The organism is Frankia torreyi (assembly GCF_000948395.1).
Taxonomy (GTDB): Bacteria; Actinomycetota; Actinomycetes; order Frankiales; family Frankiaceae; genus Frankia; species Frankia torreyi.
In genome coordinates, this window is record NZ_JYFN01000006.1 from 1 (window position 1) to 115,343 (window position 115,343).

95 protein-coding genes, 2 tRNA genes, 5 pseudogenes and 1 riboswitch are annotated in these 115,343 nt (G+C 73.3%); of the genes and pseudogenes, 62 read left to right on the forward strand and 40 right to left on the reverse strand.

What is annotated here, in order from left to right; genetic code table 11:
• Positions 1 to 898, forward strand: an 898-nt coding sequence (locus FF36_RS05355) for an IS5 family transposase (RefSeq protein ID WP_206778443.1), incomplete at its 5' end; no start/stop codon positions are given.
• A 23-nt stretch (positions 899 to 921) separates the two neighbouring features.
• Here the strand turns inward: FF36_RS05355 and FF36_RS05360 are convergent.
• A complete protein-coding gene (locus FF36_RS05360; protein WP_044883998.1) occupies positions 922 to 1,650 on the reverse strand; it encodes a hypothetical protein in 729 nt (242 codons plus the stop codon).
• Positions 1,651 to 2,307: 657 nt separating this feature from the next.
• Here FF36_RS05360 and FF36_RS05365 point away from each other — a divergent pair.
• Complete coding sequence (locus tag FF36_RS05365) at positions 2,308 to 3,957, forward strand: peptide deformylase (protein ID WP_044883874.1); 1,650 nt, start codon at positions 2,308 to 2,310, stop codon at positions 3,955 to 3,957.
• Between the two features lie 526 nt (positions 3,958 to 4,483).
• Positions 4,484 to 4,659, forward strand: a riboswitch (cyclic di-AMP (ydaO/yuaA leader).
• A gap of 2 nt (positions 4,660 to 4,661) precedes the next feature.
• The gene (locus FF36_RS05370) at positions 4,662 to 5,042 is read left to right on the forward strand and encodes a transglycosylase family protein (protein ID WP_044883875.1); all 381 of its coding nucleotides are present in this window, start codon (positions 4,662 to 4,664) and stop codon (positions 5,040 to 5,042) included.
• Between the two features lie 121 nt (positions 5,043 to 5,163).
• Here the strand turns inward: FF36_RS05370 and FF36_RS05375 are convergent, their stop codons facing one another.
• Complete coding sequence (locus FF36_RS05375; protein ID WP_044883876.1) at positions 5,164 to 7,392, reverse strand: hypothetical protein; 2,229 nt, start codon at positions 7,390 to 7,392, stop codon at positions 5,164 to 5,166.
• A 141-nt stretch (positions 7,393 to 7,533) separates the two neighbouring features.
• Positions 7,534 to 8,592 carry a 23S rRNA (guanosine(2251)-2'-O)-methyltransferase RlmB gene (rlmB, locus tag FF36_RS05380; RefSeq protein WP_044883877.1) on the reverse strand — a complete coding sequence of 353 codons (1,059 nt, stop codon included), beginning with the start codon at positions 8,590 to 8,592 and terminating at the stop codon, positions 7,534 to 7,536.
• Between the two features lie 734 nt (positions 8,593 to 9,326).
• Between rlmB and FF36_RS05385 the strand changes: the two genes are divergently transcribed.
• The 3 genes from FF36_RS05385 to FF36_RS05395 all read left to right on the forward strand — a co-directional run bounded on the left by FF36_RS05385 (position 9,327) and on the right by FF36_RS05395 (position 13,216).
• Entirely contained in the window at positions 9,327 to 10,442 is a 1,116-nt protein-coding gene (locus tag FF36_RS05385; RefSeq protein WP_044883878.1) for a PP2C family protein-serine/threonine phosphatase, read from the forward strand.
• Positions 10,442 to 11,848 (forward strand): VWA domain-containing protein, encoded by a 1,407-nt coding sequence (locus FF36_RS05390; RefSeq protein ID WP_044883879.1) that lies wholly within the window; start codon positions 10,442 to 10,444, stop codon positions 11,846 to 11,848. Before FF36_RS05385 ends, FF36_RS05390 begins: the two co-directional genes overlap by 1 nt.
• Positions 11,849 to 11,923: 75 nt before the next feature.
• Entirely contained in the window at positions 11,924 to 13,216 is a 1,293-nt protein-coding gene (locus FF36_RS05395) for an FHA domain-containing protein (protein ID WP_242422312.1), read from the forward strand.
• Positions 13,217 to 13,373: 157 nt separating this feature from the next.
• Here the strand turns inward: FF36_RS05395 and cysS are convergent, their stop codons facing one another.
• The 5 genes from cysS to FF36_RS05420 form a co-directional block, all read right to left on the reverse strand.
• The gene (gene cysS / locus FF36_RS05400; protein ID WP_044883881.1) at positions 13,374 to 14,903 is read right to left on the reverse strand and encodes a cysteine--tRNA ligase; all 1,530 of its coding nucleotides are present in this window, start codon (positions 14,901 to 14,903) and stop codon (positions 13,374 to 13,376) included.
• Between the two features lie 47 nt (positions 14,904 to 14,950).
• On the reverse strand, positions 14,951 to 15,343 hold the full coding sequence (locus FF36_RS05405; RefSeq protein ID WP_041939911.1) for a PPOX class F420-dependent oxidoreductase: 393 nt from the start codon (positions 15,341 to 15,343) through the stop codon (positions 14,951 to 14,953).
• Positions 15,344 to 15,456: 113 nt separating this feature from the next.
• A complete protein-coding gene (gene ispF / locus FF36_RS05410) occupies positions 15,457 to 15,939 on the reverse strand; it encodes a 2-C-methyl-D-erythritol 2,4-cyclodiphosphate synthase (protein WP_011607564.1) in 483 nt (160 codons plus the stop codon).
• A 71-nt stretch (positions 15,940 to 16,010) separates the two neighbouring features.
• Entirely contained in the window at positions 16,011 to 16,823 is an 813-nt protein-coding gene (gene ispD / locus FF36_RS05415; RefSeq protein ID WP_044883882.1) for a 2-C-methyl-D-erythritol 4-phosphate cytidylyltransferase, read from the reverse strand.
• A 274-nt stretch (positions 16,824 to 17,097) separates the two neighbouring features.
• A complete protein-coding gene (locus FF36_RS05420; protein WP_009741775.1) occupies positions 17,098 to 17,580 on the reverse strand; it encodes a CarD family transcriptional regulator in 483 nt (160 codons plus the stop codon).
• A gap of 760 nt (positions 17,581 to 18,340) precedes the next feature.
• Between FF36_RS05420 and FF36_RS05425 the strand changes: the two genes are divergently transcribed.
• From FF36_RS05425 to FF36_RS05440, 4 genes are all read left to right on the forward strand, one after another.
• Positions 18,341 to 19,090, forward strand: a complete 750-nt coding sequence (locus tag FF36_RS05425) for a copper chaperone PCu(A)C domain-containing protein (protein WP_044883883.1) — start codon at positions 18,341 to 18,343, stop codon at positions 19,088 to 19,090.
• 524 nt (positions 19,091 to 19,614) lie between these two features.
• Positions 19,615 to 21,072 carry a DNA repair protein RadA gene (radA, locus tag FF36_RS05430; protein ID WP_044883884.1) on the forward strand — a complete coding sequence of 486 codons (1,458 nt, stop codon included), beginning with the start codon at positions 19,615 to 19,617 and terminating at the stop codon, positions 21,070 to 21,072.
• Positions 21,073 to 21,210: 138 nt separating this feature from the next.
• On the forward strand, positions 21,211 to 22,290 hold the full coding sequence (gene disA, locus FF36_RS05435; protein WP_011607569.1) for a DNA integrity scanning diadenylate cyclase DisA: 1,080 nt from the start codon (positions 21,211 to 21,213) through the stop codon (positions 22,288 to 22,290).
• A 38-nt stretch (positions 22,291 to 22,328) separates the two neighbouring features.
• Positions 22,329 to 23,309: an HhH-GPD family protein gene (locus FF36_RS05440; protein ID WP_044883885.1), complete on the forward strand. Its 981-nt coding sequence runs from the start codon at positions 22,329 to 22,331 to the stop codon at positions 23,307 to 23,309.
• 98 nt (positions 23,310 to 23,407) lie between these two features.
• Here FF36_RS05440 and FF36_RS05445 read toward each other — a convergent pair whose 3' ends face one another.
• The 5 genes from FF36_RS05445 to pstS form a co-directional block, all read right to left on the reverse strand.
• On the reverse strand, positions 23,408 to 24,214 hold the full coding sequence (locus tag FF36_RS05445) for a response regulator transcription factor (RefSeq protein ID WP_052680969.1): 807 nt from the start codon (positions 24,212 to 24,214) through the stop codon (positions 23,408 to 23,410).
• A gap of 32 nt (positions 24,215 to 24,246) precedes the next feature.
• Entirely contained in the window at positions 24,247 to 25,023 is a 777-nt protein-coding gene (gene pstB / locus FF36_RS05450) for a phosphate ABC transporter ATP-binding protein PstB (RefSeq protein WP_011607572.1), read from the reverse strand.
• 185 nt (positions 25,024 to 25,208) lie between these two features.
• Positions 25,209 to 26,276, reverse strand: a complete 1,068-nt coding sequence (gene pstA / locus FF36_RS05455) for a phosphate ABC transporter permease PstA (protein WP_044883887.1) — start codon at positions 26,274 to 26,276, stop codon at positions 25,209 to 25,211.
• Positions 26,273 to 27,316 (reverse strand): phosphate ABC transporter permease subunit PstC, encoded by a 1,044-nt coding sequence (pstC, locus tag FF36_RS05460; protein WP_044883888.1) that lies wholly within the window; start codon positions 27,314 to 27,316, stop codon positions 26,273 to 26,275. The genes pstA and pstC overlap by 4 nt, the downstream gene beginning before the upstream one ends.
• Positions 27,317 to 27,560: 244 nt before the next feature.
• The gene (gene pstS / locus FF36_RS05465; RefSeq protein ID WP_044883999.1) at positions 27,561 to 28,631 is read right to left on the reverse strand and encodes a phosphate ABC transporter substrate-binding protein PstS; all 1,071 of its coding nucleotides are present in this window, start codon (positions 28,629 to 28,631) and stop codon (positions 27,561 to 27,563) included.
• A gap of 935 nt (positions 28,632 to 29,566) precedes the next feature.
• Here pstS and FF36_RS05470 point away from each other — a divergent pair.
• From FF36_RS05470 to FF36_RS05495, 6 genes are all read left to right on the forward strand, one after another.
• On the forward strand, positions 29,567 to 29,875 hold the full coding sequence (locus tag FF36_RS05470) for a hypothetical protein (RefSeq protein WP_044883889.1): 309 nt from the start codon (positions 29,567 to 29,569) through the stop codon (positions 29,873 to 29,875).
• A gap of 131 nt (positions 29,876 to 30,006) precedes the next feature.
• Complete coding sequence (gene proS, locus FF36_RS05475) at positions 30,007 to 31,413, forward strand: proline--tRNA ligase (RefSeq protein WP_044883890.1); 1,407 nt, start codon at positions 30,007 to 30,009, stop codon at positions 31,411 to 31,413.
• Positions 31,414 to 31,556: 143 nt separating this feature from the next.
• Positions 31,557 to 32,510, forward strand: a complete 954-nt coding sequence (locus FF36_RS05480) for an acetyltransferase (protein ID WP_044883891.1) — start codon at positions 31,557 to 31,559, stop codon at positions 32,508 to 32,510.
• 51 nt (positions 32,511 to 32,561) lie between these two features.
• Entirely contained in the window at positions 32,562 to 34,262 is a 1,701-nt protein-coding gene (locus FF36_RS05485) for a long-chain-fatty-acid--CoA ligase (RefSeq protein ID WP_339325594.1), read from the forward strand.
• Complete coding sequence (locus FF36_RS05490) at positions 34,259 to 34,717, forward strand: hypothetical protein (RefSeq protein WP_044883893.1); 459 nt, start codon at positions 34,259 to 34,261, stop codon at positions 34,715 to 34,717. Before FF36_RS05485 ends, FF36_RS05490 begins: the two co-directional genes overlap by 4 nt.
• Positions 34,718 to 34,771: 54 nt before the next feature.
• On the forward strand, positions 34,772 to 35,197 hold the full coding sequence (locus FF36_RS05495; RefSeq protein ID WP_044883894.1) for a hypothetical protein: 426 nt from the start codon (positions 34,772 to 34,774) through the stop codon (positions 35,195 to 35,197).
• Between the two features lie 247 nt (positions 35,198 to 35,444).
• Here FF36_RS05495 and pyrH read toward each other — a convergent pair whose 3' ends face one another.
• From pyrH to FF36_RS05515, 4 genes are all read right to left on the reverse strand, one after another.
• Complete coding sequence (gene pyrH / locus FF36_RS05500; protein WP_044883895.1) at positions 35,445 to 36,239, reverse strand: UMP kinase; 795 nt, start codon at positions 36,237 to 36,239, stop codon at positions 35,445 to 35,447.
• A 311-nt stretch (positions 36,240 to 36,550) separates the two neighbouring features.
• A complete protein-coding gene (locus tag FF36_RS05505; protein ID WP_044883896.1) occupies positions 36,551 to 36,904 on the reverse strand; it encodes a VOC family protein in 354 nt (117 codons plus the stop codon).
• 134 nt (positions 36,905 to 37,038) lie between these two features.
• Positions 37,039 to 37,115, reverse strand: a tRNA-Pro gene (locus FF36_RS05510).
• Positions 37,116 to 37,205: 90 nt separating this feature from the next.
• Entirely contained in the window at positions 37,206 to 38,078 is an 873-nt protein-coding gene (locus FF36_RS05515; protein WP_052680975.1) for a metallophosphoesterase, read from the reverse strand.
• A 341-nt stretch (positions 38,079 to 38,419) separates the two neighbouring features.
• On the opposite strand from FF36_RS05515, the gene FF36_RS05525 reads away from it, so the two are divergent.
• A complete protein-coding gene (locus FF36_RS05525; protein ID WP_044883899.1) occupies positions 38,420 to 38,896 on the forward strand; it encodes a GatB/YqeY domain-containing protein in 477 nt (158 codons plus the stop codon).
• A 9-nt stretch (positions 38,897 to 38,905) separates the two neighbouring features.
• On the opposite strand, the gene FF36_RS05530 is transcribed toward FF36_RS05525, so the two are convergent.
• The gene (locus FF36_RS05530; RefSeq protein WP_044883900.1) at positions 38,906 to 41,599 is read right to left on the reverse strand and encodes a penicillin-binding protein; all 2,694 of its coding nucleotides are present in this window, start codon (positions 41,597 to 41,599) and stop codon (positions 38,906 to 38,908) included.
• Between the two features lie 552 nt (positions 41,600 to 42,151).
• Here FF36_RS05530 and FF36_RS05535 point away from each other — a divergent pair.
• On the forward strand, positions 42,152 to 42,508 hold the full coding sequence (locus tag FF36_RS05535) for a WhiB family transcriptional regulator (protein ID WP_011607588.1): 357 nt from the start codon (positions 42,152 to 42,154) through the stop codon (positions 42,506 to 42,508).
• 216 nt (positions 42,509 to 42,724) lie between these two features.
• On the opposite strand, the gene bagB is transcribed toward FF36_RS05535, so the two are convergent.
• Both bagB and bagA read right to left on the reverse strand, forming a co-directional pair.
• Positions 42,725 to 44,125, reverse strand: a complete 1,401-nt coding sequence (gene bagB, locus FF36_RS05540; RefSeq protein ID WP_242422313.1) for an ArsA family ATPase — start codon at positions 44,123 to 44,125, stop codon at positions 42,725 to 42,727.
• A gap of 5 nt (positions 44,126 to 44,130) precedes the next feature.
• Positions 44,131 to 45,174: ATPase BagA (bagA, locus tag FF36_RS05545; RefSeq protein ID WP_242422314.1), on the reverse strand; the 1,044-nt coding region annotated here is incomplete at its 5' end.
• A gap of 131 nt (positions 45,175 to 45,305) precedes the next feature.
• Here bagA and FF36_RS33985 point away from each other — a divergent pair.
• The 5 genes from FF36_RS33985 to FF36_RS05565 all read left to right on the forward strand — a co-directional run bounded on the left by FF36_RS33985 (position 45,306) and on the right by FF36_RS05565 (position 52,133).
• Positions 45,306 to 45,473 (forward strand): Sp36 family protein, encoded by a 168-nt coding sequence (locus tag FF36_RS33985; RefSeq protein WP_095212072.1) that lies wholly within the window; start codon positions 45,306 to 45,308, stop codon positions 45,471 to 45,473.
• Position 45,474: 1 nt separating this feature from the next.
• Entirely contained in the window at positions 45,475 to 45,951 is a 477-nt protein-coding gene (locus FF36_RS05550; protein ID WP_044883902.1) for a RidA family protein, read from the forward strand.
• Between the two features lie 79 nt (positions 45,952 to 46,030).
• The gene (locus FF36_RS05555) at positions 46,031 to 46,996 is read left to right on the forward strand and encodes an NUDIX hydrolase (RefSeq protein ID WP_044884001.1); all 966 of its coding nucleotides are present in this window, start codon (positions 46,031 to 46,033) and stop codon (positions 46,994 to 46,996) included.
• Positions 46,997 to 47,006: 10 nt separating this feature from the next.
• The gene (locus FF36_RS05560) at positions 47,007 to 47,849 is read left to right on the forward strand and encodes an MBL fold metallo-hydrolase (RefSeq protein WP_044883903.1); all 843 of its coding nucleotides are present in this window, start codon (positions 47,007 to 47,009) and stop codon (positions 47,847 to 47,849) included.
• Between the two features lie 495 nt (positions 47,850 to 48,344).
• Positions 48,345 to 52,133, forward strand: coding sequence for an AAA family ATPase (locus FF36_RS05565; RefSeq protein WP_044883904.1), 3,789 nt, complete (start codon positions 48,345 to 48,347; stop codon positions 52,131 to 52,133).
• 250 nt (positions 52,134 to 52,383) lie between these two features.
• On the opposite strand, the gene FF36_RS05570 is transcribed toward FF36_RS05565, so the two are convergent.
• Positions 52,384 to 53,085 carry a Crp/Fnr family transcriptional regulator gene (locus tag FF36_RS05570; protein ID WP_264761768.1) on the reverse strand — a complete coding sequence of 234 codons (702 nt, stop codon included), beginning with the start codon at positions 53,083 to 53,085 and terminating at the stop codon, positions 52,384 to 52,386.
• Positions 53,086 to 53,618: 533 nt separating this feature from the next.
• On the reverse strand, positions 53,619 to 53,855 hold the full coding sequence (locus FF36_RS05575; RefSeq protein ID WP_009741745.1) for a hypothetical protein: 237 nt from the start codon (positions 53,853 to 53,855) through the stop codon (positions 53,619 to 53,621).
• A 146-nt stretch (positions 53,856 to 54,001) separates the two neighbouring features.
• Between FF36_RS05575 and nth the strand changes: the two genes are divergently transcribed.
• The 4 genes from nth to FF36_RS05595 all read left to right on the forward strand — a co-directional run bounded on the left by nth (position 54,002) and on the right by FF36_RS05595 (position 57,442).
• Positions 54,002 to 54,736 carry an endonuclease III gene (nth, locus tag FF36_RS05580; RefSeq protein WP_044883905.1) on the forward strand — a complete coding sequence of 245 codons (735 nt, stop codon included), beginning with the start codon at positions 54,002 to 54,004 and terminating at the stop codon, positions 54,734 to 54,736.
• 5 nt (positions 54,737 to 54,741) lie between these two features.
• Positions 54,742 to 55,737, forward strand: coding sequence for an NUDIX hydrolase (locus tag FF36_RS05585; protein WP_313954310.1), 996 nt, complete (start codon positions 54,742 to 54,744; stop codon positions 55,735 to 55,737).
• A 37-nt stretch (positions 55,738 to 55,774) separates the two neighbouring features.
• Entirely contained in the window at positions 55,775 to 56,239 is a 465-nt protein-coding gene (locus FF36_RS05590; protein ID WP_082121697.1) for a plastocyanin/azurin family copper-binding protein, read from the forward strand.
• A gap of 18 nt (positions 56,240 to 56,257) precedes the next feature.
• The gene (locus FF36_RS05595; protein ID WP_044883906.1) at positions 56,258 to 57,442 is read left to right on the forward strand and encodes a MarP family serine protease; all 1,185 of its coding nucleotides are present in this window, start codon (positions 56,258 to 56,260) and stop codon (positions 57,440 to 57,442) included.
• Positions 57,443 to 57,448: 6 nt separating this feature from the next.
• Here the strand turns inward: FF36_RS05595 and FF36_RS05600 are convergent, their stop codons facing one another.
• Complete coding sequence (locus FF36_RS05600; RefSeq protein ID WP_044883907.1) at positions 57,449 to 58,363, reverse strand: alpha/beta fold hydrolase; 915 nt, start codon at positions 58,361 to 58,363, stop codon at positions 57,449 to 57,451.
• Positions 58,364 to 58,559: 196 nt separating this feature from the next.
• Positions 58,560 to 59,111, reverse strand: a complete 552-nt coding sequence (locus FF36_RS05605; protein ID WP_236705743.1) for a phage holin family protein — start codon at positions 59,109 to 59,111, stop codon at positions 58,560 to 58,562.
• Between the two features lie 288 nt (positions 59,112 to 59,399).
• Between FF36_RS05605 and FF36_RS05610 the strand changes: the two genes are divergently transcribed.
• The 9 genes and pseudogenes from FF36_RS05610 to FF36_RS41410 form a co-directional block, all read left to right on the forward strand.
• Entirely contained in the window at positions 59,400 to 60,470 is a 1,071-nt protein-coding gene (locus FF36_RS05610) for a hypothetical protein (RefSeq protein ID WP_044883909.1), read from the forward strand.
• 441 nt (positions 60,471 to 60,911) lie between these two features.
• Positions 60,912 to 62,111, forward strand: coding sequence for a septum site-determining protein Ssd (gene ssd, locus FF36_RS05615; protein ID WP_157871702.1), 1,200 nt, complete (start codon positions 60,912 to 60,914; stop codon positions 62,109 to 62,111).
• Positions 62,102 to 63,364 (forward strand): TadA family conjugal transfer-associated ATPase, encoded by a 1,263-nt coding sequence (locus FF36_RS05620; protein ID WP_242422315.1) that lies wholly within the window; start codon positions 62,102 to 62,104, stop codon positions 63,362 to 63,364. Before ssd ends, FF36_RS05620 begins: the two co-directional genes overlap by 10 nt.
• Positions 63,361 to 64,080 (forward strand): annotated as a pseudogene (locus FF36_RS37170) (type II secretion system F family protein); the annotation flags it as partial. The gene FF36_RS05620 and the pseudogene FF36_RS37170, both read left to right, overlap by 4 nt.
• Positions 64,081 to 64,191: 111 nt before the next feature.
• On the forward strand, positions 64,192 to 64,776 hold the full coding sequence (locus FF36_RS37175; RefSeq protein WP_277912824.1) for a type II secretion system F family protein: 585 nt from the start codon (positions 64,192 to 64,194) through the stop codon (positions 64,774 to 64,776).
• A gap of 54 nt (positions 64,777 to 64,830) precedes the next feature.
• The gene (locus FF36_RS05630; RefSeq protein WP_236705745.1) at positions 64,831 to 65,097 is read left to right on the forward strand and encodes a DUF4244 domain-containing protein; all 267 of its coding nucleotides are present in this window, start codon (positions 64,831 to 64,833) and stop codon (positions 65,095 to 65,097) included.
• Between the two features lie 27 nt (positions 65,098 to 65,124).
• Complete coding sequence (locus FF36_RS05635; protein ID WP_236705746.1) at positions 65,125 to 65,583, forward strand: TadE family type IV pilus minor pilin; 459 nt, start codon at positions 65,125 to 65,127, stop codon at positions 65,581 to 65,583.
• A complete protein-coding gene (locus FF36_RS05640) occupies positions 65,580 to 66,053 on the forward strand; it encodes an Rv3654c family TadE-like protein (RefSeq protein WP_044883913.1) in 474 nt (157 codons plus the stop codon). The genes FF36_RS05635 and FF36_RS05640 overlap by 4 nt, the downstream gene beginning before the upstream one ends.
• Before the next feature lie 166 nt (positions 66,054 to 66,219).
• Positions 66,220 to 67,155 (forward strand): annotated as a pseudogene (locus FF36_RS41410) (serine/threonine-protein kinase); the annotation flags it as partial.
• Positions 67,156 to 67,290: 135 nt separating this feature from the next.
• Here FF36_RS41410 and FF36_RS41415 read toward each other — a convergent pair.
• Positions 67,291 to 67,638: pseudogene (locus FF36_RS41415) on the reverse strand (hypothetical protein); the annotation flags it as partial.
• Between FF36_RS41415 and FF36_RS41420 the strand changes: the two are divergent.
• Positions 67,576 to 68,577, forward strand: a complete 1,002-nt coding sequence (locus FF36_RS41420) for a PASTA domain-containing protein (protein WP_479686777.1) — start codon at positions 67,576 to 67,578, stop codon at positions 68,575 to 68,577. The pseudogene FF36_RS41415 and the gene FF36_RS41420 sit on opposite strands and share 63 nt — an antisense overlap.
• A gap of 96 nt (positions 68,578 to 68,673) precedes the next feature.
• On the opposite strand, the gene FF36_RS05650 is transcribed toward FF36_RS41420, so the two are convergent.
• Entirely contained in the window at positions 68,674 to 69,498 is an 825-nt protein-coding gene (locus tag FF36_RS05650) for a hypothetical protein (RefSeq protein WP_128423262.1), read from the reverse strand.
• 112 nt (positions 69,499 to 69,610) lie between these two features.
• Positions 69,611 to 71,962, reverse strand: coding sequence for a DEAD/DEAH box helicase (locus FF36_RS05655; protein WP_044884007.1), 2,352 nt, complete (start codon positions 71,960 to 71,962; stop codon positions 69,611 to 69,613).
• Between the two features lie 294 nt (positions 71,963 to 72,256).
• Here FF36_RS05655 and FF36_RS05660 point away from each other — a divergent pair, with 294 nt between their 5' ends.
• From FF36_RS05660 to FF36_RS05690, 7 genes are all read left to right on the forward strand, one after another.
• A complete protein-coding gene (locus tag FF36_RS05660; RefSeq protein WP_009741728.1) occupies positions 72,257 to 72,598 on the forward strand; it encodes an STAS domain-containing protein in 342 nt (113 codons plus the stop codon).
• 42 nt (positions 72,599 to 72,640) lie between these two features.
• The gene (locus FF36_RS05665) at positions 72,641 to 73,177 is read left to right on the forward strand and encodes an ATP-binding protein (RefSeq protein WP_044883915.1); all 537 of its coding nucleotides are present in this window, start codon (positions 72,641 to 72,643) and stop codon (positions 73,175 to 73,177) included.
• Between the two features lie 561 nt (positions 73,178 to 73,738).
• Complete coding sequence (locus FF36_RS05670; protein ID WP_044883916.1) at positions 73,739 to 76,078, forward strand: sodium-translocating pyrophosphatase; 2,340 nt, start codon at positions 73,739 to 73,741, stop codon at positions 76,076 to 76,078.
• A 515-nt stretch (positions 76,079 to 76,593) separates the two neighbouring features.
• On the forward strand, positions 76,594 to 79,863 hold the full coding sequence (gene topA, locus FF36_RS05675) for a type I DNA topoisomerase (RefSeq protein WP_044883917.1): 3,270 nt from the start codon (positions 76,594 to 76,596) through the stop codon (positions 79,861 to 79,863).
• 536 nt (positions 79,864 to 80,399) lie between these two features.
• The gene (gene tmk / locus FF36_RS05680; protein WP_242422319.1) at positions 80,400 to 82,466 is read left to right on the forward strand and encodes a dTMP kinase; all 2,067 of its coding nucleotides are present in this window, start codon (positions 80,400 to 80,402) and stop codon (positions 82,464 to 82,466) included.
• 31 nt (positions 82,467 to 82,497) lie between these two features.
• Positions 82,498 to 83,751: a DNA polymerase III subunit delta' gene (locus FF36_RS05685; protein WP_044883918.1), complete on the forward strand. Its 1,254-nt coding sequence runs from the start codon at positions 82,498 to 82,500 to the stop codon at positions 83,749 to 83,751.
• Between the two features lie 263 nt (positions 83,752 to 84,014).
• Positions 84,015 to 85,043, forward strand: a complete 1,029-nt coding sequence (locus FF36_RS05690; protein WP_044883919.1) for a PSP1 domain-containing protein — start codon at positions 84,015 to 84,017, stop codon at positions 85,041 to 85,043.
• Positions 85,044 to 85,114: 71 nt separating this feature from the next.
• Here FF36_RS05690 and FF36_RS05695 read toward each other — a convergent pair whose 3' ends face one another.
• Complete coding sequence (locus FF36_RS05695) at positions 85,115 to 85,849, reverse strand: response regulator transcription factor (protein ID WP_044883920.1); 735 nt, start codon at positions 85,847 to 85,849, stop codon at positions 85,115 to 85,117.
• A 372-nt stretch (positions 85,850 to 86,221) separates the two neighbouring features.
• On the opposite strand from FF36_RS05695, the gene FF36_RS05700 reads away from it, so the two are divergent.
• From FF36_RS05700 to FF36_RS05710, 3 genes are all read left to right on the forward strand, one after another.
• Positions 86,222 to 86,293 (forward strand) — tRNA-Thr (locus FF36_RS05700).
• 110 nt (positions 86,294 to 86,403) lie between these two features.
• On the forward strand, positions 86,404 to 86,733 hold the full coding sequence (locus FF36_RS05705; protein WP_044883921.1) for a DUF6247 family protein: 330 nt from the start codon (positions 86,404 to 86,406) through the stop codon (positions 86,731 to 86,733).
• Positions 86,733 to 86,984: a hypothetical protein gene (locus FF36_RS05710; RefSeq protein ID WP_044883922.1), complete on the forward strand. Its 252-nt coding sequence runs from the start codon at positions 86,733 to 86,735 to the stop codon at positions 86,982 to 86,984. The genes FF36_RS05705 and FF36_RS05710 overlap by 1 nt, the downstream gene beginning before the upstream one ends.
• A 111-nt stretch (positions 86,985 to 87,095) precedes the next feature.
• Here the strand turns inward: FF36_RS05710 and FF36_RS05715 are convergent, their stop codons facing one another.
• Entirely contained in the window at positions 87,096 to 87,635 is a 540-nt protein-coding gene (locus FF36_RS05715) for an inorganic diphosphatase (RefSeq protein ID WP_044883923.1), read from the reverse strand.
• Between the two features lie 691 nt (positions 87,636 to 88,326).
• Here FF36_RS05715 and dacB point away from each other — a divergent pair.
• The 7 genes and pseudogenes from dacB (at position 88,327) to folE (ending at position 96,102) form a co-directional block, all read left to right on the forward strand.
• Positions 88,327 to 89,760, forward strand: a complete 1,434-nt coding sequence (gene dacB / locus FF36_RS05720; protein WP_044883924.1) for a D-alanyl-D-alanine carboxypeptidase/D-alanyl-D-alanine endopeptidase — start codon at positions 88,327 to 88,329, stop codon at positions 89,758 to 89,760.
• 146 nt (positions 89,761 to 89,906) lie between these two features.
• Positions 89,907 to 91,019, forward strand: coding sequence for a zinc-dependent metalloprotease (locus tag FF36_RS05725; RefSeq protein ID WP_044884009.1), 1,113 nt, complete (start codon positions 89,907 to 89,909; stop codon positions 91,017 to 91,019).
• Positions 91,020 to 91,071: 52 nt separating this feature from the next.
• Positions 91,072 to 92,114 (forward strand): tRNA lysidine(34) synthetase TilS (gene tilS / locus FF36_RS37185; RefSeq protein WP_242422320.1); only part of this gene is annotated, 1,043 nt, incomplete at its 3' end.
• Position 92,115: 1 nt separating this feature from the next.
• Positions 92,116 to 92,195, forward strand: a pseudogene (locus tag FF36_RS37190) (hypothetical protein); the annotation flags it as partial.
• A 1-nt stretch (position 92,196) separates the two neighbouring features.
• Positions 92,197 to 92,910, forward strand: a pseudogene (gene hpt / locus FF36_RS37195) (hypoxanthine phosphoribosyltransferase); the annotation flags it as partial.
• Positions 92,911 to 93,127: 217 nt separating this feature from the next.
• Positions 93,128 to 95,344 carry an ATP-dependent zinc metalloprotease FtsH gene (gene ftsH / locus FF36_RS05735; protein ID WP_044883926.1) on the forward strand — a complete coding sequence of 739 codons (2,217 nt, stop codon included), beginning with the start codon at positions 93,128 to 93,130 and terminating at the stop codon, positions 95,342 to 95,344.
• Positions 95,341 to 96,102, forward strand: coding sequence for a GTP cyclohydrolase I FolE (folE, locus tag FF36_RS05740; RefSeq protein WP_052680977.1), 762 nt, complete (start codon positions 95,341 to 95,343; stop codon positions 96,100 to 96,102). The genes ftsH and folE overlap by 4 nt, the downstream gene beginning before the upstream one ends.
• A 61-nt stretch (positions 96,103 to 96,163) precedes the next feature.
• Here folE and hisG read toward each other — a convergent pair whose 3' ends face one another.
• Complete coding sequence (gene hisG / locus FF36_RS05745) at positions 96,164 to 97,012, reverse strand: ATP phosphoribosyltransferase (RefSeq protein WP_044884011.1); 849 nt, start codon at positions 97,010 to 97,012, stop codon at positions 96,164 to 96,166.
• 40 nt (positions 97,013 to 97,052) lie between these two features.
• The gene (locus tag FF36_RS05750) at positions 97,053 to 97,469 is read right to left on the reverse strand and encodes a phosphoribosyl-ATP diphosphatase (protein WP_242418394.1); all 417 of its coding nucleotides are present in this window, start codon (positions 97,467 to 97,469) and stop codon (positions 97,053 to 97,055) included.
• Between the two features lie 160 nt (positions 97,470 to 97,629).
• Between FF36_RS05750 and FF36_RS05755 the strand changes: the two genes are divergently transcribed.
• Positions 97,630 to 98,445: an HAD family hydrolase gene (locus FF36_RS05755; protein ID WP_044884013.1), complete on the forward strand. Its 816-nt coding sequence runs from the start codon at positions 97,630 to 97,632 to the stop codon at positions 98,443 to 98,445.
• Here the strand turns inward: FF36_RS05755 and FF36_RS05760 are convergent.
• Positions 98,411 to 99,460: a helix-turn-helix domain-containing protein gene (locus FF36_RS05760; RefSeq protein WP_044884014.1), complete on the reverse strand. Its 1,050-nt coding sequence runs from the start codon at positions 99,458 to 99,460 to the stop codon at positions 98,411 to 98,413. The genes FF36_RS05755 and FF36_RS05760 overlap by 35 nt on opposite strands.
• Positions 99,461 to 99,513: 53 nt before the next feature.
• Positions 99,514 to 99,672 (reverse strand): hypothetical protein, encoded by a 159-nt coding sequence (locus FF36_RS05765; RefSeq protein WP_242418396.1) that lies wholly within the window; start codon positions 99,670 to 99,672, stop codon positions 99,514 to 99,516.
• Between the two features lie 945 nt (positions 99,673 to 100,617).
• Between FF36_RS05765 and FF36_RS05770 the strand changes: the two genes are divergently transcribed.
• The 3 genes from FF36_RS05770 (at position 100,618) to FF36_RS05780 (ending at position 104,417) form a co-directional block, all read left to right on the forward strand.
• The gene (locus tag FF36_RS05770) at positions 100,618 to 101,199 is read left to right on the forward strand and encodes a hypothetical protein (RefSeq protein WP_236705752.1); all 582 of its coding nucleotides are present in this window, start codon (positions 100,618 to 100,620) and stop codon (positions 101,197 to 101,199) included.
• 117 nt (positions 101,200 to 101,316) lie between these two features.
• A complete protein-coding gene (locus FF36_RS05775) occupies positions 101,317 to 102,888 on the forward strand; it encodes a TldD/PmbA family protein (protein ID WP_044883928.1) in 1,572 nt (523 codons plus the stop codon).
• Entirely contained in the window at positions 102,885 to 104,417 is a 1,533-nt protein-coding gene (locus FF36_RS05780) for a metallopeptidase TldD-related protein (protein WP_082121700.1), read from the forward strand. The genes FF36_RS05775 and FF36_RS05780 overlap by 4 nt, the downstream gene beginning before the upstream one ends.
• Before the next feature lie 30 nt (positions 104,418 to 104,447).
• On the opposite strand, the gene FF36_RS05785 is transcribed toward FF36_RS05780, so the two are convergent.
• From FF36_RS05785 to FF36_RS37200, 4 genes are all read right to left on the reverse strand, one after another.
• Positions 104,448 to 105,014 carry a bacterial proteasome activator family protein gene (locus FF36_RS05785; RefSeq protein WP_044883929.1) on the reverse strand — a complete coding sequence of 189 codons (567 nt, stop codon included), beginning with the start codon at positions 105,012 to 105,014 and terminating at the stop codon, positions 104,448 to 104,450.
• 119 nt (positions 105,015 to 105,133) lie between these two features.
• Complete coding sequence (locus FF36_RS05790; protein WP_199865331.1) at positions 105,134 to 106,117, reverse strand: NAD(P)H-quinone oxidoreductase; 984 nt, start codon at positions 106,115 to 106,117, stop codon at positions 105,134 to 105,136.
• A gap of 100 nt (positions 106,118 to 106,217) precedes the next feature.
• A complete protein-coding gene (locus FF36_RS05795) occupies positions 106,218 to 106,865 on the reverse strand; it encodes a nitroreductase family protein (RefSeq protein WP_044883931.1) in 648 nt (215 codons plus the stop codon).
• Positions 106,866 to 106,905: 40 nt separating this feature from the next.
• Positions 106,906 to 107,238 carry a hypothetical protein gene (locus FF36_RS37200; protein ID WP_242418397.1) on the reverse strand — a complete coding sequence of 111 codons (333 nt, stop codon included), beginning with the start codon at positions 107,236 to 107,238 and terminating at the stop codon, positions 106,906 to 106,908.
• Between the two features lie 519 nt (positions 107,239 to 107,757).
• On the opposite strand from FF36_RS37200, the gene FF36_RS05805 reads away from it, so the two are divergent.
• The 3 genes from FF36_RS05805 (at position 107,758) to FF36_RS05820 (ending at position 112,112) form a co-directional block, all read left to right on the forward strand.
• Positions 107,758 to 109,002 (forward strand): SigE family RNA polymerase sigma factor, encoded by a 1,245-nt coding sequence (locus FF36_RS05805; RefSeq protein WP_242422322.1) that lies wholly within the window; start codon positions 107,758 to 107,760, stop codon positions 109,000 to 109,002.
• Positions 109,003 to 110,652 (forward strand): hypothetical protein, encoded by a 1,650-nt coding sequence (locus FF36_RS05810; RefSeq protein ID WP_044883933.1) that lies wholly within the window; start codon positions 109,003 to 109,005, stop codon positions 110,650 to 110,652. It abuts the gene before it with no gap.
• A 1,040-nt stretch (positions 110,653 to 111,692) separates the two neighbouring features.
• Positions 111,693 to 112,112, forward strand: a complete 420-nt coding sequence (locus FF36_RS05820; protein WP_044883934.1) for a DUF3817 domain-containing protein — start codon at positions 111,693 to 111,695, stop codon at positions 112,110 to 112,112.
• A 63-nt stretch (positions 112,113 to 112,175) separates the two neighbouring features.
• Here FF36_RS05820 and FF36_RS05825 read toward each other — a convergent pair whose 3' ends face one another.
• Together FF36_RS05825 and FF36_RS40665 are read right to left on the reverse strand one after the other, a co-directional pair.
• Positions 112,176 to 112,781 carry a hypothetical protein gene (locus FF36_RS05825; RefSeq protein WP_044883935.1) on the reverse strand — a complete coding sequence of 202 codons (606 nt, stop codon included), beginning with the start codon at positions 112,779 to 112,781 and terminating at the stop codon, positions 112,176 to 112,178.
• A 328-nt stretch (positions 112,782 to 113,109) separates the two neighbouring features.
• Positions 113,110 to 113,478, reverse strand: a complete 369-nt coding sequence (locus tag FF36_RS40665; RefSeq protein ID WP_422615072.1) for an FDXHR family putative zinc-binding protein — start codon at positions 113,476 to 113,478, stop codon at positions 113,110 to 113,112.
• 267 nt (positions 113,479 to 113,745) lie between these two features.
• Here FF36_RS40665 and FF36_RS05835 point away from each other — a divergent pair, with 267 nt between their 5' ends.
• Positions 113,746 to 114,630 (forward strand): helix-turn-helix domain-containing protein, encoded by an 885-nt coding sequence (locus tag FF36_RS05835; protein ID WP_082121703.1) that lies wholly within the window; start codon positions 113,746 to 113,748, stop codon positions 114,628 to 114,630.
• 111 nt (positions 114,631 to 114,741) lie between these two features.
• Here the strand turns inward: FF36_RS05835 and FF36_RS05840 are convergent, their stop codons facing one another.
• A complete protein-coding gene (locus tag FF36_RS05840; RefSeq protein WP_199865333.1) occupies positions 114,742 to 115,116 on the reverse strand; it encodes a nuclear transport factor 2 family protein in 375 nt (124 codons plus the stop codon).
• Positions 115,117 to 115,343: the final 227 nt, after the last annotated feature.

The following is a 115,343-nucleotide window of genomic DNA, read 5'->3' on the forward strand; positions in this document are numbered from 1 at the left end:
CACGATCGGACCGGTGTGTGTCTGTTCGTGTAAGGCCGCCTACGACACGTCGTTGACGGACGGGCAGTGGGCGGTGATCGGACCGCTGTTGCCCGTGCGGGACCCGTGCCGCGGTGGTGCCCCGTTGAAGTACGACCGACGCCTGGTGATCGACTCGATTCTGTACGTGCTGGGAGCGGGGTGTTCGTGGCGGCGGATGCCGCATGACCTGGCGCCGTGGGACGTGGCCTACCGGTGGTTTCGGGACTGGACCGCGGACGGGACGTGGGCGCGGGTCCACGACACCCTGCGCGACCGGGTCCGCCAGGCCGACGGGCGGGATCCGCAGCCGTCGGCCGCGGTGCTGGACTCGCAGTCGGTGAAGTCCGCCGAGGGCGGTGAGGCGATCGGCTACGACGCGGGCAAGCGGGTACGCGGCCGTAAACGGCACCTGCTGGTCGACACCTGCGGGCTGCTGCTGACGGTGGTCGTGCACTCCGCGTCGGTGCAGGACCGGGCCGGTGCCCGCCGGGTACTGACCGGTCTGCACCGGCTGTTCCCGCAGGTCGGGCTGGTGTGGGTGGACGGCGGCTATGTGAACGTCGTCGATGCCTCCCTGGTGGCCTGGGCCGCCGAGCAGGAGAACATCGAGATCGTCGCTGTTCCGCGTAACGCCGACGTGCGAGGGTTTCAGGTGCTGCCCCGCCGCTGGGTGGTGGAACGCACGTTCGGCTGGTTAGGCAGGTGCAGACGCTTGGCACGCGACTACGAACGCAAGACCGCGCACGCCGAAGCCATGATCCAGGTTGCGATGATCCGGCTCATGGCGGCCCGGCTCGCCGGTGAGGACGTCGAGCCCCACGGTCCCATCGAGACCGAAGCCGCTCGACGCCTCACCGAAGACCTCACCAACGAGTAGCCACTCGGATACCCAACACTCTCTTACGCCAGGGCGCGCCGAATGCCGTCCACGGCGGCCGCGTACCCCGCCCGAAACGCCTCCCGCTCGCCCGCCGTCATCCAACGCGCCGCCACCAGTCCCGCCGGCTCGGCGCCGAGCGCGGTCTCCAGAACCGTAGGCGCCCGGGCCGGCGGCGCATCGCCGCCGGCCCCCGGGCCGTACACCAGCACCACGTCGACGTCGCCGTAGGCAGCGGTGAAGACCAGACCGGCCGGCAGCCGGCCGACGGCACGGAACGCCTCCACCGGATCGGAACCCACGCGCAGCGCGACCGCCCAACGGTCCAGCCCCCAGGACGTGACGGAGACCCGGCGGGCCTCCTGTCGGTCCGCGGCCGGCTGGGCAGCGCTCGACTCCTGGGCTCCGGCCACCGCCGTCTCCGCCTGGCCGGCGGGGGATGGCGCCGCCGATCCGGGGGGTCCGGCCGGATCGGCGGCGGATCGGTGACCCTGCTTGGGCAGGGCAGAGTCACCTGTCCACCGGGTCGGCGGGGGCACCTCGGCGACGGCGGACTGCCGCTCGTGAACGAAGAAGCGCACCGGCGCCACCTCGTACTCCGGCCAGCCCTGCTCAGCCGCGAAGTCGTCCGCCGCCGACGCGGAGACGAAGGTGATCACCACATCGGTGACCTGCCGGTTGCCGCCGGGCGCGAACCGGACGACGCCGTAGACGACCGCAGGTCGATCATGATCTCTCCTCGGCTCCGTCACGATCGGCACCGCCCTTCCGGACCCGCACCCCCTGCGCCCACACTCCCTGCGCCGACACTCCCTGCGCCGACGCCCGATCGGCCGGGCCGGTGGCCGCCACCGACGCTGGTGGCGGCCACCAGGGTCGGTGGCCGTCGGTCCGCCCCTCCCATCCGGGCCGGCGGTGACCAACCGGCCCGCCGGGTGCGCCGGCCCCGCCCGGCGGAGGTCGCGGCTCGACGCGGGGCGGGGCCGGCCTGCGTCCAGGGTGGCCCGAGCCGGCGTGGCCGGGAAACGTCAGTCAGGCATGCTCTTCTCGTATGGGCCCGGCTGGACCGGACCACAGCCGGATCCGCGCCGCTGCGCGCCCCCGCACCGGCGGTGCGGAGACAACCTCGCCTCCAGCTCCAGCCGGGGCGGGAGCGGATGATCCGGCCGGGCGGGAGCGGGAGCTGCCGGCCGGTCGATTACCAGATCTGCCTCGGTGCCGCCTGCCCATCCGACCCGGCCGGATGTCGGATCCGCGACAACCTCGCGGTCGCGACAAGCGCCGGCAAACTATGCCGGTTTGGCATAGCGTCGTCATCCTGACGTCTTAGCCGCAGCCTGACGCAGCGGACTTTCCGCCGTCCCGGCAGGGCGATCGACGCAGGTCGGAGCCCGACGGAAGGCCGGTCGATGTCCTACGAATCCGGTCCCTACCGGGTCTCCCGCATCCTGCTCGCCCGGTCCGACTTCCGGACCGCGTGCGAGACCCGGGACTTCCGGACGGCCTTCCGGCTGATGAAGAAGTATGACGGCGCGAGCCAGAACCGCATCGCGTCCCCGGTCGAGGGCCTCAGCCAGAGCCGAGTCAGCCGGATCATGCAGGGTGAGGATCATATCGCCCGGCTCTCCCTGATCGAGCGCATCGCCGACGCGCTGCGCATCCCGGGCGCCTATTTCCAGCTCGCCGCGCGCCCATGGGAAGCGACGGACGAGGCGGGTGACGCGCCCCGTTCGCCGGGCGCCCGGGCGACGGAGCCCGGTGGTCGCATGGCCCCGCCGCCACCGGGCTCGTCGGCGGCGATCACGGCGGCCGAGCCGGTCGGGGCCGCCCGGGCCACCCGGGCCGGCCCCGACCCGGGTGGGCTTGTCGTCGAGGAGGATCGCGCCGAGCTGCGCTACGAGGACGGCATGTACGTCGCCCATCAGCGCCGGCTCGTGCTCAACACCGGCGTCGAACCGGTGACCCGCTACCTGATGCGGATCTCCGTCGACCGATTTCCCGGGGACCAGGAACGCGCCGCCCGGCTCTACCGCAGCAATCCGCTGCGCTGGGAGGAACTGCAGCTCAGCGCGCACTGCGGCGACGAGCAGATGTCCTGGCAGGTCAAGACCGACTGGGATGCGCTGAAGGAGGTCTGGCTGCTGTTCGAGAACAATCGCGGCCGATTCCCCCTCTACCCGGGCGAATCAGCATGGATCGAGTACAGCTACCGGGTCGGCGAGGAGAAGTGGGGCCCGTGGTTCCAGCGGGCCGTCCGGGTACCGACCAGCTTCCTGTCGGTCGTGCTGGACTTCCCCGCCGAGGTCGATCCCGTGGTCTGGGGCATGGAGACGTCGATGACCGCGGACGCCTTCCCGTTCCGCACGGCGATTGCCCGCTCGGATGATGCCAAAAGGCGTGTTTTCACCTGGTCCACCAATAATCCCCCACTGCACGCCCGATATCGTCTGGAATGGAACTTTCGGGCGGGGGCGCCGAACCGGGATCCCGCCGACCGAGCCGTTGCCCGGCCCAGCGCGCAGATGGCCGCGGCGGGCATCGTCCAGGTAGGCGATCCCGCACTCCACCAGCCAGCCCGGTCGTTCGAGCTGCCCGTCGAGGCCGAGGACGCCCGCCGCGTCGTCGCCGAGCTGTCCTCGGCCATGGAGCGAGTGTCCGCGCTGCACACGTTCGGGAAGGGGATGGGCATCGCCGCGCCCCAGATCGGGATCAACCGGGCGGCGGCCATCGTGCGGTCCGCGGACGGCGACATCCTCACCCTGCTCAACCCACGCGTCATCGAGTCCGTCCCCGAGAGCGACGAGCAGTACGAGGGGTGCCTGAGCTTCTTCGACATCCGCGGGATCGTCCCGCGGTCCCTGGAGCTGCACGTGGAGCACACCGACATCTCGGGCCGCCGGCACATCACGGTGTACCGGCAGGGCCTGGCCCGCCTGGTCGCCCACGAGATCGACCACCTGCACGGGCACCTCTACACCGACCGGATGCGCCCCGGGGTCACGCCCATCCCCGTCGAGCAGTACCGCGGCACCGGTTCGGCCTGGACCTACACCCCCTGAGCCCCACAGCAACCCCCGGAGCCCCGCAGCAACCCCCGGAGCCCCGCAGCAACCCCCGGAGCCCCGCAGCAACCCCGGAGCCCCGCAGCAACCCTCCGAGAGCCGGTCACCGACACCGCCCGGTCGCCCTGCCGGACACATCCCCTTTATGTGGGACGACTCGTGGAGTGCCGTATAGTTCGGAAAAGCGCGGAAGAGCCGTTGTTCGCGGCGCAGCGGCGAAATTTTTTCTCGACTCCGTTAGCGGCACCGTCGACGCGGGTAGAAAGCGCCCCCCGCCACGCCCGGGAGAGAACCGGCCACGGACCGCGAAGGGCTTATGGTCAGCGTGGCCGACCAACCGCAAAACAGGCGTTCCCTGGAGCTCCGAAGGCCGTTAGAATCGGGCGCGCACGCGGGCGCGAAACCGCAAAAAAAAGATCAATTAAAGACGTTAGAACGTACTGTGCCCATCCTCACGTACCCTTGATTTCCCGGGGTCACGCTCAGCTATGTTCGTCGCCATGCCGTCAACTGATGGCAGACGTCGGGTGGCACGCCGAACCCTGCCCCCACCCGATGAGAATCAAACCTGCGGCAGGGACGGGGGAACCAATTCCGGGCGCCGAGGTCAGGCGTCCTAGGGGTGAAGCCGCGAACCACGGCCGGGCATTCCCAGCCCGAACCCGACAGCTCACCTCGCAGGCGTGGGGAAGGGCAACTTAATGTCCAACGCTCGTTCGCTCGGTCGGGGCCTCAACCGGATCAAGCTCGGCACCCGGGCCGCAGTCATCGCCACCACTCTCGCCGCCTCCGTCGGCGGCGGTCTCGCGCTGTCCCAGCCGGCCAGCGCGGGGACCAACGCCGACCACTTCCTGAGCGCCGTGATTCCCTGCGAATCCGGCGGGAACCCGCACGCGGTCAACTCCATCGGAGCCGGCGGCCTGTTCCAGTTCCTGCCCAGCACCTGGCATGGTCTGGGCGGCAGGGGTCTGCCGCAGCACGCCAGCGTCGCGGAGCAGTGGCAGCGCGCGCGGCAGCTCTACGCGCAGGCCGGCACCAGCCCCTGGTACGCGTCGAAGCCCTGCTGGGGTCACCGGATCTGAGGCCCCGATACACCGCGCCGACATCCGCACTCGGCCGACTCTGATCCGCACATGATCGATCGGATCGTGCTCGACAGATCGTGAGCCGTAGCCGGCGCGAGGCGACGCGACCCAGCGCGGGTCAGGAGCCCCGTCCCCCGTGCGGGGGGCGGGGCTCCGTCACGTCCCCGGACCGGCCGCCGGTCAGCATCCCCGCCTGCGGTCGCGGCCCGGGCCGCACCCCCGCGGGTGGCCAGCGCAGCTCCACGCAGAGCTGCCCGTCGTCGACGTCGACGATCATGTCGATGGCCCGACCCGACGGTGCCGGCGGCAACTGGCCCGCCGGCCAGGAACACGACAGGAACAGGCTGGCCGTACGCGCCTGCGCGGTGACGGTGAGCAGGACCCGGCGGCTCGGCATCACCCGCAGCGCGTGGTGCAACTGCTCGACGAACTCGCCGCGCACCGAGGCGGGCAACTGGTCGAGGCCACCGGAGATCTGGCTGGACACGACCGTGCCATGCCGTTCGGCGGCGTCGATGGCCTCCCCGATCGCGCTGTGCACGGCGTCGTCGTCGAACAGCAGCCGCCGCACGGCGACCGCGCGCCGGGCACATTCCGAGCGCACGACGTCGGCCTGCGGGTCGAGCCGGCCCGCGGCGACGCCGGCCAGCAGCGGCGCCACGTCCCGTTCGACGGCCCGCAGCAGCACTCTGCGACGCTCGCGCGCCCGGTCCCGCTTCTCGGCTCGCCGACCCAGCTCCCGCTCGCAGTGACTGGCCCAGGCCCGGACATCTGCCGTGCTCCACAGCAACGGACCGATCATGACCAGGCAGATCTGCATGATCCACAAGTAGTAGAGCAACAGGAGAAGGTGGGACAGCGCGAACGGGTCCCGCGGGTTGGTCAGTAGGCTCACCGCGATCACGGCGGCGCCGACGGTGACCGACGCGAGCACCCATCGCCACACCGGGCGGGACACCGTCACCAGCATCAACAACGGCGGCAGGCTGACCATCGGCCACGCCATCATCCGCACCTCGCCGACGTCGCCGGCGTTCCACCCGCCCCCCACCGCGATCCCCAGGCAGAGCAGCACCACGGCGGCCGCCTCCACCTGCGTCAACGGCCCGGACCGGAAGCGTCGCCGGGCCACGGCGAGCGCGGCGAGTGGGGCGAACAGCAACGCGAGCGCCAGCGGGACCGAACGGACATGGGGCAGGGCGCGGCCGGCGGGCAGAACCAGCAGGATCAGCCAGACTGCGGCGAATCGACTGGTCAGGTGGCGTAGCTGCGCGGTGTAGAGGGCGCGCAGCGAGCCGGCCGCGGGCGCCACCGTCACCCAGGGGTCCGGACGGCCGGCCGCGCCGGGCGCCGCGCCGGCCGGCCCGGACCCGATCAGCACGTTGCCAGGCGGCTCGGATCCGACCAGCAGGTCGCCGGCCGGCCCGGATCCGACCAACAGGTCGCCGGCCGCGCCCTCGTCGAGCGTCGGTCCGCGCTCCACCGCCGGGATCTCGCTGGCCGCCGGCCACCGCCCCGGGCCGGCCCGGGGCGGTGGCTCGCGCCCACCGATCAGCTCGTCCAGGGCCGTCGCGCCGTCGGCGCAGCGGCGGCGGGTGAGCTGTCCGTCGCCGCCGCCGCCCCAGGCGATGCCGGTGAGGGTGTTGAGCACCGCGTTGTGGATCGTCAGCTCATGTTCCCGCTGCTCGCGCAGCAGGGTGAGCACGTCGTCCTCGCCTGCGCGCCGCTCGGCCACCTCGGCCAGCCGCGCCTGCGCCCCGCCCGCGAGCGCGTGTACCTGCGGCCGGACGTACCGGACGAGCAGGGCCGTGCAGATGATCGCGGCCAGCGGCATCGGAGCCGGCGGCCCGGCGCCGGACGCCCCGGCCACGAAGGCGCCGACCGTCAGCGCCGTCACGGCCAGGAAGGGGCCGGCGGGGAAGGCCCAGGCGGCCACCGCCGTCGCGTGCGTCGCCGCGAGCAGCACGAACGAGGCAGAGTCTCCGACCGATTCCGGCGGCAGCCACAGGCGCGCCCCCGAGGCCAGGACGAGCGCGACGACCACATTGCCGGCCGCCAGCACCCACCCGATGCCGCGATGCAGCGCGATCAGGGCGAACGTCAGCGACCAGGCGGCGGCCAGCGCCGCGACCACCAGGCCGAGCGGATGGCTCACGTACCAGTCGTGCCACAGCAGCACGAACCCCACGCCGAAGAGCGCCGCGTACAGCCGCAACGCCGCGAAGACCGCCGCCAGCACCAGCCGCAGCGCGACGGTGGGCAGCAGGGTCAGCCGCGGCTGCGGTTCGGGCAGGAGGAAACGCGGCAGCGCGAACAGCCGCGCCGACGATTCCCGCCTGCCCCGCACCGTCGTCCGTTCCCCCGAGATGGCCCGACGCCCAAGTAGGGCATGAGGCTACAAGGGCGCCGCGACGGGCTCAGCGTTCCGCCGCGCAGGACTCGGTTGCGTCACCTTTCGGCCGCCACCGGCCGGGGAGCACCCGAGTACTCAGGCGCCGCGGCGGCGGCGGGCGATCTCGGCCAGCGCGATGCCGGCGGCGACCCCGGCGTTGAGGGACTCGACCGCCCCGGCCATCGGGATGCGGATCGTCACGTCGCAGCGCTGCTCGACCAGCCGGGACAGCCCGCGCCCCTCGGACCCGATGACCAGGACGATCGGATCGGTGGCCATCTCGAGCTCGTCGATCGTCGTGTCGGCGTCCGCGGCGAGCCCGACGACGAACAGGCCGGCCTCGGCGTAGGACACGAGGGTCCTGGCGAGGTTGGTGGCCCGGGCGACCGGCAGCCGGGCGGCGGCACCCGCCGACGTCTTCCAGGCGGCGGCGGTCATCCCGGCGGCGCGGCGCTCGGGTACCAGGACGCCGTGGGCGCCGAAGGCCGCCGCGGAGCGCACCACGGCACCGAGATTGCGGGGATCGGTGACGCCGTCGAGCGCGACCACCAGACCGGGAGCCGCGGCGCGCGCCCGGGCCAGCAGGTCGTCGGGATGGGTGTAGCGGAACGGCGGGACCGCCAGGGCGAGCCCCTGATGCGGCGCCGTGCCGCACATGCGGTCGAGGTCCGGGCGGGCGACGTCGACCACCGCGATCCCCGCCCGAGCGGCAAGGCGGCGGGCGTCGGCGAGCCGCTCGTCGAAGTCGAGCCCGCCGGCGACGTAGAGGCTCGACGCCGGCACCCCGGCCCGCAGCGCCTCGACCACCGCGTTGCGGCCGACGACCAGCTCGTCGGCTTCGGCACGCCGCGCGCGCGGACCCCCCTGCCCGGCCTGACCCGTCTGGGCGGCGTCGGCGGCGCCGGGGCGGCCAGCGGTGGCCCGCCCCCGCTCCCCGCCCTGCGCGGCCCTGGTCGCGGCGGCCGCGCGGCGCTGAGCGGGATGGCCGGGACGCAGATGGGCGGGCGGGGTCGCGCCCCGGCCCTCCAGGGCCTTGCGGCCCTGGCCGCCGCTGCCGGCACCGGCTCCCTTGCGATGCGAACCCGCCTTGCCGGCCCGGCCGCCCTGCCCGCCCCGGGCGATCCCGCCGCCGCCCCGGCGCGCGGCGCCGGCCATCAGTGCCACCGACCGGCGTGCGCCGCGGAAATGACCATGTGACCACGGTATACGGCCGGCGCCGGGGACGCGGCCGGCCTCGACCCCGGCCGGGACCGGCCGGTTTCGGCCCGCCCGCCGACCAGGCAGGGGCCCCCGGTCGGGGGTCCGGCGGGCCCGAACCCGGCCACCTGCCGCGACATGGTCGTTCGGGACTGTCCGGCGCCCTATCCTGAGGCGGCAGTCCCACGCCGGTGACCTGGGTGGTCCCGGCCGCCCTCGGCCAGGTCAGGAGGGTTCGGTGTGCGTCGCTCGCCACGCGTCATCACGCGGTCGCGGACCGCGGCTCGGGCGCGTGCCGTGCTGAGCTCCGGCGAGGTGCGGGCCGAGGACGGGCCGGGACCGGCCGGCCATGCCGATGCCCCGGCACCGGCATGGCCGCCACCATCGTCGGCCCTCGCCCCTTACGCTCTCTTAAGGTTGCGCGCCGACGGAGGGGGATGCACCGGGACCTGGCCCGCCCACGGCGATCTACGTCATCGACGGGCCCCGGGGGAACCTGGGAGAATACGTCCCCATGGCTCCACAATGACCAGCTCGACGCGTGTGACCAGTTCGTCCTGTCGCCGGCCGTGCGCCTCCGGCGTCGCGGAGCGACGGCGACGAGCTCCGATGACCGGACCAGCAGGGGCAGGAGGCACCCAGCACATGGCTCTGCGCACACCGCCCGCACGCGAACGTTCCCTTCCGGTGGCATGACGGTGGACCTCAACCCGCACGACGACGCCCCCACGGTGGCTTACCAGCTCACCGGCAGCGGGGCCTTCGACCCCGACGACGACCTGGGCCGCTGCCCCGTGTGCGCGGCGCCGGTGTACTCGGACGACCACTACTGCGAGGTCTGCGGGCATCCGCTGGAAGGCCCGGACCCGGCGCACGGTGACGCCGACCACAGCGAGGTCGACCTCGGCGAGCTGGCCGGGGTGTGCGACCGGGGCGTGCGCCACACGACCAACGAGGACGCGATGGGGCTCGCCGTCGTCTACGGCACGCTCATCGCGGTGGTGTGCGACGGGGTCTCGACCACGCCCGGTTCCGGTCAGGCCTCGGCCGCCGCCGCGGCCACCGCGATGGCGGTGCTCGCGGACGCGGTGCGGGCCCACGGGCCCGGTCATCCGGTCCACCACGACACCCGCCCGCCCCGCGGCGGCAGCGCGGCCGACGCCATGCTGGACATCCTGGAGCCGGCGTACCCGGAGTACGACGAGCCGCGCACCGCGCCGCGGGCGATCGTCGGGGGCTTCTCCCCGGAGGACGCCGAGGCCGCGCTGCACGCCGCCGTCGACGCCGCACAGGCCACGATCGCCCAGCTCAGCGCGGCCGAGGGGCGGATGGCCCCGTCGTGCACCTTCGCCGCCGCCATCGTCACCCCGCCGACCCCCGACGGTCCCGGCATGGTCACCGTCGGCTGGGTCGGCGACAGCCGCGTCTACCTGCTCGGACCGCGCTGGTGCGAGCGGCTGACCTCGGACGACACCTGGGCCGCCGAGGCCGCCCGGGCGGGTCTCATCCCCGCCAACGAGGCCGAGACGCATCGGCGCGCGCACACGCTGACCCGCTGGCTCGGTGGCGACGTCGAGGACGTGGCCCCGCACACGGAGATCTTCCCGATCGAGGCGCCGGCCACGGTGCTCGTGTGCTCCGACGGGCTGTGGAACTACGCCTCCCGGCCGGATGTCATGGCCTCGCTGGTCAACCAGCTCCCGCCGCGCTGCACGGCGATCGACGTCGCCCGCCACCTCGTCGACTTCGCCATCGACGCCGGTGGCCACGACAACATCACCGTGGTCGCCGCCCGGGTGGATCACTGATGGGCGCGTTCACCGCGGAGGTCTACCAGAACGAGTACCTTCCGGCCGGCGGGACGGACGTGCACGCCGTCGTCACCGTGACGTCGACCGGCCGGCCCGACGGCCCGGACGGCCTCGCCGGCGAGGTCTCCCCGCACGGCTCCCGCCCGCCCGACTCCCCGCCGACCCACGACTCCCCGCCGACCCACGACTCCCCGCCGGCCCCTGGGTCCCCGTCAGCCCACGGGTCCCCGCCGCCGGCCGGATCGCGGCGCCCGGAACTCGCCGAGGTCCTCCTGCTCGACTGCTCGGGCTCGATGGCGAACCCGCCGGAGAAGATCGCCCAGGCGCGCCACGCGGCGTGCGCTGCCGTCGACTGTCTGCCCGACGGCGTGTGGTTCGCGATCGTCCGCGGCACCGGCGCCGCCGGCATGATCTACCCGGACAGCCCGCACCTGGTGGCCGCCTCGGCCGTCACCCGCGAGCAGGCCCGCCTCGCGGTGAGCCGGATGGAGCCGCACGGCGGCACCGCCATCGGCCGCTGGCTGGACCTGGCGCGGGCGCTGACGGGAACCCGGCCGCAGGCCATCGCGCACGCGCTGCTGCTCACCGACGGCCAGAACGGCGAGCTGGCGACGGACCTGGCAGCGGCCGTCGCCGCGGCCCGTGGGCGGTTCCAGTGCGACTGCCGGGGCATCGGCACCGACTGGCGCGTCGCCGAGCTGCGACTGATCGCGACGAACCTGCTGGGCACCGTCGACGCGATCGGCAGCCCGAACGAGCTCGTCGCGGACTTCACCAGCGTGGTCGCGACCGCCACCAGCCGAGCCACCGACCGGGTGGCGCTGCGGGTGTGGACCCCGCGCGGCGCCGAGGTGGGGTTTCTGCGGGAGGTCTCCCCCATGCTGCGCGATCTGCGGGCCGAGGCGACCACATCCGACGATCACAGCGTCGACTACCCTACCGGCGCGTGGGGAACGGAGTCGCGCGACTACCACCTGAACATCCGGGTGCCGGCCCGGCCGGTCGGAACCGAGGCGCTGGCCGCGCGGGTCAGCCTCGTCATCGACGGCCGGGAGACGTCGCAGGCGCTGGTGAGAGCGATATGGACGGACGACGAGACGCGCTCCACCCGGGTCAGCGCGGCCGTCGCCCACTACACCGGGCAGGCCGAGCTGACGGCCTCGGTGGTGCGTGGCCTGGAGGCGCGTCAGTCCGGCGACGAGGCCACTGCAACACTGTTGCTCGGACGCGGGGCCCAGTTGGCGCTCGCCTCCGGCAACGAAGACACCTACCGCCTCCTACAGAAGGTGGTTCACATCGACAATGCCACAACAGGTACGGTTCGGTTGAAGAAGAACGTCAAGAAGATCGATGAGATGGTCCTTGACACACGGTCGACGAGGACCCTCCGGGTGAACCGGTGATCAGGTGAGGGCACGTTGCCCTGCGGGGCACCTGTCTCACGACCCGACTACTGCGATCGGTGCGGAATTGGGATCATGAGTGGTCAGGAGAGGTACGAATACCGTCCGGACGACGGCGGTCGGTCTCCCTATGGGACGGACGAGCCCGGCGGCCAGCGTCGGCGTGGCCCGTCACAGGCGGACGGCCCGGACGCGGCGGGGGGTTACGACCCGCTGGGCATCCGGCGCTCGCCGGCCGACCAGTCCAGCGTGGCGGATCCGCCGCGCGGCGGCGACCCGTACGGCGGGTACGGCCGCGACGGCTACGCCGACCAGCCACGCGGCGGTCGCGGCTACCAGGCGGACCCGTACGACGAGCCGGGCGGGTACGACCGTGATCCCTACGCCCGACGGCGCGACGACCGGCCGGGTGCCGACGACCGGGCCGACCGCGGACGCGACCCCTACGGACGCGACGACCGCGCCCCCGCCGGCTACCCCGACGCCGACCGCGACCCCTACGGCCGCGCCCCCGACGACCGGGCCGACCGGGCCGACCGCGGACGCGACCCCTACGGACGCGACGACCGCGCCCCCGCCGGCTACCCCGACGCCGACCGCGGCGGGTACCCGCCGGCCCGGGAGGGCCGCGGGGCGGGTGGCTACGGCGAGGACCTGGACCGCGAGTCCGACACCCACCGCCGCAGCCGGCGTGACGACGGGTACGGCTATGAGGCCGATCCGCTGGGCCTCGACCCGGGCGCGGCGCCCGCGGGGGCGCCCGAGCGGAGCCTGCCTGGCCGCAGCGGGGATCCGCGGCACACCACCGATCCCCGCTACGCCCGACCCGGAGGCGATCCGCGGCTCGACGACCCGCGGCTGAGCGACCCCGACCTCGGCGACCCGCGCCACGACGCCGGACGGGGCGGCCGGCGCGATCCGATCGCCGACGACCCGCGCGGCGCCGGCGGGTGGGACCGCGACCGTCCCCCGACGGGGGCCACCGTCTGGGAGGCCATCGTCGAGGCGGAGCGCGAGTACTACGACAGCGGCGACGACCACCGGGTGCCGTTCCCGACCTTCTACCCGCGCCGCGTCTTCGCGCTCGCCGGCGCGCAGATGCTCGTCGGCCGGCGCAGCGAGTCGCGTGGCATCCACCCGGACATCGACCTGTCCGGCGCGCCGGAGGATCCGGGCATCTCGCGCAGCCACGCGTTGTTCGAGCAGCTCCCCGACGGCGGCTACGCCGTGCGCGACCCCGGCTCGACCAACGGCACCCGACTCAACGACGAGCCGGACCCGATCGAACCCGGGCAGCCCGTCCCGCTCCGGGACGGCGACCGCGTCTACCTGGGTGCCTGGACACGCATCACGCTGCGCGCCCGCTGATCGACCGGCGCCGGCCCGGAAGTCGGGCCGGCGCCGAGCGTCGCGCGGAGTCGTCGTCTGCCCGGGTGGTGCGACCGGCCGACAACCAGCGCGCCGTCGTGGCCGGGGGCCTGGCCGGGCGGCAGCCCCACGACTGCGGGGCCGCCGCCGGGCGGACTCAGGCCAGGTACCAGCGCTGCCCTTCGGGGGTGTCCTCGACGATGAGACCGGCGGCCGCGAGCCGCGAGCGGATCGAGTCGGCCTCCGCGTAGTCCTTCCGTGCCCGCGCCGCCGAGCGCAGATCCAGCGCGATCTGCATGACCCCGTCGAGCGCGGGCCGCAGCTCGGCGCCGGCGGAGGGCCACTGCTCGTGCGGGTCGAGCCCGAGAACGCCGAGCATCCGGCGGGTGACGTCGACCCAGCCCGCCAGCTTGCGGCTGTGCGCCTTCGACAGCACCTGGTTGCCCTGGCCGACCGCGCCGAAGACGGCCGCGAGCGCGCGGCCGACCGCGAGATCGTCGTCCATGGCCGCCGCGAAGTCCGCCCACACCCGCTGCGGGGTCAGCCCCGCCTCGGCGTCCCCCGCCGTGCCGCCCACGGCCTCGCTACCGGGCCCGCCCCGGGCGGTCCGTCCCCTTCGCCCAGCCCCCGCCGCAGCCGGGCCGTCGTCGGCCGCCAGGGCCGCCGCCTCACCCGGGCCGCCGAGGATGTCCAGCGCGTTGCGGACGAAGGTCTCCACCCGGTCGTGCGCGGCGGCCGACTCGCCCAGCGCCTCCGGGGTGTACTCAAGCGTCGAGCGGTAGTGCGCCGACAACAGGTGATAGCGCAGTACCTGGGGGCGGACGACATCGAGGGCGTCGGCGACGAGCACCGAGTTCCCGAGCGACTTCGACATCTTCGTGCCGCCGGTGGTCAGCAGCCCGACGTGCATCCAGTACCGGGCCATCTCGCCGGCCGCGCCACCGCCGGCGCCGCCCGCCGCGCAGACCGTCTGCGCCCGCTCGTTCTCGTGGTGCGGGAAGACCAGGTCGAGCCCGCCGCCATGGATGTCGAAGGCCGGGCCGAGGTACTTGCCGGCCATCGCCGAGCACTCCAGGTGCCAGCCGGGACGACCGTCGCCCCAGGGCGAGGACCAGAACGGCTCGCCGGGCCGGGCGGCCTTCCACAGCGCGAAGTCCCGCGGATCGGCCTTGCCGGGCTCCGACTCCGCCGAGGGCAGCATGGCGTCCGGCCGCTGGTGGGACAGGACCCCGTACTCGGCGAAGGAACCGACCCGAAACCAGACCGAGCCCGCGCCGGCGTAGGCGTGGCCGCCGGCGATCAGCGCGGAGATCAGCGCGATCATCTCCGGGATGTGTCCCGTCGCGCGCGGCTGGATCGTCGGCGGCAGGATGCCGATCGTGCGATAGGCGTCGTCGAAGGCACGGGTCTGACGGGTGGCGAGCTCCCAGACCGAGGTGCCGTCCCGGTCCGCATTGATGATGATCTTGTCGTCGATGTCGGTCACGTTCTGGACGAGCGTCACCTCGTGCCCGGACTGCACCAGCCACCGGCGCAGAAGGTCGAACGGCAGGGCCGTGCGGACGTGGCCCACGTGCGGCGGCGACTGCACGGTGGGTCCACACACGTAGACGCCCACGTGACCGGGGCGCAGCGGCTCAAATGGCCGCACGCGCCGCCTGCGCGTGTCGTAGAGGTGGAGACCCATCTGTCAAGGGTACGGCTCCGGCCCCGGCGGCGGGTACGCAGCCCGTGTCAGCCGACCGTCAGCACCCGGTCGGCCACGACCCGGATGACGAGCCGGACCTCGCCCGGATCGTCCCACCGGTAGATGTCACCGGTGTACTTCAGCGACAGCCGGTCGATCAGCTCCCGGCCCCCCTGCTCGGTGAGCGTGGCCGTGCCGCGCACCTCGACGTACGAGTAGGGGTCGTCCTGGTCGAGGAACATCAGCCCGACCCGCGGATCACGGGCGATGTCCCGTTCCTTCGCACGTCCGCGCGCCGTGGACAGCAGCAGCTCGTCCTCGTCACGATCCACCCAGAGCACGGTCATCCGCGGCGAGCCGTCGGCCTGGACCGTGGCCAGGACGACGTAGGTCCGCGCGTCCGCGAGGGCCCGCACCGGCTCGGGAAGGCGACCAGCCATCACACTCCTCGGGCTCCTCGGGGAGCGGCCAACGACGGCTCAGCCTTTCATTCACCGCCGGCACACTACCGAGCGATGACGGATCGGCATACCCGCTCGGACGCGGCCGGAGCTCAGGCGCGCACGACCAGGGCCGTGGCGATCGCCGCGAGCCCCTCACCCCGGCCGGTCAGGCCGAGCCCGTCGGTGGTCGTCGCCGACAGGCTCACCGAGGCGCCCAGGGCCGCGGACATCGCCGCCTGGGCCTGCTCACGGCGCGCCGCCATCCGCGGGCGGTTGCCGATGACCTGCACCGACACGTTCCCGATCACCCAGCCACCGACGGCGAGCAACCGGGCCGTCTCGGCCAGCAGGACCGCACCGGACGCCCCCGCGTACTCCGGCCGGTCGGTGCCGAACACCTTCCCCAGATCGCCGAGACACGACGCGGTGAGCAATGCGTCACAGGTCGCGTGCGCGGCGACGTCCCCGTCCGAGTGCCCGGCGAGGCCCGTCTCTCCCGGCCACTCCAGGCAGGCAACCCAGCACGGCCGACCGGCCGCGAACGGGTGCACGTCGACGCCGATGCCCACGCGCGGCAGCACCGCGGTCGTCACCGCGCTCGAGGCCGGCGCCGGGCGGTCGGTGGGCGCCACGCCGCCATCCGCCGGCTGGGGCGTGTCCGGGCTCACCCGAGGCTCCGGACATCCGAGCCAGCGCGCACGTCCGCGCCACCGCGCGGGTCGGTCCCACCGCGGGGGTCGGTCCCACCGCGGGGGTCCGCAGCCGCGCGGGGGTCGCCCGGGGCGCAGCGGGCAAGCAACGCCTCGGCGAGTACGAGATCGGGCGGTTGGGTCACCTTGAACGCCTCCTGAGCGCCGGGGATGGTCGTCACCGGCACCCCGAGAGCCTCCACCAGGCCGGCGTCGTCCGTCGCCGGAATGTCCTGCAGGGCATACGCGGCGGTGAGCACGTCACGCCGGAATCCCTGCGGGGTCTGCACCGCCCGCAGCCGGTCGCGGGGCGGGGTGCGGATCACCCGGCCGTCCGGGCCGACCTCCTTGACGGTGTCCGTCAGGCCGAGCACGGGGATCACCGCCGGATGACCGGCCAGCACTGCCGCGGCGACCGCGTCAACGAGCGCAGGCGGAGTCAACGGCCTGGCCGCGTCGTGGACGAGGACGACGGAGACGTCCTCGTCGATCGCGCGCAGGGCCCGGCGGACCGAATCCACCCGCTCCGCGCCGCCCGCGATCACGCGCACGTCCCGCCCGAGCAGTTGAGCCACGACCTCGACCAGAGTCGGCGGTGCCGCCACGACGATCTGCGTCACCGACTCCGAACGCCGCAGCGCCTCGATCGAACGCACCAGCATGGGCCTACCGCCCAGGGCTCGCAGAGCCTTCGGGGTACCCCCGCCCAGCCGCTCGCCGCGGCCGGCAGCCGGCACGATCGCCGCGACCCGCGGGCCGCTCGCCCGCGACTGGAGACCTTCGCCCATCACCAGACCTCCCGTGTGCCATCCACCACGAGAGCATGGCCTATCCGGCCGACCGGATGCGAGCCGGCCGACCGGTACGCCGATCGGGCGTGCGCAGCCGGATGGGTGCGAGCGCCGCCATCGGACCACGCCGGCCAGCGAACCCGGCCCGCCGGACGACAGGGCGTCCGGAGGGGCCGACCTCCCGGCCGGAAATCATATTCCGGTAGTTTCACGCCGACCGAATGAACCGGCCGACACCCGATCTATTACGACCGGGCCGACAAGGCCTGGATCAGCCGGCGAGAACCTCGTCGAGCATCGCCTCGGCCTTGTCCTCGTTGGTGCCCTCCGCGAGCGCGAGCTCACTGACGAGGATTTGTCGCGCCTTGCTCAACATCCGCTTCTCACCCGCAGAAAGACCGCGCTCGCGATCACGGCGCCAGAGATCGCGGACGACCTCGGCAACCTTGTTCACGTCGCCGGAGGCGAGCTTTTCGAGATTTGCCTTGTACCGCCGGGACCAGTTGGTGGGCTCCTCGGTGTGGGGTGCCCGGAGCACCTCGAACACCCGTTCCAGCCCATCCTGCCCGACGACGTCGCGCACCCCGACCATGCCGACGTTGTCGGCCGGCACCCGGACAGTCAGATCGCCCTGAGCGACCTTCAGCACGAGATAGAGTCTTTCCTCGCCCTTGATGACGCGGGTTTCTATCGCGTCAATCAGAGCAGCACCATGATGCGGGTAAACAACGGTCTCGCCGACTTGGAACGCCATGTGTCACGTGCCCCTTCCGCCTCTACCAGCGTAACACGCACGCATCGCCGCAGGTCAGACGCGCGCTGCAAGCGCAAGGGCCGCAACGCCAAGCCGAGGGGCCCGGCGGAGCCTTCCGGCCACCGTTCGCGACGGCGGACACCGCCCGACCCGGATCCACGCGCCGATCGCACTTCGCCGCGCACCGACACGAACAGCCCTACCAGGTAAAACAGGCGACAGGTCGACGGACGTTGGCTGCGCGCCCGAGCGTCAACCGCCAGGCGAACGTAGCGCGGACAGACCCCGCTCGCGCGCCGACACGGTGGCGACCGGCCGGGCGGCGGCGCGGTCCGCCGGCCCGGCCCCGGCACCGGCCGCGGCCGGCTCGCCCGCGGGCCGGCCGGGTGCGCGGCGTGACACTGCCCACGTCCCCGACCGGCCCTTCGTGGCCTGTCGGGCCGGTCAGCCCGGCTGCCGGCGCCCGGGCACCGTCCCGGCACGCGCCGCCCACCGGCCCACGCGGGCTGGCCGGGGCCGGCGGCCTGGGCACGTGGCGCCGCCGGGTGGCTAGTGTTAGCCCCGCACGGAGACCTCCGTGGATGGCCACTCGACACCGGCCGTCGGCGGCAGGTCCTCCGGGCACCGGGGGTGACCCCTGCACGCCGGGTCCGACTACCGGCGCCGGGGCGCGCCGCCGGGTGGCCGTCCACGCGACGGCCGTCGACCAGCACCGGCGCCGCCCAACGCGCCGGTCTTGTGCAGGAGGAGCCACCGAGCTGTGAGCCGCCGTCCGGGTGCCCGTTTCCCGTCAGTCACCGCCGTCGCCGAGGCGACGCCCGCCGCCGCACCCCGCGACGACGCCGCGCCGCGCTCAGCATTGCGGCGGCGGATGACCTCCCGCCGGGTGGGCGTCGCCCTGCTGGCCTCGGTGATCGGTTCGGCCGGCCTGGCGAGCTGCGCCTCCGGCAACGACGCGTTGACGAACCTCGCGCGGACCACGACCAACAGCGTCGCGGGGTCCGTAGGTTCCATCACTTTGCGTAACGTCTATGTCGCCGGGCCCGTGTCCCAGGGTGATTCCGCGCCGATCGTGTCGGCGTTCTTCAACGGGGGCGGCGAGCCGGACACCCTCGTCTCGGTGTCCTCGCCGGAGGCCGGCGGCGGCCAGCCGCCGAAGTCGGCGCAGCTCGCCCCCGGCGGCGGCCAGATCTTCATCGCGGACGCCGACGCACCCACCCTGCGGGGCGTGCAGCGCAACCTGCTGATCGGCTCCCAGCTCCCGATCACCTTCACCTTCGCGAAGGCCGGCAGCGTGACTCTGGACGTGCCGGTGGAGCCGGCCGCTCCCGGTGCCTCCGGTGCCCCGACCGAGGCCACCACGAGCACGCAGACGCCCGCCACCGGCTCGGCCTCGCCGAGCGCCGGCGCCTCTCTCTCCGCCCATACCGCCACTCCGGCCGCCGGCACCGCCACCCCGGCCGCCGGCACCCCCACCCCGACGGCCACCGCCACCGCGACCGCGGGCTGAGCCCGCCGAGGCCGGGCCCGGCCCGGCTGCCGCACCGCGGGCAGTGCTCGTGGCAGCCGACGGCCGGGCATCAGCGTGGCGAGCGCGCAGCCGTGCCGCCCTGGACCCGGATCGGCGATTCCGAGGTTCCGCGGGACCGTGGCGCTCTGGACCCGGATGGGCGCTCCCGAGGTTCCGCGGGACCATGCCGCAACTCCCGGCCGTGCTCCCTCGTGGGCCATCAGCCCGTCGGCCCCACTTAGTTGCGCCGGGAACTGCAGGAGCTTGACGACGGTCGTGGGCCGGCGGAACGCCAACAACCTCCTGTAACTGCTGACCGTCCGGTGGCCGGGATGAACACCGACCTGGGCGCCGGCGGACCAGGGCCGGCGCACCAGGGCACCGGTCCAGGGCACCGGTCCAGGGCACCGGCGGCGCCAGCCCGGCAGGGGCTCTGGGCGCCGATTGCGGCTGGTACGGCGTCGTCGGCTCCGGTCCTGGTCACACGACACCTGTGGGCGCCCCCACGCGCGGCTGGCTCCGACATGTCGGACCGGCCGGTTAACGTGGCGCCCATGACATCCACTCGGCCGGCGGCCGGCGGTCGCGCGTCCGGTCGAACGGCGTCGGGCGGGTTCCGGTGCAGCGGCTGCGGGGCGGAGTCCGTCCGCTGGGCCGGGCGCTGCCCGCGCTGCCAGGAGTGGGGGACGCTGGAGGCCCAGGCGCCTGCGCCGCGCCGGACCTCGGGTCTCGGCGGTGCCGGGCGGGCGATCACGGCCACGGAGGTCACGGCGCCGGCGCAGCCGGTGGTGTCCGTCGACGTCACGGCGGCTCGCCGCCGGCCCACGGGCATCGACGAACTGGACCGGGTGCTCGGCGGTGGTCTCGTCCCCGGCGCGGTGATCCTGCTCGCCGGTGAGCCGGGCGTCGGCAAGTCCACGCTGCTGCTGGAGGTGGCCGCCCGCAGCGCGGCCGGCGGGGCCCGGGCCCTCGTCGTCACCGGCGAGGAGTCGGCCGCGCAGGTGCGGCTGCGCGCGGGGCGGACGGGCGCGCTCCACGAGGATCTGTGGATCGCCGCCGAGACGGATCTCGGCGCCGTGCTGCGCCACGTCGAGGAGGTCTCGCCGGCTCTGCTGGTGGTCGACTCGGTGCAGACGATCTCCGCTGCCGGGGTGGAGGGGGCGGCCGGCGGCGTCACCCAGGTGCGCGAGGTCACCGCCGCGCTGATCCGCACGGCGAAGGCACTCGGCCTCGCGACGGTGCTTGTCGGCCATGTGACAAAGGATGGCCTGGTGGCCGGGCCCCGCCTGTTGGAACATCTGGTGGACGTGGTCCTGCATTTCGAGGGTGAGCGGCACTCCGCGCTTCGCCTCGTGCGGGCGGGCAAGAACCGGTACGGCCCCGCCGACGAGGTCGGCTGTTTCGAGATGAGCGACTCCGGCATCCACGGGATCGCCGATCCCAGCGGGCTGTTTCTGTCCCGTTCGGGGGCGGGCGGCCTGGAGGCGGTGCCGGGGACGTGCGTCACCGTGACGGTGGAGGGCCGCCGGCCGCTCGTCGCGGAGGTGCAGGCCCTCGTCGCCGAGACGTCCGCCCAGGTGCCACGACGGGCGGTGTCCGGGCTGGACCCGGCCCGGGTGGCGATGATCCTCGCCGTGGTCGAGCGCCGGGCGAAGGTCCGGTTCGGTAAGGCCGACGTCTACGCCGCGACCGTCGGCGGGGTGCGCCTCGCCGAACCCGCGGCGGATCTGGCGACGGCGCTCGCGGTCGTGAGCGCGGCGCGGGACCGGCCGCTGCCAGCCGATCTCGTCGCAGTCGGGGAGGTGGGGCTGGCCGGGGAGGTGCGGGCCGTGGGTGCCGTCCGCCAGCGGCTCGCCGCGGCGGCCCGGCTGGGATTTCGCCGGGCGCTCGTGCCCACGGGTGCCGGGCCCGGGCCCGAGGGCATGAAAGTCACCGAGGTGCCCGATCTGATCGGCGCCATAACCCGAATGCATGAAGCGTAACAAGAAATATGTCTGTTTTGAGTAATTTCGTTACCCCATGAAGAGCTGGACCGCACCGACTCCGGTCGCCCCGATAGCATCGCGGCAGAAGTGGCAGAGGTGGCAGACAGCGGGGAGCCGAGGAGCTGAGGGAGCCTGATGGCGGGACCACCCGGAGACGACATCTTCCGGGCGACACTGGCCGCGGTCGCCCCCGGAACTCCATTCCGCGACGGCTTGGAGCGCATCCTTCGCGGGCATACCGGGGCGCTGATTGTGCTCGGCCACGACAAGGTCGTCGAGGGTTTGTGCACCGGCGGCTTCGAGCTCGACGTCGAGTTCTCGGCCACCCGGCTGCGGGAGCTGGCCAAGATGGACGGCGCGATCGTGCTGTCCTCGGACCTGCAGCGGATCGTGCGCGCCGCAGTGCATCTCGTGCCGGACCCGACGGTGCCCACCGAGGAGTCCGGTACCCGCCACCGCACCGCCGAGCGGGTCGCCAAGCAGACCGAGTACCCCGTCATCTCGGTCAGCCAGTCGATGCACATCATCGCGCTCTACGTCGCCGGGCGGCGCTACGTGCTCGACGGCTCGGCCGCGATCCTGTCCCGGGCGAACCAGGCGCTGGCCACCCTGGAGCGCTACAAGCTCCGCCTCGACGAGGTCGCGGGCACACTGTCCGCGCTGGAGATCGAGGATCTCGTCACGGTCCGGGACGCGATCTCGGTCAGCCAGCGGCTGGAGATGGTGCGCCGCATCGCGGACGAGATCGAGGGCTACGTCGTCGAGCTCGGCACCGATGGGCGGCTGCTGTCGCTGCAGCTCGAGGAGCTGATGGCCGGCGTCGAGACGGAGCGCGAACTCACCGTGCGCGACTATCTGCCCGCCGGGTCGAAGGCCGGGTCGGCCGCGCAGGTCCTCAGCGAGCTGTCCGCGATGTCGCCGACCGACCTGCTCGACCTCACCGTGCTCGCCCGGGTGATCGGCTTCTCCGGCGGGGCGGACATCCTGGATCGGCAGATCAGCCCACGGGGCTACCGCATGCTGGCGAAGGTCCCCAGGCTGCCGCGGATGGTGGTCGACCGGCTCGTCGACCACTTCGGCACGCTGCAGAAGCTGCTCGCCGCCGGGGTCGACGACCTGCAGGCGGTCGACGGTGTCGGCGAGACCAGGGCCCGCGCCGTGCGCGAGGGCCTGTCACGGCTGGCCGAGTCGAGCATCCTCGAACGCTACGTCTGACCACCCGTCCCGCGGCCGCCCCCCGCCGGCCTGGCACGATGGCGGGGATGACCAGCGCACCGCGGACCGCGCCCGCTTTCCCGCCCGTGGCCACGGCATCGGCCCTGGCCACGGCATCGACCCCAGCCACGGCCACGGCATCGGCCGGGCCTGAGACGCTCGCCGGGCTGGTGCTCGACTGGTTCGCCGCCGCCGCCCGGGATCTGCCCTGGCGGCGTCCCGGGACGACGCCGTGGGCGGTCCTGGTCAGCGAGGTCATGCTGCAGCAGACCCCGGTCACCCGCGTGCTGCCGGTCTGGCAGGCCTGGCTGGACCGGTGGCCGACCCCGGCCGCGCTTGCCGCGCAGCCCGCCGGCGAGGCCGTGCGGGCCTGGGGCCGGCTGGGCTACCCACGCCGGGCGCTGCGGCTGCACCAGGCCGCGGCGGCCGTCGTCGAGCGGCACGGCGGCGAGATCCCGGCGGACCTCGACGCGCTGCTGGCCCTGCCCGGGATCGGGACCTACACGGCCCGGGCGGTCGCCGCGTTCGCCTTCCGTCAGCGCCACCCGGTCGTCGACGTGAACGTGCGCCGCCTGTTCGCCCGCGCCGTGGAGGGCCGGGCGGACCATCCGGCCACCGTCAGCCGCCGCGATCTGGCCGCCGTCGCCGAGCTGCTGCCGACCGACCCCGAGACCGCCGCCATGACCAGCGCCGCGCTGATGGAGCTCGGGGCGCTGGTCTGCGTGGCCCGTACCCCCCGCTGCGCCGCCTGCCCGCTGCTGCACCGCTGCGCCTGGGTGAGGGCGGGCAGTCCGGCCGGGACCGGCCCCACGCGCCGGCCGCAGGGCTACGCCGGCACGGACCGCCAGGTCCGCGGGCGGCTGCTGGCCGTCCTGCGCGACGCCGAGCAGGCGGTCGGCCAGGACCTCCTCGATCAGGTCTGGGACGACCCGGTCCAGCGGGACCGGGCGCTGGCCGGGCTGATCGACGACGGCCTGGTCGTCCGCGTCGCCCCCGGCGTCTACGCCCTGCCGAGCTGACCCGGCGGCGCGAGGTCGAGCAGGCGCGAGGTCGAGCAGACGCGGAGTCAGGCAGACGCAGGGTCAGGCAGGCGCAGGGTCCAGCATGTGAGGTTCGGTCAGGCGGTGGGGTCGGGCGCGGCACGGAACCGGTAGCCGACCCCGCGGATGCTCTCGATGATCGTCGGCTCGCCGGCGGCCTCGCCGAGGCGGCGGCGCAGCCGGCGCACGTGCACGGCGAGCGTGTTGGTCTCGGTGTGCGCCGAGCCCCAGACCTCCCGCAGCAGGGTCTCCCGCGGAACGACCCGTCCGGCCTGCTCCAGCAGCAGCGCGAGCAGCCGGAACTCCCGAGGCGGGACCGACACGACCGCGCCGTCGAGGCGGACCTCGTGGGCCGCCCGGTCCAGCAGCACCGGGCCGCCGCGCAGGACGTCATCCTCCGCCGGCCGGGGCGACTGCGGGCCAGGGCGCCCCGTCCCGATCACGCCGACCATCGCCAGCACCTCGGGCACGCGGTACGGCTTGCCCACGCAGGCGCTCGCGCCCGCGTCCAGGCCGGCCGCGGCGGCCGGCCGGTCGTCGGGACCGACCGCGAGCAGGATCGGCACGTCGTCGTGCCCGGGCACGCTGCGGACCGTCCGCACGACGGTGACCCCGTCGACGACCGGCAACCGAGCGCTGATCAGCAGGGCGGCGGGCTGCTGGAGACCGATTTCCAGCAGGGCCTGCGCGCCGTCGGCCACCACGCTCACCTCGACCCCACCACCGGCGATGGCGTCCAGCATGCCGTCGTCGACCTCGGAGTCCGCGATCAGCAGCGAGGGCCGACCAGCCGACCTGACCTGTGCCGCAGCCCCGTTCCGTCCGGCCACCGGACCACGGTCGGCACCCCCCGGTTGAGCGGACTCACGCCGTACCGGGAGCATCCGCCTGTCCTGACCGTGAACTTCCGCCGGCGTCAGCCGAACCGCCCGGAGACGTAGTCCTCGGTCCGCTTCTCCGTCGGGTTGCTGAAGATCTTCGAGGTCTTGTCGAACTCGACGAGGCGGCCGGGGTCTCCGGTCTTCTCCAGAGAGAAGAACGCGGTGGCGTCACTGACCCGCGACGCCTGCTGCATGTTGTGGGTGACGATGACGATCGTGAAGCTCGACTTCAGCTTCGTGATCAGGTCCTCGATGGCCAGCGTGGAGATCGGGTCGAGTGCCGAGCAGGGCTCGTCCATGAGCAGCACCTGGGGCTCGACGGCGATCGCCCGCGCGATGCACAGCCGCTGCTGCTGGCCGCCGGACAGGCCGGCGCCGGGCCGGCCGAGCCGGTCCTTGACCTCCTCCCAGAGGTTCGCGCCGCGCAGCGACTCCTCGACCCGCTCGTCGAGCAGCGCCTTCTTGCGCACGCCGTTGAGCTTCAGGCCGGCGATCACGTTCTCGTAGATGGACATGGTGGGGAACGGGTTCGGCCGCTGGAAGACCATCCCCACGGTGCGGCGGACGTTCACCGGGTCCGTGCCGGCCCCGTAGAGGTCCTCGCCGTCGAGCAGCACCTTCCCCTCGACGCGGGCGCCGGGAAGCACCTCGTGCATCCGGTTGAGGGTGCGCAGCACCGTCGACTTTCCGCACCCGGACGGCCCGATGAATGCGGTGACGTTCTTCGGTTCGATGGTCAGGTTCACGTCGGCTACGGCCTTGAACTTGCCGTAGTACGCCGTCAGCCCGGTTACGTCGATGCGGGTGGCCATGGCAACCTCGACTCACGATCTGTCTGGACGCTGTTCGATGTCGGACGGGAACGCGGGACGGTACGGGAACGCGGGACGGTACGGGAACGCGGGACGGTACGGGAACGCGGGACGGTACGGGAACGCGGGGCGGTACGGGCCGGCGGCGGCGACGTCGGTGGCGGCGCCACCGGCCCGGGTCCGGGTCATTTCAACCGGTTGCGTCCGGCGAACAGCCGGGCGACGAGGTTCAGCACCATGATGATGATGATCAGCACCAGGGCGGCCGCCCACGCCCGGTCGACCGCGAACTGCTGCGGCTGGCCGGCCTGGGAGTAGATGTACAGCGGCAGGGACGACTGCTCGCCCGAGAACGGGTTCGAGTTGATGAGGTTCGTGCCGAAGACGGTAAGCAGCACCGGGGCGGTCTCGCCTGCCACCCGGGCCACCGCGAGCATGACGCCGGTCACGATCCCGGGCAGCGCGGTGGGCACGACCACCCGCAGGATGGTCCGCCACTGCGGCACGCCGAGCGCGTACCCGGCCTCGCGCAGCTCGTTGGGAACCAGCTTGAGCATCTCCTCGGCGGAGCGCACGACCGTCGGGATCATCAGCACGGCCAGCGCGAGCGCGCCCGCGAACCCGGAGAAGCCCTGGTCGAGAGCGAGCACCCAGAACGCCAGGATGAACAGACCCGCGATGATCGACGGCAGGCCGGTGAGCACGTCGACGAAGAAGCTGATCACCCGGCTGATCCGGCCGCGGCCGTACTCCACCAGGTAGATCGCCACGAGCAGGCCGAACGGCACCGCCAGCACGCTGGCGAGCAGCACCTGCTCCACCGTGCCGATGATGGCGTGGTAGATGCCGCCGCCCACGTCCCGGGCGCCGATGCCGTTCATCGAGTGGGTGAAGAAGCCGGCGTCGAGCCGACCGGCCCCCTTGCTGATCACGCTGACCAGCACCGCGACCAGCGGGATCACGGCGAGCAGGAACGCGGTGTAGACGAGTGTCGTCGCGAACCGGTCCCGCGCCCGGCGCCCGCCCTCGACGACCGTCGAGACAACGGTCGTCGCGATCACGAAGAGGAGCGCGGCCATCAGCACGATCTGGATCTCGCTGTCGACCGGCGTGAGCAGGTAGATCAGCAGGGACACGACCACCGCGCCGGCGGCGACGGCGAGCGGCGCCCAGCGCGGCAGGGTCTGCCCGCGCAGGCGTAGGCGGTCTGGGTCACTGTCGATGTCCGGTCCGGACACGGTCGCGGTGCTCATGCGGAGCTCCCGGAGAACTCGCGGCGGCGCGCGACGATGGCCCGCGCGATGATGTTCACGATCATCGTGACGATGAACAGCACCAGGCCGGAGGCGATGAGCGCGCCGCGGCCGATGTCGTTGGCCTCGCCCCAGCCGTTCGCCACGTTCGCGGCGATCGTGTTGCCGGCGGGCGAGAGGAGGTGCGCGGAGATGTTGAACGAGGCGGGCAGGACCAGCGCGACCGCGATCGTCTCGCCCATCGCCCGGCCGAGACCCAGCATCGACGCGCTGATCACCCCGGGCTTGCCGTAGGGCAGCACCGCGACCCTGATCATCTCCCACCGGGTCGCGCCGAGGGCCAGGGCCGCCTCGCGGTGCGCGATCGGCACCTGGAGGAAGACCTCACGGGACAGGGCGGCCACGATCGGCAGGATCATGATTGCCAGAACCACGGAGGCGACGAAGAGCGAACGCCCCACCGAGTCGCCGCTGAACAGCGGGATCCAGCCGAAGTAGTCGTTCAGCCAGAGCTGGATGCCCTTCATGTGCGGCGCGAGGACGATCAGGCCCCACAGTCCGTAGACGACGCTCGGCACGGCGGCGAGCAGGTCGACGATGTAGCCGAGGACGGACGAGAGCTGCCGGGGCGCGTACACGGTGATGAACAGCGCGATCCCGACTGCCACCGGCACCGCGATGATCATCGCGACCGCCGCCGAGACGACCGTGCCGTACAGGGTCGCGGCCACCCCGAACTTCGGCGGGGTGGCGTTGGGGAACCACTCCTCGGTGGTGAGGAAGTTCCCGGTGTTGGCGTTGAGGGCGTGGGTGGCGCGCAGCACCAGGAAGATCGCGATCACGGCGATCAGCGCCAGCAGGCCGAGGCCGGCCGTGCGGGTGAGGTTCTTGAAGATCAGGTCGGCCGCCCCGACCCGCGCCTTGCCCGCGGCCGCGACCGCGGGCCCGCCGGCCGGCGGTGGGTCTTCCGGCGGGGCCGTCGCCGTGGCGGCCCCCCGCGGCTCGGCGGCGTCCGCCGAGCTGTCCGGCTCCGTCGTCATGGTCCTCTCCTTGGTGCCCGAGCGGGGCTTGGCGATCAAGGTCCCGGACGCGGCACGCGCGGCGGGACGTGGGTGCCGCGGCCGCCGTACATCGACGAAGCCGCGGTGGGTTGTTCACCCCACCGCGGGCACCGGCCGGGCCGGTCGGGTCGTGCGGGCCGCCCCGGCCGGCCCCGGACCGTCATGGTCCGGGCGGCTCGGGGCGGCCGTGCTGCGTGAGCTGTGCGATCGGACAGGCTGCGGGTCAGGCCAGCTTGCCGATGACCGCGCGGACCTTCGTCGCGACCGCGTCCGGCAGCGGCGCGTAGCCGAGGTCGCCGATCGAGGACTGAGCGGCGTCCGAGGCGGTGTAGGTCAGGAAGGACTTGACCAGCGCGGCCTGGTCGGCCGAGAGACCCTTGGTGCAGGCGATCTCGTAGGTGACCAGGTAGACCGGGTAGGCGCCCTTCGTCGCGGTGGCGTAGTCGAAGGTCAGCTTCAGGTCGTCGCCATCGGCGACCTTGGCGGTGCTCAGGCCCAGGGAGGCACCGTCCGTGCTCGGCTCGATGTACTCGCCGGCGGCGTTCTTGACCTTGACGGTCGACAGCCCGGCGTTCTCCGCGTAGGACAGCTCGGCGTAGCCGATGGAGTTCTCCGTGGACTTCACGGTCGAGGTGACGCCGTCACTGCCCTTGGCGCCCTGGCCGCCGGGAGCCTTCCAGTCCGAGCCGGAGTCGAAGGTCCAGTCGGCGCCGCCCGCGCCCTTGAGGAACTTGGTGAAGTTGTCCGTCGTGCCGGAGCCGTCGGAGCGGTGCACCGAGGCGATCGTGGCGTCCGGCAGCGAGGCGGCGCTGTTCTCGGCCTTGATGGCCGGGTCGTTCCACTTGGTGATCTTGCCAGCGAAGATCTTCGCCAGGGTCTGGGCAGACAGCTGCAGGCCGTTGACGCCGGACACGTGGTACATCAGCGCCACCGGGCCGACGGCCATCGGCAGGTCGACCGCGGCACCGCCGGTGCAGCGCGCGTCCGCGTCGGTCTTCTGCTGGTCCTTCAGCGCGGAGTCCGAACCGGCGAAGGCGACCTGCTTGCTGATGAACTGCTGCCGACCGGTCGAGGAACCCGTCGACTGGTAGTTGATCGTCGCGCCGGAGCACGCGTTCTGGTAGGCCTTGACCCACTCGTCGATCGCGTTCTTCTGCGCGGACGAGCCGGAGCCCGTGATGGACCCCTTCGCACACGAGATCGTGCTCGCCTTACTCGACGGCGCCGCGCCCGCGCCGCCGGAGTCGTTGTTGTCGTCAGTTCCGCACGCCGCCACGGTGAGCAGTGCCACCATCGCGGCCCCGACGGCGGCCTGACGCTTGCCTCGGATCACAAGCAACCCTTCGTCCCCGCGCCGTTCATGGCGCGCACTGTCGTCCGCCCCCCGGACTGGGGTGCCGGCGAGAATCGAAGCGATCCGGAGTGAACGAAAGATGAACAAGCGCATACGCCAACCCGTCACCAACCGGAACACATCTATGTCGGACGATTTATGGCCTGTTGACCGGACCGGTTGCCACCACTCCAGAACACCGCGTACTGAACTCTAAGCGCACTGTCACCAACGGCCGGCGCCTCCGGCGGCCGATCATGTCGGACCGACGCCATCGCCGGCCACCGTCCACCACCTCTACGCCTGCGAACTCCGGGACAACCGTCGGACAAGTCGACGACAAGAAGGCGTGGGCGCCGGGACGGTCGGCGGCCCGAGCTGGAGGATGGCCCGGCCGCCCATGCGTCGCCGCGCCGGCCGGCCCGAAGCCCGGATGCCGGCTTTTCGACGTCATCGAACGACATCGAGCCGCTCGGGAATCTTGCGCCGCTGATACCGAATGTTCATCCGCGCGCGTCATGCCCGACCCGGCCCACTGCGCCCGGCGACGCAGTGGGACGGAGCCGGCGAAGCGGCCAACCCGCACGCAGCGCTACGCAGATGATCAGGACTTGCGCCCACAGTCACCGGACGTCCGTTCTGCCCGGAGATCGCCGGTGGCGTTCCACCCGTTCCCGTGCTTTGCTTGTAAGCAACATCGACGTAGCTGACAGCATCCAGTCGAAACCTGAAAGTTCGATCGCGGAGGACGATTCCGCACGATGGTAGCAATGAGAAACATCGAGGCGACGTAGCGAAGTTGTCCCGGTCCAGAGAAGAGCCCGACGCCCGCCAGGCCCGCCGGCCGCACGTGACGCGCCTCGGAACCGACACGCATACAGGAGGACGGCCAGAAGATGAACACCGTCGACAACGACGATCTCCTACCGGAGCCCCGGCCGATCACCGGCGGCCGGCCCGGCTCCCTCGCCGAGGTGGTCACCGTCCACGACGGCCTGGCGATCCGGCACGAGCTGGTCCTGGCGCCGGGAGCCACCGCGGCCGACCTGACCACGGCCATGATCCTCGTCCCGCCCACGGCCTGTCTGGTCAGCCACCACGGGGACGTCGACGTCTCCCTGGTGTTCCAGGAGGTCAGCCGCGACGGGCGGCCGGAGCCGGGCGCCGACCCACTGGAGCACAGCCGAGGCCTGCGTCACCGCTGACCCGGCCCGATCGGGGCCGCCCGCCCGAGCGCCGGCGCGGGCACCCCGAGCGGCACCTCTGCGGTGCCACGCCGCGCCCAGCCCCCCGTCCCGATGGCCCCGCCGCCCGGCACAGGCAATATCGTGGCGAGGTGGCTGTACTCACCTCCCGTGCGACCGACTTCCCGCGCTGGTACCAGGACGTGCTCGCGAAGGCCGAGCTGGCCGACAACGGCCCCGTCCGCGGAACCATGGTCATCCGACCGTACGGCTACGCGATCTGGGAACGTATGCAGGCCGACGTGGACGCCCGGATCAAGGCCGCGGGCGCCGTCAACGCCTACTTCCCGCTGTTCATCCCGGAGAGCTACCTGCGCCGGGAGGCCGAGCACGTCGAGGGCTTCAGTCCCGAGCTCGCCGTGGTCACCATCGGCGGCGGTAAGGAGCTCGAGGAGCCGGTCGTCGTGCGGCCGACCAGCGAGACCATCATCGGCGAGTACCTGGCCAAGTGGACCCAGAGCTACCGCGACCTGCCGCTGCTGCTCAACCAGTGGGCCAACGTGGTCCGCTGGGAGCTACGCCCCCGACTGTTCCTGCGCAGCAGCGAGTTCCTCTGGCAGGAGGGGCACACCGCGCACGTCGACGAGGCCGAGGCCGCCGCCTACGCCCGCCGGATCGCCCTGGAGGTCTACCGCGACTTCCTCACCGATGTGCTCGCCATCCCGGTGTTCATCGGCACGAAGACCCGCAAGGAGCGCTTCGCCGGCGCCACGAACACCATGACCTGCGAGGGCATGATGGGCGACGGCAAGGCCCTGCAGATGGCGACCAGCCATGAGTTGGGGCAGAACTTCGCCCGGGCCTTCGACATCGACTTCCTCGGCGCGGACGGCGCGAAGCACCTGGCCTGGACGACGTCCTGGGGTAGCTCGACCCGGATGGTCGGCGGCCTGATCATGGCGCACGGCGACGACAACGGCCTGCGCATCCCGCCCCGGCTCGCCCCGACCCAGGTCGTGGTGCTCCCGGTGCGCGACGACGAGACCGTCGTCGCGAAGGCCCGCGAGATCGGCGCGGCGCTCACCGACGCCGGACTGCGGGTGCAGGTCGACGCCCGCCCGGGGCTGTCCTTTGGCCGCCGGGTCACCGACGCCGAGATCAAGGGCATCCCGGTGCGGGTCGAGGTCGGCCCGCGCGACCTGGCCGCCGGGAACGTGACCCTGGTCCGCCGGGACACCTCGGCGAAGGCGCCGGTGCCGCTGGCGGAGGCGGCCGCCCGGGTTCCGGCGCTGCTCGACGAGGTGCAGGCCGGCCTGCACGCCGAGGCCCTGGCATTGCGCGAGAGCCGAACGGCGGACGTCACCACGGTCGCCGACGCCGCGCAGGCGGCGCAGACCGGCTTCGCCCGGATCCCGTGGCGCCTCGTGGGCGAGGAGGGCGAGGCACGCCTCGCCGAGGACGCCCTGACCGTCCGCTGCCTGCAGACGCCCGACGGCGAGATCCCGCCCGCCGGCGGCGACCCCGACGACCTGGTCTGCCTGATCGCCCGCTCCTACTGACCGCCGCGTGACGCAGGCGCGCTAGCCGAAACGGGTTATCCGGCTTTGCGGCCCTTCGGCTCGTTTGCTAACGTCACCAATGTCCGAACTGCCCGAAATAGTCCATCCTTGATTCCGTCTTTCGCGCACGCAGAACAGGTAGCATGCTCCGACAAGACGAATTCGAGCAGCTTATTGCCCGGAAAATGGGTCTCGCTGATTCGGCGATCGCCGGCGGCAGCCGGCTCCATGAAGACCTCGGGCTGGATTCCTTCCGGCTTCTGGAACTCTGCCTGTACGTGATCGAGCTCGGAGTCGACCTCTCCGAGGCGAACTGGCTGGAAATCGAGACCGTCGGCGAGCTCTACCACCGTTATCGGGCCGGCCCGCCCGCCGCGGACTCCCAGCCGCTCCCCGCCGCATCGGCAGTGAGCGCCGTACCGGCCGGGATCGGCGTCGGCGCAGCGTCGCTCGACGGGCCCGCGGGCCTCGCCGGGCCGGGCCTCGCCGGGCCGGGGACGACCGGTGCCGCCGCGGCAGCAGCGTCCGCGGCCGCCGGCTCGCTCGCGCTGCCACCGCCGCGGTTCGCCGGGCGGTTTCTGCGGCTGATGCCGGTGCTGCCGGCGTCGACGCCGTTCCTGTACGAGCTCGCGGTCACCCCGGAGATCGGCTTTCGCTGGCGCTACCGGGGCTCGGTGCCGTCGTATCCGCAGTTCGAGCAGGAGCTGTGGCAGGGCGTCCTGACCCAGTTCGTGATCGAGTCGATCGAGACGGCCCGGCCGGTCGGCCACGCGATCTGCTACAACCCGGAGTTCACCCTGGGGTACGCCTACGTCGGCGCGGCGATCTCGGCCGACTACACCGGGTCGGGTCTGGCCGTCGAGGCACTGGACCTGTTCGTGCGTTACGTCTTCGACATCTGGCCGTTCCGAAAGCTGTATTTCGAGGTGCCCGAGTTCAACTACCCGCAGTTCGCGGGGGCCGATCGGGAAAAATCGGCCGGCGGCGCACTCGAACTCGAGGGGCGGCTGCGCCGGCACGACTTCTATCGCGGTCGCTACTGGGACCGTCTCATTCTCGCCGTCTACCGGGACAGCACGGACGGCGACGCCCGATAACGGGATCGTCCGCCGGAGAGGGCGTCGACAATGGTTTATCTGCTGGATCGCATGAGGCGTGCCAGCACCGGTCCGAACACGGTGACCTTCCTCGCGCCGGACGGCGGACGGCGGGTCGGCTGGGCCGAGCTCTACGGGGACGCCCGACGCGTCGCCGCGGGCCTGCAGTCGCACGGGGTCGGGCCGGGCCGGCCGGTGGTCATCCTTGCCGACACGTCGCGGGAGACGATCACCGCCGCGATGGCGACCTGGCTCGCCGGCGGTAGCCTCACCATGGCCCCCACCCCCGCCCGCACCGTCGACCTGGCCCGCTACCTCGCCGACACCCGCGACCGGTTCGACTCGCTCGGTGAGCCGCTCGTGCTGGTCGGCGCGCCGTGGGGGGACGCGGTGCCGGCGCTGTCCGGCGGGGCCGGGCGGGTGATCCCGCTGGCCGAGGCGGTCGGCGACCCGCCTGCGGCGGCGTGGCGCCCGCCCCTGCTGACCGCCGACGCCCCCGCGATCCTGCAGCTGACCAGCGGCACCACCGGCGCACCGAAGATCGCCCGGATCAGCCACGGCAACCTGGCGGCGAACATCGAGGGCATCCGGGTGGCGACCAGCCACGAGGCCGTGCACGGCCGGATGCTGTCCTGGCTGCCGCTGTCCCACGACATGGGGCTCATCGGCGGGTTCATCCTGCCGATGGCGTGCGGCCGCTGCGACACGCTGCTGTCCTCACCCGCCGACTACCTGGCGAGGCCGGCGAGCTGGATGCAGCTCGTCTCCCACCATCGCGCCACCAACACGGTCGGACCCGGCTCCGCCTACGCCGTCGCGGCCCGGCTGCTGCGCACCGGCCCCCGGCTGGACCTCTCCTGCCTGGCCTACGCGCTGTGCGGCGGGGAGCCGATCGATCCCGCGGTCGTCGACGACTTCCTCGACGCCGCCGGCGGTCACGGCTTCCATCCGGCCTCCTTCACACCCGCCTACGGGCTCGCGGAGGCCACGGTCGCGGTCACGTTCTCCGCCGTGGGGCGTGGGCCGCGCTACGACACGGTGGACGCGGACGCCCTGGCCGCGGGCACGGCCCGGTTCGTGCCCCCCGAGCCGGCCGCGCGCCTGGTGTCCCCCGAGCCCGCCGGGCCCGCCGAGTCCCCCGAGCCCGCTGAGCCCGCCGAGCCGGCGGTGCCCGCGATGCGCACGAGACGGCTGGCGCTGCTCGGGGAGCCGATCCCCGGCCTGTCGGTCCGCGTGGTCGATCCGGACTCGGGCGGGATCCGGCCCGAGCGGAAGGTCGGCGAGGTCCAGGTCCGCGGCACCTCGGTGACCGCCTCCTACCATGACGATCCCGAGTCGGCGGCGGCCCTGCGCGCCCGCGACGGGTGGCTGGCCACCGGCGACCTCGGCTACCTCACCGGCGGCGAACTGGTCGTCTGCGGTCGCCGCAAGGACGTCATCATCCTCGGCGGCCGCAACATCTACCCCGAGGAGGTGGAGCGGGCTGCGGCCCGCGCCGAGGGTGCCCGCGCGGGCAACATCGTCGCCTTCCCCTACCCGCGTCCCGGCCATCTCGGCGGGGAGGGGCTCGCCGTGGCCGTCGAGACCCGTGGGGCCGATCCCGCCGCGCTGAGGAGCGCCGTCGCCGAGAAGGTCCGCGCCGCGCTCGGGGTGACCCCGCACGCGGTGCTGGTGCTCGAGCCGGGCTCGGTGCCGAAGACCCCCTCCGGAAAGCTGCAACGAGCCGAGGCCCGGCGGAGGTTCACCCCATGAGCACCCAGCCCGCCGCGCGACACGACGCACACAGCGTCGGCGCGGGCAGCGACGCCGCCACGGCCGAACGGCTCGCGGCCCTGGCCGACGGCCTCTACGCCGCCTGGGCGGAACCCGCGGTGTCCCGGCGCGACGAACTGCTCGCCGACTGCTGCGTCCCCGCGGTGACCTACGCCAACCCGCTGGGCGAGGCCGCCGGCATCATCGAGTTCGCCGATCTCATCGGCGAGTTCCTCGCGCCCTACCCGGGGCATCGGCCGGTGCGCACCAGCGGGGTCGACGTGCACCACCGTCGCGCCCGCTGGGAGTGGGGACTGCGCAACAGCATCGGACAGATCGTGCTGGCGGGCCTCGACGTCGTCACCTTCACCGAGCGGCCGCGCCTGGAGACCATCAGCACCTTCTTCGGGCCTCCGCCGCGGCCGGTCTACTCCTTCGGCGCGGCACCAGCCTGAACCCGCACCGCCCATCCCGATCCCCCACCGCCCATCCCCCACCTGGAGGAAATCGTGCCCAGCACCCGCGCAGCACTGCGGACCGCAGCCGTCGGCGCGACCGGCGCCGTGGCGGCCGGCCTGTTCGGCGCCATCCCCGCCGACGCATCCACCCCGATTCAGTCCACCGGCTGCACCGTCACCGCCTGGCCGCCCACCGGCGGCTCGACGATCTTCGCGAACGGTGGGATCACCTGCGACCCCCGGTACTCGGGCAACATGCAGATCAGCAACCAGTTGCGGAAGTACGCGAACGGGCAGTGGATGTCCGTCGGGGACCCGGTCAAGAAGTCGTACTGGGGCGGCAGCGGCATCGGCGAGGGCACCTCGGTGCCCTGCAGCTTCAACGGTCAGGCGCAGTTCAAGACCGTGACCACCGGCACCGCGGACGGCATGTCGACCACGGACACCTCCCCGAGCACCACCTACTCCTGCTTCTGATCCACCCCTGGCGATCCACCGCCGCTGAGCCCGGCGCCGGTACCGGCCACGTGTCGGTACCGGCCCGGCCTGGCTAGCCGGTCAGATCCCGACAAAAGACGCGTCATAGCACCAAATCGGGCCTCGTCTTTACCGAAAAGACAACAACTGCGCGGCGTACCGTCAACCCACCGCGGCGGGAGTACAACCCCCGGCGTCGGCGGGCGGCGAGTGCCGAGAACTTCACCGACCGGTGGCGCGGCGCGGCTCACACCACCGTTTCGGCGGAACTCGCCAGCGCCGCGGAACCCGACTTCCCACCCGTGGTGTCGATGACGGTCCCCCGGTGTTCGCCGCGACAGATCGCCGTCATCGCACCCTGCTGCTCGATGTCGAAGATGTGCAGCGGGATACCGAAGTCGCGGGCAAGAATGAATGCCGACTGATCCATGACCCGCAGCCCCCTGCTGATCACCTCGTCGTAGCTGAGGTGGGAGAAGCGCTGAGCGTCCGGGTTGATCTTCGGGTCGCTGTCGTAGACGCCGTCGACGCCGTCCTTGGCGGCGAGCACCGCGTCCGCGCCCAGCTCCAGCGCGCGCTGCACCGCCGGGTAGTCGGTGGTGAGGAAGGGCTGACCGTTCCCGCAGGCGAGAATGACCGTCGCCCCCTTCTCCAGCAGGTGCACGGCCCGCAGCCGGATATAGGGCTCGGCCACCGCCGGGACCGGGACCGCCGTCATCACCCGCAGGTTGTCCTCCCCGAGGGCGGTCAGCTTGCCCCGCAGCAGCAGGCTGTTGATGACCGTGCCGAGCATCCCGATGTTGTCGGCCTCGACCCGATCGATCCCCCACCGGTCCGACTGGTTGCCGCGGAAGAGATTTCCACCGCCGACGACGATCGCCACCTCGACCCCGGACTGACGCACCGCGATGATTTCCCGGGCGAGATGTTCCAGCGCATTCGAATCAAAGCCGAATTCGGCGGAACCGGCGATCGCCCGGCCGCTTAGTTTTACGACCACTCGACGGTATTTGGCCACAGTCTCCCGCTTCCCCTTTTCCATCGTGCGATCTTAACGTAGCCGGGTCAATGATCGATCATGAGCCCGGGAAGTACTTGGGTACACGGTAGAGCACCCGGCTCCCGGGACCGCGCCATGACCGGCCGGCCACGAAAACAACCCGCACCGGCCGCAACGCGTCAGGTGCCGACGAGGGTGCGTCCCGACCGACGCCCGCGCGGGCCAGTTCGACGATCTTGGTGTTCCGCCGAGCCGCGCCACGCGAACCTCGTGCCGCCCGCCTCCCAGCGGCGCGGTCGCCGCGGAGTGGCGCGGTCGCCGACCACGGCGCCGGTACCCGTCCGACACCGCGGCTAGGTCACGATGTGCAGGTACTCGAACACCGTCCCGTCGGGATGCTCGGCGATCAGTCGGGATCCGTTGGGTGACTCGCCGGGCCCTTCAAGCAGCGCGCCGCCTGCCGAGACGATCGTCGCGGCGACAGCGTCGAGGTCATCGACCAGCACGGTCGCGGCCCGGTTGCGCAACGGCGCCAGCGCGGCGGGCGTCCCCGCCACCAGGAGGAAAGGCCCGACCCACGCCAGCTCGACGTCGCGAAAGCGGAAGCGGCGCGTGGGCGCGTCCGAAGCCAGTCGCTGGTAGAGGGGCAGCACGTCGTCCAGCGATTCGACGTAGACCCGGGCGAGCACCTCACGAATCGGACTCACAGCGCGACGCTACCTCGCCCTGCCCACGGGCCATCGGTGGAGCAGGCCAGGGGTGATCGCTTCAGTGGCGAGCCCAGAGACGACGAAAGCCCTGGTCCGGCCCTCCCGTAGGAGCCTGAGACCAGGGCTTTGCGTGGTCGGGGTGGCGGGATTCGAACCCACGACCTCTTCGTCCCGAACGAAGCGCGCTACCAAGCTGCGCCACACCCCGCGACCGAGATGAAGCATACCCGACGGAGCGGTGGTTCAGGGCAGGGGGTGGTCACGGGTTCGGCCGGCGGTCACGCAGACGGGACCGCGGTCAGGCAGACGGGACCGCGGTCAGGCAGAGCAGGGTCGCCTCGGGGCGGCAGCCGAGGCGCACCGGGGCGAAGGGCGAGGTCCCCAGGCCCGGGGACACGTGCAGCCAGGACGCTCCCGCGGCGGTCGCGTGGCGGGACAGCCCGCGGACCCGGGATCGGTCGAGCCCGCAGTTGCTCACCAGTGCCCCGATTCCCGGCAGCCGGATCTGGCCGCCGTGGGTGTGACCCGACAGGATGAGGCCGACGCCGTCGGCGGTGAAGGCGTCGAGCACCCGCGGCTCCGGCGTGTGCGACAGGCCGAGCGCGAGCTGCGTGCCGGGCTCCGCGGGCCCGGCCACGAGGTCGGGCCGGTCGCGGCGCAGCCGGGCGTCGTCGACCCCGCGCACGTCGATCCGGCGGCCGCCGGCCGCGAGTACGGCCCGGGTGTTGGTGAGCTCCGTCCAGCCGCTCGCCGCGGTCAGGTCCTTGGCGAGGCCCGCCCAGTCCAGCGGGACGCCGGACGGCTCGGCCGGCGCATCGCCGCGCAGGTACCGGTGCGGACTGCGCAGCGTGGGGACGAAGTAGTCGTTGTTCCCCGGGACGAACACACCCGGGAACGAGTACAGCGGCGCCAGCGCGGTGAGCAGCGGCTCGCGGGCGTCCTCGGCGCAGAGCACGTCACCGGTGAGGGCGACCAGGTCCGGCAGCAGCCGGGCCAGCTCGGCCAACCACGCGAGCTTGTCCCGCTGGCGCGCCGTGACGTGCAGGTCGGACAGGTGCAGCACGCGCAGCGGTCGCGAGCCGGCGGCAAGCGCGGGGATCGACAGCCGACGCAGCGTGTAGGCGTTGCGCTCGTACAGCGAGCCGTAGGCGAGCGCGCCCGCCCCGACCACCGCGACCGATGCCGCGAGCCCCGCGGCCCCGCGCGCCACCCGGCGCCTCGGCGCCCCCACACCCGCCCCCACACCCGCCACCACGACCTCCTCGCGCCCAGACCTCTCGCGCCCAGGCCTCTCGTGCCCCGACCTCTCGCGCCCCGGCGCCATCCCCCGTGCCGCGCATTCGACCCGGCGGACCCACCGCGCCAGAGGGACCACTCCCGTGGCGGCGGCGTGCCTCGGGCCGTACAACACAGTCTCACCCCCGGTCCGCCGTGGCCGGGCGCCACCCCGGCCGTCGCACCGCCGTGGCCAGGCGTGACCAGGTCCCCCGCGGACCATAGGCTTCGTTGACTATGAGCACCCCCACGGAACGGAGCACGCTGCACCAGCGGCTCCGCGCCGACCTGACCACCGCGATGAAGTCCCGCGACGAGCTGCGGACGTCCACTCTCCGGCTGGCGCTGGCCGCCGTGAAGGACGCGGAGGTCGCCGGCGCCACCGCCCGCGTCCTCGACGACGCGGAGGTCTCGCAGGTCCTGACCCGCGAGGTGAAGAAGCGACGGGAGGCGGCCGACGCCTACGCCGCGGCCGGTCGCGCCGAACAGGCCGACCGGGAACGCGCCGAGGGCGAGGTGCTGGGCGAGTACCTGCCTAGCCAGCTCGGCGACGACGAGCTGGCCGCCATCATCGACCGCGTGCTCGCCGAGCTGGACCTCTCCGGGCCGAAGGCGATCGGCCCGGCGATGAAGGCCGTGCAGGCCGCCGTGGCCGGCCGGGCCGAGGGCGGCCGGGTGGCTGCCCTGGTGAAGGCGAGGCTCACCGGCGGCTGACCGTCGGCGCTACCTGCGGTTGCGGCGCGGCCGGCGGGCCCAGTCCGCCGGGTTGGTCCCGGGGCTGGCCGGTGAGCTCAGTTGCTCGCGCGGATTCGCCCCGAAGACGCCGGGCAGGCCGGGCCCCCCGCCCGGTGGGACGGGCTGCCCCAGCCCCGCCGGCGGCGAGCCTCCTGGCAGCACCGGCGTACCGGTCAACCCGCCGGAGATCGACAGCTTGATCTCCGTGTTGATGGAGACCGGGCCGCCGGGCGACGGCGACATGTACACCACGATCCCGGGGGCGACCGGCGCGGGGACCGGCTGCGACGTGACGTGGAACCCGAGCTGGACGAGCATCTGCTCGGCCACCTGCTGCGGCTGGCCGACCACGTTGGGTAGAACCTTCGCCGGCACCTGCGGCTGGGTGTCGTCCGGCGCCGGCAGCGGCTCGACCGGCAGGCTCAGGCCGTTGATCGTACGGATCATGGTCCGGGACCACACCTGCGCCGGGTATCCGCCGCCGAAGACGTTGCGGCCGAGCACGTTGGTCAGCGGATGCGAGGTCGGCCCGCGCGGGTCGGCGAGGGTGACCGCCGCGGCGAGCTGCGGGATGTACCCCGCGAACGAGGCGGTGCTGAAGCCCTCGGCGGTACCCGTCTTGCCCGCGGCCGGCCGGCCGATCTGCCCGTTGCCGCTGGCCGTCCCGTGGTTGATGACGCCCTGCAGCACGGCACTGACCGTGTCCGCGATCTTCGGGTCGAGCACCTGCTGGCAGGGCGCGCCCGCGTTGAACGGCAGCGGCCGGTCGGCGCCGCCGACCCGCTGCGTGATCGCGAGGACGGTGCGCGGGTCGCATCGACGCCCCCGCGCCGCCAGCGTCGAATAGGCGGTGGCCAGGTCCATCGTGCTGATTTCGTTGGAGCCGAGGATCGACGAGCCGTCGACGCGGCTGATCCCGTCGATCCCCTTGCATTCCGGATCGTCGTTCTTGGCCGGGCGGATCCGGCACGAGGAGACGCCCATCCGGCGGGCGACCTCGGCCGTCTTCAACACGCCCAGCTTCTCGGCGAGCTGGATGTAGTAGGTGTTGACCGACCCCCAGGTCGCGGTCGTCAGGGAATAGAAACCGTCCTCGCTCGGATCGGCGTTGCCGTAGCAGTTCTTACCCTGCGGATCCGGGTTCGGGAAGACGTCGGAGTGATAGCAGACGGGGGCGTGCAGCGTCGTGGACAGCGGCAGGCCGGACTCCAGGGCGGAGATCAGGGTGAACACCTTGAAGGTCGATCCCGGCGAGAAGGAGTCCTCGTCGACCGGATAGACCTCCTTTGTGTGCACGAAATCCGTCGACAGGCTCGCCGGCTTGCCGTCGTCCGTCGCCCCGTACTCCCGGTTGATCGCGACAGCGAGCACCTGGCCCGTGCCCGGCTGCATCATCGCGACGCTCGCCGCCACCCGGTTGCCGATCGGGATGACCTCCGCCGCGGCCGACTGCGCGGACTGCTGCGCGACCGGGTCCAGCGTCGTTCTGATGGTCAGGCCGCCCTCGAACAGCAACCTGCGGGCGTCCTCCTCGGTGGGGGCGAAGGTTCTGTCGTTGAGGAGCTGCTGGCGGACCAGGGCGCAGAAGAACGGCGCGCCCGAGTCGGCACACGGGTCGGCCGACCGCGCGGGACGGTCGAGCACCAGCTTGCTGTCGTGCGCCTGACGGAAGTCGGCCTGGCTGAGGTGATGCAGCTCCAGCATCCGGTCGAGCACCACGTTGCGCCGTTCCCGGGCCGCCTGGGGATGCAGCACCGGATTGAAGGAGGTCGGGTTCTTCACCAGGCCGGCGAGGGTCGCCGCCTGCGGCAGAGTGAGTCGGTCCACGTCGACGTTGAAGTAGTGCTTCGCCGCGACCTCGATGCCGTAGGCGCCGTCGCCGAAGTAGGCGATGTTCAGGTAGCGCTCGAGGATCTCGTCCTTACTCAGGTGCGCCTCGAGGTAGAGCGCGTACCGCGCCTCCCGCAGCTTTCGCCGCACCGTCTGCTCGGTGGCGGCCTTCTTTTCCTCCGGCGTGGTGGCCGACATCAGCAGAACGTTCTTGACGTACTGCTGGGTCAGCGTGGACCCGCCCTGAGTCACCTCGCCGTTCTCCCGGTTGGTCAGATAGGCGCGGGCGAGACCCTTGTAGTCCAGCCCGTCGTGTTCGTAGAAACGCGAGTCCTCGATGTCGACGACGGCCTGGCGCATCACCTGGGGAACCCGGCTCAGCGGCACGACCTCACGGTTCTGCTCGCCGGACAGGACGGCGATCTGGTTGCCGCGCGCGTCGAGGATCCGCGACGCCTGCGCCAGCGGGGGAACCGTGAGGTTCGCCGGCAGGTTCATGAAGTCGTCGGCGCTGTTCTTGACGGTCAACCCCACCGCGCCGACCACCGGCAGCGCGAGCATGCCGACCAGCACTCCGGCCACCACGCTGAGCACGCCCGCGACGGCCAGCCGGCGCACCGTACGCCCCGCCCGGCGGCCTCCGGTGCCGCCCGGCCCACCGGATCCGCTCTGGCCGCCGAAACCGCCCCGCCCACCGGAACCGCTCTGGCCGCCCGTGGCGAAGCCCGGCCGGTAGAGGTCGCCGACCTCGCGGTCCCGCACAGCAGCGGTGGATACCGGGCCGGCCTGCGTCGGCCGGCGCCCGGGGGGTGGCTGCCCAGAGGGCACCGGGTACCCAGGGGGCGTGGTCATCGGCGGACCTCCGTCCAGCCAGGCTGGGACACCAGTCGGAGCATACGGGCCAACATCTGATCAACCCTCTCCGCCCTGACGGGGCAGGCCGGTACAACGACGCTCGAGGGGCCACCCAAGCGAGTCGAAAACGCCGTGACCTGGGACACCGCAATTCCGACGGCGGGTGGCGTGGCCGGCCGCCGACGGCGAGCCCTGGACGAGCGTGACGACCTCCACATCACCACGCCCGAGGCGGTCCCGCCATGCCCACCAACGGGCTACCGGATCGGAGGGGGCCCTGGAGGTCGGTTCCCATGTCAGCCGGACAACGGGACCATGGAAGAACTACTCGACTCCCGCAGCGATACTGGAATGTCACCCATCCGACATACGGTTGTCACAGACCGCACTACTGAGGCGATCCGGATCAATGGCCCGGACTAGTCATTTGGACAACCACCCGTGTGGGGTCTGTGCCGTGGCCACGCCACTCCGTACGGTTTCGGGTCAACGCCACGTCACCACCCGCACGGGCCCCCTGACCCGGACTCGAGAAGAAAGGCAGGTGGCATGACCAGAAGCCTGGCCCCCGCCGTCAGCACGACCCTGCGCGCCAACCCGACCCACCTCGTGGGTTCCACCGTCGACGGCGACTGGACGGCACACGCCGCCTGTCGCGACCTCGACCCGGATGAGCTGTTCGTCCAGGGCGCCGCCCAGAACCGGGTGAAGACCCGGTGCTTCGGCTGCGCCGTCCGCACCGAGTGCCTCGCCGACGCCCTCGACAACCACGTCGAGTTCGGCGTCTGGGGCGGCATGACCGAGCGGGAGCGCCGCGCGCTGCTGCGACGCCGCCCGGACGTCACGTCCTGGCGCAAGCTGCTCGCCGACGCCCAGGCTGATCATCGATCAGCGTCCGCCGGATAGCCCGGACGGGGACGCTGCGCCCACCGAGCCGGCCCGGTCCACCGTCCGGCCCGACACCGCGCGGCAGCACACCCGCCCGACCACCGCATGACCGGCACGGGCCCACCAACCCGTGACCCGCACCCGATTCCGCCCGAGGACAGCGTCGTCCCGGTTCGGAACGCAGTCCTTTCCGCCGGCCCTGCGTCAGCCGACGCGGTATCAGCCGACGCGGTATCAGCCGGCCCGTTCCAGCCGCTCGACCCGAGCCAGCGCGTCGCCGATCTCACGCAGACCCGCCAGGTCGTGCACATCCTCGGACAGCGCCTCCACCTCCACCAGCGGGGTGTCGGGATGGGCGCTGGTGAACCGCTCCCGTAGCCGCGCCTCCCGGCTGGCCAGCCGCGCCCGCTCGGCGTGGATGCGCAGCACCGCCGCCGCGAGTGGATGCTCCCCGTGCTCATCGAGGTTCTCGGCGGCCGCCAGGCTGCGCTCGACGGTGAGCGCCGTCGCGTCGCTGTGGTGCATCCGGTTGACCACCAGCCCGGCCAGCGGCATCCCCTCCGCGTCGAGCCGATCGACGAAGTACGACGCCTCGCGCAGCGCCGCCGCCTCGGGCGCGGCGACGACGACGAACGAGGTGCCAGGATCGCCGAGCAGGCGGTAGGTCTCCTCCGCCCGGGCCCGGAAGCCCCCGAACATCGTCTCCAGCGCGGCGACGAACTGGCTGACGTCCATGAGGAGCTGGGCGCCGAGCACCTTGGTGATCACCTTGGTGAACATGCCGAGACCGGCGCCGAGCACCTTCGCGTAGGCCCGCCCGCCGGCCTTGGCCGGCGCGAGCAGCAGCCGCAGCAGCCGCCCGTCGAGGAAGGTGCCCAGCCGCGTCGGCGCGTCGAGGAAGTCCAGGGCCGACCGGGTGGGCGGCGTGTCGACGACGATGAGATCCCACTCGCCGCTCGCGTCGAGCTGGCCGAGCTTCTCCATCGCCATGTACTCCTGCGTCCCGGAGAAGGAGGACGACAGCGACTGGTAGAACGGGTTCGCCAGCAGCGCCTCGGCGCGCTCGGGCGTACTGTGCGCCAGGACGATCTCGTCGAACGTCCGCTTCATGTCGAGCATCATCGCGTCGAGGCGACCGCCGGCGGCGCCGTCGACCCCGGCCACCTCCCGCGGGGTGTTGTCGAGCGCGGTCAGGCCCAGCGACTGGGCGAGCCGGCGGGCCGGGTCGATGGTCAGGACCACCACGTCGCGCCCACGCTCGGCGGCGCGCAGCGCCAGCGCCGCGGCCGTGGTGGTCTTGCCGACACCGCCCGAGCCGCAGCAGACGATGATGCGCTCGGTGTCGAGCATCGCGTCGACGTCGAGCAGCGGCGCCCCCGCCGGGTGCGGCCGGACCCGGCGGGTCGCGGTCCCGGCGGACCGGCCCGCCGCCCGCCCCGTCGACCCGCCGGAGCGGCGACGCGGGCCCTCGCTCCTGGTCTCGTTCGCTCCGGTGCCCGCCTTCGCGGCGCCGGCCGCCTTCGCAGCGCCGGCCGTCCTCGCAGCGCCGGCCGCCTTCGCCGGTCCCGCCGTGGCCTTGGCCGATCGGGAACTCTTCGCCACCTGCGGCCGGTCGTCGCCGGACGTCGAACCCACGGCGCTCACCCCACCATCTGCTGCGCGCGCAGCATCTCCGCAAACCGGTAGATCGTGCCGACGTCGACCCCGTCCGCGACCAGCGGTACCTCGTACACCGGGCGGCCGAGCGCGGCGATCTCGGCCCGTTCGGCCGTCTCCAGCGCCACCCGGTCGGCGTGCTGGGCCGCCTCCCAGGCCAGCGCGTCCACCAGATCGCGGGTCGGTTCCAGACCCGCCTCCTTGATCCCGGCGGCGAGCTCCTCCCGGTCGAGCTCGCCGCGGCGGGCCAGCCGCGACTGGCCGACCTTCAACAGGGGCGAGCGGGCCATGTTGACGATCACCCCGCCCAGCGGCAGCCCGACCCGGGTGAGCTCGGCGACGCCGTCCACGGTCTCCTGGACGGGCATCTCCTCCAGCAGCGTCACCAGGTGCACGGCGGCACGTTCGGGCCGCAGCACCGCCATCACGCTGTCGGCCTGGGCGCGGATCGGACCCATCTTGGCCAGCCCCGCCACCTCGGCGGTCACGTTGAGAAAGCGGGAGATCCGCCCGGTGGGCGGCGCGTCCAGCACGACCGCGTCATAGGCGAGCCCCCCCGGACGGGTGGCGTCGGGGCGGTTGACGGCCTCCTTGACCTTGCCGGTCAGCAGCACGTCGCGCACCCCGGGCGCGACCGTCGTCGCGAAGTCCACCGCGCCGATCTTGCTCAGCGCCTTTCCGGCCCGACGCAGGTTGTAGAACATCTCCAGGTATTCCAGCAGGGCCTCGTCGGCGTCGATCGCGAGCGCGAACACCTCGCCGCCGCCGGGCGCGCTGGCCACCTTGCGCTCCTGGTAGGGCAGCGGCGGGGTATCGAACAACTGTGCGATCTGCTGGCGCCCCTCGACCTCGGTGAGCAGGATCCGCCGGCCGCCGGTCGCCAGCGCCACCGCCAGTGCGCCGGCCATCGTCGTCTTGCCGGTTCCGCCCTTGCCGGTGACGATGTGCAGCCGGCGATCCCACGGACCGCTCGCCTCGTCGTCGGAGTCCTCGGTCACCGTGCGCTTGCCACTCACACGCTCGACCGTNCCCGCGCGCCCGGCCCCCGCCATGTCGGAAGCCGTGAGCTCCCCCGCGGCGGGCGCCCGCGGACCGAACGAGGCCGTCGTCCCCCGCGGTGTCCGGGGCGGGGAGACCGGATGCTCTAAGGTCCGGTGTCATGCAGACGAAGTGGGAGTACTTCACGGCCCCGTTGCTGATCCACAACACCAAGCAGATCCTCGACACCTTCGGCGAGGACGGGTGGGAGCTGGTCCAGGTCATCCCCGCTCCCACGAACCCCGAGGGCCTCGTCGCCTACTTCAAGCGGCCCAAGGGCCAGGCCTGACTTGACCAGCCCGAGCGCCCGCCTGGCCGAGCTGGGACTGACGCTGCCGCCGGTGGCCAGCCCGGCGGGCGCCTACCTTCCCTCGATCCGCGACGGCGATCTGGTCTGGACAGCCGGGCAGTTGCCGCTGGTCGACGGGCGGCTGGTCGCCACCGGCCTGGTCGGGGAGGCCGTCGACGCCGAGCGGGCGGCGGAGCTGGCGCGGATCGCGGCGCTCAACGCGCTGGCGGCCGTCGCCGCGCAGGCCGGCGGCCTGGACGGGATCGTCCGGATCGTGAAGCTGGTCGGGTTCGTCGCGAGCGCCGCCGGGTTCACCGCCCAGCCGGTGGTCCTCAACGGGGCGAGCGAACTGTTCGTCGACGTCTTCGGCGACGCCGGCCGGCACGCTCGTTCGGCGGTCGGGGTCGCCGCGTTGCCGCTGGGCGCGCCGGTGGAGGTCGAGGTGGTGGCCCGGGTGGCGGCCCTCGCCCGGGACTGAGCGGACCCGCCGGGGCCAGGCGGCGAGGTCCGACCTCGATCGGCGGCGGCCACCGGTGGTCCTCACTAGCATCGGCCTCATGGTCGATCACAAGGCTGCCCTGCTCGCCCGGCTGCAACGGTCGCTGGTCGTCGTCCGCGATCCCGCCGGTCCCGGCGCCGCGGCGGGGGCACCGCGGCCGCCGGTGGGCTCGTCGGCGCCCGTGCGCGATGCCGCCACGGTCGTCCTGCTGCGCGACGCTCCGGGCGGTCGAGGCATCGAGGCGTACTTGCTGCGGCGGGTGACAGGGATGGCGTTCGCCGGCGGGATGTACGCCTTTCCCGGCGGCCGGGTGGACCCGACCGACATGGGGCCGGATGTGCCCTGGGCCGGGCCGCCGGTCACCGAGGTGATGCACGCACTCGACGCGGACCCCGCGCTCGCCCGGGCGCTGGTCTGCGCCGCGGTGCGCGAGACCTTCGAGGAGTGCGGCGTGCTGCTGGCCGGTGCCGTTCCCCGGGATCCAGCCGACGGGACGGCCGCTGCGCCGAGCCTCGACGAGACGGCCCGTGCCGAGGCCCGCCGGGCCCTGGAGCACCACGAGCTCGGGCTGAGCGAGCTGCTGCGCCGCCACGACCTGGCGCTGCGGGCCGACCTGCTCGCGCCCTGGGCCCGGTGGGTCACCCCGGAGATCGAGCCTCGGCGCTACGACACCCGGTTCTTCGTCGCGGCCCTGCCCGGCGGACAGTCCCCCGAGCAGCCCTCCCGGGAGGCCGACCGGATGGAGTGGATGCGGCCCGTCGACGCGCTCGAGCGGCACGCCGCCGGCGCGCTGGGCATGCTGCCGCCCACCGCGTTCACGCTGGCCGAGCTGTCCGAGCACGACGACGTCGCGTCGGTCCTTGCCGCCGCCCACGCCCGCGACCTGTCGCCGATCATGCCGAAGATCCTCGTCAGCGGCGGGGAGGCACACCTGCTGTTGCCGCACGACGAGGCGTACGACCCGCCGGGCGGCGGCGGACCGGGCGACAGCGGACCGGGCGACAGCGGACCGGACCAGCGATAAGGCTTCAGTCATGACGACTCCTCGACAGGTCACCCCGCTGGCCGCGGTGCTGCTCGCCCCGAACCCGGGTCCGATGACGCTGGACGGCACCAACACCTGGCTGCTGCGCGCCGCCGGCGAGCAGGGGTGCGTGGTGGTGGATCCCGGGCCCGACGACGCGGGGCACCTGGCCGCGGTGGCGACCGCCGGCCGTGTCGAGCTGATCCTGCTCACCCACGGGCACGCCGACCACAGCGCCGGCGCCGCCGCGCTGCACCGGCTGACCGGCGCCCCGGTCCGCGCGCTGGACCCGGCGCACCGCCTCGGCTCGGAGGGGCTCACCGCCGGCGACGTGATCGCGACCGCGGGGATCGAGCTGCGCGTGCTGCCCACCCCGGGCCACACCTCGGACTCGCTGTCGTTCCTGCTCAGCGGCGACGAGCGGCCGGCGTCGGGCCCGCCCGCGGACGCCGCCGGCAGCGCCGGCCTGCCGTCCGGGCCGGGGGTGCTGACCGGGGACACGATCCTCGGTCGCGGCACCACCGTCGTGGCCCACCCCGATGGGCGGCTCGGCGACTACCTCGACAGCCTGCGGCTGCTGCGGGAGCTGGGGGAGACCACGGTGCTGCCGGGGCACGGCCCCGAGCTGCCCGCCGCCGGCCGCGCCGCGGAGCAGTACCTGGCCCACCGCCGGGGCCGCCTGGACCAGGTCCGCCGCGCGCTGGCCGACGCCGGGGTCGACGCCGCCGAGGCCGACCCCGCCGACGTGGTCCGCCGGGTGTACGCGGACACCGACCGGGCGCTGTGGTTCGCGGCCGAACTTTCCGTCAGGGCCCAACTGGACTACTTGCGGCAGCATCCCGACATCCCCTGAACGAGCCAGGCACTTCGGGTTGGTCCCCGTGCTCGCGACCCGTGACATATCCTCACGGCGGCCGTGAGCGGGGCCACCCGTTCGGCACTCGCGGGCCAGCGGCCCCGGCCCGGGCCCTCCCAGCCCCACCGCGGGCCGCTGACCAGGCAGATCAGGGAGTCCGGCTGCGGCGGGACGGCACCCGATCGAGCCTCGCCGCGCCCGGCGACGCGGGGCTGGACGACCCCGGTACCACCGGGAGGCACCAACGCGGCCGCGATCGGTCACCCGACCGGAGGGGATGCCGGGAAGGAGACCCAGACCACTAAACTTTGGCACGGAGGGAACCGATCGTGCGCAGGATGACGACTTCGACCAGCCGGAGGCCGAGCGGCCGGTCCGGGGCGGCCTACGGCCACCCGGTCGGGCGAGACGCGGCGCCGGTGCTGCCCCTACCCCGGGAGGCCCGCAGATGAGGGTGCCCGCGCGATCCCCACGCCCCGGGCGGCGGCGACCATGGTGATCTCCGCACCGCACACGGGGCCGCTGCGCTGCCCCCGGTGCGGCTCGGCGGCCGTCCCCGGCGGACGGTTCTGTTATCACTGCGGCCTGGAGTTCACCCAGGCCGAAGCCCCGGCGTCCGAGGTCCCGGAACGGCGCGTCGTCACCGTACTGTTCGGCGACCTGTCCGACTTCACCGGCTGGGCCGACAACCGCGACCCGGAGCGCGTCGGCGAGATGACCGACCGGGTGCTCGCCGCGCTCGCCCACGAGATCGACGAGGTCGGCGGGCGCGTCGACAACCTCACCGGCGACGGCATCATGGCCGTCTTCGGCGCGCCCACCGCCCACGAGGACGACCCGGAGCGCGCGGTGCGGGCCGCCGCCGCGATGCAGGAGACCGTCCGCCGGCTGGTGCAGGACACCGCCGGTGACAGCGCGGAGGGCCGCCTCGGCCTGCGCGTCGGGATCAACACCGGCGAGGTCCTCGCCGGGGTGCAGGCGGCCATCTCGTACACGGTGATCGGCGACACGGTGAACACCGCGGCCCGGCTGTCGGCCGCGGCCACGATCGGCACCGTCTACGCGGGCCGCGAGACGGTGCTGGCGACCCGGTCGGTGGCGAGCTGGCGTGAGCTGCCCGACCTCGTCCTCAAGGGCAAGCGGGAACCGGTGCCGGCGTACGAGCTGATCAGCCTGCGCCCCTCCAACGTCGCCCGGCCGGGTCTCGCCGACGACGCGCCGTTCCTCGGCCGCGACGCGGAGCTGGCCGCCCTGGAGACGCTCTTCGCCGAGGTCGTCACGCGGCGCTCGCCGGAGGTCGCGCTGATCGTCGGCGAGGCCGGGATCGGCAAGACCCGGCTGGCCAGCGAGCTGGCCAACCGGGCTGAGCGGACACCCGGCACGGTGGCGCTGTGGGGACGCACGGTCCGTCACGGCGACGGCCGCGGCCTCGCGCCCCTCGTCGACGTCGTGCGCAACGCCTGCGGTGTCACGGACGGCGACTCGCTCGACCGGGTGGCCGACCGGGTCCGGCGCACCGTGGCGGGGCTGTCCCATCCCCTCACCGGGGCGCGGCTGCCCGCCGGCATCGCCGACCGCTTACTCCTGTTGCTCGGCGTGCCCCTGGACCGGCGGTCCACCATCCCGGCCACTACCCCGGGTGATCCGGCGGCCCGCGCCTCCCACATCGAGGAGGCCGAGCAGCGCGCCGTGGAGGCGACGGTGGAGGCCGTCGCGCTGCTGCTCAGCGCGCTGGCGCGGTCCGGGCCCATCCTGGTGCTGATCGACGATCTGGAGTGGGCGACGAGCCAGCTCAGTGACGCGATCGGCCGGCTCGCCTCGCGCCTGTCCGGGCCGGTCCTGCTCGTCCTGCTCGACCGGGCCGGACCGCGCCTGGCCACCCTCCCCCGGATCCGGCGCATCGACCTGCAGTCGCTGAGCACGGAGGCGTCCAGCCTGCTGTTGCAGAGCCACCTGCGGGGCAAGACGCTGGAGCCGCACACCCGCGACGACCTGCTCGCCCGGGTGCACGGCAACCCGTTCTTCCTCGTCGAGCTGCTCAACCTCCTCATCGACCGGCGGCTGCTGCACCCCGGCGACGGCACCGGCGACGGCGAGCAGGCCGAGCTGGTGCTCGACGGCTCGTTGGCCGAGACCCCGTTGCCCGCCGGCGTGCAGTCCGTGCTCGCCGCCCGCATCGACGATCTGGACCCGGTCGCCAAGGCGGTGCTGCGGGCCGCGGCGGTGCTCGGCCGGCGCTTCCCCGCGGAGGCGCTGCCGATGGTCGACGAGCGGCCGGCCGAGGAGGTCACCCGGGCGCTGGAGGTCCTGACCGAGCGCCAGCTCGTCCGCCCGCCGCGGGCCGCCGAGACCCGCTGGCGCTTCGTCCACCCGATGGCCCGGGACGTCGCGTACGCCGGCCTGCCGAAGGTCGAGCGGGCCCGCCGGCACGCCACGGCTGCCCGCTGGGGCGTCACGGCGATGATCGGCAGCTCCCGCTCCGTGTCGACCTTCGTCGCCGGCCACGCCCTGCGTGCCTACGACCTGGCCGCCTCGATGGGCCTGCCGCCGGGCGACCCGGCCTGGTCGTCCCGGATGTCCGGGTTCCACGCGCATGTCCGGCTGGCCCGGGCGGCGCTCGCCCGCGACGACCACCGGACCGCGGCCGACCTGCTCGCCCATGCCCGCCGGCTCGGCCGGGGCATGATCGACACGCAGGAGGACAACGTCGTCCGGGTGCTGCACGCCGAGGCCCTGGTGGGGCTGCGTCACCTCGACGAGGCCGAGCGCACCCTGCGACCGGCGCTGCGGGCCGGCGCCCCCGCCCGGCGCGCCGCCGCCTTCTCCGTGCTCGGGGAGCTGCGCCAGAAGCAGGGCCGGACCGAGGAGGCGGCCCAGTGCCTGCTCACCGCGCTGAAATCGGCCCGCCAGGCCGGGGACGAGCGGGCTACGGCCGCGGCGCTGCGCCGGCTCGGCATGCTGGAGTACAACGCCGGCCGGATCGGCGCGGCCGAGGACCGGTACCGCGAGGCCCTCACGATCGCCCGCCAGGTCGACGACCCGCGCGGCGTCGGCTGGGCGTTGCAGCACCTGGCCTGGAGCGCCACCACCCGCGGGGACTACCCCCGGGCCGAACGGACGCTGCGTGAGGCGTCGGCGGTGTTCGAACGGCTGGAGGACACCGGCGGGCTCGGCTGGTGCCGGGGCACCGAGGCACTGGTGCTCCTGCTGTCCGGCCAGCTCACCCGCGCCCGCAAGCTCACCCGCGAACTGATCGAGATCGCGGGTTCCGTCGGCGAGCAGTGGGGCATGGGTGTCTGCCTGACCGTGGACGCGATCGCCGCCGCGGAGCTGGGGGACATCGCCGCCGCCGAGTCCCACGCGCAGCGGGCCACGGAGCTGTTCGAGAACTCCGAGTACACGTGGGGATCGATGCTGGTACTGGTCGCCCGGGGGCTCGCCGCCCGCGGCGCGGGCGAGCCGGCCCGCGGGGCGCGGTACCTGGAGCAGGCCTGCGACCAGGCCGCCGAGCGCGGCCACGTGGTCGTCGGCGCCCTGGCGCGGGTGCTGCTCGGGCTGACCCTGCTCGACGCCGGCGAGGTCGACAAGGCCGCGCAGGCCGCTGAGATCGCCCTCACCGACCTCGAGCACCTGGAGCTCCACCCGCACGCCCAGCTCGGGGCGAAGGTGCTCGTCGCCCAGATCGCCCGCGCCCGCGGCCGGACCAGGGCCGCACTGGACCTGCTTCGGGAGGCGCTGTCGGCGAGCGAGCCGGCGACGCTGATGTTCCCCCGCCGCCAGGCGTACGCGCACCTCGCCGGCATCCTGCTGGACGCGGGCCAGCCGGCCGAGGCGCTCGAGGTCGCCCGGCGGGCGGTCGCCGTGGACGCCGAGGACGTGCGCGCCCAGGTGCTGGGCTACCGGGCGCTGGGCACGGCGCTCGTGGCCAACGGCGATCTTGAGGGCGGCCGCGGCGCCTACCTGCGGGCGCTCGCGGCGGCGACCGCGACCGGCGCCGTCAGCGAGGCGCCGCAGACCCGGCGGCTGCTGGCCAGCCTGCCGCCCAGCGGGGGCCCCGCCGGGGCCGGCGGCCCCGCGGGCAGCGGTGACGGGCCGGCCGGCGACGCAGGGCCCACCGGCGGCCCGGACACGGGCGTCCCCGCCGCGGCGGACGCTCGGTCGCGGCGCGCGCAACCGGCCGCGGCACAGGCGCAGGAACGCCCCCTGCCGGGGACGGCCGCGGACGCCGACCACGCGCGGGCCGCGTCCCCACCGGCCGCGGTCGCGGGCAGCGCCGGCTGACCTGCGGGGGCGCCGTGAGGTGACGTCAGGGGCCGGCGGGCGGGTCGTCCATCGGGGGCGACCCGCCCGCCGGCACGGTGTGCGGGCGTATCGCGGGGCGCGGATGTATCGCGGGGCGCGGATGTAGGGCTGTCGGGCTGGGCGCGGGCGATGGGACGGGCGTCTGGCTGCGCGGACGGGCGGGCGGCTGGGCGCATGCACCTGCGGGCCGTCCGGGCGGACCCGGGACGGCGCGTGACGAGCGCCGGGACTAGCGGGCTCGGCGGGACAGCCGTTCGCGGTCCAGCAGCACGACGGCACGGGAGTCCAGGCGAAGCCAACCACGGGTGGCGAAGTCGGCAAGCGCCTTGTTCACCGTCTCCCGGGAGGCGCCGACCAACTGGGCCAGCTCCTCCTGGGTGAGCCCGTGCTCGACCCGGACACCGGCCGCCTCGTTGCCGGGCTGCGCCGGCTCACCGAACCGCTCCGCCAGGTCGAGCAGGGCTTTCGCCACCCGACCCGGAACGTCCGTGAACACCATGTCCGCGACGTTGTCGTTGGTACGACGGAGCCGACGGGCGAGCACGCGCAGCAGCATTGCGCCCGCCTCGGGGCGGGAACGCAGCCAGGGCCGCAGCGCGGTGTGCTCCAGCGACAGCAACGACGCATCCGTGACCGCGGTCGCGGTAGCCGTGCGTGGACCGGGGTCGAACAACGAAAGCTCTCCGAAGAGGTCACCAGGACCCATTACGGACAGCAGGTTCTCCCGGCCGTCAGCCGACTGACGCCCTATCTTCACCTTTCCGGACAGGACCACGAAGACCCGATCACCGACATCTCCTTCTCGGAACAGCACGTCCCCGCGGGTGACGTCCTGCCGATCAAGATGGTCGGAGAGGGCCAGCCGGTCCTGTTCGGAGAGCCCGACGAACAGCGGTACGCGGGCAAGCAGATCCTCCACGGTCCTGAGCATGCCAGGACTAGCGATGGAGGGCACGAGCAGGGACCCCCTGCAATGAAATTGCTCCATGCAGGTGAACGTGGAGCGACCGACCGTGCGCCGTTCGCGAGAATCCGCCCTTGATCAGGCACTTCCGGATGCCACGTCCGGGTGTTTTAATCCCCACCACCGCGCCTCGCCACGGGCCGCGGGAGCCGTCTCGCCCGGACGGGCCAGGTGGGCACCGGGTCCATCGGCCCAGCCGCCGGCGGGCCGATGGACCCGCCCTCGGTGTCCGAGGGGACGGCCGGGGGCCGCCGGGGCCTTCGGCCCGGGTCCCGCGGGACTCCCCGCCCGGCGTCGCTTCCCCACAATGCCCGCCGCCCGAGCCCCCCACCTGCGGCAACGCCCGCAGGCGGCGGACTGGGCGGAAAAGCCGTCGGATGCGCCGCCCGCCGCGCACCCATACCCGGACCGTTGATGGCGCGCGGCGGGCGACATGTGGTATACGCCAGCACCGGCCATCCACCCGGCACCGGAAGAACGGCCGAAGGCGCGCCGGGGCATCAGGCCGCCCGATGCTTGCCGGGCGACGGGCGGCGCAGCCGGCGCCGGTACCGCTCGAGCGCGGCGGGCAGGCCCTGTTGGACGAAGGTGTCGACCTCGTCCGGTTGGGCGTTGTCGAGGAAGCCCTCCAGTCCCTTGCCCGTGTCGGCGGCGTTCAACGGGCGTTCCACCCGTTCCATCGCCAGCAGAAGTCCGAGAAGCACCAGAGGAAAGAAGATCGCGGCAATGACAAACATGACTCCCCCATGGTGGCCGACGGGCGATCGGCAGACGCACCGGGGGTGGGTGTGTCGCGGATCGGGTTGCCGAGGCCCGTCATGACCACACGGCACGCCCACCGGTGCCAACCAGGCCGGATCGGCCGGCGGATACGCTGCGAGACATGCCCGCCGCCGTCGACACCGCGACCGAGACGCCGCTCGCGAAGACCCGGCGGGCCCGGCGGATCGTGCGTCTGCTGGGCGAAGTCCACCCTGATGCCCGCATCGCGTTGCACTTCGACAACGCTCTCGAGCTGCTGGTCGCCACGGTGCTGTCCGCCCAGTGCACCGACAAGAAAGTCAACGAGGTCACGCCGGCGGTGTTCGCCAGGTATCGGTCGGCTGCGGACTACGCGGCTGCCGACCGGGCCGCACTCGAGACGCTGCTGCGGCCGACCGGGTTCTTCCGCGCGAAGGCGAACTCGCTGATCGGCATCGGCGCGGCGCTCACCGAGCGCTTCGGCGGCGAGGTCCCCCGCCGGCTCGACGAGCTGACCACCCTGCCCGGCGTGGGCCGCAAGACCGCCAACGTCGTCCTCGGCCACGCGTTCGACACCCCGGGCATCACCGTGGACACCCACGTCGGGCGCCTGTCGCGCCGCTTCGGGCTGACCGCCGAGACCGATCCGGTCCGGGTCGAGGCCGACCTCGCCGCGCTCATCGAGCGCCGGGAATGGACGATCGCCTCCGATCGGATGATCTTCCACGGCCGGCGTTTCTGCCACTCCCGCCGACCAGCGTGCGGCGCCTGCGCCCTGGCCCGACTGTGCCCCTCGTTCGGGCTCGGTCCCACGGAGCCGGACGAGGCCGCCAAGCTCGTGCGGGGAACACGCGGCGACATCGAAGCCTTGCGGTGAAGGAGATGTCCACACCTTCGCCTGCTTCCCCCGACGCGCCCTGCCCCGTTCCCCCCGACGCGACGGCGCCGCCGGGTGCCGCCCCGCCCCCCAGGATCGCCACCCCGGCCGAGGTCGCCAGTCCCGTCGAGGTCGCCCGCCCCGGAGAGATCGCCCACCCCGGAGAGATCGCCCACCCCGGAGAGATCGCGCCCCCACCCGCGGTGCCACGTCCGCCGGGTCCCGCCGACGTCGCCCCCGCCGACGTCGCCCCCGCCGGAACCGCCCCCGCTGGCACGTCCACACCGCCGGCGTGGCTGCGCACGCTCGCCGACCGGCTTGGGGACGCGTTGATGACCGGCCGGACCCGCCCGGGCGCGCGCGCCGTCGACGCCCGGCCGGCGGCCGTACTGATCCTGTTCGGCGACGGCCCGGACGGACCGGACGTCCTGCTGCTCGAACGGGCGGCCGAGCTGCGCAGCCACGCGAGCCAGCCCGCGTTCCCCGGGGGGGCTGCCGACGCCACCGACGCCGACCGGGTCGCCACCGCGCTGCGGGAGGCCGCGGAGGAGGTCGGCCTCGACGCGGCGGGAGTCGAGGTGCTCGCCGTCGCCTCGCCGCTCTACCTGCAGGCCAGCCACTACCTCGTCACCCCGGTGCTCGCCTGGTGGCACACCCCGTGCGCGGTCGCGCCCGTCGACCTCGCCGAGACGTCGTTCGTCTCCCGGGTGCCGCTGGCCGAACTCGCCGACCCGGCCAACCGGGTGATGCTGCGCTACGCCCAGGGCGGCCTGCTCAGTCCGGCGTTCCGGGTCCACGGCATGCTGGTCTGGGGCTTCACCGCCGGCATCCTCGACATCCTGCTGCGGCTGGGAGGATGGGAGCGCCCGTGGAACCGTTCGGCGGTGGTGGACTACCCGCTCCCGCGTGAGGTTCCCGCGGCTTCCCCACCGGCCAAGCCGGCCACACCGGCCACACCGTCCCCACCGGCTCCGCGGCAACGCTCGTCGAGTACGCCCTGAGCCGGCCGACCGCGCCCCGACACGAAAGGCACCACCGATGACCTGCACCGCGGACCGCGACCAGGCGGCCCGCCCGTCGGACCTGGGCTCGCCCCACCAGCGAGCGTCCCGCGCGGCCGCGCTGCTCGGGCTGGTCCTTGCCGTGCTGCTGGGCGTGGCGGGCTGCGGCGGCGACGGCGGCGGCAGTCCGTCCGCCGGCCCCACGCTCAGCGCCACCCGGGGGGCGGACGGCGTCCAGGTGTTCGCGGTCACCGGCCTGCCGAGCATGAAGTTCTCCGCCACGGAGCTGCTGGCGAAGCCCGGGAAGATCCGCGTCGACTTCTCCGTGGCGCAGGGCTCGGCGCCACACAACTTCGTCGTCCCGCGCATCCCCGCCGCGCACACCAGCATCGTCTCCGCCGGTGAGTCGCAGAGCGTCACCTTCACCGTGACGGAGCCGGGTGACTATCCGGTGGTCTGTACCCTGCATCCCAACATGACGGCCACGCTGAAGATCGCCTGAGTCCGGGCCGNCCCCGCCGTGCCCAATGTGCTCGACGTCGTCCTGCTGGTGCTCGTCGTCCTGTTCGCGGTCTCCGGCTATCGACAGGGCTTCCTGGTGGGCGCCCTGTCGTTCGTCGGCTTCCTGGGCGGCGGAGTGCTCGGCGCGAAGATCGCGAAACCGTTCACCGAGCTGATCGGTCAGCAGGGCCACGGCGCGCTGGTCGGCCTGCTCGTCGTGCTCGGGCTCGCCCTGGCCGGCCAGGTCGCCGGCACGGCGATCGCGGTCGCGCTGCGCGATCGGTTGACCTGGCGGCCCGGTCGGGCCGTCGACGCCGCCGCCGGGGCGGTGCTCTCCGGCGTCTCGGTGCTGCTCGTCGCCTGGCTGCTGGCGAACGCCGTCGAACGCTCGCCCTTCGAGTCCCTCGCCCGGTCGGTCCACGACTCCCACGTGCTCGCGGCGGTGGACGCCGGCATGCCGGACGGGGTCCGCGAGACCTTTGCCGACCTGCGCCAGATCGCCGACGACAAGGCCTTCCCGGAGGTCTTCGCCGGCCTCGGGGGCGAGCGGATCATCGCGGCCGGCCCGCCGGACCCGACCACCACCCAGGCCGCCGGGGTGCAGTCCGCGGCGGCGAGCATCGTGAAGATCCGCGGCGTCGCCCGGTCCTGCGACCAGCGGGTCGAGGGATCCGGCTTCGTGATCGCCCCCCAGCGGGTCATGACCAACGCCCACGTGGTGGCCGGCGTCCGCCACCCGACGGTCGTGCTGTCCACCGGCACCCTGCCGGCCGAGGTCGTGGTGTTCGACCCGGACCGGGACGTCGCCGTGCTGCGGGTGCCGGACCTGCAGCGCCCCCCGCTGCGGATGCGGGCCAGCCCGCCGGCCGCGGCCGAGGAGCCGGCGGTCATCGCCGGGTATCCCCAGGACGGGCCCTACACCACCGTGGCCGCCCGCGTCCGCAACCACCAGCGGGCCCGGGCGGCGAACATCTACGAGCACGGCACCGTCGTGCGCGACATCTACGCCGTTCGCGGCCGGGTGCTACCGGGGAACTCGGGCGGCCCGCTGCTTGCCCCGGACGGGACCGTGCTCGGCGTGGTGTTCGCCGCGGCCATCGGCGACGATGACACCGGGTACGTGCTCAGCGCCGCCGAGGTCGCGCAGCCCGCCACGGTCGGCAGCGTCGCGGTGACGCCGGTCAGCACGCAGGGCTGCGACTGACGGTCCTCAGGAGTCGAGCCAGGTGAGCAGCTCGGCGTTGACGAGGTCCGGGACCTCCTCGTGCGGGAAGTGGCCGACCTCGCCGTGCAGTTTCCAGGTGTAGGGACCGCTGACGTAGCGCCCGGATCCCTGGGCGGTGGACGGCAGGAAGCAGCGATCGGCCGCACCGTGGATCTGCAGCGTGTCGACGTGCAGGGAGCGCCGCAGCACGCCGGCGAACTGCGCCCCGTCCGGCCGGAACAACGAGCGGAACACCCATCGGTGGTACTCCAGGGCACTGTGCGCCACACCGGGGATACGCATCGCTGAGCGGTAGCGCCGCTCCGCCTCGGCGTCGGGATAGCCGGGACCCCCCCACGCGCGCAGGAGGGCCGCGACCCGGACGGCATCCCTGGCGACCAGGGCACGTTCGGGACGCCAGGGCAGTTGGAAGCCCGCCATGTAGCGGCTCGCGGCGCCCTGGCCCCGCGGGTCCGCCGCGATCTGGTGACGCAGCCGCAGCGGGTGGGGCATCGCCAGAACGGCGAGGCGGCGGACGACCATCGGATGGCGGGTCGCCGTCGTCCAGCCGAGCAGTCCGCCCCAGTCGTGGCCGACGACGACGGCGTCCTGCTCGCCGAGCGCCCGGATGAGGCCGGCCACGTCGTCGGACAGGGTGAACGCGTCATAGCCTCGCGGCGGTTTGTCGCTCGCCCCGTATCCGCGCAGGTCCGGGGCCACGACGCGGTAGCCCGCCGCGGACAGCGCGGTGAGCTGGTGGCGCCAGGCCCACCAGAACTGCGGAAAGCCGTGCAGCAACAGGACCAGGGGACCGCGGCCGAGCTCGGCGACGTGCAGCCGGGTGCCGTTGGCGGACACGTCCCGATGCCGCCACGGCCCGTCGATCAGGACGCTGGCGGGCTCGGGAACGGTGTCCTCCATCGCCTGCCAGGATGGCAGACCACTCCCCACTGTGGGCCGGCGGTGGTCCGGTCAGGACGGGGCGTGACCGGGCTGGCGGCTGCTGCGGCGGACCGCTCCGGAGACTCCTCTCCGCGCCCCAGCGACCCCGGCGACCTGGCCGACCCCGGCGACCCCGGCGCCCCCGGCAACCTGGCCGACCCGGCCGACCCGGCGATCAGGAGGGGAGGCGGTGCGGGGCCAGCACCGCCCCGCCAGGCCCCGCCGGAGTGGGGCCCTGCGCGTCGCCTGAGACCGCCGGCCCCGCGGAGGCCACCCCGGATGCCGGGTTCGTCGGGGCGGCCGATGCCGATGCCGGTGTGGCAGTCGGATTGCGCAGCCAGGAGATGTCGTCCCGGACGGTCTGGATGGTCCGTTCGGGCGGGGAGAGCCGGCGGAACCTGCGGATCGCGAACAACGCCAGCAGACCGGCGACCACCAGGTACCCCGCCGCGGTGAGCAGGTACGACCAGTACCGCTCGACGCCGGCCCAGGTGATCAGCTCTCCCAGGAAGATCGTGACGGCGATCAGGGCACACAGCCCGAGCCCCGCCGCCACCGCAAGGCAGGCCACCCCGAGCGCGGCCGAGACGGCCTGCCGGGTCAGCTCGGCCTTGGCGAGGTCGATCTCCTGACGGACGAGCAGCGAGACATCGCGGGTGGCCAGCGCCACCAGCTCGCCCAACGAGGGCTCCCGGCCGTTGCGGGCCTTTCCGGCAGTAGTCGACACCCTTCGTCCTCCCTCTGGCCCGCGACCGGACCGGTGTGGTCGGGTCGCGAGGCCCATCGCCCCGCCCAGGGTGGTCCGCGCCGGCGGCGGACCGGGAGACCCGACCGGAGACACCCGGCCCGAACCTCTCGCCAGTCGCACCGCCGACATACCTCCCGGCGGACCGGCGCACAGTCCGCCGTTCCCTTTCCTGCTGCGCAGTGTCCCCCGGGCGGACGCTCCCAGGGGGAGAACGACGCGGTTGTGCTCGTGTGACGCCTCCGACGGCCGGCTGGGCACCGACTCCGGATGGCGCGGACGGGTACCGTGCCAACCGTGAACCCCCGCCCGTCCGGATCAGTCCTCGCCGCCGACCCGCTCGCCCGAGTCGCCGCCCTGCCCGGGGTGCGCGAGGCGGCGGACAGCGCCCGCGCGGCCGTCGACGCGCTGCTGCGGCACCGCATCCTGCGCCGGCAGAGCGCCGCCGTGACCACAGAGGCATCCCTGCGGGCGGCCCGCGCCTCGGCCGCCCTGGAGGGGCACGAGATCAGCCTGGAAGGGCTACGCGGCTACCTCTCGGGCGCTGGCACCGACGCGCGGCCCACCCCGGCGAGCGAGGGCCTGTTGGCTCCGGACCCAGCGGCACCCAACCCGGCGGCACCGGACGCGGCGGCACCGGACGCGGCGGCGCGGACGTTCCCGCCGGCCGTCGGTGTTCCGGCCGACCTTCGCTCCACCGACTCCCTGGACCTCTCCTCCACCGATCTGCCCTCCCCCGTCGTGTTGGGGACGGTCCGCCTCTACGCCGAGCTCGGGGTGCTCGGGCCGGCCTGGGAACGGGCACCCCGGCAGGCACTCGCGCGGATGCACGTCCTGGTGGGGCGCGGCTACCTGCCCGACGACCTGCTCGGTCGGCCGCGGGCCGACGCGGGCACCCGTGAGCTGCTCGACCCGCTTCGGCTCGGTCCGCCCCCGCACTCGGTCGAGACCTCCGTGCGGCTGGATGGCCTGACCGGGCTGCTCGTCACGCCGACCACGGCGCCGGCCGTCGTGGTGGCCGCCGTGGTGCACGGGGAGCTGTTGGCGCTGCGGCCGTTCGGCGCGCTGGACGGTGTCATCGCCCGGGCCGCCAGCCGGCTGGTCCTCATCAGCCGCGGGCTGGACCCCAAGGCCCTGACCGCCACCGACGTCGGGCATCTGGAAGTCGACCACATCGACGATCCGGGGGCGCCGGTCCTCGGCTACCGCGACGCCGCCGCCGCCTACGTCGGCGGCGGGGCGCAGGGGGTCGCGACCTGGGTTCTGCACTGCGCGAAGGCCCTCGAACTGGCTGCCCGGGAGTCCCTGGCTGTCTGCGAGGCGCTCGCTCGCGACACCTGATCACTCCCGCGGCCCTTCACCGGGCCCCCCGCTTGGGGGATGCGTCCCGCGATCGGCGGGCACGCCCCGAATTCGCACAAGGTGCGGTTTCACGTGGGCGCCCTCGGGTATCTCCTGGCATGTCGGACCTGGCGGCCGGAGAGCCGCGGGACCCGGCCCAAGACGGGCAGCCTCCACCTGGGCCATGTCCCGAGGCGACCCCCGCACTCCCCCCTGCGGGGGTCGCCTCGCCCATTCCGTCCTTCCCCTGTTCTGTCGTCGGCTCCGCCGCTTCCTCGCGGCCACCGACCGACGCGGCCCCGGGCAGCGGCGAGTTCCCGGCATCAGGCCAAATCCTCCATGACACCACGGCGAAGCCCTGTGGAGAGCGTTCATCCACAGGGCCCGCTTCGGCGCATGGTGGGCCACGTCCTCCCCCTCCGACCGGGAATCGAGCCCGCCATGCCCCCCGCCATGCCCCTGCTCACCCCCGCTGACGGCCGCGACGCGCGACCGCTGATCGTGACCGGCGTCCCGGACCTGCTCGACGACCTCCTGCGCCTGGCCGCGGCCGCCGGCGTCACGACGACGGTCGCCACCGAGCCGGGCGCGCTGCGCCGCGCCTGGGCGGCGGCGCCGCTGGTCGTCGTCGGCATGGACCGCGCCGAGGCGTGCATCGCCGCCGGCCTGCCGCTGCGCCCGCACGTGGTCCTGGTCGGCGGCCACGTCGAGGACGGCCGAGTCTGGTCCGCTGGTACCCGCATCGGCGCCGATCACGTGATCTTCCTGCCGGAAGCCGAGCTCTGGCTGATCGACGCCTTCGGTGATCTCGACGGATTCGGCCCACGCGAATCGGTGACGATCGGGGTGGTCGCCGGCCGGCGCGGCAGCGGCGCGTCGACGCTCGCAGTCTCGCTGGCGCTGTCGGGCCTGCGCCACGGCCTGCGCACAATGCTGATCGACGCCGACCCGCGGGGCAGCGGGGTGGCACCCGGCTTCGCCCGGCTCCTGCCGTCCGCGGCTGATCCCCCGCCGGGGGCCGCCGACCGGCGGCCGACGGATCCCCTCCCCCCGCCGGACACGGTGCCCCCGGGCAAGCTCGGCGGGAAAGCGCCCCCCTCCTGGTCGGGTCCGCCGGCGGGGCACGGTGACCTGGCGGTGGTCTCCTGGGATCTCGGTGTCGGGCCCGACGTACCGGTGGGACCGATGGTCACGCTGCTCTCGACGGCCCGGTCCACCTCGGATCTGGTGGTCGTCGACCTGCCCTGGCAGCAGGACCCGGCCGCCGCCCTCGCGCTCGGCTCCTGCCGGACGGCGCTGGTGGTGCTGCGGGCGGATCTGGCGTCCGTCATGGCTGCCGAGCGGGTCTGCGCGACGGTCGGGCGGCGGTGCTCGGACGTGCGAGCGGTCGTACGGCAACGCCAGTCGGCCGGGCTCGCCCCCACGGCGGTCAGCGAGATGCTCGGAGTGCCGCTGGCCGGGGTGATCGCCGATGCCCGCCGGCCACCGGCCGCGACTTCGGCCGGCGCCGACGCCCCGCGGAACGCCGACGCCCCGGGACCGCTCGGCGACCGGCTGCTGGCCCGGCTGGGGCTCCTCCGGTGGCCGACCACCCCGCAGGCGCCGGAAGGCCCGAGCACGGAGCCTCAGACATGGGCGTGACGGCCCGGCGGGGTGGCGGGCCGTCAGCCCGGGCCGGGCAACGCCGGGTGGCGGCGGCGCAGCCGGTGGCCGGGGAGCGGGCGGCGGGTACGGGGCGTCGGGAGGCAGCGGGCCCGCACGAGCCGGAGTCGGCGACCACGGAGCCCCGCGGCGCCGGCCCGCTCGGCGCCGGTCCGCTCGGCGCCGGTCCGCTTGATCCTTTCCTCGCCGATCCGGACGTCACCGACGTGCTGGTGAACGCCCCCGACGAGGTCTGGGTGGAGCGGCGGGGCCGGCTGGCGAGGACGCCGGTCACCTTCGCCGATGAGGATGCGGTACGCCGCCTCGCCGTCCGGCTCGCGGCGGCCAGCGGCCGGCGGTTGGACTCCGCCATGCCCTTCGCCGACGTCCTGCTGGACGACGGCACCAGGATGCACGCCGTCCTCGCGCCCACCGCCGTGCGCGGCACCTGCCTGTCCCTGCGGCGCCCCCGGCGCCGGCCGTTCACCTTTGACGAGCTCGTGCTCGCCGGCACGCTGAGTCCCACGGTGGCCGCGGTGCTCCACGCCGTGCTGCACGCGCGGCTCGCGGTCGTCGTGACGGGCGGCACCGGCACGGGCAAGAGCACGCTGCTCGCTGCCCTGCTGGGCGCGGTGCGCCCGGGCGAACGCATCGTCCTCGTCGAGGACACCGCCGAGCTCGCGGTGAGCCGCCCCGGCCTGGTCCGGCTGGAGGCCCGACCGCCCAACATCGAGGGCGCCGGCGAGGTGACCCAGCGCGAGCTGGTCCGGCAGGCGCTGCGGATGCGGCCGGACCGCCTCGTCGTCGGCGAGGTCCGCGGCCCGGAGGTGCTCGACCTCCTCGTCGCCCTCAACACCGGGCATGAGGGAGGCCTGAGCACCGTGCACGCCAACGACACCGCCGCGCTGCCCACCCGGCTGGAGGCGTTGGCCGCCCTCGCGGGGCTCTCCCGGGCGGCGGTACACAGTCATGTCGCCGCAGCCCTGCACGCGGCCGTCCACCTGCATCGGGATGTGGACGGCCACCGGCGGGTCCGGGCGGTCGGCGTGTTCCGCCGGGCACCCGACGGTCTGGTGCAGGTCGTACCCGCGTTGGTGGCGCCCCCGCCCACCGGCCGGCGGGGAGCGCCGCGGCGCGGCGAGGGGCCCGTGGCCGCGGAGGGGCTGCCGCTGCTGAGAAGCCTGTTGGACGCCCGCGGGGTGAGCCTGCCGGGGTTCCTCGACGCTGCCGCACCCGCGGGGAGCCTGCCTTGATCGCCCCGGCGGGCGTCGTGGGCCCGGTTGCCCACGCCCGCCGCCGCGGCCCGGGCGGGACCGGGAGGACCCGGCGGGCTGCGGCGGTCGCCGCAGCACCCATCGCCATGCCGGGCAGCGCCGTGCTGGGCATCGTCGCGGTGGTCGCGCTGGTCTCTGTGGTCGCGGTGACCGTCGGACCCGTCGCCGCGGCGACCGTCTGCGTGGCGCTCGGCTGCCTGGCACGGGCCGTCCGGCGGGAGCGGGCGCGGCGACGGCAGGCAAGGGTGCGGGCCTGCGCGGAGGACTTCCTCGCGGCCTTCGCGGCGGAACTCGACGCCGGCGGTCCGCACGGGAACGCCCTGCGCGCGGCCGCGCGCGGCATCGACGAGCTCGGTATCGCCCCCGACCACCATCCCGGCTGGATCCCGCTGGACCGGCTGGCCGACACACTCGCGGGACCGGACGACCCCGGGGTCACGCTGTGCCGCAACGAGGCCGGCGCCGTCCGCCAGCTCGGCATCGCCTACCAGGTCTGCACGATGGTCGGTGCCCGGCTCGCCCCCGTCACGACGATGCTGGCCACGCTCGCCAGGGCCGACGCCGTGCGGGCGGGGGAACTGGCCGCGGCGCTGGCCGGCCCGAGGTCCTCCGGGCGGCTGGTGGCCGCCCTCCCGCTGGCTGGGATCGCACTGGGCTCGCTGGCCGGTGCCCAGCCGCTGCACACGCTGCTCGCCNCCCCCGCCGGCAACGCCTGCCTGCTCGCGGGGGGCCTGGCGGATCTGGCGGGCCTGCGCTGGCTGCGGTCCTTCGCGGACCGCGTCGAACGGCGGGTGGCCCCGGTGGCGATGGACGCCGCCCGGACCGGTGGCCCGACCGGTGGCCCGACCAGCATCGCCTCCGGGCGCGAGCGGCTGCTCGCCGACCTGCCGCTGGCCCTCGACCTGATCGCGGCCTGTCTGCGGGGTGGCGGGACGGTCGTCTCCGCCATGGTGGCCGTTGGCGCCGCCAACGGCGGCGTGCTGGGCCGGGAGCTGCGCCGCGCCGCCGAGGAACTGGCGGCGGGGGCCGACGCGCTCGCCGCCTGCGACCGGCTGGTCGCTGCCACCGTCGCGAGCGGCCGCGCCGCGCGGCTGGCGCGGCTGGTGCGGCGCGATCCGCGCGCGTCGCCGGGATCACGCTGGACCGCGATGATGCGAGCAGCCGTCGCCGCCTTCGACCGGGCTCAGACGTCCGGGGCGAAACCGGCCGCCGCCCTCGTCCGGCTCGCCCAGCGGGCCCGCGACGAGGCCCACGCGGAGAGCATCGCCGCCGCCCGCCGGGCCGGCGTGCTGGCCGTCGCGCCCCTCGGACTCTGCTTCCTGCCGGCCTTCCTGCTGCTCGGCGTCGTCCCCGTCGTGCTCGGGTCCCTACCGAATCTGCTGCCGGCGTAGCCGCGCAGGCACCACCCGATCCAACCCTGCCCCGTTGTTCCGGAGGTGTCCCTGATGTTCCCGTCGAGGATGTTCCCGTCCCCGCCCCGCCTGCCCCGCCTGCCTCGCGGTCTGTTCGTCCGGGCCGCCTGCCACCGGATCCTCGCCGGTCGCCGCGGCGGCGCGGGCGGCCGCGACCTGGGGATGTCCACTGCCGAGTATGCGGTCGGCACGCTCGCCGCAGTCGCGTTCGCCGGTGTCCTCTACGCGGTCGTGTCGAGTTCCGCGACCCGCTCGCTGGTCTCGTCGGTCGTGCAGCGCGCGCTGACCGTCTCGTTCTGAGCGGCTCCAGTGCGATGGTCCGGGGCGGTGCCGTGCGGGCGCCGCGCACATCCCCTCCCCCATCCGCCGACCGTCGCCCGGCACCGGCGGGACATCACCCGCGGGGCGGACAGCGGTCAGGCGACCGCCGAACTCGCTGTGGGCCTGCCCTCGGTGTTCGTCGCCTTCTTCCTCGCGGCCTGGATGCTCGCGACGGTCGGCGCGCAGGCCCGGTGCGCCGACGCGGCGCGGGTCGGCGCCCGGCTCGCGGCCAGGGGCGAGGCGCAGGCGACGGTCTCCGCCGCGGTGACCCGGGCGGCGCCTCGCGGCGCGACCCTCCGGCTGCACCGCGATGCTGACCTGCTGGACGTCGAGGTCTCGGCGCCGGTCGGTGCCGCCGGCCTCGGGCGGCTGGTGCCGGCACTCGTCGTGACGGCGCACGCCGTCACTCCCGTCGAACCGGTCGCCTGCACGGCGCCGGACTGCGCGCCGCCGGGGCCACCGTGACCACGGATGGCCGCCATCCCCGGCCGGAGGGCCTCGCCGCCCCCGCGGCGACCGGGGAGCCGCGGGACGACGGATCGGCGACGGTGTGGCTGCTCGCCGTCCTGTTCGCGCTGCTGTCGCTGGCCGGACTCGCCTTCACCGTGACGGTGATCGGCGCGTCGCGACAACGGGCCGCGACAGCCGCCGATCTCGCGGCGCTCGCCGCGGCCGCCCTGCCCCCGGTCGACGAGCAGGCCGTGTGCGCGCGGGCCCGGGAGATCAGCGCCGCCAACGGGGCCCGCCTGGTGGACTGCCGCATCGTCGCCGACGCGGTGGAGATCGCCGTCGGCGTGCACCTGCCGGCGGTGATCGGCAGGCTGGGCGATCTCAGCGTCCACGCCCGGGCCGGCCCATGGGGCGGCGCGGCCGGCGCCTACCTGCCGACGTCCCAGGAAGCGAATGGTCAGGAGCGGGCCCCCGCTCCGTCCTGACCGCTCCGTCCTGACCGCTCCGTCCTGACCGGTCCGGGCGTCCGAGCTGGCGTGTGTCACGTTCACGACAGCCCTGCCCCGTTTCCGCAACCGATGGGGATCGCCCCGCGTCGATGACTCCGCAATGGCGTGCCGCCCGACGCGCCGACCGGAGACCGGAGGTCGCATGGACGGATGCCGGAGCGCCGAGAAACCATCGTCCGCAGCCCCGGGTTCTCTGGGCGGCCGCGCCGCGCCGCCGACCAGCCCGCGCAGCGGCGATGGTCCGCCGGCGGACGGGCCACCGCTGACCGCTCCCCCTCCCGAGCTCGCCGGCCGGTCGGAGGTGGCTGCGTTGCGGCCTGGGGATCCGTCCGAGCTGGCCGGTTACCGCGTTGTCGGCCGGCTCGGCGAGGGCGGGATGGGCACCGTCTACCTGGGCCGCACGCCCGAAGGACGGCTCGTCGCGATCAAGGTGATCCGGGCCGACATCGCCGCCGTTCCCGCGTTCCGCGCGCGGTTCCGCCGCGAGGCCGAGGTGGGCCGCCGCGTCGCCCGGTTCTGCACGGCGGAACTTCTCGACGCCGTCGACCCGCCGGACGGGCAGCCCTTCATCGTCACGGAGTTCATCGACGGCCCCACCCTGGCAGAGGCGGTGAGCACCGGCGGACCGCTGGGCGCCGCGGACCTCGAACGGGTCGCGGTAAGCGTCGCCGCGGCGCTGACCGCGATCCACGGGGCCGGTCTCGTCCACCGCGATCTCAAGCCGTCGAACGTTCTGCTCTCGTCGTTCGGGCCACGCGTGATCGACTTCGGCATCGCCTACGCGGCCGACTCCACCCGCGTCACTCAGGATTCGATCGTCGGCACACCGGCCTTCATCGCGCCCGAGCAGATCCGCGCGGACGGCATCACCAGCGCCGCGGACATCTGGGCCTGGGGCGGTCTGGTGGTCTTCGCGGGCACCGGGCATCCCCCGTTCGGGGCAGGCCCGGCCGCCAGTCAACTGTTCCGGATCATGCAGACGGATCCCGATCTGGAAGGCCTCGGTCCGGCTCTGGGCGCCGTCGTACGGCAGGCCATGAACCGCGATCCCCGAGCCCGGCCCACCGCCGACGAGCTCCTGCGACGCCTGGTCACCCTCGGCGCCGCGGTACCTCCGCCTGCCGGCGCGGCACAGGACAGCGCCGCACAGGACAGCGCCGCACAGGACAGCGCCGCACAGGACAGCGCCGCACAGGACAGCGCCGCACAGGACAGCGCCGCACAGGACAGCGCCGCACAGGACAGCGCCGCACAGGACAGCGCGGCACAGGCCGGCAGCCCCGCCACGGTGGGCCCGGACCTGACCGCGCTGGAGCGCCTCGTCACGGACGCGGCGCTCCCGGGCCTTCAGGAGCTCCTGGAGCCCTCGCAGGTACCCGACCCGCGGGCCGTCCCACCGCATCCGGAGTCCGCCGCGCCGCGACCTGAGCGCTCGGCACCCGCCGAGGCCACACCGCCCGTCCGTAGGGCCTTCGCGTCCACGCGGGTGCTTGTCGCCGTGGCGCTCGGCGTACTGGTCACCCTGCTCGGTGCCTGGCTCGTCGTCCAGGCGGACGGGCATGACCGGACCGCCGCCGGGACATCCAGGCAGACGGACACCACTGTTCCGGACGATCTGATCGGGCTCCCGTTCCACGAGGCGGCGACCCGACTGCGCGCGGCCGGGTTCCGTGCCATCCGGGAGGAGACGCGCGCCGACGCCCACCCGCGCGACAGCGTCCTCTCCGTGAATCCGGTGAGCGGGTCGCGGGCCGACGCATCCACCACGGTGACGTTGGTCGTCTCGACCGGGCCGACGAACGCGCAGGTCACGATCCCCCAGGTCGTCACGCCGGGCGCCGGGCCGGACGATCAGGACGACCCGACCACCATCCCCGACATCGTGGGACGCGGTGCCGACGCGGCGGAGCAGGAACTGCGCACCGCCGGGTTCACGAACATCACCAGAAGTTACCGGTCCGCTGACCAGCCTGCGGACATCGTCCTCGCGGTCGACCCGACCAGCGGCACCCGGGCGAGCCGGAACGCGGCCCTACGGATCGATGTGTCGACCGGCCCGGGGCACACCACGATCACCAACGTCGTCGGCTGGTCAGAGGTAGACGCACGGTCCAGCCTGGAGACCGCCGGGCTGACCGTGGTGACCCGGACGGACTCCGGTCCCTCGGGCGTGGGGCCGGGTCTGGTCGCGAAGGTGCAACCGCCGGGCAACACTCAGGTCGCCTACGGAACGACGGTCACGATCACCGTGGTGAGCCGCCAGGTCACGGTGCCCGACGTCGTCGGTCAGGATCGCGCCACGGCCACGGAGACGCTGCGCGGCCTCGGTCTCGACGTCGTCGAGGAGCCCCGGCCGGGAAGCGAGGCACCGGGGACGGTCGTCTCCCAGCAGCCCCGGGGGGGCGTCGTCGCCCGCGGCACGGCAATCACGATCATTGTCGCGCAGGCGCAAGCGCCCGACCACACCCCGGCATCCACCCCGCCGGCTTCCCCCTCCTGACCACTGTCTCCGAGTGCAGCAGCACGTCCACGGCCGGGCCGCCCCCCGGGTCGGCACGGCGGGCACCTGCCTGTCGACGTCCCAGAAAGCGATTGGTCAGGAGCGGGCCCCCGCTCCGTCCTCAACGGTCTGGTCGGCCGAGTCCTGGTCGCGGGTCTCCCGTCGGCCCAGGTCCGCGACGCGGGCCACGATCCGGTCGCCGCGTCGCGGATGGGTGTTCGTCCGCAGCGGCGCGCTGGACCCGGCGGACGGCGGATCGGTCGCCGGGTTGTCCGAGGCCGGCGGCGTCGGCGGGGTGGGGACGCGCACGGCGGACCGCACCGGCGCGGTCTGCCGGACGTCGCCGGACCAGGTGGGCGAGGTGTCTGCGCCATGCGCAGGGACAGTCTCCGCGGCCGGCCGGGGCTCGAAGACCGGGCGAGCCTCGGAAGCCGGGCGAGCCTCGGAAGCCGGGCGAGCCTCGGCGGCGGGCTGCTTCGCCGGAGTGGGGCTCTTGGCGAGGGTGGGGCGCTTGGCGAGGGTGGGGCGCTTGGCGAGGGTGGGGCGAGTCCGCCGGGGTCCGTCGGGGGTCCGCTCGTCGGGGCGCCCGGCGGCCGGGCGCGTCGCCGCGGGCGCGGACGGTGCAGCGCCGGCCGGCACCGGTGCGGAAGGCGCCGGAGCCGTGCGGATCGCCGCCAGCTCGCGCGCCCGCTGCCGCTCGACCCGCCGGCGGTGCCGGTCCCGTGCCAGGCCCTGCAGGGTCAACTGCACCCCCGCGACGACCAGCACCCCGGCGGCGAGACCTAGCACGAACAGGCCCCAGATATCGAAGGAGAGGGACTGCCCCATGATCATCACATCTGTGTGGCCGTCGTTCTCCAGCACCAGATCGGCGGTGAAGACCCCCGCTACCAGCAACAACACGACACCGACGGTTACCACCGGTACCTCCAGAACCATGGACGTGGGCGAAACTGGCCGCGAAGAGCCGATGGGCTCGGCCTACCCGTCTTTGGTCATGGCGGAACCGCACGGGCGCAGTGTGATCCGCGGTTCAGCCGACCGCACCGGTCACCGCGGTGAGAAGGCGCCAGGCGGCGGCCTTGTCGAGCGGCTCGTTGCCGTTGCCGCATTTCGGCGACTGCACGCAGGACGGGCAGCCGGCCGGGCATTCGCACGCGCCGATGGCGTCCCGGGTGGCGGCCAGCCAGTCCCCGATGCGCAGGAATCCCCGTTCGGCGAATCCCGCGCCGCCGGCGTGGCCGTCGTAGACGAACACGCTTGTCCGGCCCGTGTCCGGATGCAGGGCGGTCGACACCCCACCGATGTCCCAGCGATCGCAGGTGGCAAACAGCGGAAGCAGGCCGATGGCCGCATGCTCGGCGGCGTGCACCGCGCCGGGCACATCCGCGGACTCGATGGCGGCGCCCGCGAGCAGGCCGTCGGTGACGACGTACCAGACGGCGCGGGTTCGCAACTGCCTCGGCGGCAGGTCCAGCGGCTCCTGGCCGAGCACCTCGCCGGTCGCGACGAGCCGTCGCTGGTAGCCGACGACCTGACTGGTGACCTCGACCACCCCGAGGTGCACCTCCACGTCGGGCAGGACGCGCGATCGCGACGACTCGACGATCCGGATGTCGGTATGCTCGCGCGCGACCGTCGTCCACTCCGGGGACTCCTCGTGGACGAACGCCACGGATTCGGGCAGGTCCAGGTCGTCCACGACGAAGCTCGAGCCCTGATGGAGGTAGACCGCACCGGGGTGCACCGCGGAGTGCGCGGCGGCCGCGTCGACCGTGCCCAGCAGGCGCCCGGTGGACGTCTCGACGATGCGGACCGGAGGGCCCCCGGCCCCCCGGATGTCCACCTCCGGGCGGCCCCGCTGGGTCCAGAACCAGCCGGTGGGCCGGCGGCGCAGCCGCCCGCGGCGGACCAGGTCGTCGACGACGCGCGCCGCCGCCGGGCCGAACAGGCCCAGGTCCGCTTCGGTGAGCGGCAGCTCGGCAGCGGCGCACTCCAGCTGCGGGGCGAGCACGTAGGGGTTGTCCGGGTCGAAGACACAGGCCTCCACCGACCGGCCGAACACCGCCTCCGGATGGTGGACAAGGTACGTGTCGAGCGGATCGTCCCGCGCGACCAGCACCGCCAGCGACCGCTGCCCGTCCCGGCCGGCCCGGCCGGCCTGCTGCCACAGCGAGGCGAGGGTGCCCGGAAAGCCGGCGGTGACGGTGGCGTCCAGGCCGCTGATGTCCACCCCGAGCTCCAGCGCCGACGTCGTCGCGACTCCGAGCAGGTCCCCCGCGCGCAGCCGCCGTTCCAGCTCGCGGCGCTCTTCCGGCAGGTAGCCGGCCCGGTAGGCCGCCACCCGGTCCGCCAGGTCCGAACCGATCTGACCCAGCTCGCGACGGGCGGTGACCGCCACGACCTCCGCCGACCGCCGGGACCGGACGAACACCAGGGTGCGCACGCCGTCGGCGACGAGATCGGCGAGCAGGTCAGCCGACTCCGCGGTGACCGACCGCCGGACCGGCGCGCCGTTCTCACCGGCACCGCGCGGCTCGCCAGGGGCACCGCCCCCCTCGCGCTCGGCCTGCCGTCGCCACAGCAGCGGGGGCTCGTAGAGCACGAAGTCCATCGGGCCTCGGGGTGCGCCGTCGTCGTCGATCACCTCGACGTCGACGCCGGTGAGCCGCCCGGCCGACAGCCCCGGGTCGGCGGTGGTGGCGGACGCCAGCAGGAACACCGGCTGCGACCCGTAACGCGCGCAGACCCGCCGCAGCCGCCGGATCACCGCGGCGACGTGCGCGCCGAACACGCCGCGGTAGCCATGGCATTCGTCGATCACGACGAACCGCAGGCCCCGAAGGAACCGCGCCCACCGCCGGTGTTGGGGCAGGATCCCGCGATGGAGCATGTCGGGATTGGTCAGGACGAGGCCGGCGTGGGCCCGGACCCAGTCCCGCTCGGCCGCCGGCGTGTCACCGTCGTAGGTGGCGGCCCGGACCCCGGTGAGCCGCAGCGCCCGCACCGCCCGAAGCTGATCATGGGCGAGCGCCTTCGTCGGCGACAGGTAGAGCGCGCGGGCGCCAGGCTGCGTGAGCAGCCGCGACAGGACCGGCATCAGGTATCCCAGCGACTTCCCGGAGGCCGTGCCGGTGGCCAGCACGACGCTGCGGCCGGCATGGGCGGCTTCGGCCGCGGCCGCCTGGTGCGTCCACGGTTCGTCGATCCCGGCGGCGACCCACCGCCCGCGCAGCACCGGGTCGACCCACTCCGGCCAGGACGCCCGCCGCCCCGGCCGGGCGGCAACCGGCTCGACGTGCGTCATGCACTGCGCCCGCCGCGCGTCGCGGCGAAGCCCGGCGAGGACCGTGTCCGCGCCGCCGCTGTCCGCCGGCGAACCCACGACCGACGAGGATATGCGCCGCGGTACCGCCGACGACAGGACGATGGGCGATCCACGGGCCACCACCCGACGGACCNCCCGTCCCGCAACCGCGACTCGACGCGGCCGACCAGCCCCGCCTGGACAAGATCAGGGATAGATTCCAGCAGACGTCATCGACCACGCCGCCGAAATACCGGGGCACCGCGATCTGTGTCGCGGCCCACCGGATTGATCCTCCTCGTGGGAGGGTAATGGCGCCGTGATGTCGGTCGCCCGAAGCGCGGGACGGCCGGAGGCACCCAAGGAGGATCCGTGGACCTGTCCCTCACGACTCGCCAGGAAGGCAACCACACGGTCGTCGTGGTGGGCGGCGAGATCGACGTGTACACCGCACCGAAGCTGCGCGAGCAGCTCATTGATCTTGTTTCCGGGGGCTCTTACCACCTGGTCGTCGACATGGAGGGCGTCGAGTTCCTCGACTCGACCGGCCTCGGAGTCCTGGTCGGCGGCCTCAAGCGGGTGCGCGCGCACGAGGGTTCCCTGCGGCTGGTCTGCACCCAGGAACGCATCCTCAAGATCTTCCGGATCACGGGTCTCACCAAGGTCTTCCCGATCCATTCCTCCATTGAGGAAGCGCTCGCCGCCAGCGAGTGAGTGAGCCGGACATCACGCCTTCGGAAAGGCAGGCACCGCCGTATGCCCACCGTTGAGCTGCGGTTCGCCGCCCTGAACGGACATGTCCGCACGGCGCGGATGATCGCCACAGCGGTCAGCCGCCGGGCCGGGGTTCCCGCCGGAGCCGCCGACGAGATCAAACTTGCGGTCACGGAGGCATGCGCCCGCGCGGTGCGGGTGAACCGCCGGCATGCGCCGCAGGCGCCGGTGCATGTCGCGCTCATCGACACGCCCGACACCTTCACCATCACTGTCGCGGACTGTGGGCGCACCGGTGACGAGGTCGCGCCGGGTCCCGACGGCGGCCTCGTCACCGCCTCCACGCTGCTGGACCTCGAACCCGAGGCCGCCGACCCGCCCTGGTGGTCCGAGCCGTCCGACGACGACTCGGCCGAGGACAGCGCGGGGTTCCCGCCGGGCCTCGGGCTCGCCCTCATCGAGGGACTGGTCGACGAGGTCGAGATCAGCCGCGGACCCGACGGGGTGGGTACCGTCGTGGCGATGACCTGGCACACGGGCGTCGACGTCGAGGCCGCGCCCTACAAGACGGCCCGTTGACCTCCTCTCCACCCGGAAGCTGATGGGTGGAGTTTCCCGTCTGCCACGCCGTGGTCGGCGTGGGCTTCGGGCGGGCTCCCGCTCCGTGGTGCGGCGTGGGGACGGGTGCCGCTCCTCCCCCCGCGCCACGGGCGTTCGGGTCTCCGCCTGTCCGGCGGCGACCGTGTGTTCTTCGGTCTGGATGTTCCCACCGCCCGGTTCTCGCGGGCATGTTTCACCCTTTACCGGGATGAATAGGAACAAACGCGCAACCTGGCACCGAATATTCGAACGCAGCCGACTCGGCAGGTGGCCGCAGAAAAAGCAGCGCACGTCACAGTCGTGTGGATAGACTCCGCCGCATCTCGCGGACGGTTGATTCATCCGTCGGAGATCCCCTTGTGCTCCCCGTGAGGCCTGCCGGAAAGCGTCGAATTCGGGACGAATCCGGCCGATCTCACTCCGGGCGTCGCCAGATGCGGCGCCCGACCGCCACCGTCTCCATGCCCAGGTGCCGCCGGAACCGGCACCGATGAGCCATCGACACGCGCGGAGGGTGCACGGAGTAGACCGGGAGGAGCCATGTCCCCGACCCGCGCCCTGCAGTCCCAGGGCACTGGAATCGACCTTAGCGGCAACGCCCTCGGCCTGGTCGCCGGTGTGGCGATAATCGCAGCCCTCGCGCTGCTCGTTGCCGGCTACCTGGTACGGGAGGTGTTGGCCGCCAGCCCCGGAACCGCGCGGATGGTGGAGGTCGGACAGGCGGTCCAGGAAGGCGCGGCCGCCTACCTCAGACGGCAGTTCAAGACGTTGGCCGGCTTTGTCGTCGTCATTCCCTTTGTCCTCCTACTCCTTCCGGCCGACGATACCGGCGCCAAGATCGGCCGGTCGGTCTTCTTCGTCGTCGGCGCCCTGTTCTCGGCGCTCGTCGGCTTTGTCGGGATGTCGCTGGCGACCAGGGCCAACACCCGCACGGCGGCCGCGGCGATGAGCCGTGGTGAGAAGGCCGCGGTCCGCATCGCCTTCCGGACGGGCGGCGTCGTGGGCATGTTCACGGTCGGTCTCGGCCTGCTCGGCGCCGCCGTCGTCGTGCTCGTCTTCCGGGACACCGCGCCGCAGGTGCTGGAGGGATTCGGCTTCGGGGCCGCCCTGCTCGCGATGTTCATGCGGGTCGGCGGTGGCATCTTCACCAAGGCCGCGGACGTCGGAGCCGACCTGGTCGGAAAGGTCGAGCAGGGAATTCCGGAGGACGATCCGCGTAACGCGGCGACGATCGCCGACAACGTCGGCGACAATGTGGGCGACTGCGCCGGGATGGCCGCGGACCTGTTCGAGTCCTACGCGGTGACCCTGGTCGCCGCGCTGATCCTCGGGGTGAGCGCCTTCGGCGAGCGGGGGCTGGTGTTCCCGTTGCTGATCCCGGCCGTCGGGGTCGTCACGGCGGTCATCGGCATCTTCGCGGTATCGCCGCGGGCCGGCGATCGGAGCGGGATGGCCGCGATCAATCGCGGCTTCTTCCTCTCCGCGGTGGTGTCGGCGATCGGCGTGGTGATCGTTTCGGTGCTCTATCTGCCGACGGACTTCGCCGGGTTCCCGGGGCTCGAGGCCAGCACCCAGTCGGGCAATCCGCGGGTCATCGCGATCAGTGCCGTTCTCATCGGCATCGCGCTCGCCGCGGCCATCCAGTTGCTCACGGGATACTTCACCGAGACGACCCGCCGGCCGGTGCGTGACGTGGCCCAGGCGTCGCTCACCGGTCCGGCCACGAACATTCTCGCCGGCATCGGCGTCGGCCTGGAATCCGCCGTCTATTCCGCCCTGCTCATCGGGGCCGCGGTCTTCGGGGCCTACCTGCTCGGTTCGGGCAGCGTCACGATCGCGCTGTTCGCGGTCGCGCTGGCAGGCACCGGACTGCTGACCACCGTCGGCGTCATCGTCTCGATGGACACCTTCGGTCCGGTGAGCGACAACGCCCAAGGCATCGCCGAGATGTCCGGGGAGATGGACGAGGCGGGCGGCGCCATCCTGACCTCGCTCGACGCCGTGGGCAACACCACAAAGGCCATCACGAAGGGCATCGCGATCGCCACCGCCGTCCTGGCCGCGACCGCGCTGTTCGGGTCGTTCACCGACACGGTCACCAATGCTCTCGGGGACGCCGGTGCCCGCCCGGAGACCGGCCGAGGGACGGTCGGCGGACTGAACATCGCGTATCCCGACGCGCTGGTCGGGCTCGTCATCGGCGCGGCCGTCGTCTTCCTGTTCTCCGGGCTCGCCATCAACGCGGTGGGCCGGGCGGCCGGGCGAGTCGTGATGGAGGTGCGCAACCAGTTCCGCACCAGGCCCGGAATCATGACTGGCAGCGAGAAGCCGGACTACGGCGCGGTTGTCGACATCTGCACCCGAGATTCGCTCCGTGAACTGATTACCCCGGGGACGCTGGCGGTCCTCGCGCCGATCGCGGTCGGCTTCGGCCTCGGTTACCCGCCCCTGGGGGCGTTCCTCGGTGGGGCCATCGCCGGCGGCGTCCTGATGGCCGTGTTCCTGGCGAACTCCGGCGGCGCGTGGGACAATGCGAAGAAGCTCGTCGAGGACGGAAACTACGGCGGGAAGGGCTCGGAGGTCCACGCCGCGACGGTGATCGGCGACACGGTGGGCGACCCGTTCAAGGACACCGCCGGGCCGTCCATCAACCCGCTGCTCAAGGTGATGAACCTGGTCAGCCTGCTGATCGCGCCGACGGTGGTGAAGTACTCGGTCGGCACCGACCGCAACACGCCGCTGCGCATCGGCATCGCCATCGCCGCGGTCGCCGTCATCGTGGCGGTGATCGTCGTGTCCAAGCGGCGCAACTCGATGATCTCCGGCAGTCCGCCGGTCGCGCAGCCGACGACCCCGAGCCCGCAGGAGATCAACGTCTGACGGCAGTCCGGTCCCGCCGGCCGGCCGGCACGAGATCCGCTCCGTGCCCGCCGGCCGCCCCGGAACATCGTGATCCCGGCCCGGCCGTGCGACCGGTCACCGGCCCGGCCGGGGCGCCGAGACGAGCATCCGGACTCGGTCACCGGGCGTAGCATCGACGCGCCTGAGATCGCGGCTTCATACCACCATGGCGCACCCTCGTGCGGGCCCGGTCGGGCCGTTCAGGCGTCATCGGGTGAGCCATGGGTAAGCGTCGGGCTACCGGGGTCATACCCGGACGGGAAGCTCCGCGGAATCCGACAGCGGCGTACGGTGCTGCGAGGCACCGCTTGCACACCGGCGGCCGCCGCTCGCCCGATCAGCGCCCGCCGGACGACCGTTCGCCGGGCCACGCCAGGTCCAGCACCGAGCTCCGCCCGAGCAACATCCGCCATATCCGGGATCTACGCTCCGGAGAGTCGACCTACGCTTCGCCCACCGGTCATCGCACCGAGCACGCCGCACCGAGGAGAGAAGTGCCACCGCGCACGAAGACGACGACACGGACGACCGCGCGGTCAGCCGCACCGGTCGCCGAGCCCGGCGAGCCCTCCGGGACCGGCTCCACGCCGAGCCCGAGCGCGAGCGCGGCCCCGACCGAGGTGCCCGCCACGCGTCCGAACGGCCGGGCGGCCGCAGGCCGAGCCGCCCCGGGACGCCGGGCGGCCGGCCGGTCGACGACCGGTTCGAGCGGCGCCACCGGTGCCGCGCCCGAACCGACCCCCGGCTCGGGCACCCGCCTGGTGATCGTGGAGTCCCCGGCCAAGGCGAAGACCATCGCCGGCTACCTCGGGCCGGGCTGGCAGGTCGAGTCGAGCATCGGCCACATCCGCGATCTGCCGCGCAGCGCCGCCGATGTCCCGGCCGCGCACAAGGGCAAGCCCTGGGCCCGGCTCGGCGTGGACGTCGACAACGACTTCGAGCCGCTCTACGTGGTGACGCCGGACAAGAAGCTGCAGGTCAGCAAGCTCAAGGCGTTGGTGAAGGAAGCCAGCGAGCTCTACCTCGCGACGGACGAGGACCGGGAGGGCGAGGCGATCGCCTGGCACCTGCTCCAGACGCTCAAGCCGACGGTGCCGGTGAAGCGGATGGTGTTCCACGAGATCACTCCGCAGGCGATCCGCCGCGCCGTCGACAACCCCCGCGAGATCGACGAGAACCTGGTCAACGCGCAGGAGACCCGGCGCATCCTGGATCGCCTCTACGGCTACGAGGTCTCCCCCGTGCTGTGGAAGAAGGTCATGCCGAGGCTGTCGGCGGGCCGCGTCCAGAGCGTGGCGACCCGGGTCCTGGTCGAGCGGGAGCGGGCCAGGATGCGGTTCCGCGCCGCGGAGTACTGGAACATCGAGGGCCTGTTCGGCGCGACGGTCGCGCGCCAGGGCTGGCCGGCCGGAAGCGACGGGGCCGACGCGGCCGCGGCCGACGCGGGCGTGGAGCGCACGCCGCTGCCGGCGACGCTGGTCGCTCTCGACGGCAACCGGATCGCCACCGGCCGGGACTTCGCCCCGACCGGCGAGCTGACCACGTCCGGCGTGACCCGGCTGGACGAGGCGGGCGCGCAGGCCCTCACCGACCGGTTGGCGCAGGCCGCGTTCGCGGTGCGCTCGGTGGAGACCAAGCCGTACCGCCGCTCGCCGTACCCGCCGTTCATGACCTCGACGCTGCAGCAGGAGGCGGGCCGCAAGCTGCGGTTCTCCAGCCAGCGCACCATGCAGATCGCGCAGCGGTTGTACGAGAACGGCTACATCACCTACATGCGCACCGACTCGACGAACCTGTCCGAGACGGCGCTCACCGCCGCCCGCAGCCAGGCGGAGAGTCTCTACGGACCGGAGTACGTCCCGGCCAGCCCGCGTACCTACACCAAGAAGGTCAAGAACGCCCAGGAGGCACACGAGGCGATCCGGCCCGCCGGCGACCACTTCCGCACCCCCGGCGAGGTTCGCGGCGAGCTCGACGTCGACTCCTACCGGCTCTACGAGCTGATCTGGCAGCGCACCGTCGCCAGCCAGATGGCCGACGCCCGGGGCACGAGCGCCACGATCCGGCTCGGCGCCACGTCGTCGGCCGGGGAGAACGCGGAGTTCTCGGCGTCCGGCAAGGTCATCACCTTCCCCGGCTTCCTGCGCGCCTACGTCGAGGGCGCCGACGACCCCGACGCGGAGCTGGAGGACCGGGAGCGGCGCCTGCCCGACGTGCGGCAGGGCGACCCGCTGGCGGTCCGCTCGCTGACTCCCCGCGGACACACCACCAGCCCGCCGGCCCGCTTCACCGAGGCCAGCCTGGTCAAGACGCTCGAGGAGCTCGGGATCGGCCGGCCGTCCACGTACGCCTCGATCATCGGCACGATCCAGGACCGCGGCTACGTGTGGAAGAAGGGCTCGGCGCTCGTGCCGAGCTTCGTCGCCTTCGCCGTCGTCGGCCTGCTGGAGGACCACTTCGGCCGGCTGGTGGACTACCGGTTCACCGCGACGATGGAGGACGACCTCGACGACATCGCGGCCGGAACCTCAGCGTCCACCGACTGGCTGACCCGCTTCTACTTCGGCACCGGCGACGGCACCGATCCGGCCACCGCGGCCGGGCTCAAGCACCTCGTCAGCGAGCGGCTCGGGGAGATCGACGCCCGCGAGGTGAACTCGATCCCGCTCGGCGAGGCCGACGACGGCACGACGGTCGTGGTGCGCGTCGGGCGGTACGGCCCCTACGTCCAGCTCGGGGAGGGCCGGGCCAGCGTGCCCGACGACCTGGCCCCGGACGAGCTCACCGTGGCCCGCGCCCTGGAGCTGCTGGCCGCCCCGAGCGGCGACCGGGTGCTGGGGGTGGACACCGCCACCGGCGCGACGATCACGGCCAAGGCCGGCCGGTTCGGCCCGTACGTCACCACGGACACCGACCCGCCGCGCACCTCCAGCCTGCTGCGCACGATGTCGCTGGAGACGCTGACCCTCGACGACGCCGTGAAGCTGCTGACGCTGCCCCGGACGCTGGGCGCCGGTGCGGACGGCGAGGAGGTGACCGCGCAGAACGGGCGGTACGGCCCCTACGTGAAGAAGGGCACCGAAAGCCGGTCGCTGGAGTCCGAGGATCAGTTGTTCACGGTGACGCTCGAGGATGCACTGGCGCTGCTCGCGCAGCCCAAGGCGCGCGGACGCCGCCAGGCCGCCCAGACCCCCCCGCTGCGCGAGCTCGGCAACGATCCGGCCAGCGGCAAGCCGATGGTCGTCCGGGAGGGCCGGTTCGGGCCCTACGTGACCGACGGCGAGACCAACGCGAGTCTGCGCAAGGGCGACGCCGTCGAGTCGATCACGGACGCGCGCGCCGCGGAGCTGCTCGCCGACCGCCGGGCCCGCGGTCCGGCTCCCGCGAAGCGAGCCGCCCGAGGCACCGCGAAGACGACGGCTACGAAGAGCGGCGCCGCGAAGTCCACGACGGCGAAGTCCACGACCGCAAAGTCCACGACGGCAAAGTCGACGACCGCAAAGTCCACGACCGCAAAGTCCACGACCGCAAAGTCGACGACCGCAAAGTCGACCGCGGCGAAGTCCACGACGGCGAAGACGGCCGCCAAGTCCGGCACCACCGCCAGGGACTCGGCGGCGAAGACGGCCACGAGCAGGGTCGGGGCGAAGGGCAGCGCGACGCAGAAGGCCGGCGAGGAGCCTGCAGCCACCGGGTCATCCGCTCCTGACGACGGCGGTGGCGCCGCGGGAGCGACGTCCGGTGGCACCCGTCGGACGGGCTGATGGCCTCGCCGATCCGTCCGGCTCACGGGCCGGTCGACGCGGCGGGGGACGGCTCGGCGGCGACGACCGTCGGATCCGCCACGGTCGGCTCCACCACGACCATCTCCGCATCCCCCACGACCCCGCCTCCTGCCCCCTCGGCCCCTTCCCCGACGGCCCCTTCCCCGACGAGCCCGGCCCCGACGAGCCCGGCCCCGACGAGCCCGGCCCCGACGAGCCCGGCTCTCCCGAGTGCGGATGCCCGGCCGACGGCGGACCGGGGCTCGGACGGGAGCGGCTCGACAGCGGCGTCGGGGGACGGCGCCAGCCCCGACGACGGCGGCCCACCCGGTGACGACGGCGGCCCACCCGACGATGGCGGCCCACCCGGTGACGGCGGCCCACCCGGTGATGGCGGCCCATCTGGCGCCGACCGGCCGGCCGACGAGCAGAGCGCCGACCGGCCGGGGATCGCAGACCGCGGCGTCGAGGGGCAGGCCGGCGACGGCGGCGCGGGTCGCCGCCGTGGCAGCGGCCGACGGCTGCGGCTGGGGCGCATGCCAGGCCGGCATCCGGTCACGACGGTCCCCTCCCCGCCGCCCAGAGCAAGCAGCGCGGCCGGCGACGACAGCGACATCCGCGCCGTGCTGCGGATCCCCGAGTTCCGCCGGATGTGGATCCAGCTCAGCCTGTCCAGCCTGGGCGACTGGATGGGCCTGCTCGCCACGACCGCGCTGGTCACCCAGCTGCAGAACAGCTTCTCGGGGCAGGCGTACGCGATCGGCTCGCTGCTGATCGTCCGGCTGATGCCGGCCCTGATCCTCGGACCACTCGCCGGTGCGCTCGCCGACCGGCTGGATCGCCGGCTGACGATGGTCGTCACGGATGTGATCCGCTTCGGGCTGTTCGTCTCGATCCCGATCATCGGCACGCTCGAATGGCTGCTCATCGCGTCGTTCCTGGTCGAGGCGGTCACCCTGGTCTGGGCTCCGGCGAAGGACGCCAGCGTCCCGCACCTGGTCCCGCGGGAGCGGCTCGCCGCGGCGAACACGCTGAGCCTGATCATGACCTACGGTACGGCCCCACTCGCCGCCGCCATCTTCACCATGCTGGCGACGATCTCGCGGACGCTGGGCTCCAGCGTCTCGTTCTTCCGGGACTCCTCCGTCGATCTCGCGCTGTACTTCAACGCGGCGACCTTCCTCGGCTCGGCCATCGTGATCTGGGGACTCAAGGACATCGGCCGGGCCGCCCGCCCGGAGACCGGTCCCGAGCCCGGTTTTCTGGCCTCGATCACCGAGGGTTGGCGCTACGTCGGGCAAGACCGGTTGGTCCGCGGGCTGGTCGTGGGCATCCTCGGCGGATTCGCGGGGGCCGGGTGCGTGATCGCCCTGGGCCGGCTCTACGTCGGGATCCTCGGTGGCGGTGACTCCGCATACGGAGTTCTGTTCGGAGCGGTGTTCATCGGGCTGGCCGGTGGGATGGCGGCCGGGCCGAAGCTGCTCGGGGACTACAGCCGGACCCGCCTGTTCGGCGTCTGCGTCACCGGCGCAGGCATCACCCTGGTGGTCGTCGCGATCATCCCGAACCTGGTCATCGCCTGCATCCTGGTGATGGCGGTGGGGGCGTTCGCCGGGGTCGCCTGGGTGACCGGGTACACGCTGCTGCAGGCCGAGGTCTCCGACGAGCTGCGGGGACGGACCTTCGCCCTGGTGCAGTCGCTGGTGCGCATCGACCTGCTGGTGGTGCTGGCGGCGGCACCCGCCCTCGTCGGCCTGATCGGCACGCACGGCATCCACCTGTGGGGCGACATCACCGTGCGGGCGGACGGCGTGACCGTCGTCCTGCTCGGCGGGGGCCTGCTCGCGGTGGCGGTGGGGCTGTTCGCCTACCGCCAGATGGACGAGCGGGTCGGGGTCGCGGTCTGGCCGGAGCTGTGGAACGCGATGCGCGGCCGGAAGCCGACGCCGACGCGACCGCGTCACGCCGGCCTGTTCGTCGCGGTCGAGGGAGCCGAGGGGGCCGGGCGATCCACCCAGGTCGAGCTGCTGCGGTCCTGGCTGGCCGCCAGCGGGCGTGAGGTCGTCGTGACCTCCGGTTCCGGCGGCACGACAATCGGCGCGAGGCTGCGGGAGCTGCTATTCGACCCCTCGACGCGCCTGCACGCCCGTACCGAAGCGCTGCTCGCCGCCGCCGACCGCGCCGAGCACGTGAGCCGGGTGATCGAGCCGGCGCTCGCCCGGGGCGCCATCGTCATCACGGACCGCTACGTCGACTCGTGGATCGCCTTCCAGTGCGCGAGCCGGTCGGTCGATACCGCGGAACTGGCCGTGCTGGCCCAGTGGGCCACCCACGCCCTCGTTCCCGACCTGACCGTGCTGCTGGACCTGCCTGCCGAGCTCGGGCCGCAGCGCGAACCGGCCGACGGACCGGCCGAGGAGGCCGGAGTCGAGCTGCTCGCCTACCGCGGACGGGTGCGCGACGGGTTCCTCCGGCTGGCCCAGGAGGAGCCCACGCGCTACCTCACCGTCGACGCGAACCGCCCCCGGGAGGAGATTCACGCCGAGATCCGCGCGGTCGTCGCCAGCCGGGTGGAGCGCCGGGCCATGCCCCTGGGGGTCTGAGCCGGGCGGCGGGCGGGGGATGATGAGCCCCGTGACGGTATGGGAGACGCTGGTCGGCCAGGAGGCGGTCGTCGCGACGCTGCGCGCGGCTGCGGTGGCGGCCTCCCCCGGCATCCTCGCGGCCGCGGGCAGCGGTGGCGGCCCGGCCGGGGCGCGCTCGGGGATGACCCATTCGTGGTTGTTCACCGGCCCGTCCGGCGCGGGGCGGCAGGAGGCGGCGCGCGCGTTCGCCGCCGGTCTGAACTGCGAGCGGGAGCCGCCCGGCTGCGGGGAGTGCGCCGGCTGCCACACGGTGCTCACCGACACCGCCACCGACCTGCGCACCGTCACGCCGGAGGGGCTCTCGCTCGGAGTGAAGGACGTTCGCGCCCTGGTTCGGGACGCCGCCAGCGCCCCCACCGCCGGCCGCTGGCGGATCCTGCTGCTCACCGACGCCGACCGGCTCACCGAGGCCGCGGCGAACGCGCTGCTCAAGGCGTTGGAGGAGCCGGCGGAACGCGCCGTGTTCCTCCTGTGCGCGCCGTCGATCGAGGACGTGCTTCCCACCATCCGTTCCCGCTGCCGGACGGTCGCGCTGCGCCTGCCCTCCGCCGCGGACGTGCGCGACATGCTGCTGCGGGAGGGGATCGACGAGCAGGTGGCGCAGACGGCCGCCCGGGCCTCCCAGGGGCACCTCGCGCTGGCCCGCCGCCTCGCCACCGACGAGGCCGCCAGGGAGCACCGGGCGGCGGTGCTGCGCATCCCGGGCCGTCTGGGGCGCGTCGGGGACTGCCTGGCCGCCGCCGCGGACCTCGTGGGCGCCGCGAACGCCGATGCCGAGGCCGCGAACGCCGAGCGGGACGAGGTCGAGACGGAGGCGCTGAAGACAGCACTCGGCGTCGGTGCGACCGCCACCGGCGGGAAGTCGAGATCCGCTCGGGCGCCGAAGGCGGGCGCAAAGGCACGGTCGATGGTCGTGCGGGGCGCGGCCGGGGCGCTCAAGGAGCTGGAGCGGACTCAGAAGAGCCGCGGGCGGCGCACCATCCTCGACTCCCTCGACCGGGCCCTGGTCGATCTCGCCGGCCTGTATCGCGACGTGCTCGCGGAGCAGCTCGGCGCGCCGGTCGACCCGATCCATGCCGACCATGCGGCCGAGGCTGCGGGCCTCGCGGCGGCCTCGACCCCGGAGCAGACGCTGCGGCGGCTGGAGGCCGTGCTCGCGACCCGGGCGGCCCTCGCCGACAACCCGGGCCTCGTCCCGCTGCTCGCAGTGGAGTCCCTGACCCTCGCCCTGCGCGACGGCTGACGCCGCCCGCGCCCGCTCGGCGCACTGCCGCCGGCGCCGGCGCCGGCGATGGCGATGGCGATGGCGATGGGGTCGGTATGGCAGAAACGGGCAGCCAAGTCGCACCTGGCGGCATACTGTGACCTGCGACGCAGATCACGCCGACGGGCGGCTCCGGCACGCCCCGCCCGACCCGGCGCTGCCGCGCACCGGGCCCGCCTCCCGCGCGGGCCATCATCACGGCCGGCCAGCCGGCCTGCGGGCCAAGGAAGGTGACGGGCCGGATGCCGATGATGTGCGCGGTGGCGTTTTCCCCTCGCGGCAAGCTCTACTACGCCGATCCGGGCGTCCACACACCCCGGGTAGGCGATCAGGTCCTCGTGCCCACCGACGATGGTCCCGAGGTCGCCACCTGCATGTGGGCACCGCAGTGGATCTCCGACGACATCGGCGGCCTGCCCGTGCTGGCGGGGCTGGCGCAGGCGGCGGACGTGCAGCGGGCGGAGCTGTCCCGGCGCCGGCGCGCCCGGGCGCGGGTCGCCGCGCGGCGGCTGGCGCGGGAGCACAACCTGCCGATGAAGATCGTCGGTGTCGACCACGTGCTGGACACCGGCGGATACACGATCTACTTCAGCGCGGAGGGCCGGATCGACTTCCGGGAGCTGGTCCGCGACCTGAACCGGACGCTGGCCGCGCGGGTGCGGCTGCGGCAGCTGTCCGCCCGGGACAGCGCCCGGGTGCAGGGCGGGATCGGCTCGTGTGGGCGTGACCTGTGCTGCGCGACGTTCCTCACCGATTTCGAGCCGGTGAGCCTGCGCATGGCCCGCGACCAGAACCTGGCCCTCAACCCGATGCGGATCAGCGGCGCCTGCGGCCGGCTGATGTGCTGCCTACGCTACGAGCACCCGCTGTACGAGGAGTTCGCCGGGGCCGTGCCCGCCGTCGGAGAACGGGCCTGCACTCCCCAGGGAGAGGGCCGGGTCGTGCGGCACGACGTGCCCCGCCAGCAGGCTGTGGTGGTGCTCGACGGCGGCGGGCGGACCTCCTGCGAACGAGCCGACGTATGCCCGTCCCGGCAGGCGCACGAGGCTGCCTACGCCCCGCCCAGGGCCGAGCCCCACCCGGATCCCGACCCCACGCCCTCCGGCACCGACCAGGCCGGCACCGACCGCGAGAGCGGAGCACGCCGAGGCACCGACCAAGGGGGGTCGGAGCACGAGGGGCCAGAGCACGAGGGGTCGGAGCACGACAGCGAGACAGGCGGCGAATCGGGACATGCCCGCCGGCGCTCCCGGCACCGCCACCGACCCTGAGCGATCTTCTCTGGCACGGTCTTCCGTGGCTCGATCGGGCCGCCCGGCGCCGCCCCGGTGTTCCCCGCGGCTCACGGGTCGAAGCGGTAGCCCATCCCGCGCAGGGTGGTCACCAGCCGCCGCTGCGGCGGCCGACCCTCCACCTTGGTACGCACCCGCCGGACGTGCTCGGTGACCGTGGCAGGGTCCTGGAAGCGGGTGCCCCAGACCTGCTCGAGCAGCTCCTCGCGGCTGAACACCCGTCGAGGGTGGCGCGCGAGGAAGGCCAGCAGCTCGTACTCGCGCGCGGTCAGGTCGATCCGCTCGCCGGCCACGGCGACCTCGCGGGCACGCAGGTCGATGGACACGTCGCCGTACACGAGCGGATCGTTGCCGTCCCCGCTGCGCTGGGGCGGCGGCTCGGCGGGCCGGCGGCGTAGCCGGGCCCGCACCCGCGCGACCAGCTCCCGCAGCGAGTAGGGCTTCACGACGTAGTCGTCGGCGCCCAGCTCCAGGCCGACCACCCGGTCGACCTCCTCGGCCCGCCCGGTGAGCATGATCACCGGCACCTCGCTCGTCTGGCGCAGGCGGCTCAGCACAGCGAAGCCGTCCATTCGCGGCATCGCGACGTCCAGAACGACCAGATCGATCTCAGTCGTCTGGAACAGCCGGAGGGCAGCTTCGCCGTCCGCCGCCTCCAGCACGCGATAGCCGAATCGTTCGAGGCTGCGCGCAAGTGCCACGCGAGATGCCTCATCGTCCTCAGCGACGAGGAGCGAGGCTCCTCGTGTCGCCGCTGCAGGTGCAGCGTCCCCGGCCCCGGTCATGGAGCGAAACCCTACGCATCCTCATCGGAACAACTGCAACCGGGGTAGCGGTTTGCGTCGTTCGACGGGCCGGGAGCCGAAAATTATGACAAAATCTGGATTAGGCGCAAACCGATTGTCACGTCAGTGTCTTCCTTCTTGGGCGCCCATGACAGCCTGGTGGGGTGGGATCGCCGGATCGTTCCGATTTCGGGCGCCCCGACCTCGCCAGATCGGCTCGGCTCCGGGCCGGGGGCCCGCCCCGGGCGGGAGTCCGAGCCGGGCTGCCGGCGCCCGCGCCACCGCGCGGCGCGCAGCCGGCCGAGTACCACCGGTCGGCACCGCGCGGGCATCTGGCATACTCGACCCGGGCCAGTGCGATCCTGGCCGATCGCCGGAGTAGCTCAGTGGCAGAGCAATCGCCTCGTAAGCGATAGGTCGCGGGTTCAATCCCCGCCTCCGGCTCACTCCCCTCCGAACGGGCCCTGACCGGCGCGGTGCGGTGCCGCGCGGTGCGACAGCCGGGCACGCTCGAGGCGGCGTGGGCGGCATCGACGGGTGCGACAATCGGCCTCATGACAGCGGACGTCACGATCCCCTCGTACGGCGTGCGCAACCGGGTGGAGCGCACCGGGCCGGCGATCCGGGCGGCGCTCGACCCCGAGCAGCGCGCCGAGTTCGAAGCCGACTTCCACGCAGCCGCCGTCGAAACCGACGACACTCTCGACCTGGCCCCGCTGCACCGCGTCATCGACCGCTGGTGGCCCCAGGCCGTGCTCTGCGCCAACCCGGAGATCCAGGCCGGCATCGACGCCGACCGTCGCCGCATCGCTGCCGGTGACCCGACCGTGATTGGCGAGGTCTGGTATCCGCCCGGCCATCCCCAAGCGCCACATGTGGCCTGATGACCGTCCACGGGGTCCGCTGGGTCGACTACGCCCGCGATCAGCGGGACAGTCTGCCCGCCGAAGCGCGCACGGCGCTCGACATCGCACTGCGGCGCCTTGTAGAGGATCCGCGCGGCCACAGCACGTACCGCAAACGAGACAACCAGTGGACAGCTACATTCAGTGATGGCTGGGGGCTCATCGTCTATACCATCGAAGATCGCTGGATCACGATCACGGTGCTCCGCGTGACGTGGCTGGACGGCTGATCCACCGCCGCTGGCCAGCTCCGCCGGAGGGCCGGCGCGAGGGGCGCCCCCTCATCCGCGAGGCCCGCGGGCCCGCGCATGAAGGGGCGTCGCCGTCGCGCCGGTCGGCGATCACGCAGACCTGGGCTCGACCTCCTGGTCGTGCCCGTCCACTCCGGCGCCCTCCGCCTCGCGCAGCCGCTTGATGGAGGCGAGAATCTCCCGCTCGGCCTCCTTGCGGTCCACCCAGGAGGCGCCCTCGACCGACTTGCCGGGCTCCAGGTCCTTGTAGACCTCGAAGAAGTGCTGGATCTCCAGCCGGTCGAACTCCGGCAGGTGCCGCAGATCCCGCAGGTGCTCCTGGCGGACATCGGCGACCGGGACGCACAGGACCTTGTCGTCCGGGCCCTTCTCGTCGGTCATCTCGAACATGCCGATCGTCCGGCACCGCACCAGGCAGCCCGGGAAGGTCGGCTCCTCCAGCAGGACCAGCGCGTCCAGCGGATCCCCGTCCCGCCCGAGGGTGCCCTCGATGAACCCGTAGTCCGACGGGTAGTGGGTGGAGGTGAACAGCATCCGGTCCAACCGGATGCGCCCGGTGTGGTGATCCATCTCGTACTTGTTGCGCTGACCCTTGGGGATCTCGATGGTCACATCGAACTCAAGGTCCACTCCGCTCCCTGTCTCCTTCATGCTCAGGCCGGCCCGGTCTGCGCCGGTCGGCCACCACGTGTGAACTGCTCGTCGGTCTCCGGCGGATGCCGGGGCTCGCATGCTCCGGCGACTGCCGGGGCACCGCGGCCGGGTGCCGCGCGCCGCGGCCACGCGCCGGACACCCGACGGACGCGGCGAAGTGTCGCGGACGACGACCGCCGCCCTCCCAGTGTCCCGGAAGCCACCTCCTGCCCGAGCCACCCGGTCGGCAACGCCACTACCCAGGCGCCGCCGCCACCGCCGCGGCCCCGCGGACGGCGCCGCGACGCGGACCATCACGGGACGCGACCGGCGAACGGAGCCCGCCTCGCAGGCAGATGTTCCCCCCACCGGCCAGCGCGACCCGCCGGGCGAGCGGAAAGCTCGCTGGACGGCGGGCGGACGGCCAGGCCCACCCGCTGGTCATCCGGACCGGCACGGGCCGGCTCACGGCTCGTGGCATACGGTGACACAGCGGAACGCGACGTGCCACCGAGGGCGCCAGCGCCCGGACCGCCGCGCATCCGCCCCTCGGCGGCGGCCCACACCGCCGCGGGCCGACACCTGCCGGGGACCCTCACCTGCCGGGGACCCTCACCTGCCGGGGCCCTCACCTGCCGGGGCTGCGGCGCCGTCGGCGTGGCCCACCCGTCTTGCGTAGTGTCCGGGGGTGACGTCAGCCGCGCCGGTCGCTCGGACAGGGGCGCTCACCGCCCTCGTCGGCGCCCTTCTCGCCGGCTCCCTGTCCGCCAGTCCCGCCGCCGATCGCCCCGTACCGCCGGTCGCCGGGTCGGCCCGGGCGGGGGCCGCGGTCCTCGCGGGTCTGGACCCGGCCGCGCCCACGCCCCAGCCCGCGTCGGTCGGCGCCCGCCTTGCCGGGCCGCTCGGCGACCCCGTCCTCGCCGGGCCCGCCGCCTTGGTCGTCGACGGGTTGACCGGTCGCGTGCTGCTGGACAACCGCGCCCGCACACCGGCCGTGCCGGCGTCGACGCTCAAGACCGCGGTCGCCACGGCGGCGCTCGTCACGTTCCCGGATACCCGGTTGCGCACGTCGGTGCTCTACAAACCGCCGGACGGCCGACCGTCGGGGGCCGCCGGCCAAGCGCCCGGCGGCACGCTGTGGCTCGTGGGGGGCGGCGACCCGACGCTGACCGCGTCGTCCGAGACCGGCGGCTACCCGGCCTTCGCCCGGCTCTCCGATCTCGTCGCCCAGGTCCGGGCGGCCGGCATTACCTCGGTGTCCCGGGTGGTCGGCGACGGGTCGTTGTTCGTCGGCCCCGACCGGGCGCCGGGATGGCGTGACAACTACGTGACCGACGGCGACGTCACGCCGGTCTCCGCGCTGGAACTCGACGCGGGTCGCTCCGCCCCCGGCGCCAAGGGCCCGCGCAATCCCGCCCCCGCGGTGGCGGCGACGGCGGCGTTCGCCGGGGCGCTGGTGGCCGCCGGGATCCCGGTCGGCGCGGTCGGCACCGGGAGCGCCGAGGCGGGGGCGACCCGCGTCGCCGCGGTGGACAGCCCGCCGGTGCGGGTACTCGTCGAACGCATGCTCACCGAGTCGGACAACGACCTGGCGGAGAGCCTGGGCCGGCTGGTCGCCCGGCGGCGCGGCCTGCCGGCCTCGTTCGCCGGGGCCGCGAGGGCCGTGACCGACACGGTCACCGAACTCGGCATCCCCACCGCGGGGATGGCCCTCAACGATGTCAGCGGCCTGTCCACCACCGATCTGATCGCGCCCGCCACCCTGGTGGCGCTGCTGAGAGCGGCGGTCCTGCCCACCCGACCCGCCCTGCGCACCGTGCTGACCGGGCTACCGGTGGCCGGTTTCTCCGGCACCCTGAACGACCGATACGCCACCACGGACACGGCGCCGGGCGCGGGTGACGTCCGGGCCAAGACCGGCACACTGCGCAACGTCAGCAGCCTCGCCGGCCAGCTCGTCGACGCCGATGGGCGGCTGTTGCTGTTCGCCTTCCTGTCCCCGGCGGAGGAGGGGGGCGGCACCAAGGCCGCGCTCGACCGGGTCGCGGCGGCGCTCGCCGGCTGCGGCTGCCCCGCGCTGGTACCGGTCGCACGCGCCGCGCCGACCGGCCCGGCCCGCTGAGCCTGCGGCGATCCCGGAAACGACCCGTCACGGCCCGGCCGGCGCCGCGCCACGCCGCGGTGAGGGCGTCGGTGAGGGCGTGGGCGAGGGCGAGGGTGAGGGCGACGCGGGAGCAGAGCGCGGGCCGGCCCGGTACGCTCGGATTCGTGGACGCCGAGCTGGTCGACTGGGAACTCGCCGTGACGACGGCGAGGAGGCTGGTCCGCCCCGGCCCACAGATCACCCGGGAGCAGGCCGGCGAGGTCGTCGCCGAGCTCCGCCGCCTCGCGGTGGAGGCCGAGCGGCACGTGGAGGACTACACCCACCTCGCCCCTGCCGGTGCCATCACCCCCATCAACGTGGTCGACCGGCCCGAATGGGTTCGTTCCAACGTCGCCGGCCTGCGAGTGCTCACCACCCCGCTGCTCGGCAAGCTGTCCGACCAGCAGCGCGGCACCTTCTCCACGGCCGTCGGCCGGCGGGTCACCGGTATCCAGCTCGGCACGGCGCTGGCCTACCTCGCCGGCAAGGTGCTGGGCCAGTACGAGGTGTTCCTGCCACCCGAGGAGTACCTCGCCGGCCCCGATGGGCCGGCCACGCCGGACGCGGTCGGCCGGCTGAGCCTGGTCGCCCCGAACATCGCCCACGCCGAGGCCACGATGGGCGTCGTGCCGCGTGACTTCCGGATGTGGGTCTGCCTGCACGAGCAGACCCATCGGACCCAGTTCACCGCCGTGCCGTGGCTGCGGTCCCACCTCGAGTCCGAGATCACCGCGTTCATCGAGGCCACCGATCTCGATCCGGACGTCCTCGCGGACCGGGTCCGCTCGGCGGTGGCCGCGGTGCGCGGGGCCGTGTTCGACCGCGGCGCCGACAGTCCGAGCGTGGTGGAGGCGCTCCAGACCCCGGCCCAGCGGGCGGTGCTCGACCGGCTGCAGGCGATCATGACGTTGCTGGAGGGCCACGCGGACCAGGTGATGGATGCCGTGGGGCCCAGGGTGGTTCCCACCGTCGCCGACATCCGGTCGAAGTTCGAGGGCCGCCGCGACGGCGGGTCGCCGCTCGACCGGTTCATCCGCCGCCTGCTCGGGCTGGATCTCAAGCTCCAGCAGTACCGCCAGGGCGGCGCCTTCGTGCGGGCCGTCGTCGCCGAGGCCGGGGTGCGGGGCTTCAACACCGTCTGGGAGTCGCCGACGACGCTGCCGACCCGCGCAGAGCTGGCCGATCCCACCGCATGGATGCAGCGCGTCCTGGGCAGTCGCCCGTCGATCTCGGCGTGACGGCCGTGGTCCGCGGGGCGCTCACCGGCGCGGCCGGCCACCGGCCCACGCGGTGACCCGATCCGCCACCGGCGGTGATCACTACGGTGAGGCGGCCGGGCCGGTGGACGGGGCGGCAGGCGGCCCACTCGACCCGACGGCGCGGACGACGCGGCCCGGTCGGGCGCCGGATCCCGCGGTGGCCGCGGTCCGGTTCGCGGTCCGCAACGCGGTCGCCGATCTCGACCCGGGCGAGCTGGTGCTGGTTGCCTGCTCCGGCGGGCCGGACTCGATGTCGCTCGCCGCGGCGCTCGCTTTCGTTGCCCCCCGCCGGGCCCTGCGGGCCGGTCTGCTGGTGGTTGATCACGGCTGGGATCCCACCTCGACCGAGCGCGCGCACGGCGTCGCCGAGCTTGGGGAGGCCCTCGGGCTGCGCCCCGTGGAGGTGCTCACTGCGCACGCACCGCGCTCGGAGGGCGCCGCGCGCGATGCCCGCCGCGGCGCGCTGCTGGCTGCGGCGGCCCGGTTGGGCGCCCGGGCCGTACTGATCGGTCACACCCTGGACGACCAGGCCGAGACGGTGCTGCTACGGCTCGCGCGGGGCTCGGGGGCCCGCTCGCTCGGCGGAATGCGCCCGCGCGACGGCCTGCTGCGCCGCCCCCTGTTGGGCCTGCGCCGCGCGCAGACCCGGGCCGCCTGCCTCGCCGAGCGGCTGTCGGTCTGGGACGATCCGACCAACCAGGACCCGGCGTTCGCCCGGGCGCGGGTGCGCCACCGGGTTCTGCCGCTGCTGGAGGCCGAGCTCGGGCCGGGCATCGCGGAGTCGCTGGCCCGCGGGGCCGAGTTGCTGCGGGCCGACGCGGACGCGCTGGACGCGACCGCCGCCGACGCCTACGCCACGGCCGTCACCGCCCCCGGCGGCCCGCCCGCGGGCCCGAGGACCGGTCCGATCCCCGCTGCGGGCCCGGGTCCGGCCGGCGGCGAGGTCGGCTTCGCGGTGGCGACCCTCGCCGCCCTTCCCGCCGCGATCCGCGGGCGGGTGCTGCGCCGGGCCGCCCTCGACGTCGGCGCCTCGGCGTCGGCGTTGCGCGCCGAGCATGTCTGGGCGGTGGAGGANCTGGTGACGCGGTGGCGCGGCCAGAAGCCCGTGCCACTGCCGGGCGGTGTCCTCGCCCGGCGCTGGGCGGACCGGATCACNCTCTCCGGACCGGTGGCTCCGCCGTGGCCACCCGCCGGACCCGCCGGCCGCGGGCCGGATCTCGCCGCAGCGGCGTATTTCGAGGAGGACGATCAGGTGAGCCAGGCCGCGACGACGACGCCCGATGCCGGCAGCCCCCACGAGGGCCCGCCGGCGGCCGCCACGCATCCCGACATCGACGAGGTTCTCGTCACCGCCGACGAGATCGCCGCGAAGATCGCGGAGCTTGCGGCCCGTGTCGATGCCGACTACGCCGGCCGGGAGATCCTCCTGGTCGGCGTGCTCAAGGGCGCCGTGATGGTGATGGCGGATCTCTCCCGGGCCCTCGCCGTGCCGCTGACCATGGAGTTCATGGCGGTGTCGTCGTACGGCTCGTCGACCTCCTCCTCCGGGGTGGTGCGCATCCTCAAGGACCTGGACCGCTCGATCGAGGGCCGCGACGTGCTCGTCGTCGAGGACATCATCGACTCCGGGTTGACCCTGTCGTGGCTGCTGAAGAACCTGCGCTCGCGCGGGCCCGCCTCGCTGGAGGTGCTGGCCCTGTTCCGTAAACCGGAAGCGATCACGGTCGACGTCGACGTCCGGTACGTCGGGTTTGACATTCCCAGCGCCTTCGTCGTCGGGTACGGCCTTGATTACTCCGAGTACTACCGCACGCTCCCCTTTGTCGGCACCCTGACGCCCGCGGCGATCGAGCGCGGGGCCCCGGCCTGAGCCAGCCGACGCGGCCGCACGGCCCCGGCGCCGCGGGGCGCACCCCCGTGCGGCACCGGATCGTCCGGCCCGGAACAGTGCGGCCCGCCGGTCCGTTGGTCGGATGTACGCGCGGTGAGATGCGCGCACCGGCGGTACCCTCGGCACAAGGGAATCCCGATCGAGGGCAGCACACACGTCAGGAGGGTGGAGCGCTCGTGTCCGGCGCTCCAGACAGATGACTCCAAGAAGAATCTTCCGCGGCTGGGTGCCACTGCTGCTCCTGGTCCTGTTCGTGATCATTCTCACGACGGGTGTCCTCTCGGGTCCCAGTGAGTACGGCAAGCGAGACCTGAACTTCGTCCAGCAGCAGATCGACGAAGGCCAGGTGACGAAAGCCAAGATCGAGGACTCCAAGCAGCTCATCCAGATCCAGACGAAGGACGGCCGGAAGTTCGAGTCGTCCTATGTCACCGAACAGGGTGTCGTTCTGGCCAACGAGCTGCGGAACAAGCGCGTCGCCTACGACGTCTCCGTCGATCGCGGAAACATCCTGGTCTCCCTCCTGCTCAACCTGCTGCCCGTGCTGCTCGTGGTCCTGCTGCTGTTCTTCTTCATGAACCAGATGCAGGGCGGCGGCAACCGGGTCATGAACTTCGGTAAGTCCAAGGCCAAGCTGGTGAGCAAGGACACGCCGAAGACGACGTTCTCCGACGTGGCCGGCGCGGACGAGGCGATCGAGGAGCTCCAGGAGATCAAGGAGTTCCTGGAGAACCCGAGCAAGTTCCAGGCGATCGGCGCGAAGATCCCCAAGGGCGTCCTGCTCTACGGGCCGCCGGGCACCGGCAAGACCCTGCTGGCCCGGGCCGTCGCCGGCGAGGCGGGCGTGCCGTTCTACTCGATCTCGGGTTCCGACTTCGTCGAGATGTTCGTCGGTGTCGGCGCCAGCCGGGTCCGGGACCTGTTCGAGCAGGCCAAAGCGAACGCGCCGGCGATCATCTTCGTCGACGAGATCGACGCCGTCGGCCGCCACCGCGGGGCCGGGCTCGGCGGTGGCCACGACGAGCGCGAGCAGACCCTCAACCAGCTTCTCGTCGAGATGGACGGGTTCGACGTCAAGGGCGGCGTCATCCTCATCGCGGCGACGAACCGGCCCGACATCCTCGACCCGGCCCTGCTGCGGCCCGGCCGCTTCGACCGCCAGATCGTCGTCGACCGGCCGGACCTGCTCGGCCGCGAGGCCATCCTGCGGGTGCACGCCAAGGGCAAGCCGATCGGTCCGGACGCCGACCTGATGGTTATCGCCCGGCGCACCCCGGGCTTCACCGGCGCGGACCTGGCGAACGTGCTCAACGAGGCCGCCCTGCTGGCCGCCCGGTCCAACCTCAAGTTCATCTCCTCGGCGCTGCTGGAGGAGTCGATCGACCGGGTGATGGCCGGGCCGGAGCGCAAGACCCGGGCGATGAGCGACAAGGAGAAGAAGCGCATCGCCTACCACGAGGGCGGCCATGCCCTCGTCGCGCACGCATTGCCGAACTCCGACCCGGTGCACAAGGTCACGATCCTGCCCCGGGGCCGCGCACTCGGCTACACGATGCAGCTCCCGCTGGAGGACAAGTACCTGTCGACCCGTTCGGAGATGCTGGACCGGCTCGCCGTGCTCCTCGGCGGCCGCACCGCCGAGGAACTGGTGTTCCACGACCCCACCACGGGCGCCAGCGACGACATCGAGAAGGCGACGCAGATCTCCCGGGCGATGATCACCCAGTACGGGATGAGCGACAAGCTCGGCGCGATCAAGTTCGGCACCGAGAACAGCGAGGTCTTCCTCGGCAAGGAGGTCGGGCACCAGCGCGACTACTCCGAGGAGGTCGCCAGCGAGATCGACGTCGAGGTCCGCCGGCTCATCGAGGCGGCGCACGACGAGGCGTGGGAGATCCTGGTCACCTACCGCGACGTCCTCGACAACCTCGTGCTGCGGCTGATGGACACCGAGACGCTGAGCAAGGACGACGTCGCCGAGGTCTTCGCGACCGTGCAGAAGCGACCGGTGCGCGGCATCTACACCGGCGTCGGTCGGCGCATCCCCTCGGATCGCCCGCCGGTACAGACCCCGGCCGAGCTGGGGCTGGTCCCCACCGGCGTCGCCGACCTGGTGAAGGACCCCGGTCACGGCAACGGGGCAACCGGTCGCCCGGGCAACGGTGCGCCGAGTGCACCCGGGGCGGATCCGGCCGGACACGGTAACCCGGTCGGTCCCGGCGGAAACGGGAATGGCGGCCCGGGTGGGCACGGTTACCCCCAGGGTCAGGGTTATCCGCAGGGGCCAGGCTATCCGCAGGGGCCGGGTTCACCGGCTCCGACCGGTGGCGAGGGCCCGCCCGAGGGGCCGCGCATCGCCAACCCGTGGGCCCCGCCGAGCTGGCCGAACGACGACGACAGGAGACGCCGTTGACGTCCGATTCCCCCGAGGTGTTCACGGATGAGCGGGTGGGCTCCGGCGCGTCGCCAGAGGTGAACGGCACCGCATCGGATGGCTTCGGCGTTCCCGACCCCAGCGCCCTCGGCATCAGCACGACCACCGCCACGGCGGCTCCCCCGGCCTCGCCGATCCGGGATCGGCGCAGACCGCAGCAGGTGCGCCCCTTCGATCACGATCGGGTGGCGCGTGCCGTGCGCGAGCTGCTCATCGGGATCGGTGAGGACCCGGACCGGGAGGGCCTGCGCAAGACGCCGGACCGGGTCGCCCGGGCCTACCGGGAGGCGGTGGAGGGTCTGGGGCGGGAACCGTCCGAGGTGCTGACCACCGTCTTCGACGAGGGTCACGACGAGATGGTGCTGGTCCGCGACATCGATTTCTCGTCGCTGTGCGAGCACCACCTGGTGGTGTTCTCCGGCCGGGCGCACGTCGCGTACATCCCGAACGACCGGGGCCAGATCACCGGCCTGTCCAAGCTGGCGCGGCTGGTCGATCTCTACGCTCGCCGGCCGCAGGTCCAGGAGCGGCTGACCTCCCAGGTCGCCGACGCCCTCGTCGACGTCCTGGAACCGCGGGGCGTGATGGTCGTCGTCGAGGCAGAGCACCTGTGCATGTCGATGCGAGGGGTGCGCAAGCCGGGGGCCACGACGGTGACCTCGGCGGTGCGCGGCCAGTTCCTCAGCACGGCGACGCGCAGTGAGGGCATGTCGCTGATCCTCGGCAGCCGCCGCTGACCCACCCGGTCACCCGGACTCAAGGCCCCAGGCCACCGGGTGACCGGTCCCGGCGGCGGTGTTACAGCCGGCAGGCCTGGATGCCGGAGACCAGGATCCCGCGGGCGCCCAGATCCCACAGGTCGTCCATCGTCCGGTTGACCTCCGCGCGGGGCACCATCGCCCGCACGGCGACCCAGTCCTCCCGCTGCAGCGGAGAGATCGTCGGCGATTCGTAGCCGGGCGTGATGTCACACGCCTTCTCCAGCACCGCGCTCGGCACGTCGTAGTCCATCATCACGTATCGCCGCGCGACAAGGACGCCCTGCACACGGCGCAGCAGCCGCTCGTGCGCCGTGGACAGCTCCGCCCCCCGCTTGGCGATAATGATCGCTTCGGACCGCAGGACCGGCTCGCCGAGCAGCTCCAGCCCGGCGGCCCGCAGCGTGCGGCCGGTCTCGACCACGTCGGCCACCGCGTCCGCGACCCCGAGCCGCACCGCCGTCTCCACCGCGCCGTCGAGGGTCACGATGCTCGCCGGGGTGATACCGCGGCCGGCCAGATCCGCCCGCACCAACGCCGGGAACGACGTGGCGATCCGCCGGCCCTGCAGCTCCGCCACGTCCGCGAGCGTGCCCTCCGGGGCGGCGTAGCGGAAGGTGGCGTGCGCGTAGCCGAGCGGTAGCAGCTCCGCCGCGGCGGCGTTGCTGTCGAGGAGCAGGTCGCGACCGGTGATGCCGAGATCGAGGCGGCCCGAACCGACGTACACGGCGATGTCGCGCGGGCGCAGAAAGAAGAACTCGATGTCGTTCTCGACATCGGTGATGACCAGCTCCGCGGACTCGCGCCGGGCGTTGTAGCCGGCGTCGGCGAGCAACTGGCTGGAGGCCGCGGACAGCGACCCCTTGTTAGGAACCGCAATACGAAGCATCGTCACTACTCAGCGTCTACAGGAAAGGACAGGGGCGTGATCACAGGTGGGAGTATACGTCGTCCAGGGAAAGACCCAGGGAAATCATGAGGAGCTGACTCCAGTACAGCAACTGGGAGATCTCCTCGGCCGCCCTCTCGCGGCCTTCGTACTCGGCCGCCATCCAGGCCTCGGCGGCCTCCTCGACGAGTTTCTTACCGAGATGATGAACGCCCTTGTCGAGGGCGGCGACCGTACCGGAGCCGGGCGCCCGGCGCTGCCATTTGTCGGCGACCTCGGCGAAGAGTTCGTCGAATGTCTTTCCGCTGGCTGTATTCGCGCCGACGGCGGTGGGCGTGCTGCCGATCGTCGCGTCGGGATCGCCGGCGGCCCCGACGGGACGGTGCGGATCGCCGTCCGCACCGGGTCGGGAGAGACGCCCGGACGGCGGCGACCCGGGCCGATCGGCAGGAACCATGTTCGGCATGCTACCTGTCACCGCGCCGTCGGCCGCCCCACCGAACATCGCCACCGGTCGCGGACACCGACGACCACTGTCGGAGGTGGGCGCAGCGCGCCGGCACCGCCTCCCGGCCAGGCACGATGCTGGCGGATTGCGCCGACTGTGCGGCGCGTTGCTGGTTGACTGGGTCACTGTGTTCCCGCCTGCCCTCGTCGCCACGGATCTGGACGGGACGCTGATCCGTAGCGACGGCACCGTCTCGGCACGCACCCGCGCGGCCCTGCGGCGGGTGGAGCGGTCCGGCGCGACCGTCGTGTTCGTCACCGGGCGGCCGAGCCGGGTGATGGCGGGTGTCGTGGCGCAGACGTCGGCCTCCGGCCTCGCCATCTGCGCGAACGGGGCGCTCGTGTTCGACCTGGATTCAGGCGTTCCGGTCAGCCACCGGTTTCTCGAGCAGGCCACGGCGCTGCGGTTGGCCCGTGCCATCCGCGCCGCGGTGCCGGACGCCGTGTTCGCCGTGGAGAGCGGCGTCCGGTTCGGCCGGGAACCGGCCTTCGAGACGATGTGGCCGGATCCCGAGGAACTGGTCGCGGCGTTCCCCGAGCTGCTGCTGGCCCTGCCGGCGACGAAGCTGCTGGTTCGGCGGGGTGGTCAGCCGTTCACCGAGGTGTACGACGTGATCGTCGAGCTCGCCGGAACGGACGCCGTCGTCACCACGTCGAGCGTGGACCTGGTGGAGATCGCCGGGCCGGGGGTGTCCAAGGCCGTGGCACTGGCGGAGCTCGCCGCCGAGCGGGGGATGACCGCCCGCGACGTCATCGCCTTCGGCGACATGCCGAACGACCTGCCGATGTTCGCCTGGGCCGGGTACTCGGTCGCCGTTGCCAACGCCCATCCGGACGTCCTCGCCGCCGCCGACGAGGTCACCGCGTCGAACGACGAGGACGGGGTCGCGATCATCCTGGAGCGGCTGTTTCCGGCGGTGGGTTGAGTTCCCCCCCCAGGGCGGGTTCGGCCGGCGCGGCGGCGGCGGCGCTCGCGGCGCCGGGGTCGATCGCGGTGCCGGTGCCGGTGCCGGTGGCGGGGCGGCGGGGCGCGAGGAGTTCAGCGTAGCTGCGCGTGTACCCCGCGAGAATCTCGTCGAGATCGGGCGCGGTCAGCGCCGCATACTCCTCGAAGATCTTCGCGTAGATCCGGACCTGGTCCGGATGGCTGAATCCCGTGGCTTCCAGCGTCTCCACCACGACCAGGCTGTCATCCAGAATCGTGAATCCCTGCACGTGCGGGTACTCCAGCTCGGCCGAGCTCGGCACGATCCGTACCGTGACGTTGTCCAGCTCCGCCACCGCGGCAATCCGCTTGATCTGTGCGATCATGTACTCCGGCGGCGCGAAACGGTTACCGAGGACCGACTCCATCAGGATGAACTCAAACCGCCGGGTCGCGTCGTAGAGCAGATTCTGCCGCCTGATCCGCAGGCTGACCTTCTCCGCGGTCCGCTGGTACCACGCACCCTCGTCGCCGCCGATGGTGATGCGGTGATAACCGTTCACGACCCGGCGGGCGTATTCGCTGATCTGAATCAGCCCGGGCAGCAGGATCGGCTCGAACTCACGGATGAGGGTTGCCTCCCGCTCGGCGTCGAGGATCTCCTCCTGGTCGAGGCTGATGCCCTGCCGCCGGGTCTCCACCCCGGCGGCGGCGCGCCGACGCGGCGCCCGGCGGGCTGCGGTCGACTGCAGCCGCTCCGCGAGGTCCACGAGATGGCGGACGAGGTCGGGTGGGGCCTGCAGGGTCCGGGCGATCCGCTCGACATCGGCGGGGCTGGGCCGGAGCAGACCGTTCTCGATCTTGGAAATCGTGCTCTGGCTGATGCCGACGGACGACGCGAGCGCCTGGCCGGTCATCGCGCGGGAGTGGCGTAGCTGTGCGAGTTCGACCCCGAGGCGGGCCGGCGGCGTGTCGTCGGACGCAGTCGCCGCCGGGGGCGCACCCTCGCCCTCCATGATCACCTCCGAGGTAGGTCCGTCCCCACCGGCCACCACGGGCGCCCCGACGGCTACGCCTGCGCCGGCGCCGGCAGCCCGCGCGCGGCCGCCAGGAACACGCTGCGGGGGATGCGCACCAACGCCTCGCCGGGGGGCACCTCGCCCGTCGGGATCCGCTGGTCCACCACCGCGTATCCCTGGACGAAGATGTCCTCATCCTCATCGTTCACGTACACCGTGGGACAGTTCGCGCTGGCACACGACGCACTGGCCACCGGGACGAGCCGCATCGCTCCTACCTCTCTGCACCACTGCGCTTCATCCTAGGGATCACCCCCGAGTCAGGACATAGCACAGTAATAACGATCAGATCTACGGCGGCGACACGAATATTCCGACCACTTGCGGCATATCGTCACTCAAGCGTGACGAGCTGACGCCGGGGGCCCTAACCGAACGTCACCGCTGCTCGGTGAATCCCATCTTCCAGTAGGCGCCGCCGCCACCTCAAGCAATTCCATCACTACAGAGAGTGGCGAAACGCGGTGACACAACGCCGTGCGGGACCACCGCAAATAGTACCGAAACGCGTGAACTAGCAGTTCCTTCGGGCTACCCGTTCACGGGGAGTGGGAACGGAACGTTAGGGCGATGACGACGACGACCCCGACTCGTCGACTACACCGAGTAGTGCTGCGAATATTTTGAGACTCCGTCGGGGAAGTCGGCTCCGGACGCGGACCGCGTCGAGTTCCGCCCGCCGACGCCAGGTGATGAAGACCGGACCCCGGGTTGCCCCCCGACGGTCCGGCGGCCGCGGGTACGCCCCTTCGGAGCACCGCAGGAAGGGGCCCACGTCCTTCGCCCCGACGCACTCCGGCGGAGCCGGAGGCGGGTCCCCTGCCCGGACGCACGCGAGCCGCAACGATTCTGGCTCGATCATGAATATTCAGAAATTCCCTTGAGATTCGGATCATCGTGCCGGATGATTCGGACTGGAGCATCCCGTCGGCCGACGGTCCCACGGCCCCGGGTCCTCCCCGGTGGCCTCCGGCCGCCGCTCCGGCAGTCTCCCCTCGTCGCCTCGACCGACACTTCGCCTCGACCGACACGGGGGTTCGACCGACACGGGGCCTGACCGACACGGGGGCCTGACCGACAGGAGGGAAGGCCGCATGTGCATCCCCAGCCGGCCCTGTGCGGCTCTCCTCGGCGCCCCGCGCACCTGGCCGCTGTTGCTGGGCTGGGCGATGGTCACGATCCTGATGGTGGTCGTCAAGGCCCTCGCGCACGCCCGGCACGGTCGTCGCGGCCGGGCTCGCGTCCCGCGGGCGGCCGGAACGCCGGGCACCCGGCGGGTTGCGCCGCCCGCGTGGTCCGCTGCTGACGTCCGGCGCTTCGACCCGGCCGCATTCGAGCCTCTCGCGGACCGGATGTCCTGCCTGCTGCGTGTCTTCCTCGCCGCCGCCGTCCCCAGGCCGGACCGACCCGCCCGACTCGACCTGCGCGCCCCCGCGACGACCTGGTTCGTCGACGCCTTCACCGCCGCCTCGGACCTGCTCGTCGGCCTGAGCCAGGCCGATCACCCCGAGACCCTGGCCGCCGCCGTTCGGGAGGCCGAACGGCGGTGGGAGCTGATCGACGCGTGGAGCCGCGAGACGGCCGAGTCCACGGGCGGTCCCCCGACGCCGCCGGGGCCGGCCGGATCCGGCCACCTCCGTCCGGACGATCCCGACTCCACCGATCACCTGCGGTAACCGAGGTGCGGCCACCGAGCCGCCCTCGGCCACGCGGTGTCGACGGTGGGCGCCCCCACGACACCGCCCACCCGGGTCGGCGCCCCATCGGTCGCCCGCGCGGGCCAGGATAGGGACATGGCGACACCCGTCCATCAGGACCCGGCCGCATCCGGCCTGCCGGCGCACGAGATCGACGCGGAGTTCCTCGCGCTGCCGCGTTCCACGCTCGCGGACGCGGCCCTGCAGACCGCACGCGATCTCGGCGCCACCCATGCCGACATCCGCATCGAACGGCTGCGGGACTCCTCACTGTCCTTCCGCGACGCCGCTCTGGAAAGCCGGCACGAGGGCGCCACCCTGGGCCTCGCGGTGCGGGTCGTGCACGCCGGAACCTGGGGTTTCGCGGCCGGCGTCGACCTCACCCCGGACGAGGCGGTCCGGCTGGCCCACGAGGCCGTCGAGATGGCGCGGGTGGCGGCCCCGCTGAACTCCGAGCCCGTCGAGCTCGCCCCGGAACCGGCGCACTCCGACGCGGTCTGGGTGTCGGCATACGCCGCCGACCCCTTCGCCATCGACGCGCGGGAGCGGATCGAGCGGGTCGGGGGGCTGTGTCGCACCCTGTTCGCCGCGAACGACGTCGACCACGTCGAGGGCCGGTTCGGCGCCGTGATGGAGAACAAGTACTACGCGGATCTGACCGGCACATCGACGACCCAGCAGCGGGTGCGGGTGCTCTGCCAGATCGAGGCGACGCGCGTCGACCCGGGCGGCGGGTTCGAGACCATGCGCACCATCGCCCCGCCCGTCGGCCGGGGCTGGGAGTGGATGGTGGCGGGACCCGCGGCGGGCTGCTGGGACTGGGATGGCGAGATCGCCCTCATCCCCGGGCTGCTGGCGGAGAAGGCCAAGGCGTCCTCGGTCGAACCCGGCCCGTACGACCTGGTGATCGACCCGTCGAACCTGTGGCTGACGATCCACGAGTCCGTCGGCCACGCCACCGAGCTCGACCGGGCGCTGGGCTACGAGGCGGCCTACGCCGGCACGTCGTTCGCCACCCTGGACCAGCTCGGCGCCCTGCGCTACGGCTCACCGGCGATGACGATCACCGGGGACCGCACGGCCCTGCACGGGCTGGCCACCATCGGCTACGACGACGAGGGCGTGCAGACCCGCCGGTTCGACATCGTGCGCGACGGCACCCTCGTCGGCTACCAGCTCGACCGGGCGATGGCGGCCCGCAACGCGAGCGTGCTCGGGGTGGAACGCTCCAACGGCTGCGCCTTCGCCGACTCCCCCGGCCACGTGCCGATCCAGCGGATGGCGAACGTGTCCCTGCTGCCCGCGCCCGGCGGCCCCTCGACCGAGGAACTGATCGGCCGGGTCGACCGTGGGATCTACATCGTCGGCGACAAGAGCTGGTCGATCGACATGCAGCGGTACAACTTCCAGTTCACCGGGCAGCGGTTCTACGAGATCCGTTCCGGGCGCATCGTCGGCCAGCTCCGCGACGTCGCCTACCAGGCGACGACGACGGACTTCTGGGGTTCGCTGGAGGCCGTGGGCGGCCCGCAGACGTACCTGCTCGGCGGCGCGTTCAACTGCGGCAAGGGGCAGCCCGGCCAGGTCGCGGCGGTCAGCCACGGCAGCCCGGCCGCACTGTTCCGCGGCGTCAACGTCCTCAACACGCGGCGGGAGGCCGGCCGATGAGCCAGGTGACCGGAGCGGACACCCCCCGGGCCGCACAGGCCGGACGGGCCGACCGGGCGGGCGCGGTGCCCGCGGCGGCCCACGAGATCGTCGAACGCGCCCTCGCGCTGTCCCGCGCGGACGGCTGCGTGGTGATCGCCACCGAGTCCAGCTCGGTGAACCTGCGCTGGGCCACCAACACCCTGACCACGAACGGGGCGAGCCGAGACCGGTCGATCACCGTCGTCAGCGTCGTCGGCCGCTCGTTCGGGGTGCGCACCGCCTCCACGATCGACACCCCGGCCGGCGGCGGGCGGGGCGCACGGCCTGGGGACCTGCCGCATCCCACCGACGCCGACGGCCTCGCCGAGCTCGTCCGCGCCGCCGAGGACGCCGCCCGCGAGGCGGCGGACGCCGAGGACTACGCCGACCTGCTCGGGCCCGCCACCGCCGGGCTGACCGGGGGCGCCGGGCCGGTCGCGGGCGGCGGCGCCTTCACCGACCCGGCGGCCCGCACCGGCACGGGGGTGTTCGCCGCCTTCGCCCGAGACCTCGCCGAGGCGTTCGGAGCCGCGCGGGCGCAGGGCCGGCGGCTGTTCGGCTTCGCCCAGCACGACGTGACCACCACCTGGCTGGGCACGTCCACCGGCCTGCGGCTGCGCCACAGCCAACCGACAGGCAGCGTCGAGTGGAACGCCAAGAGCGGCGTGCCAGGCGGCTCGGTGTGGCACGGGCAGTCCACCCACGACTTCAGCGACGTGGACGTGGCCGCGACGGACGCGGCGCTGCGCTCCCGGCTGGCCTGGTGCGAGCGGTCGGTGGAGCTGCCCGCGGGTCGCTACGAGACGCTGCTGCCCCCCTCCGCGGTCGCCGACCTGATGATCGACCTGTACTGGTCGGCCGCCGGCCGGGACGCCGCCGAGGGCCGCACGGTGTTCAGCCGGCCGGGCGGCGCAACCCGGATCGGCGAGGCGATCGGGCCAGCGGGGCTGCGGCTGTTCAGCGACCCCGCGGACCCGGAGCTGGCGACGACCCCGTTCGTCACCGCCGCGTCGTCGTCATCGATGTCGAGCGTGTTCGACAACGGGCTGGCGCTCGGAGCGACCGACTGGATCCGCGACGGCGCGCTCTCCGCGCTCGTGCAGACCCGCGCCTCGGCCCGCGCCACGCAGAGCCCGGTCACTCCGATCATCGACAACCTGGTTCTGGACGCGGGGGGCTCCGCGTCGCTCGAGGAGATGATCGCCTCGACTCGGCGCGGCCTGTTGCTGACCAGTCTGTGGTATATCCGCGAGGTCGATCCGGAGGTCCTGCTGCTGACCGGGCTGACCCGTGACGGCGTCTACCTCGTCGAGAACGGCGAGGTCACCGGGGCGGTGAACAACTTCCGGTTCAACGAGTCGCCCGTGGACCTGCTGGGCCGCACGGCGCAGATCGGCGCGGCCACCCGCACCATGGCCCGCGAGTGGGCGGACTGGTTCACGCTCACCCGGATGCCACCGATGCGGGTGCCGGACTTCAACATGAGCTCGGTCAGCCCGGCGAACTGACCGCCGGACCGCCCGCGGGCGCGGGCGCCATCACAGGTAGGCGCCGCGCCCGAACGTCTCACCGCCGGGCTGCTGTTGCTGCTGCCCGCTCGGCAGCGCCCGGCGGCGCATCTCGTCGAGCTGAGCCCGGGCCGCCATCTGCTGGGCGAACAGCGCCGTCTGCAGGCCATGGAACAGGCCCTCCAGCCAGCCGACGAGCTGCGCCTGAGCGATCCTGAGCTCGCCGTCCGACGGGGTGTGGCCCTCGTCGAAGGGCAGCGACAGCCGCTCCAGCTCGGCCCGCAACTCCGGGGCCAGCCCGTCGGAGAGCTCGCGGATCGAGCTGCGATGGATCTCCCGCAGCCGGACGCGACTGGCGTCGTCCAGCGGCGCGGCGCGCACCTCCTCCAACAACTGTTTGATCATCGTGCCGATGCGCATCACCTTGTCGGGCTGGGAGACCAGCTCGGCCACGGGGTTGTCGCCGGCCGGCTCCGCCTCCTGCCCGTCGGCCGAGGTCACCGACCTGGCCGGCCGGCCGAGCACCGTCTGCGGGCCGTCGTGCAGGGCCCCGTCGGGCCCGACAATCACGACGCGGGGTTCCGGTTGATCCGTCATGACCCCTATCCTGCCCCGTTCGGGCGCGCCACACGGCGCCGATGCGACGTCGGCCGCCCGGCCGTGACCCGGCCGTGACCCGGCCGCGGGCAGCGACAACCGGCCGCGGTCCGCCACCGTCAGCGCGGAATGGTGAGGATCACCTTGCCGACATGTCCAAGATCGGCCACATGCCGATGCGCCGCCACCACTTCGGTGATCGGGAGCACCCGGTCGATCACCGGTCTGATCGCGCCGCGTTCGATCGCCGGCCAGAACTCGGCGCGGACCCCGGCGATGATCTCGGCCTTCTCCGCCGCCGGCCGGGCACGCAGCGACGCGGCATGCACCGCCGCCCGCTTGGTGAGCAGAGCCCCGAGATTGAGCTCGCCCTTCACCCCGCCCTGCAGGCCGATGACGACCAGCCGCCCGCCGACGGCGAGCAGCGACACGTTGCGCGGCAGGTAGGCCGCGCCCATGTTGTCGAGGATGACATCCGCCCCGTGGCCCTCGGTGGCCTTGCGGATCACCTCGACGAAGTCGGAGTCCCGGTAGGACACGGCCACGTCCGCGCCGAGCTCCCGGACCCGGGCCAGCTTCGCCGCGGAGCCGGCGGTGGTGGCGATGACCGCCTCCGGCCGCAGCGCGCGGACCGCCTGGATCGCAAACGTGCCGATCCCCGACGCGCCACCGTGCACGCAGAAGACCTCACGGTCGCGCAGGTCGGCGATGCCGAACACGGTCGAGTAGACGGTGGCCGCGACCTCGGGCAGGCCGGCGGCCTCGACGAGGTCGACACCCGCCGGGATCGGCAGGAGCTGGCCGGCCGGCACGTTCACCCTGCTCGCGTACCCGCCGCCGCCGAGCAGGGCACACACCTCGGCGCCGATCTCGAACCCGGACACCTCGGGCCCGACCGCGGCCACCCGGCCGGAGCACTCCATCCCGATGATCTCGGACTCACCGGGCGGCGGCGGGTAGAAACCCTGCCGTTGCAGCAGGTCCGCCCGGTTGACGGCGGTCGCGACCACGTCGAGGGTCACCTCGCCCGGCCCGGGGTCGGGCGGGTCGGCCACGCTGGACCAGGACATGACTTCGGGCCCGCCAGGGGCCGACACCGTCACCGCATGCACCCCCCACACGCTACGACGCCGCCGGCGGCCGGGAGTTCGCGGACCCGGGAGTCCGCGGACCCCGCAACGGCGACGTGGGCGCCGAGGGCGGCTACCAGCGGTCGTGGTGCAGGACGCTCGCCAGCGGCTCCCGTGCCGCGGGCCGGAAATCCGTGCCGACGGTGTAGGCGACGGGCAGCAGCACGCCCTGGCTCACGTCCGGCGGGATGCCGAGCAGCTTCGCCACCTCGTCGGCGTAGCGCAGGTGCAGCGTCGTCCAGGCGCTGCCGAGACCGCGGGACCGCAGGGCGAGCATGAAGCTCCACGCGGCCGGCAGCAGCGACCCCCAGAAGCCCGCCTGCAGCTCCCCCGGGATCTGCCTCGCGTCCCCCTCCAGGCAGCCGATGACGTGCACGGGAACCCGGTGCAGGTTCTCGGCGAGGTACCGGGCGGAGTCGCTGACCCGCTGCTGGACGGCGAGCCGCTCGCCCTCGAGCGAGTCCTGGACCGGCCCGGCGCCGGCGTCGAGATAGGCGATCGCGGCGCGCTGGTAGTACTCGGCGATGCCGGCGCGCAGCTCCGGGTCGGTCACCACGATCCAGTGCCAGCCCTGCCGGTTGGAACCGCTGGGCGCCTGCAGGGCGATCCGCAGGCACTCCTCGATGACCTCCGGTTCGACCGGGCGGTCGAGATCGAGCCGCCTGCGCACGCTGCGGGTCGTCGTCAGCACCTCGTCGGGGGTGAGGTCGAGCAGGGTCACGATGAGCTCCTTCGTGGCCGCATCCCGCGCGGGTCCCGGATCAGACCGGTTCGGGCTCGGGTTCGGGTGAGTCCGGCGCCGGCTCGGTGTACGGCGAGGGTTCGTGCGGCGCCGGCGGCAGATCCGGCGTATCGGGCAGCAGCGGGCCCGGGTCGTCCGGAATCGGGGCGTCCGGGTCGAGCGGCGGGGGCGAGTCCGGACGGTGCGGACGGACCCCGGCGGACACCACCCTCGGGCACGCCGGCGTGGTCCACATCGCCCTGGTCCACGGGGCGGTCCCCGTCGGGATGGTCCTCGTCAGAACGGTCCCCGGCGGGATGGTCGACGGCGGGATGGTCCCCGGCGGGATGGTCGAGGTGAGCTGGCTGGACATAGGACCCGCCGTACCCGGTGGTCGGAGCCGCGGAAACATCGTCCCAGCATCGCACGGCCACCGGCCCGCCTATCCGAAGCCTCGCGACCCGTCCCGAACAGGAAGGTCAACCCCGCCAGATCTCCACACGGTCAACAAAAACATCGTATGAACAACGGACGCAATCCCATGACACGCCCGACCAAACAACAAAAACAGCCGACCCACAATGGGCCTTCATTCGGGTGGCGCGTGGGCGCCGAGAAGGTTCGCCGACGGGCCTATCCGACCCCCAACCCAGATGGCGCGTGGGTCACAGCGGAGACGGCGGTCCACACGAGGTGCGGCGCCCGTATCGCCGTATTAACGGTACAGGAACTGATCAGCACTCAAGTGCCACGACAGACAGCAGATCCAGTCGCTACCGTCATATGCGCATCACCCTGAACTCTTGGTTCTCTGCAACCAGTCACAGATGACCACAGCATCGACTGTCTGGCCGGCACCGGGGACGCGCCGGCCAGGACGGGCCCGGGGAGCGTGCCAGTGGAAGCGGTCGCGGCCGACGACGAGCACGAACATCCCCACAGACAGGCGGAGTTCCACGCGTTCTTCGAGAGCCATCATCGCGCGCTGAGCCGCTTCGCGTATCTGTTGACCGGCGACCATGACGCGGCCGACGACCTCACCGCGGAAGCGCTCACCGCAGCCTGGTCGAGCTGGGATCGGGTCCGTTCGGCCGAGCTCCCGCTGGCCTACGTCCGGCGCATCGTCGCCAACCTGGCGGCGGACCGGGTTCGCAAGGTCGTGCGCGAGCGGCGCGGGCTGGCCGTGCTCGGGCAGCGCGCCGAGCGATCCGCCCCGGTGCCGGACGTGCCGGCGGTGGTCGATCTGCGCACCGCCCTGATGAGCCTGCCATCGGGCAAGCGGGCCTGCGTCGTGCTCCGCTACGCCTTCGACCTGTCGGAAGGGGAGACGGCCCGGACACTGGGCATCTCCGTCGGGACGGTGAAAAGCCAGACGGCCAAGGGAGTCGCCGAGCTCGAGCGAATCCTTAAGAGAGCCGAACCGCCGCCGACCGCGACGACCCAGGAGGAGGTGACCCCCCGCATGGCGCCCGAGCACCCCGAAACGCCCCAGGGCGGCACGTCCCGGCCGGGCACGTCCCGGATGAACGGTGCGCGCTCCGGCTCGGGCGACTCCCCCGGGGGGCGCGGCGCCGGCCAGTCCGACGAACCCGCCGGGCCCGACCGGTCCGCCTTCGCGCCGCCGCGCGGGACCGAGCCGACACCGGGGACCGGCCTGACACGGGGGACCGGCCTGACAGCAGCGCCCGACCTGGCACCAGGGGCCGGACCGACTCCTGGATCCGGTCGGCACCCCCACGGCGAGCCGTTCCCGGAGACGGGACGGCTGCCCGGTCCGGTGCCTCTGGCCCGGCGCGAACCACTGCGGCGCGAACCCGTCCCCTGGCGCGGATCCGCCTCCGGGCGCCAACCACTGTCCCGGCACGAACGCGTTCCCGGTCCCGAACGCGTTCCCGGTCCCGAACGCGTTCCCGGTCCCGAACGCGTTCCCGGTCCCGAACGCCTTTCCCCGACCGAACGCATGCCGCAGGCCGAACGCATGCCCCCGACCGAACACGTGGCCCGACTCGACGAACCGGGCTGGCTCGAGCGACCTCGCGGGGCGGGTTCACCGACCTGGCCCGAGTCGCTGCCCTGGTCGCGACTGGCCTGGCCGGAACGACTGGCCTGGCCGGTGTGGCGGGTCGGCGAGGCGTAGATGACATCGAGCACGTCGGGGTTCCAGGAGCCCGACCATGAACCACCAGCCGGGCCGGGCCGGATGAGCGGCGCCGGCACGCCGTTCCACGAGGAGCTGCGCGGCATGCTGGGCACCGAGATGGCCCGGCACCAGCCCGACTCCGACCGGATCCGGCGCCGGCTCGCGGCAGCCGTCGGGCAGCCGCTGGGCGGGCCGTCCCTTCCCCCGCTGCGTCAGCCGGGGTCCGTCTCCCCCTTCACCGCCCGGGCGGCCGCCAGCGCCCAGGACCGCCCGGACGCCGCCGCGGGGTCGACGACGGATCCCCACGCAGGCCCGCAGGGCGCCACGCCGATCGTCGTCGGTACGGGCTTCCCCACCTACGACGAAGCCGCTCCCTACGGCGAAGCCGCCGCCTACGGTGAAGCCGCCGCCTCCGGTGAAGCCCGCGCGGAATCCGGGCTGTACGCCGAGGCCGAGCCGTACACGGACGCCGAGATGGCCGCACCGGACGGCCTCGGCACGCTGATCGACCTGACCGGTCCGCTCGACCTCGGCGAGCCCGCCGAGGAGACGGACCGCCTCGGCACGACGTCGCCCCTGCGGCTGGAGGCCCTCCACGGCACGCCGCGCAGGCGCCCGTCCGCGGTGCTGCCGCGGCGGGGCCGTCGCCCGCGACGCACCCGGCCCGGAAGCGGTGCGCCGGGGCGGGCGGCCCGGCGCCGCACCCAGGCGCTCGTCGGCGCGGCCGTCACCGTGCTGAGCCTGGCCCTGATCGCGCTGGTCGCCCTGCTTGACCTGCCGGGCTCCGATTCGTCCAACCCCCCGACCACCACTGTGACCGCGCAACCCCACCCGACGGAGACACCGTGGGCGACCGCGGGCGCCACGCGGGCACCGTCCCGCCCGCCCGCCGCGCATTCCCCCTCGCCCCCGGACCCCTCGGCCGGCGTCCCGCAGGGACAGGCCAGTCCGGCGGGCAGCACGGCGGCCGTGGGAGCGGCCGAGCCGGCGGGCGCCGCGAGGCCGTCGAGCGGGGCGTCCACGCAGCCGTTGACGAGGGGCACCAGACCCGATCCGGCCGCACCGGCCGAGGCCGGCACCGGCGCGGCCGGCACCGGCCAGGCACCCACCACCGGCCTGGCACCGTCCGCCACCGGCATCTACACCAGCTCCGTCGCGCCGTTCCCGGCCGGATCGCGCGTCCAGATCCCCGGCGGCGAGGCCGCGGACTGGGCACTGTTCGGCGAGGGATGGGGCGGAGTGCAGAACCGGGCGGCGCTGCCGGTCCCGCTGCTCAGCGCGAGCGTGGTGGGCGTCCCGACGACATCGCCATCGGGCTTCGACTGGAGCGGCGGGATGCCGACGGCCAGCGGCACCGACGACACCGACCGGCTGGCGGTCCAGGGCACGGCCGTGCTGTCGACCTTCGTCGTGCAGGCCCGCACCCTGGATCTCTACCTCGGGTCGTCGTCGGGACGGGTCGAGATCACCGTGTCCTCGCTGCGGGACAGGCGGACCTTCACCGTCACGCTGCCGTCGACGTTGGCCGACGGTTCGGCGGACGCCCGGGTGAGCGTGTCGCTGCCGGCGAACATCGGGGCCGCCACCGTGTCGATCTCCAGCGGAAGCTCCGACGGCTGGACGCTCGCGGCCGCCGTGCTGCGGTGACGAAGCGGTGACGAAGCGGTGCCTGTGCGATCCGGGGCGACGCCGTCGCAACAACGTGTCTAGCCCTTTCGGGTCATCCGGCGGGGATCGCGAAAAACTTTAAAAATCTTGCCCTCCGCGGCAACCAAACGACACCTCCCGGACGACTGACCATGTGAACGCCACACCGGCCCCCGCGCCAGGAGGTCCGGTCGGCGTTTCGGCCCGTTCGTCCGGCTAACCCCCCCCAGCCGACCGAACGGGCCGTCGAGCGGTACCGGGGCTGGCCGGTCAGGCCAAGGCCGGCCAGCCCCCTCACCACCGCCACGTTCGCCCGCTCCGGGCATCCAGCACGCCAGGCATCCAGCACGCCAGGCATCCAGCGCCCCGGGCACTCAGCACTCCGGGCATCCAGCCACCGTCGCGGCCGCCGCGCCCCAGGGCCCGGCCGGGCTCCGACACCCGGCCCGGCAAGCGCNCCCGTCNCCCCGCCGTTCGCCCGACCGAGTCATCGACGGTGTGAGCCTGGTCGCTGGCACCTGGCCCGCGACCTACGCGGATCGGACTCGGAGAGGTAGCGTCGACAGCGTGCGCCGGCTGTTGTTTGCACCCTCGTGGATCGCGCGTCATCTCCTCGCGCTCGCTATGGTCGCGCTGTTCATCCGCATGGGGATATGGCAGCTCACCAAGGGCGAGTCGGCGCAGGGCTCGTTGCAGAACCTCTTCTACGGAGTCGAGTGGCCGATCTTCGCCGCCTTCGTCGTGTACTGGTGGTACAAGATGATCAAGGAAGAGCTGGCGCCCCAGGACGAGAGCGGTCCCCAGTGGGGCGCGGGCGGGCGGATCGCACCCGAGGCGCCCTGGCGGCCGGAGCTGGACGGTCCCCGGATGTTGACCGCCGCGTCGGACTCGCCCGAGGAGGACGACGAGGTCGACGCCTACAACCGCTACCTCACCTCGCTGTACGAGCGCGACGTGCTGCGCGAGGCCCTGAAGCAGATCGACCCGAAACAGATCGACTCGAAGCAGATCAACGCGAAACAGATCAACGGAGCCCGCTGATGACCCCCGCCCCCTCCCGCACCGCCGGGGGACGTTCCGCCACGCCGGCGGTCCGAGCCGCCCTGCTGCGGTACCGCGTGATCGCCTACGTCGTCGGCGTCGGCCTGATCCTGCTGGTCTGCGTCGGCGTGCCGTTGAAGTACGCCGGCGGCAACGACACCGTCGTCGCGGCGATCGGCCCGATCCACGGCGTGTTGTACATGGTGTACCTCGCCTGCGCGTACGACCTGGCAAGCCGTTGCCGGCTGCCGCTGCGGCAGACGATCCTGGTCATGCTCGCGGGCACGATCCCGTTCCTGTCGTTCGTCGCCGAGCGCCGGGTCAGCGCCCTGATCCGCCGCAAGCACCTCGCGGCACCGGCCGGCACCAGGCCCGCCCGCCCCGCCGCCGGCGAGACGGCTGAGGCCCCCGCCCGCTGACCAGACCGCCCTCCGCTCGGCCGGGCCGGAGCGGCCTGCGGCGTTCCAGCCGGCCGGTGACCGTCACGGGCGGCCGGCCGGGGCCAGCCCCGCAGCCTCCGCACCGGTGCGCTGGCGAACCGCGGCGAGCGCGGGGCGGTGTCGCCCGGCGGCCACGGTAACCGTGACGACCTCGCCCGACCCGAGCCGCCGCAGCCGGGCCGGGCGGGACGGCCCGCCACCGCCGACGGACAGCACCTGTTCGGTCTCGGTGCCGAAGGCGAACAACCGTCCGTCCGACCAGGTGACCAGCTCGGTACGGGCGCCCGACGGCCGGGCGAGGACCAGGCGGGCCCGCGCCGGTTCCCAGACGACGGCGACCGTGCCCGCGGAGCTCAGCAGGGCCCACCGACCGCCGCTGCGGTAGGCGGCGGCCGACGCCCGCGCCGAGCGGCGGGCGCCCGTGGCCCGCGGCGAGGGGTCGGCGATCACCACGAGCCCGGCGTCGTCGACGGCGATCGGCGGAGTCTGGTCCGCGTCCGGATCCGCCGCGCTCACCGCCCCGAATGCCCCGTCGGTGTGCACCCCGCGCGCTGCCGGCAGCCCGGCGGCGGAGGAGGCCAGCATCGTGGTGAGCACCGCCCGCCGCACGTCGGCCCCGTCCAACCGGACCAGCCCGCAGACCGTCATCGGCTCCTCCGTCCTCCCGCCCCGCCCGACCGCCCCGCCCGACCGCGCCGCCTGGACCGCGCCGCCTGGACCGCCCCCTTCGGGGCACACGGCACGCACGCGACCGCGGCGGCCGGCCGCCCTGGCGGGCTCGCGCGCCACGACCGGGCGCACGCGACGCCGCAGGCGGCCACGGGTGCTCCCGCGCCGGAACGTAGCAGTTTCGTGACCGCGCCACCGGCCCGTTGACCGCAATCGCAGGCGGAGTCGGGAAACAGGCGGCCGACGGAGTTTCGGCCGACGGGCGGAAAACTCCGGACCCGTCCGACGCCCGGGCCAATGGCGCCGGTCAGGCGGCTCCGACGCCGGACTGCTCGGGTTCCCGCTTCATCCGCCGGGCGGCGATGACCGGATGGGCCGGGCATTCGACCAGGTGGTCGTCGAAGCCCTGCACGCTCGGCCAGGACTGATGGCATGAACCGCAATGGGTCGTGGCCGGATCGGTCCACCGCGTGTCGCAGCCGGCACAACTGGCCGTAACCGCGATATGCGCGCCGGCCTCGGGCTGCCGGCGACGGGGCACCTGGATCGGCAGCGTCGGTTGCCGGCCGGGCTGATCCGGATCGGAGTGAAGGGTCACGGAAATCGCGCGGGGACGCCGGGGCGAGGAGACGGCGGCCGGGATCGCGCGAGGGGATGTCGACCGACGGGGAGGCACCCGGCCATCCTGTCGCAGACCTGCACAAGCGTCACGCAACCGGCCGTCGAGTCTTCAGGGTGTTTGTCCAGTGCCAACGCTCCGGAGACGGTCAGGTCGGGGCGATCCCACCTACTCCGGGCATCTCGCGCAACCTTTCGGGCCACTCAGGGCAGGCGCCCGTGGCGGACATCATCGAACGCGAAAATCACAATGCGGAGACACTTGGTCATGGCGTGGCGAACGACAGCACGACCGGCCCCGGCCAGACTGGCTACGGTTGCACGCATGAGGACCCCCTCGGCGGGACCTGGCCCGGCCGACCCGGCGCCCGGGGGTGCCCGGATGGGCGTGGGCGCGCTGCTGCGGCAGTGGCGAGAACGACGCCAAGTCAGTCAACTCGAACTAGCACTTCGGGCGGATAGCTCCACCCGGCACATCAGTTTCGTGGAGACCGGCCGGGCCACGCCGAGCCGGGCGATGGTCCTGCGACTCGCCGAACATCTCGACGTCCCGGTGCGGGACCGCAACACGCTGCTGATCGCCGCCGGCTATGCTCCGGCCTACCCGGAGACGCCGCTGCACGACCCGGCGATGACGGCCGTGCGCGCCGGGTTGGAGCAGTTGCTCACCGCCTATGAGCCGAACCCGACGCTGGTGCTCGACGGGCACTATGACGTTGCACTGACCAACCGCGCGGCGCTGGCTCTGCTCGCCGGCGTACCGGCGGACCTGCTGCGCCCACCACTGAACGCGATGCGCCTCACCCTGCATCCGCGGGGGCTCGCGCCGCGGATCGTGAATCTGGCGGAATGGCGGTCACACCTGCTGGAGAGAATGCGACGGAACATGATTCTGCGTGGTTCGTCGGCACTGCGCGCGCTCCACGACGAGGTGTCCGCCTATCCCGTTCCCGACCGCCCGGCCTTTGAAGATCCGGGCACGGACACAGGCACCGGACCGGCGAATCCCGCGGCGGCCGACGGGGCGCCTCCGGCGCTCGCGCTACCGATGCGGATCGTCGTCGAGGGTCATCTGCTCACGCTCATCTCCACGATGACGACGTTCAACACCCCGCTGGACGTGACCGTCTCCGAGCTGGCGGTCGAGACGTTCCTGCCCGCCGACCCGGAGACGGCCAAAGCCCTTGTGGCCCTCACCGAGGGGCGGTGAACCGGCCGGCATGCATACCCGGCGGGCATGAATACCCGGCCGGGCCGCCCGACGGGCCGTCTCCCCCGCTCGCTATGCCGCCCGCCTGCGCTTGTCCCGCGCGGCCGTGGGCTATCCCACCCCGGCGGGCACGCGGTCCAGGAAGCCGCTGACGGCGCGGATCCGCCCGTCCTCGGCGAGGGTGAGCACGTCGAACCCGGCGACGGGCGCCGAGCCGTCGGCCGGCGACACCAGCTCCCACCCGAACCGCACGACGTCGTGGTGGCCGTCGGCCGTCCCGACCGGGCGGAAGGTGAAGCCCGGGAACTGCCGGTGCACCCCGGCGATCAGCTCGGCGATCCGGTCGCGGCCGACGACCTCGGCCGTGGGGTCGGTGTAGCCGCCGTCGGGCGTCCACGCCGCGCTGACCGCCGCCGCGATCCGGTCCGGCTCGGTCGCGTTCCACGCGGCGAAGTAACGTTCGACGGCCTCGGTATGCACGGTCACAGCACTCATCTCCCTGCGTTCGTCCCGGCGGGTTCGCGCCCTCCGGCGTCGGCCGTTTCCGACCGGACCAGAGTCGCCGCCGGCTGCGGCCCCGTCGATTACCGGCGGGGTAATGCAGCGAGGGAACGCCAGGAGCTGACGTCAGGAGCTGACTGCGGGCATGGACGTTGGCTCGCCCGGCGCCGCTGCACGCCGAGCACTCGGTCCCCGGGCCCGTCCGCGCCGAC

What these genes read in the sequence shown, in the direction of transcription:
- FF36_RS05365 (WP_044883874.1), top strand. Translation starts at nt 2,308, where the DNA reads ATGTCCTACGAATCCGGTCCCTACCGGGTCTCCCGCATCCTGCTCGCC.
- FF36_RS05370 (WP_044883875.1), top strand. Translation starts at nt 4,662, where the DNA reads ATGTCCAACGCTCGTTCGCTCGGTCGGGGCCTCAACCGGATCAAGCTC.
- rlmB (WP_044883877.1), bottom strand. Translation starts at nt 8,592, where the DNA reads ATGGCCGGCGCCGCGCGCCGGGGCGGCGGCGGGATCGCCCGGGGCGGG.
- FF36_RS05385 (WP_044883878.1), top strand. Translation starts at nt 9,327, where the DNA reads ATGACGGTGGACCTCAACCCGCACGACGACGCCCCCACGGTGGCTTAC.
- FF36_RS05390 (WP_044883879.1), top strand. Translation starts at nt 10,442, where the DNA reads ATGGGCGCGTTCACCGCGGAGGTCTACCAGAACGAGTACCTTCCGGCC.
- FF36_RS05395 (WP_242422312.1), top strand. Translation starts at nt 11,924, where the DNA reads ATGAGTGGTCAGGAGAGGTACGAATACCGTCCGGACGACGGCGGTCGG.
- cysS (WP_044883881.1), bottom strand. Translation starts at nt 14,903, where the DNA reads ATGGGTCTCCACCTCTACGACACGCGCAGGCGGCGCGTGCGGCCATTT.
- FF36_RS05405 (WP_041939911.1), bottom strand. Translation starts at nt 15,343, where the DNA reads ATGGCTGGTCGCCTTCCCGAGCCGGTGCGGGCCCTCGCGGACGCGCGG.
- ispD (WP_044883882.1), bottom strand. Translation starts at nt 16,823, where the DNA reads ATGGGCGAAGGTCTCCAGTCGCGGGCGAGCGGCCCGCGGGTCGCGGCG.
- FF36_RS05420 (WP_009741775.1), bottom strand. Translation starts at nt 17,580, where the DNA reads ATGGCGTTCCAAGTCGGCGAGACCGTTGTTTACCCGCATCATGGTGCT.
- radA (WP_044883884.1), top strand. Translation starts at nt 19,615, where the DNA reads ATGTCGGACCGGCCGGTTAACGTGGCGCCCATGACATCCACTCGGCCG.
- disA (WP_011607569.1), top strand. Translation starts at nt 21,211, where the DNA reads ATGGCGGGACCACCCGGAGACGACATCTTCCGGGCGACACTGGCCGCG.
- FF36_RS05440 (WP_044883885.1), top strand. Translation starts at nt 22,329, where the DNA reads ATGGCGGGGATGACCAGCGCACCGCGGACCGCGCCCGCTTTCCCGCCC.
- FF36_RS05445 (WP_052680969.1), bottom strand. Translation starts at nt 24,214, where the DNA reads ATGCTCCCGGTACGGCGTGAGTCCGCTCAACCGGGGGGTGCCGACCGT.
- pstB (WP_011607572.1), bottom strand. Translation starts at nt 25,023, where the DNA reads ATGGCCACCCGCATCGACGTAACCGGGCTGACGGCGTACTACGGCAAG.
- pstA (WP_044883887.1), bottom strand. Translation starts at nt 26,276, where the DNA reads ATGAGCACCGCGACCGTGTCCGGACCGGACATCGACAGTGACCCAGAC.
- pstC (WP_044883888.1), bottom strand. Translation starts at nt 27,316, where the DNA reads ATGACGACGGAGCCGGACAGCTCGGCGGACGCCGCCGAGCCGCGGGGG.
- pstS (WP_044883999.1), bottom strand. Translation starts at nt 28,631, where the DNA reads ATGGTGGCACTGCTCACCGTGGCGGCGTGCGGAACTGACGACAACAAC.
- FF36_RS05470 (WP_044883889.1), top strand. Translation starts at nt 29,567, where the DNA reads ATGAACACCGTCGACAACGACGATCTCCTACCGGAGCCCCGGCCGATC.
- FF36_RS05480 (WP_044883891.1), top strand. Translation starts at nt 31,557, where the DNA reads ATGCTCCGACAAGACGAATTCGAGCAGCTTATTGCCCGGAAAATGGGT.
- FF36_RS05485 (WP_339325594.1), top strand. Translation starts at nt 32,562, where the DNA reads ATGAGGCGTGCCAGCACCGGTCCGAACACGGTGACCTTCCTCGCGCCG.
- FF36_RS05490 (WP_044883893.1), top strand. Translation starts at nt 34,259, where the DNA reads ATGAGCACCCAGCCCGCCGCGCGACACGACGCACACAGCGTCGGCGCG.
- pyrH (WP_044883895.1), bottom strand. Translation starts at nt 36,239, where the DNA reads ATGGAAAAGGGGAAGCGGGAGACTGTGGCCAAATACCGTCGAGTGGTC.
- FF36_RS05525 (WP_044883899.1), top strand. Translation starts at nt 38,420, where the DNA reads ATGAGCACCCCCACGGAACGGAGCACGCTGCACCAGCGGCTCCGCGCC.
- FF36_RS05530 (WP_044883900.1), bottom strand. Translation starts at nt 41,599, where the DNA reads ATGACCACGCCCCCTGGGTACCCGGTGCCCTCTGGGCAGCCACCCCCC.
- FF36_RS05535 (WP_011607588.1), top strand. Translation starts at nt 42,152, where the DNA reads ATGACCAGAAGCCTGGCCCCCGCCGTCAGCACGACCCTGCGCGCCAAC.
- FF36_RS33985 (WP_095212072.1), top strand. Translation starts at nt 45,306, where the DNA reads ATGCAGACGAAGTGGGAGTACTTCACGGCCCCGTTGCTGATCCACAAC.
- FF36_RS05555 (WP_044884001.1), top strand. Translation starts at nt 46,031, where the DNA reads ATGGTCGATCACAAGGCTGCCCTGCTCGCCCGGCTGCAACGGTCGCTG.
- FF36_RS05560 (WP_044883903.1), top strand. Translation starts at nt 47,007, where the DNA reads ATGACGACTCCTCGACAGGTCACCCCGCTGGCCGCGGTGCTGCTCGCC.
- FF36_RS05565 (WP_044883904.1), top strand. Translation starts at nt 48,345, where the DNA reads ATGGTGATCTCCGCACCGCACACGGGGCCGCTGCGCTGCCCCCGGTGC.
- FF36_RS05570 (WP_264761768.1), bottom strand. Translation starts at nt 53,085, where the DNA reads ATGCTCAGGACCGTGGAGGATCTGCTTGCCCGCGTACCGCTGTTCGTC.
- FF36_RS05575 (WP_009741745.1), bottom strand. Translation starts at nt 53,855, where the DNA reads ATGTTTGTCATTGCCGCGATCTTCTTTCCTCTGGTGCTTCTCGGACTT.
- nth (WP_044883905.1), top strand. Translation starts at nt 54,002, where the DNA reads ATGCCCGCCGCCGTCGACACCGCGACCGAGACGCCGCTCGCGAAGACC.
- FF36_RS05585 (WP_313954310.1), top strand. Translation starts at nt 54,742, where the DNA reads ATGTCCACACCTTCGCCTGCTTCCCCCGACGCGCCCTGCCCCGTTCCC.
- FF36_RS05590 (WP_082121697.1), top strand. Translation starts at nt 55,775, where the DNA reads ATGACCTGCACCGCGGACCGCGACCAGGCGGCCCGCCCGTCGGACCTG.
- FF36_RS05600 (WP_044883907.1), bottom strand. Translation starts at nt 58,363, where the DNA reads ATGGAGGACACCGTTCCCGAGCCCGCCAGCGTCCTGATCGACGGGCCG.
- FF36_RS05610 (WP_044883909.1), top strand. Translation starts at nt 59,400, where the DNA reads ATGGCGCGGACGGGTACCGTGCCAACCGTGAACCCCCGCCCGTCCGGA.
- ssd (WP_157871702.1), top strand. Translation starts at nt 60,912, where the DNA reads ATGCCCCCCGCCATGCCCCTGCTCACCCCCGCTGACGGCCGCGACGCG.
- FF36_RS05620 (WP_242422315.1), top strand. Translation starts at nt 62,102, where the DNA reads ATGGGCGTGACGGCCCGGCGGGGTGGCGGGCCGTCAGCCCGGGCCGGG.
- FF36_RS37175 (WP_277912824.1), top strand. Translation starts at nt 64,192, where the DNA reads ATGGACGCCGCCCGGACCGGTGGCCCGACCGGTGGCCCGACCAGCATC.
- FF36_RS05630 (WP_236705745.1), top strand. Translation starts at nt 64,831, where the DNA reads ATGTTCCCGTCGAGGATGTTCCCGTCCCCGCCCCGCCTGCCCCGCCTG.
- FF36_RS05665 (WP_044883915.1), top strand. Translation starts at nt 72,641, where the DNA reads ATGCCCACCGTTGAGCTGCGGTTCGCCGCCCTGAACGGACATGTCCGC.
- FF36_RS05670 (WP_044883916.1), top strand. Translation starts at nt 73,739, where the DNA reads ATGTCCCCGACCCGCGCCCTGCAGTCCCAGGGCACTGGAATCGACCTT.
- tmk (WP_242422319.1), top strand. Translation starts at nt 80,400, where the DNA reads ATGCCAGGCCGGCATCCGGTCACGACGGTCCCCTCCCCGCCGCCCAGA.
- FF36_RS05690 (WP_044883919.1), top strand. Translation starts at nt 84,015, where the DNA reads ATGCCGATGATGTGCGCGGTGGCGTTTTCCCCTCGCGGCAAGCTCTAC.
- FF36_RS05695 (WP_044883920.1), bottom strand. Translation starts at nt 85,849, where the DNA reads ATGACCGGGGCCGGGGACGCTGCACCTGCAGCGGCGACACGAGGAGCC.
- FF36_RS05705 (WP_044883921.1), top strand. Translation starts at nt 86,404, where the DNA reads ATGACAGCGGACGTCACGATCCCCTCGTACGGCGTGCGCAACCGGGTG.
- FF36_RS05710 (WP_044883922.1), top strand. Translation starts at nt 86,733, where the DNA reads ATGACCGTCCACGGGGTCCGCTGGGTCGACTACGCCCGCGATCAGCGG.
- ftsH (WP_044883926.1), top strand. Translation starts at nt 93,128, where the DNA reads ATGACTCCAAGAAGAATCTTCCGCGGCTGGGTGCCACTGCTGCTCCTG.
- hisG (WP_044884011.1), bottom strand. Translation starts at nt 97,012, where the DNA reads ATGCTTCGTATTGCGGTTCCTAACAAGGGGTCGCTGTCCGCGGCCTCC.
- FF36_RS05750 (WP_242418394.1), bottom strand. Translation starts at nt 97,469, where the DNA reads ATGGTTCCTGCCGATCGGCCCGGGTCGCCGCCGTCCGGGCGTCTCTCC.
- FF36_RS05760 (WP_044884014.1), bottom strand. Translation starts at nt 99,460, where the DNA reads ATGGAGGGCGAGGGTGCGCCCCCGGCGGCGACTGCGTCCGACGACACG.
- FF36_RS05770 (WP_236705752.1), top strand. Translation starts at nt 100,618, where the DNA reads ATGTGCATCCCCAGCCGGCCCTGTGCGGCTCTCCTCGGCGCCCCGCGC.
- FF36_RS05775 (WP_044883928.1), top strand. Translation starts at nt 101,317, where the DNA reads ATGGCGACACCCGTCCATCAGGACCCGGCCGCATCCGGCCTGCCGGCG.
- FF36_RS05780 (WP_082121700.1), top strand. Translation starts at nt 102,885, where the DNA reads ATGAGCCAGGTGACCGGAGCGGACACCCCCCGGGCCGCACAGGCCGGA.
- FF36_RS05785 (WP_044883929.1), bottom strand. Translation starts at nt 105,014, where the DNA reads ATGACGGATCAACCGGAACCCCGCGTCGTGATTGTCGGGCCCGACGGG.
- FF36_RS37200 (WP_242418397.1), bottom strand. Translation starts at nt 107,238, where the DNA reads ATGTCCAGCCAGCTCACCTCGACCATCCCGCCGGGGACCATCCCGCCG.
- FF36_RS05810 (WP_044883933.1), top strand. Translation starts at nt 109,003, where the DNA reads ATGACATCGAGCACGTCGGGGTTCCAGGAGCCCGACCATGAACCACCA.
- FF36_RS05820 (WP_044883934.1), top strand. Translation starts at nt 111,693, where the DNA reads ATGACCCCCGCCCCCTCCCGCACCGCCGGGGGACGTTCCGCCACGCCG.
- FF36_RS05825 (WP_044883935.1), bottom strand. Translation starts at nt 112,781, where the DNA reads ATGACGGTCTGCGGGCTGGTCCGGTTGGACGGGGCCGACGTGCGGCGG.
- FF36_RS05835 (WP_082121703.1), top strand. Translation starts at nt 113,746, where the DNA reads ATGAGGACCCCCTCGGCGGGACCTGGCCCGGCCGACCCGGCGCCCGGG.